This window comes from Lysinibacillus xylanilyticus (assembly GCF_001183605.1).
Lineage (GTDB): Bacteria > Bacillota > Bacilli > Bacillales_A > Planococcaceae > Lysinibacillus > Lysinibacillus xylanilyticus.
Window position 1 is genome coordinate 60,172 of sequence record NZ_LFXJ01000002.1, and the last position, 115,343, is coordinate 175,514.

The 115,343-nt window shown below is 37.4% G+C and carries 115 protein-coding genes, 2 pseudogenes and 2 other annotated features (2 of these 119 only partly in view); of the genes and pseudogenes, 87 read left to right on the forward strand and 30 right to left on the reverse strand.

The window, feature by feature from the left end; translation table 11 throughout:
• The 5 genes from ACZ11_RS00440 to ACZ11_RS00465 all read right to left on the reverse strand — a co-directional run.
• A protein-coding gene (locus ACZ11_RS00440) for a thiamine pyrophosphate-binding protein (RefSeq protein ID WP_049662658.1) crosses the window boundary here: on the reverse strand, positions 1-477 show its 5' end (the start). Its footprint begins 1,167 nt before the window's first position; 477 of the gene's 1,644 nt are visible here — the first part of the coding sequence; it begins with the start codon at positions 475-477; its stop codon lies beyond the left edge, outside the window.
• 32 nt (positions 478-509) lie between these two features.
• A complete protein-coding gene (locus ACZ11_RS00445) occupies positions 510-3,284 on the reverse strand; it encodes a bifunctional diguanylate cyclase/phosphodiesterase (RefSeq protein WP_049662660.1) in 2,775 nt (924 codons plus the stop codon).
• 594 nt (positions 3,285-3,878) lie between these two features.
• Positions 3,879-4,541 (reverse strand): TVP38/TMEM64 family protein, encoded by a 663-nt coding sequence (locus ACZ11_RS00455; RefSeq protein ID WP_049662663.1) that lies wholly within the window; start codon positions 4,539-4,541, stop codon positions 3,879-3,881.
• Complete coding sequence (locus tag ACZ11_RS00460) at positions 4,538-4,828, reverse strand: Rrf2 family transcriptional regulator (RefSeq protein ID WP_049662665.1); 291 nt, start codon at positions 4,826-4,828, stop codon at positions 4,538-4,540. Before ACZ11_RS00460 ends, ACZ11_RS00455 begins: the two co-directional genes overlap by 4 nt.
• A gap of 144 nt (positions 4,829-4,972) precedes the next feature.
• Complete coding sequence (locus tag ACZ11_RS00465) at positions 4,973-6,973, reverse strand: YhgE/Pip domain-containing protein (protein WP_049662667.1); 2,001 nt, start codon at positions 6,971-6,973, stop codon at positions 4,973-4,975.
• 122 nt (positions 6,974-7,095) lie between these two features.
• Between ACZ11_RS00465 and ACZ11_RS00470 the strand changes: the two genes are divergently transcribed.
• Positions 7,096-7,983, forward strand: coding sequence for a LysR family transcriptional regulator (locus tag ACZ11_RS00470; RefSeq protein WP_049662669.1), 888 nt, complete (start codon positions 7,096-7,098; stop codon positions 7,981-7,983).
• A gap of 240 nt (positions 7,984-8,223) precedes the next feature.
• Here ACZ11_RS00470 and ACZ11_RS00475 read toward each other — a convergent pair whose 3' ends face one another.
• Together ACZ11_RS00475 and ACZ11_RS00480 are read right to left on the reverse strand one after the other, a co-directional pair.
• Entirely contained in the window at positions 8,224-8,646 is a 423-nt protein-coding gene (locus ACZ11_RS00475) for a hypothetical protein (RefSeq protein ID WP_049662672.1), read from the reverse strand.
• 464 nt (positions 8,647-9,110) lie between these two features.
• Positions 9,111-9,434: a BRCT domain-containing protein gene (locus tag ACZ11_RS00480; RefSeq protein ID WP_049662673.1), complete on the reverse strand. Its 324-nt coding sequence runs from the start codon at positions 9,432-9,434 to the stop codon at positions 9,111-9,113.
• Positions 9,435-9,696: 262 nt separating this feature from the next.
• Here ACZ11_RS00480 and ACZ11_RS00485 point away from each other — a divergent pair, with 262 nt between their 5' ends.
• Positions 9,697-10,494 (forward strand): MBL fold metallo-hydrolase, encoded by a 798-nt coding sequence (locus ACZ11_RS00485; RefSeq protein WP_049662675.1) that lies wholly within the window; start codon positions 9,697-9,699, stop codon positions 10,492-10,494.
• A 229-nt stretch (positions 10,495-10,723) separates the two neighbouring features.
• The gene (locus tag ACZ11_RS00490) at positions 10,724-10,996 is read left to right on the forward strand and encodes a hypothetical protein (RefSeq protein ID WP_049662676.1); all 273 of its coding nucleotides are present in this window, start codon (positions 10,724-10,726) and stop codon (positions 10,994-10,996) included.
• Positions 10,997-11,261: 265 nt separating this feature from the next.
• Here ACZ11_RS00490 and ACZ11_RS00495 read toward each other — a convergent pair whose 3' ends face one another.
• A complete protein-coding gene (locus ACZ11_RS00495) occupies positions 11,262-11,753 on the reverse strand; it encodes a hypothetical protein (RefSeq protein WP_049662678.1) in 492 nt (163 codons plus the stop codon).
• A gap of 227 nt (positions 11,754-11,980) precedes the next feature.
• On the opposite strand from ACZ11_RS00495, the gene ACZ11_RS26485 reads away from it, so the two are divergent.
• From ACZ11_RS26485 to ACZ11_RS00520, 6 genes are all read left to right on the forward strand, one after another.
• Complete coding sequence (locus ACZ11_RS26485) at positions 11,981-12,133, forward strand: hypothetical protein (protein WP_169776063.1); 153 nt, start codon at positions 11,981-11,983, stop codon at positions 12,131-12,133.
• Between the two features lie 208 nt (positions 12,134-12,341).
• Entirely contained in the window at positions 12,342-12,662 is a 321-nt protein-coding gene (locus ACZ11_RS00500; RefSeq protein WP_049662681.1) for a hypothetical protein, read from the forward strand.
• 3 nt (positions 12,663-12,665) lie between these two features.
• Positions 12,666-13,061, forward strand: coding sequence for a MerR family transcriptional regulator (locus tag ACZ11_RS00505; RefSeq protein WP_049662682.1), 396 nt, complete (start codon positions 12,666-12,668; stop codon positions 13,059-13,061).
• Positions 13,062-13,177: 116 nt separating this feature from the next.
• A complete protein-coding gene (locus ACZ11_RS00510) occupies positions 13,178-13,945 on the forward strand; it encodes a nucleotidyltransferase domain-containing protein (RefSeq protein WP_049662684.1) in 768 nt (255 codons plus the stop codon).
• Between the two features lie 455 nt (positions 13,946-14,400).
• Entirely contained in the window at positions 14,401-15,882 is a 1,482-nt protein-coding gene (locus ACZ11_RS00515; RefSeq protein WP_049662686.1) for a malate:quinone oxidoreductase, read from the forward strand.
• Positions 15,883-16,137: 255 nt separating this feature from the next.
• Complete coding sequence (locus ACZ11_RS00520) at positions 16,138-16,713, forward strand: Crp/Fnr family transcriptional regulator (protein ID WP_049662688.1); 576 nt, start codon at positions 16,138-16,140, stop codon at positions 16,711-16,713.
• 7 nt (positions 16,714-16,720) lie between these two features.
• Here the strand turns inward: ACZ11_RS00520 and ACZ11_RS00525 are convergent, their stop codons facing one another.
• The 8 genes from ACZ11_RS00525 to ACZ11_RS00565 form a co-directional block, all read right to left on the reverse strand.
• Positions 16,721-17,437, reverse strand: a complete 717-nt coding sequence (locus tag ACZ11_RS00525) for a DUF4386 domain-containing protein (protein ID WP_049662689.1) — start codon at positions 17,435-17,437, stop codon at positions 16,721-16,723.
• A gap of 445 nt (positions 17,438-17,882) precedes the next feature.
• Positions 17,883-18,539, reverse strand: coding sequence for a hypothetical protein (locus tag ACZ11_RS00535; RefSeq protein ID WP_049662691.1), 657 nt, complete (start codon positions 18,537-18,539; stop codon positions 17,883-17,885).
• A gap of 261 nt (positions 18,540-18,800) precedes the next feature.
• On the reverse strand, positions 18,801-19,214 hold the full coding sequence (locus tag ACZ11_RS00540) for a MarR family transcriptional regulator (protein WP_049662692.1): 414 nt from the start codon (positions 19,212-19,214) through the stop codon (positions 18,801-18,803).
• A gap of 148 nt (positions 19,215-19,362) precedes the next feature.
• Positions 19,363-20,394 (reverse strand): alpha/beta fold hydrolase, encoded by a 1,032-nt coding sequence (locus tag ACZ11_RS00545; RefSeq protein ID WP_049662694.1) that lies wholly within the window; start codon positions 20,392-20,394, stop codon positions 19,363-19,365.
• Between the two features lie 38 nt (positions 20,395-20,432).
• The gene (locus ACZ11_RS00550; protein ID WP_049662695.1) at positions 20,433-21,092 is read right to left on the reverse strand and encodes a hypothetical protein; all 660 of its coding nucleotides are present in this window, start codon (positions 21,090-21,092) and stop codon (positions 20,433-20,435) included.
• A 2-nt stretch (positions 21,093-21,094) separates the two neighbouring features.
• The gene (locus ACZ11_RS00555) at positions 21,095-21,502 is read right to left on the reverse strand and encodes a permease prefix domain 1-containing protein (protein WP_049662698.1); all 408 of its coding nucleotides are present in this window, start codon (positions 21,500-21,502) and stop codon (positions 21,095-21,097) included.
• Positions 21,499-21,828, reverse strand: a complete 330-nt coding sequence (locus tag ACZ11_RS00560) for a PadR family transcriptional regulator (protein WP_049662700.1) — start codon at positions 21,826-21,828, stop codon at positions 21,499-21,501. Before ACZ11_RS00560 ends, ACZ11_RS00555 begins: the two co-directional genes overlap by 4 nt.
• Positions 21,829-22,058: 230 nt before the next feature.
• Positions 22,059-23,249 (reverse strand): M14 family metallopeptidase, encoded by a 1,191-nt coding sequence (locus ACZ11_RS00565; RefSeq protein WP_049662703.1) that lies wholly within the window; start codon positions 23,247-23,249, stop codon positions 22,059-22,061.
• Between the two features lie 320 nt (positions 23,250-23,569).
• Between ACZ11_RS00565 and ACZ11_RS00570 the strand changes: the two genes are divergently transcribed.
• The gene (locus tag ACZ11_RS00570; protein WP_049662704.1) at positions 23,570-26,314 is read left to right on the forward strand and encodes an ATP-binding protein; all 2,745 of its coding nucleotides are present in this window, start codon (positions 23,570-23,572) and stop codon (positions 26,312-26,314) included.
• A 4-nt stretch (positions 26,315-26,318) separates the two neighbouring features.
• Positions 26,319-27,158: a CheR family methyltransferase gene (locus tag ACZ11_RS00575; RefSeq protein WP_049662707.1), complete on the forward strand. Its 840-nt coding sequence runs from the start codon at positions 26,319-26,321 to the stop codon at positions 27,156-27,158.
• A 61-nt stretch (positions 27,159-27,219) separates the two neighbouring features.
• Here ACZ11_RS00575 and ACZ11_RS00580 read toward each other — a convergent pair whose 3' ends face one another.
• Both ACZ11_RS00580 and ACZ11_RS00585 read right to left on the reverse strand, forming a co-directional pair.
• Positions 27,220-28,362: a SpoIIE family protein phosphatase gene (locus ACZ11_RS00580; protein WP_049662710.1), complete on the reverse strand. Its 1,143-nt coding sequence runs from the start codon at positions 28,360-28,362 to the stop codon at positions 27,220-27,222.
• A 159-nt stretch (positions 28,363-28,521) separates the two neighbouring features.
• A complete protein-coding gene (locus ACZ11_RS00585) occupies positions 28,522-29,529 on the reverse strand; it encodes a hypothetical protein (protein WP_049662713.1) in 1,008 nt (335 codons plus the stop codon).
• Positions 29,530-29,877: 348 nt separating this feature from the next.
• On the opposite strand from ACZ11_RS00585, the gene ACZ11_RS00590 reads away from it, so the two are divergent.
• Entirely contained in the window at positions 29,878-31,134 is a 1,257-nt protein-coding gene (locus ACZ11_RS00590; protein ID WP_049662715.1) for a GNAT family N-acetyltransferase, read from the forward strand.
• Positions 31,135-31,153: 19 nt separating this feature from the next.
• On the opposite strand, the pseudogene ACZ11_RS00595 reads toward ACZ11_RS00590, so the two are convergent.
• Positions 31,154-31,584 (reverse strand): annotated as a pseudogene (locus ACZ11_RS00595) (phosphate-starvation-inducible protein PsiE).
• Positions 31,585-31,817: 233 nt separating this feature from the next.
• Between ACZ11_RS00595 and ACZ11_RS00600 the strand changes: the two are divergent.
• Positions 31,818-32,039: a hypothetical protein gene (locus ACZ11_RS00600; protein ID WP_049662716.1), complete on the forward strand. Its 222-nt coding sequence runs from the start codon at positions 31,818-31,820 to the stop codon at positions 32,037-32,039.
• A gap of 238 nt (positions 32,040-32,277) precedes the next feature.
• On the opposite strand, the gene guaC is transcribed toward ACZ11_RS00600, so the two are convergent.
• Positions 32,278-33,261, reverse strand: a complete 984-nt coding sequence (guaC, locus tag ACZ11_RS00605) for a GMP reductase (protein WP_049662718.1) — start codon at positions 33,259-33,261, stop codon at positions 32,278-32,280.
• Between the two features lie 347 nt (positions 33,262-33,608).
• Between guaC and ACZ11_RS00610 the strand changes: the two genes are divergently transcribed.
• Complete coding sequence (locus ACZ11_RS00610; RefSeq protein ID WP_049662719.1) at positions 33,609-34,028, forward strand: VOC family protein; 420 nt, start codon at positions 33,609-33,611, stop codon at positions 34,026-34,028.
• Between the two features lie 92 nt (positions 34,029-34,120).
• Here the strand turns inward: ACZ11_RS00610 and ACZ11_RS00615 are convergent, their stop codons facing one another.
• Entirely contained in the window at positions 34,121-36,070 is a 1,950-nt protein-coding gene (locus tag ACZ11_RS00615; RefSeq protein ID WP_049662720.1) for a methyl-accepting chemotaxis protein, read from the reverse strand.
• A 540-nt stretch (positions 36,071-36,610) separates the two neighbouring features.
• On the opposite strand from ACZ11_RS00615, the gene ACZ11_RS00620 reads away from it, so the two are divergent.
• Positions 36,611-36,985, forward strand: a complete 375-nt coding sequence (locus tag ACZ11_RS00620) for a VOC family protein (RefSeq protein WP_049662721.1) — start codon at positions 36,611-36,613, stop codon at positions 36,983-36,985.
• 102 nt (positions 36,986-37,087) lie between these two features.
• Here ACZ11_RS00620 and ACZ11_RS00625 read toward each other — a convergent pair whose 3' ends face one another.
• On the reverse strand, positions 37,088-37,834 hold the full coding sequence (locus tag ACZ11_RS00625) for a hypothetical protein (protein WP_049662722.1): 747 nt from the start codon (positions 37,832-37,834) through the stop codon (positions 37,088-37,090).
• A gap of 271 nt (positions 37,835-38,105) precedes the next feature.
• Between ACZ11_RS00625 and ACZ11_RS00630 the strand changes: the two genes are divergently transcribed.
• The 5 genes from ACZ11_RS00630 to ACZ11_RS00650 all read left to right on the forward strand — a co-directional run bounded on the left by ACZ11_RS00630 (position 38,106) and on the right by ACZ11_RS00650 (position 42,740).
• Positions 38,106-39,278: an acyl-CoA dehydrogenase family protein gene (locus ACZ11_RS00630; RefSeq protein ID WP_049662724.1), complete on the forward strand. Its 1,173-nt coding sequence runs from the start codon at positions 38,106-38,108 to the stop codon at positions 39,276-39,278.
• 28 nt (positions 39,279-39,306) lie between these two features.
• Positions 39,307-40,176, forward strand: coding sequence for a transporter substrate-binding domain-containing protein (locus ACZ11_RS00635; RefSeq protein ID WP_049662725.1), 870 nt, complete (start codon positions 39,307-39,309; stop codon positions 40,174-40,176).
• Between the two features lie 373 nt (positions 40,177-40,549).
• Positions 40,550-41,257, forward strand: a complete 708-nt coding sequence (locus ACZ11_RS00640; RefSeq protein ID WP_049662726.1) for an amino acid ABC transporter permease — start codon at positions 40,550-40,552, stop codon at positions 41,255-41,257.
• Positions 41,258-41,269: 12 nt separating this feature from the next.
• Positions 41,270-41,971, forward strand: a complete 702-nt coding sequence (locus tag ACZ11_RS00645; RefSeq protein ID WP_049662727.1) for an amino acid ABC transporter permease — start codon at positions 41,270-41,272, stop codon at positions 41,969-41,971.
• A 13-nt stretch (positions 41,972-41,984) separates the two neighbouring features.
• Positions 41,985-42,740: an amino acid ABC transporter ATP-binding protein gene (locus ACZ11_RS00650; protein WP_049662729.1), complete on the forward strand. Its 756-nt coding sequence runs from the start codon at positions 41,985-41,987 to the stop codon at positions 42,738-42,740.
• Between the two features lie 62 nt (positions 42,741-42,802).
• Here the strand turns inward: ACZ11_RS00650 and helD are convergent, their stop codons facing one another.
• On the reverse strand, positions 42,803-45,109 hold the full coding sequence (helD, locus tag ACZ11_RS00655) for an RNA polymerase recycling motor HelD (RefSeq protein WP_049662731.1): 2,307 nt from the start codon (positions 45,107-45,109) through the stop codon (positions 42,803-42,805).
• A 1,636-nt stretch (positions 45,110-46,745) separates the two neighbouring features.
• The gene (locus ACZ11_RS00665) at positions 46,746-47,936 is read right to left on the reverse strand and encodes a coenzyme F420-0:L-glutamate ligase (RefSeq protein WP_049662734.1); all 1,191 of its coding nucleotides are present in this window, start codon (positions 47,934-47,936) and stop codon (positions 46,746-46,748) included.
• A 261-nt stretch (positions 47,937-48,197) separates the two neighbouring features.
• On the opposite strand from ACZ11_RS00665, the gene ACZ11_RS00670 reads away from it, so the two are divergent.
• On the forward strand, positions 48,198-49,118 hold the full coding sequence (locus ACZ11_RS00670; RefSeq protein ID WP_049662736.1) for a LysR family transcriptional regulator: 921 nt from the start codon (positions 48,198-48,200) through the stop codon (positions 49,116-49,118).
• Between the two features lie 18 nt (positions 49,119-49,136).
• Here ACZ11_RS00670 and ACZ11_RS00675 read toward each other — a convergent pair whose 3' ends face one another.
• Positions 49,137-50,024, reverse strand: coding sequence for a LysR family transcriptional regulator (locus tag ACZ11_RS00675; RefSeq protein WP_049662739.1), 888 nt, complete (start codon positions 50,022-50,024; stop codon positions 49,137-49,139).
• Between the two features lie 112 nt (positions 50,025-50,136).
• Here ACZ11_RS00675 and ACZ11_RS00680 point away from each other — a divergent pair, with 112 nt between their 5' ends.
• Positions 50,137-51,153 (forward strand): YeiH family protein, encoded by a 1,017-nt coding sequence (locus tag ACZ11_RS00680; RefSeq protein WP_049662740.1) that lies wholly within the window; start codon positions 50,137-50,139, stop codon positions 51,151-51,153.
• A 149-nt stretch (positions 51,154-51,302) separates the two neighbouring features.
• Here ACZ11_RS00680 and ACZ11_RS00685 read toward each other — a convergent pair whose 3' ends face one another.
• The gene (locus ACZ11_RS00685) at positions 51,303-51,638 is read right to left on the reverse strand and encodes a heme oxygenase (protein ID WP_049662741.1); all 336 of its coding nucleotides are present in this window, start codon (positions 51,636-51,638) and stop codon (positions 51,303-51,305) included.
• A 241-nt stretch (positions 51,639-51,879) separates the two neighbouring features.
• Here ACZ11_RS00685 and ACZ11_RS00690 point away from each other — a divergent pair.
• The 10 genes and pseudogenes from ACZ11_RS00690 to ACZ11_RS00725 all read left to right on the forward strand — a co-directional run.
• Positions 51,880-52,094, forward strand: a pseudogene (locus ACZ11_RS00690) (response regulator transcription factor); the annotation flags it as partial.
• 40 nt (positions 52,095-52,134) lie between these two features.
• A complete protein-coding gene (locus tag ACZ11_RS26120; protein ID WP_161804415.1) occupies positions 52,135-52,305 on the forward strand; it encodes a hypothetical protein in 171 nt (56 codons plus the stop codon).
• 86 nt (positions 52,306-52,391) lie between these two features.
• Positions 52,392-52,994, forward strand: a complete 603-nt coding sequence (locus ACZ11_RS00695; protein WP_049662744.1) for an SAM-dependent methyltransferase — start codon at positions 52,392-52,394, stop codon at positions 52,992-52,994.
• A 487-nt stretch (positions 52,995-53,481) separates the two neighbouring features.
• Complete coding sequence (locus tag ACZ11_RS00700) at positions 53,482-54,699, forward strand: ABC transporter substrate-binding protein (RefSeq protein WP_049662746.1); 1,218 nt, start codon at positions 53,482-53,484, stop codon at positions 54,697-54,699.
• A gap of 341 nt (positions 54,700-55,040) precedes the next feature.
• Positions 55,041-55,916 carry a branched-chain amino acid ABC transporter permease gene (locus ACZ11_RS00705; RefSeq protein WP_049662748.1) on the forward strand — a complete coding sequence of 292 codons (876 nt, stop codon included), beginning with the start codon at positions 55,041-55,043 and terminating at the stop codon, positions 55,914-55,916.
• Between the two features lie 13 nt (positions 55,917-55,929).
• Positions 55,930-56,865, forward strand: a complete 936-nt coding sequence (locus ACZ11_RS00710) for a branched-chain amino acid ABC transporter permease (protein WP_049662749.1) — start codon at positions 55,930-55,932, stop codon at positions 56,863-56,865.
• Positions 56,865-57,644, forward strand: a complete 780-nt coding sequence (locus tag ACZ11_RS00715; protein WP_049662751.1) for an ABC transporter ATP-binding protein — start codon at positions 56,865-56,867, stop codon at positions 57,642-57,644. Before ACZ11_RS00710 ends, ACZ11_RS00715 begins: the two co-directional genes overlap by 1 nt.
• Positions 57,644-58,351, forward strand: coding sequence for an ABC transporter ATP-binding protein (locus ACZ11_RS00720; protein WP_049662752.1), 708 nt, complete (start codon positions 57,644-57,646; stop codon positions 58,349-58,351). The genes ACZ11_RS00715 and ACZ11_RS00720 overlap by 1 nt, the downstream gene beginning before the upstream one ends.
• A 39-nt stretch (positions 58,352-58,390) precedes the next feature.
• Complete coding sequence (locus ACZ11_RS27155; RefSeq protein WP_269079303.1) at positions 58,391-58,525, forward strand: hypothetical protein; 135 nt, start codon at positions 58,391-58,393, stop codon at positions 58,523-58,525.
• A 54-nt stretch (positions 58,526-58,579) separates the two neighbouring features.
• Positions 58,580-59,074, forward strand: a complete 495-nt coding sequence (locus ACZ11_RS00725) for a cupin domain-containing protein (protein ID WP_049662754.1) — start codon at positions 58,580-58,582, stop codon at positions 59,072-59,074.
• A 252-nt stretch (positions 59,075-59,326) separates the two neighbouring features.
• On the opposite strand, the gene rluF is transcribed toward ACZ11_RS00725, so the two are convergent.
• Positions 59,327-60,028, reverse strand: coding sequence for a 23S rRNA pseudouridine(2604) synthase RluF (rluF, locus tag ACZ11_RS00730; RefSeq protein ID WP_049662755.1), 702 nt, complete (start codon positions 60,026-60,028; stop codon positions 59,327-59,329).
• Between the two features lie 300 nt (positions 60,029-60,328).
• Between rluF and adh the strand changes: the two genes are divergently transcribed.
• The 5 genes from adh to ACZ11_RS00755 all read left to right on the forward strand — a co-directional run bounded on the left by adh (position 60,329) and on the right by ACZ11_RS00755 (position 65,469).
• On the forward strand, positions 60,329-61,849 hold the full coding sequence (adh, locus tag ACZ11_RS00735) for an aldehyde dehydrogenase (RefSeq protein WP_049662757.1): 1,521 nt from the start codon (positions 60,329-60,331) through the stop codon (positions 61,847-61,849).
• Positions 61,850-61,870: 21 nt separating this feature from the next.
• The gene (locus ACZ11_RS00740; protein ID WP_049662759.1) at positions 61,871-62,230 is read left to right on the forward strand and encodes a DUF779 domain-containing protein; all 360 of its coding nucleotides are present in this window, start codon (positions 61,871-61,873) and stop codon (positions 62,228-62,230) included.
• A gap of 259 nt (positions 62,231-62,489) precedes the next feature.
• Positions 62,490-63,452, forward strand: a complete 963-nt coding sequence (locus ACZ11_RS00745; RefSeq protein WP_049662760.1) for a DUF4003 family protein — start codon at positions 62,490-62,492, stop codon at positions 63,450-63,452.
• A 42-nt stretch (positions 63,453-63,494) separates the two neighbouring features.
• Positions 63,495-64,922, forward strand: coding sequence for an aldehyde dehydrogenase family protein (locus ACZ11_RS00750; protein ID WP_049662762.1), 1,428 nt, complete (start codon positions 63,495-63,497; stop codon positions 64,920-64,922).
• A 67-nt stretch (positions 64,923-64,989) separates the two neighbouring features.
• On the forward strand, positions 64,990-65,469 hold the full coding sequence (locus ACZ11_RS00755; RefSeq protein ID WP_049662763.1) for an acyl-CoA thioesterase: 480 nt from the start codon (positions 64,990-64,992) through the stop codon (positions 65,467-65,469).
• A gap of 48 nt (positions 65,470-65,517) precedes the next feature.
• On the opposite strand, the gene ACZ11_RS00760 is transcribed toward ACZ11_RS00755, so the two are convergent.
• Positions 65,518-66,828 (reverse strand): globin-coupled sensor protein, encoded by a 1,311-nt coding sequence (locus ACZ11_RS00760; protein WP_049662765.1) that lies wholly within the window; start codon positions 66,826-66,828, stop codon positions 65,518-65,520.
• Positions 66,829-67,126: 298 nt separating this feature from the next.
• On the opposite strand from ACZ11_RS00760, the gene ACZ11_RS00765 reads away from it, so the two are divergent.
• Positions 67,127-67,336, forward strand: coding sequence for a hypothetical protein (locus ACZ11_RS00765; protein ID WP_049662766.1), 210 nt, complete (start codon positions 67,127-67,129; stop codon positions 67,334-67,336).
• Between the two features lie 122 nt (positions 67,337-67,458).
• Here ACZ11_RS00765 and corA read toward each other — a convergent pair whose 3' ends face one another.
• Positions 67,459-68,418: a magnesium/cobalt transporter CorA gene (gene corA, locus ACZ11_RS00770; RefSeq protein ID WP_049662768.1), complete on the reverse strand. Its 960-nt coding sequence runs from the start codon at positions 68,416-68,418 to the stop codon at positions 67,459-67,461.
• Between the two features lie 49 nt (positions 68,419-68,467).
• Entirely contained in the window at positions 68,468-69,154 is a 687-nt protein-coding gene (locus tag ACZ11_RS00775) for a class I SAM-dependent methyltransferase (protein WP_049662769.1), read from the reverse strand.
• 120 nt (positions 69,155-69,274) lie between these two features.
• Here ACZ11_RS00775 and ACZ11_RS00780 point away from each other — a divergent pair, with 120 nt between their 5' ends.
• The 49 genes from ACZ11_RS00780 to rplN form a co-directional block, all read left to right on the forward strand.
• Positions 69,275-69,580, forward strand: coding sequence for a DUF4870 domain-containing protein (locus ACZ11_RS00780; protein WP_049662771.1), 306 nt, complete (start codon positions 69,275-69,277; stop codon positions 69,578-69,580).
• A 203-nt stretch (positions 69,581-69,783) separates the two neighbouring features.
• On the forward strand, positions 69,784-70,254 hold the full coding sequence (locus ACZ11_RS00785; RefSeq protein WP_049662772.1) for a CtsR family transcriptional regulator: 471 nt from the start codon (positions 69,784-69,786) through the stop codon (positions 70,252-70,254).
• A 14-nt stretch (positions 70,255-70,268) separates the two neighbouring features.
• Positions 70,269-70,817 (forward strand): UvrB/UvrC motif-containing protein, encoded by a 549-nt coding sequence (locus tag ACZ11_RS00790; RefSeq protein ID WP_049662774.1) that lies wholly within the window; start codon positions 70,269-70,271, stop codon positions 70,815-70,817.
• Positions 70,814-71,923: a protein arginine kinase gene (locus ACZ11_RS00795; RefSeq protein WP_049662775.1), complete on the forward strand. Its 1,110-nt coding sequence runs from the start codon at positions 70,814-70,816 to the stop codon at positions 71,921-71,923. The genes ACZ11_RS00790 and ACZ11_RS00795 overlap by 4 nt, the downstream gene beginning before the upstream one ends.
• Positions 71,913-74,357, forward strand: a complete 2,445-nt coding sequence (locus ACZ11_RS00800; protein WP_049662777.1) for an ATP-dependent Clp protease ATP-binding subunit — start codon at positions 71,913-71,915, stop codon at positions 74,355-74,357. Before ACZ11_RS00795 ends, ACZ11_RS00800 begins: the two co-directional genes overlap by 11 nt.
• Before the next feature lie 166 nt (positions 74,358-74,523).
• Entirely contained in the window at positions 74,524-75,900 is a 1,377-nt protein-coding gene (gene radA / locus ACZ11_RS00805) for a DNA repair protein RadA (RefSeq protein ID WP_049662779.1), read from the forward strand.
• A 522-nt stretch (positions 75,901-76,422) separates the two neighbouring features.
• A complete protein-coding gene (locus ACZ11_RS00810; protein ID WP_049662780.1) occupies positions 76,423-77,508 on the forward strand; it encodes a PIN/TRAM domain-containing protein in 1,086 nt (361 codons plus the stop codon).
• Between the two features lie 12 nt (positions 77,509-77,520).
• Entirely contained in the window at positions 77,521-78,213 is a 693-nt protein-coding gene (gene ispD / locus ACZ11_RS00815; RefSeq protein ID WP_049662782.1) for a 2-C-methyl-D-erythritol 4-phosphate cytidylyltransferase, read from the forward strand.
• Between the two features lie 288 nt (positions 78,214-78,501).
• On the forward strand, positions 78,502-78,978 hold the full coding sequence (gene ispF, locus ACZ11_RS00820; protein WP_049662783.1) for a 2-C-methyl-D-erythritol 2,4-cyclodiphosphate synthase: 477 nt from the start codon (positions 78,502-78,504) through the stop codon (positions 78,976-78,978).
• Between the two features lie 91 nt (positions 78,979-79,069).
• Complete coding sequence (gene gltX, locus ACZ11_RS00825; protein ID WP_049662785.1) at positions 79,070-80,530, forward strand: glutamate--tRNA ligase; 1,461 nt, start codon at positions 79,070-79,072, stop codon at positions 80,528-80,530.
• Between the two features lie 50 nt (positions 80,531-80,580).
• Positions 80,581-80,799: a binding site (T-box leader), on the forward strand.
• A 198-nt stretch (positions 80,800-80,997) separates the two neighbouring features.
• A complete protein-coding gene (gene epsC / locus ACZ11_RS00830) occupies positions 80,998-81,648 on the forward strand; it encodes a serine O-acetyltransferase EpsC (protein ID WP_049662786.1) in 651 nt (216 codons plus the stop codon).
• Positions 81,645-83,045 (forward strand): cysteine--tRNA ligase, encoded by a 1,401-nt coding sequence (gene cysS / locus ACZ11_RS00835; RefSeq protein ID WP_049662788.1) that lies wholly within the window; start codon positions 81,645-81,647, stop codon positions 83,043-83,045. The genes epsC and cysS overlap by 4 nt, the downstream gene beginning before the upstream one ends.
• Before the next feature lie 5 nt (positions 83,046-83,050).
• Positions 83,051-83,470 carry a Mini-ribonuclease 3 gene (locus tag ACZ11_RS00840; protein ID WP_276525225.1) on the forward strand — a complete coding sequence of 140 codons (420 nt, stop codon included), beginning with the start codon at positions 83,051-83,053 and terminating at the stop codon, positions 83,468-83,470.
• Positions 83,470-84,222 carry a 23S rRNA (guanosine(2251)-2'-O)-methyltransferase RlmB gene (gene rlmB, locus ACZ11_RS00845; RefSeq protein ID WP_049662791.1) on the forward strand — a complete coding sequence of 251 codons (753 nt, stop codon included), beginning with the start codon at positions 83,470-83,472 and terminating at the stop codon, positions 84,220-84,222. The genes ACZ11_RS00840 and rlmB overlap by 1 nt, the downstream gene beginning before the upstream one ends.
• Before the next feature lie 2 nt (positions 84,223-84,224).
• Positions 84,225-84,737, forward strand: coding sequence for an NYN domain-containing protein (locus ACZ11_RS00850; RefSeq protein WP_049663470.1), 513 nt, complete (start codon positions 84,225-84,227; stop codon positions 84,735-84,737).
• Between the two features lie 68 nt (positions 84,738-84,805).
• Positions 84,806-85,453: an RNA polymerase sporulation sigma factor SigH gene (sigH, locus tag ACZ11_RS00855; RefSeq protein WP_049662792.1), complete on the forward strand. Its 648-nt coding sequence runs from the start codon at positions 84,806-84,808 to the stop codon at positions 85,451-85,453.
• Positions 85,454-85,529: 76 nt separating this feature from the next.
• Positions 85,530-85,676, forward strand: coding sequence for a 50S ribosomal protein L33 (gene rpmG, locus ACZ11_RS24805; protein ID WP_082172627.1), 147 nt, complete (start codon positions 85,530-85,532; stop codon positions 85,674-85,676).
• Positions 85,677-85,724: 48 nt separating this feature from the next.
• Positions 85,725-85,910, forward strand: a complete 186-nt coding sequence (gene secE, locus ACZ11_RS00860; RefSeq protein WP_049662795.1) for a preprotein translocase subunit SecE — start codon at positions 85,725-85,727, stop codon at positions 85,908-85,910.
• A gap of 64 nt (positions 85,911-85,974) precedes the next feature.
• On the forward strand, positions 85,975-86,190 hold the full coding sequence (locus tag ACZ11_RS26850) for a hypothetical protein (protein WP_049662798.1): 216 nt from the start codon (positions 85,975-85,977) through the stop codon (positions 86,188-86,190).
• Positions 86,191-86,546: 356 nt separating this feature from the next.
• Positions 86,547-87,080 carry a transcription termination/antitermination protein NusG gene (nusG, locus tag ACZ11_RS00870; RefSeq protein ID WP_049662801.1) on the forward strand — a complete coding sequence of 178 codons (534 nt, stop codon included), beginning with the start codon at positions 86,547-86,549 and terminating at the stop codon, positions 87,078-87,080.
• A gap of 226 nt (positions 87,081-87,306) precedes the next feature.
• Positions 87,307-87,732, forward strand: a complete 426-nt coding sequence (rplK, locus tag ACZ11_RS00875; protein WP_004233593.1) for a 50S ribosomal protein L11 — start codon at positions 87,307-87,309, stop codon at positions 87,730-87,732.
• A 119-nt stretch (positions 87,733-87,851) separates the two neighbouring features.
• The gene (rplA, locus tag ACZ11_RS00880) at positions 87,852-88,550 is read left to right on the forward strand and encodes a 50S ribosomal protein L1 (protein WP_049662807.1); all 699 of its coding nucleotides are present in this window, start codon (positions 87,852-87,854) and stop codon (positions 88,548-88,550) included.
• Positions 88,551-88,611: 61 nt separating this feature from the next.
• Positions 88,612-88,758: a sequence feature (ribosomal protein L10 leader region), on the forward strand.
• Positions 88,759-88,790: 32 nt separating this feature from the next.
• On the forward strand, positions 88,791-89,291 hold the full coding sequence (gene rplJ / locus ACZ11_RS00885; protein ID WP_049662809.1) for a 50S ribosomal protein L10: 501 nt from the start codon (positions 88,791-88,793) through the stop codon (positions 89,289-89,291).
• Positions 89,292-89,366: 75 nt separating this feature from the next.
• Positions 89,367-89,726: a 50S ribosomal protein L7/L12 gene (rplL, locus tag ACZ11_RS00890; protein WP_049662812.1), complete on the forward strand. Its 360-nt coding sequence runs from the start codon at positions 89,367-89,369 to the stop codon at positions 89,724-89,726.
• A 76-nt stretch (positions 89,727-89,802) separates the two neighbouring features.
• A complete protein-coding gene (locus ACZ11_RS00895) occupies positions 89,803-90,405 on the forward strand; it encodes a class I SAM-dependent methyltransferase (protein WP_049662815.1) in 603 nt (200 codons plus the stop codon).
• 242 nt (positions 90,406-90,647) lie between these two features.
• Positions 90,648-94,223 carry a DNA-directed RNA polymerase subunit beta gene (gene rpoB, locus ACZ11_RS00900; RefSeq protein ID WP_201778485.1) on the forward strand — a complete coding sequence of 1,192 codons (3,576 nt, stop codon included), beginning with the start codon at positions 90,648-90,650 and terminating at the stop codon, positions 94,221-94,223.
• A 208-nt stretch (positions 94,224-94,431) separates the two neighbouring features.
• Positions 94,432-98,118: a DNA-directed RNA polymerase subunit beta' gene (gene rpoC / locus ACZ11_RS00905; protein WP_049662821.1), complete on the forward strand. Its 3,687-nt coding sequence runs from the start codon at positions 94,432-94,434 to the stop codon at positions 98,116-98,118.
• Between the two features lie 138 nt (positions 98,119-98,256).
• Positions 98,257-98,505 (forward strand): ribosomal L7Ae/L30e/S12e/Gadd45 family protein, encoded by a 249-nt coding sequence (locus ACZ11_RS00910; RefSeq protein ID WP_049662823.1) that lies wholly within the window; start codon positions 98,257-98,259, stop codon positions 98,503-98,505.
• Between the two features lie 98 nt (positions 98,506-98,603).
• Positions 98,604-99,023 (forward strand): 30S ribosomal protein S12, encoded by a 420-nt coding sequence (rpsL, locus tag ACZ11_RS00915; protein ID WP_010860613.1) that lies wholly within the window; start codon positions 98,604-98,606, stop codon positions 99,021-99,023.
• 148 nt (positions 99,024-99,171) lie between these two features.
• Positions 99,172-99,642, forward strand: a complete 471-nt coding sequence (rpsG, locus tag ACZ11_RS00920; protein ID WP_036123710.1) for a 30S ribosomal protein S7 — start codon at positions 99,172-99,174, stop codon at positions 99,640-99,642.
• 42 nt (positions 99,643-99,684) lie between these two features.
• Positions 99,685-101,763 (forward strand): elongation factor G, encoded by a 2,079-nt coding sequence (gene fusA / locus ACZ11_RS00925; RefSeq protein WP_049662828.1) that lies wholly within the window; start codon positions 99,685-99,687, stop codon positions 101,761-101,763.
• 139 nt (positions 101,764-101,902) lie between these two features.
• Positions 101,903-103,090 carry an elongation factor Tu gene (gene tuf, locus ACZ11_RS00930; RefSeq protein ID WP_049662830.1) on the forward strand — a complete coding sequence of 396 codons (1,188 nt, stop codon included), beginning with the start codon at positions 101,903-101,905 and terminating at the stop codon, positions 103,088-103,090.
• A gap of 693 nt (positions 103,091-103,783) precedes the next feature.
• Positions 103,784-104,467: a response regulator transcription factor gene (locus ACZ11_RS00935; RefSeq protein ID WP_049663474.1), complete on the forward strand. Its 684-nt coding sequence runs from the start codon at positions 103,784-103,786 to the stop codon at positions 104,465-104,467.
• A 6-nt stretch (positions 104,468-104,473) separates the two neighbouring features.
• Positions 104,474-105,490, forward strand: a complete 1,017-nt coding sequence (locus tag ACZ11_RS00940; protein WP_049663477.1) for a sensor histidine kinase — start codon at positions 104,474-104,476, stop codon at positions 105,488-105,490.
• A 95-nt stretch (positions 105,491-105,585) separates the two neighbouring features.
• Complete coding sequence (locus ACZ11_RS00945; RefSeq protein ID WP_049662833.1) at positions 105,586-106,347, forward strand: ABC transporter ATP-binding protein; 762 nt, start codon at positions 105,586-105,588, stop codon at positions 106,345-106,347.
• Complete coding sequence (locus tag ACZ11_RS00950; protein WP_049662837.1) at positions 106,337-108,295, forward strand: FtsX-like permease family protein; 1,959 nt, start codon at positions 106,337-106,339, stop codon at positions 108,293-108,295. Before ACZ11_RS00945 ends, ACZ11_RS00950 begins: the two co-directional genes overlap by 11 nt.
• 165 nt (positions 108,296-108,460) lie before the next feature.
• Positions 108,461-109,777, forward strand: a complete 1,317-nt coding sequence (locus tag ACZ11_RS00955; RefSeq protein ID WP_049662839.1) for a Na+/H+ antiporter family protein — start codon at positions 108,461-108,463, stop codon at positions 109,775-109,777.
• Between the two features lie 382 nt (positions 109,778-110,159).
• Entirely contained in the window at positions 110,160-110,468 is a 309-nt protein-coding gene (gene rpsJ / locus ACZ11_RS00960) for a 30S ribosomal protein S10 (protein ID WP_004233624.1), read from the forward strand.
• 44 nt (positions 110,469-110,512) lie between these two features.
• Entirely contained in the window at positions 110,513-111,142 is a 630-nt protein-coding gene (gene rplC / locus ACZ11_RS00965) for a 50S ribosomal protein L3 (protein WP_049662843.1), read from the forward strand.
• A 26-nt stretch (positions 111,143-111,168) separates the two neighbouring features.
• Positions 111,169-111,792, forward strand: coding sequence for a 50S ribosomal protein L4 (rplD, locus tag ACZ11_RS00970; protein ID WP_049662844.1), 624 nt, complete (start codon positions 111,169-111,171; stop codon positions 111,790-111,792).
• On the forward strand, positions 111,792-112,076 hold the full coding sequence (gene rplW / locus ACZ11_RS00975; RefSeq protein ID WP_004233628.1) for a 50S ribosomal protein L23: 285 nt from the start codon (positions 111,792-111,794) through the stop codon (positions 112,074-112,076). Before rplD ends, rplW begins: the two co-directional genes overlap by 1 nt.
• Positions 112,077-112,123: 47 nt before the next feature.
• Positions 112,124-112,954, forward strand: coding sequence for a 50S ribosomal protein L2 (rplB, locus tag ACZ11_RS00980; RefSeq protein ID WP_049662846.1), 831 nt, complete (start codon positions 112,124-112,126; stop codon positions 112,952-112,954).
• 60 nt (positions 112,955-113,014) lie between these two features.
• Positions 113,015-113,293, forward strand: coding sequence for a 30S ribosomal protein S19 (gene rpsS / locus ACZ11_RS00985; protein WP_049662848.1), 279 nt, complete (start codon positions 113,015-113,017; stop codon positions 113,291-113,293).
• 22 nt (positions 113,294-113,315) lie between these two features.
• A complete protein-coding gene (gene rplV, locus ACZ11_RS00990) occupies positions 113,316-113,660 on the forward strand; it encodes a 50S ribosomal protein L22 (RefSeq protein ID WP_004233639.1) in 345 nt (114 codons plus the stop codon).
• Positions 113,661-113,663: 3 nt separating this feature from the next.
• The gene (gene rpsC, locus ACZ11_RS00995) at positions 113,664-114,317 is read left to right on the forward strand and encodes a 30S ribosomal protein S3 (RefSeq protein WP_049662850.1); all 654 of its coding nucleotides are present in this window, start codon (positions 113,664-113,666) and stop codon (positions 114,315-114,317) included.
• A gap of 1 nt (position 114,318) precedes the next feature.
• On the forward strand, positions 114,319-114,753 hold the full coding sequence (rplP, locus tag ACZ11_RS01000) for a 50S ribosomal protein L16 (RefSeq protein WP_010860599.1): 435 nt from the start codon (positions 114,319-114,321) through the stop codon (positions 114,751-114,753).
• Complete coding sequence (gene rpmC / locus ACZ11_RS01005; RefSeq protein WP_049662852.1) at positions 114,743-114,943, forward strand: 50S ribosomal protein L29; 201 nt, start codon at positions 114,743-114,745, stop codon at positions 114,941-114,943. The genes rplP and rpmC overlap by 11 nt, the downstream gene beginning before the upstream one ends.
• An 18-nt stretch (positions 114,944-114,961) precedes the next feature.
• The gene (gene rpsQ / locus ACZ11_RS01010) at positions 114,962-115,225 is read left to right on the forward strand and encodes a 30S ribosomal protein S17 (RefSeq protein WP_049662854.1); all 264 of its coding nucleotides are present in this window, start codon (positions 114,962-114,964) and stop codon (positions 115,223-115,225) included.
• 43 nt (positions 115,226-115,268) lie between these two features.
• A protein-coding gene (gene rplN, locus ACZ11_RS01015) for a 50S ribosomal protein L14 (RefSeq protein WP_004233650.1) crosses the window boundary here: on the forward strand, positions 115,269-115,343 show its 5' portion. Its footprint extends 294 nt past the window's final position; the window shows 75 of its 369 coding nt (coding positions 1-75); its start codon is at positions 115,269-115,271; its stop codon lies beyond the right edge, outside the window.

A 115,343-nucleotide genomic window follows, 5' to 3' on the forward strand; every position in this document is an offset into this window, starting at 1 on the left:
TGGTATAGCAATATGTACTGGACCAGGCACTCCTGACATAGCGATTTCAGTGGCCTTTACTACTTCTTTCAGTAAATCCTTTGATTCTTTAACCGTTACACTATATTTAGTGACTGGTTGGAAGATTGGTTGAGCATCCAACTCTTGAGAAGCATTTAAACCGATTGTGTTAACTGGAACAGCACCGGTTAAAAATAAAACCGGTAAATGTTCCCGCATGGCATTTGCAGCACCTGTTACTAGGTTTGTTCCACCAGGTCCACTACAAGCAATACATACACTCATCTGGTTTGTATATTTTGCGTAAGCTGCGGCCATGTAGGTCGCAGCGCCTTCATGTTTTGTTACAATCGGAGTTATTTCTTTCATATCATACAGTTCATCAAAAAATGCATTGACTGAACCTGCTGGAATACCAAAAATATATTGAACACCGTTACTTTTTAAATATTCTAAGACCGTACGAGCTGCTTTCATCATAAATCTCCTTTATATTCAAAAATAGAGCACTAATGGAAGTATTTTTTCATAATATCTTCAGCCTTCATGGGCTTACTAAAAAAATATCCTTGCATTAAATGACAATTTTGCGCCAGTAAAAAATCAGCCTGTTCTTGTGTTTCAACTCCTTCAGCAATAACCTCAAGTTTTAAATTTTGAGCGAGGGTAATGATCGTATTGGTAATGGCAGCTGCATCATCCATTAACATTTCTTGTACAAAGGATTTATCAATCTTCAATGTAGAAATCGGCAAATTTTTTAAATAACCCAAAGATGAATATCCTGTACCAAAATCATCAATGGCTAAATTTACCCCAAGACCCTTTAATTGTATCATTGTTTTTAATGTTAATTGTGTATTTTTAACAATTAAATTTTCTGTAAGCTCTAGTTGTAAATACTCAGGTGACAGATCTGTTTCTTTTAGGACATTTTCTACAATAGAAAATAAATTATTCTGTTCGAACTGATGGACCGATAAATTTACAGACATACTAATCAGAGGATATCCTTGATTATGCCATTTTTTTAATTGCTTGCATGCCTCTTTAAGAACCCACTCACCTATAGGGACGATTAAACCTGTTTCTTCAGCAATTGGAATAAACTTATCTGGTGTTATCATTCCTTGTTCTCGATGATTCCATCTTAATAAAGCTTCAACACCCTTAATTCTGTTTGTTTCATAGTTTATTTGTGGCTGATAAAAGACAATAAGTTCATCTCGCTCTAAAGCCTTATATAAATCATTTTCAAGTTTGATACTTTCAAAAGTTCTTGTATCCATTCCTTCGCTAAAGAAATGATAGCTAGTACCTGGTGTTTCTTTCGACTTGTACATAGCTGTGTCTGCATTTTTGATTAACTTATCTGTAGTATCACCGTTATCAGGGAACAGGCTTATACCAATACTTGTTTTAATATATACTTCATTGTCTATTAGGTTGAAAGGTTTAGAGAAAGAAGCATTTATACAATTAATGACCTCCAAAATGTCATTTTCACATTTAATATTTGGTAAATAGATTGTAAATTCATCCCCTCCTTGCCGTGATACGGTTGCCCCTTCTGGAACGCAAGCACTTAAGCGTTTGGCAACATCTTGGAGCAATAGATCACCATAGCTATGTCCTAGAGAATCATTTACTAACTTAAAACGATCTAAATCCAAATATAGAACTGCCGATTTATTTCCATTCTCTTTTGCATACTTCAGTCCTTGGGTTAGTCTTTCTATTAAAAGAACTCTATTGGGTAAACCCGTTAAACTATCAAAATAAGCGTGATATTTAATCTTTTCTTCTAGTTGCTTTCTTTGAGTTATATCTTTAAAAGTAACAACTTCTCCTACAATCTTGTCTCCTTCTTTTATTAAGGAGGTTACATATTCTACTGGGAAGTTGGAGTTATTCTTTCTAAAAAACACCTTGTAGCTGTTGAAATTTGTATTTAATAAAGATGAAACAATCATTTTATCCTCTGTTTCACTACCGCTAATAATATCAACGGATTTTCCGATTAATTCTCTCTCTGTTTCATAACCTAACATAAGTGCACCTGCTGGATTGCAGAATGTAATGTTTCGATCAAGATCTAATCCAAAGATTCCTTCGCCTGCAGAATTGAGAATTAACTCTTTTTCACGGCTAAGCTGCTGTAACTCAGTAACAACTCTTTCAAGTTCTCTATTTTTGGCTATTACTTCTGAGGTTCTCTCCTCGATAATGATTTCTTGCTTTTCCATATATAAAAGGTTTGATAATGCAGATGCTGTAGTATCAACAATTGATTGGGCTAGCTGTAATTGAGTTTCTGAATAGAAAAATGCTTTTTTTTCAAGATTAACAATAGATATTTGCCCTAAAATTTCACCCATTGAAATCAAAGGAAACATAACTAAACCGTTTATGCCAAAATTGCGACAAACTTCATGATTTGGCCTCTCATCTTCAAATACATTTGGAATAAGAATTGCTTTTTTAGTTTTAAAAACCTCTTGCATTACGGCATCATTGCTTTGATCAATTTTTATTTTGTTATGTGTTTTTAACCAATTTTCTTCTGTCCAATCACTATCCTTACTCAATTTAGCCGGTTTAATTCTTTTTTCTGCTAAAGGATCTAATAGGTGAACGCCTATATTCATATTTTTTAAAACCTTTTCTAAATAGAAAAAGCATTTATCAAGGCTCTCTTGTAGTGAGGAGCACATTGATAAATCACGTGTAACATCAAGTAGCAACTGCTTTTCGTTAATAAGCCGTTCTTTATAAGCTAAGTTGTTTGCGTTTTGAATAGCAACAGCAGCCATATTTACATATGCCTCAACCGTTTGAATCTCATCGTCTGTTAAGTTCATTGGAATTCCATAATCAAATAAAAAAACAACGCCAAATAACTCCTGTTCAAAGGAGATGGGAAGAACTAATAAAGATTTAATATGAAACCCCTCGACAGCTCTAGGATCAGGTCGATTATCTTTTGAGGTATCAGGAATATAGACGGTTTTCTTTGTTTCAATTACTTCTTTTGCCAGCAAATCTATTTCGGTGTCAATTACATGCATATTTAATGTCCAGCCATTAATAACTTCTGGTTTTCCTACATATCCTCTGAATGTTCCATCTTCTTGTGGTAAATAAATGCCCACAGAATCACATGTGACGATTTCTTCAGATATTGCTATTGTTACCTGCTCCAATACTTCACGTAAATCTTGCTTCATGTTTATCATTTTCGTAATATTGGCCAGTCGAGAATACCTCGTTTGTTCCATAGACATTTATATGAACCCCCAATTTTTTATCATTGTCCTGTATAAATTATTATTAAACTTTTGCTTTTTTCGTATCGAATGTCCCATTCTTTTTATTTTACAGTAGTGATATACAGGTAGGTAAAAAAATGTAGAAATTAGTTAAAATTCCTTAAAAATATTATTTGTTTTAACTATTATCATTTCTATGTAGGACTACAATCCTCCTTTAAGCAGTTCAATTAATTTTTCCTTCTAATTTGTATGCAAATAGCGAAAGCAACGGTGCAAAGGTTGCGCGAAAAGCCGTTTTTAATATGGACTCGAATGCAATCGAGGGTAATACGCTAACGATAAACGAAACTAAGGTAGTGTTTGGGGGAAATACTGTGAGAGGTAAAACGATGCGAGAGCATTTGGAAGTAATTAACCACCGAGATGCAATACCGTATGTTGAGGATATTTTGCTAAAAGAAGAGCCATTTTCAGAGTGGTAAATAAAAAATTCACATCGATTAGTGCTAAAGGGAATTGATGATGAGGAGCCGTATCATAAATAAATGATTTTTTTGACGCATTAAGCCTAAAATAAAAAAATACTGATGAGAAACCATTTTCTCATCAGTATTTTTTAGTCCTAAGTGCCGATCTTTTCTTGATGCGATAGAGTAATACTGCTATTAAGATTACAAGGACAATTATTAGTAAATAAAGACGGTTATGGGTTGTTGCTAAAATAATGCTAAAGGATGCTGATGCAAGTACTAAGCCATAAATCATGTTACCTATTGTTGTTGCGATAACAAAGTGTGAGGTTTTAATGGAGCTTAATCCAGAGGCAATATTGATTAAATTTGTTGGCATAAATGGAAGAACACGTCCGGATAAAACAAAAAGAAAACCATTTTTCTCTATTTTCTCTTGGTATTTCTTGGTTTTCGAATTAGAAAATGCATCCTGAAAAAGATATCGAATGGATAAGAAAATCAGTGTACTACCAATTACGCTGCAAAAACAGCCATATAAATAACCATACCAAAAACCGAATAAGGTAATATTTGTAGCAATTACTAAGACAAGTGGAATGAATGTAAATAAGTTTTGCATCACCATGATGACGAGCATAATAAGTAAAATGAGTAAGATATTATTGTGTGCTAAAGTTTGAATCGTTTCCGGAGTTAAGTCAGCAACCGTTAAACCGCTCCTTTTTAATAAAAAGAATAGGCAAAGTACGAGTGCAACATAACCAATAACGCGGAAAATAAGTTTACGTTTATTCATGAGATGCCCCTTTTGAAAGTAATCGCAACATAAATATCATATAAGGTTGTTTCTTTAGGATTAACGATTAGTTTGTATCCTCCATAGTGTCCTCCGAAGCCTTCGACAATATTTTTTGGGATTAATTTAGCCAATACTTTTCGAATATAGCTCGAATCAATTCCTAATTTTTCAGTCATTGTGTTTCTTGTTAAAAGCCGATTTTCATTTGCTAATAAAGCTAATGATTTAATAGCTACTATGAAGTTAGTTTTACCTAAATAGCTTAATTGTAAGAGATTATCCATAAATTCACGTCCTATAAAATCAATTCATTACGCCTAAAAGTATTACTTTCATAATTGTAAATATAATAAAATATGAAAATGAGAAAGGAGTCTCTTTCTAAAAAGTATGTACTTATTAGAGAGACTCCATCAGTTTACTATGTTTTAATCTATCAATACAGCAGATGGTTCCTTATGCTGGATATGACTTGAAATCCAACCGACGATCAAAGCGAGTAAAAGATAAATAAGTAAAATCAGTACTTGTGTGACTAAGTTAGACCAGCCACCAAGAGATACGACTTCCTGGAAACCCTTTAGTGAATGCGCCATTGGCAAGAATCCACCGATCTTAGCTAACGTGGGGTATTCGAGTTCACCTGGGAAAGTCCCGCCACAGGTTGCTAGTTGAAATACTAATAATGTGACGGCTAGTAATTTACCGAGATTCCCCAAGAGAATAATAAGCATGAGGATGAAGGTCATGAAAGTTAATGATACGATAATACTTGATAGGATAAATAACGGTACACTTGCTACTGTTAATTTAAATCCTAACAGTACTACGAGGTCCACGATAAGTGTCTGAATTAATCCCACTACGTAAACTAGCCCTAGTTTATTGATAAAGTGAACGGTGCCAGTCACTTTTAGAAGTTCTCTACGTCCTAGTGGTAGAATATTTGCTGCCATAATGCCCCCTACAAATAAAGCTAGAGACAAGAAATAAGGAGCGATACCAGTTCCATAGTTCGGAACTTTTGATAAATCGGATTCTACCAATTCAATCGGTTGAGCAAACATCGTTGTGGTAGAATCGTTGTTTTGAAGATTAGACGTTTTTTCCGCTGCTTCATTTAGTTTTGTTGCTAACTCATTTGAGCCAGCTGCTAAAGAAGAAAGCCCGCCCTGTAGTTTCATTAATCCACTTGATTCTTGACTGATGCCACTAGCGAGAGTTGTGATTCCAGTGTTAAGTGTTGTATAGCCTGCCATCCATTCCGTAAATCCACTGTCGAATTCAGTCGTTCCCACATGTAATTGTTTTGCCCCTTCAGTAGCCTGAGTTATTTTAGCACCAAACGTTTCCATACCAGTTTGAAGTGAGGCTTGTCCAGTAGCGATTTTTTTTGCAGCTACTTCTACCTGGTCTTGTCTAGATTTTAAAGTAGTTTCTGCTGCGGATAATGCCTCTGATAAAGCAATAATTTGTTGAAATTTCTGATCCTGTTTCGCTTCGGGATGGTCTTTTACATATTGGGCTAATTGTTCCTCCAAATGGCTAGCTGTATTAGCTGCTTGTTCTTGTCCTTGAACTAATTTTGTATTTCCAATGGACCAGTTTGTAATACCTTGGCTTACTTGATCCATTCCTGATTGTAGCGAGTGTTCGCCTTCCGAAAGTTGTTGTAATCCCTTATATAAGGAGTCAGAACCGCTTGTGAGTGCATTTACACCCTTAGATAAACTCTCTTGCTTAGCTGAAAGTCTCGTGCTACCTGATTTTAGTTTTTGAGCCCCTTCATCTAAACTTTGAATACCATCTGTTAATTTATCGCTTCCACTTTTTGCGTCAACTGTTCCAGCATGAAGCTTCTGTGCACCAGTTCCTGCCTCAGTGAAGCCAGTAGAAACATCTTGGAATTTAGTTAGAATCGTTTCTGAGTAGAACTTCGTGACGTTGGCGTTGATTTTTGTTTTCATTTTTTCAACGGCAGTTGTAGTAATTTGTGATGCTACATAGTTTTTCCCCGGATTAATTTCATATAAAAGTTTAGCCGGTTTTGGTGCTCCATCCATTAATGTTGTTATGTTTTTAGAAAAATCCTTTGGAATCGAGATGACCATATAATAGTCACCTGCTTTAAGTCCCTTTTTGGCGGTCTTAGCAGAGACAAATTGAAAGTTTAATTCTTTACCTGTCTTCAATTGGGCAACAAAGTCATCACCGATGTGAATGGATTCATCATCGATTTTAGCTCCTTCATCGAGATTAACGACTGCTACGGGAAGTTTATCTAAGTGTCCATATGGATCCCAATATCCTGCTAAAAAGAATCCTGCGTAAATTAAAGGAACAAGAGTAAGGAAAATTAAAGCGATTCGACCATGCTTATGTTTCCAAATGGCGACTAAGTCTTGTAATACTAATTGTAATCCTTTCATGAAATATCCTACCTTTCTATCCTTAAAAGATTATTTCATCATAATCTACTCTGTTGATGTTGTATAATACATAAAAAGTTATTACATAATAGATTTGAATCTATGTTAAAAGGGGAATCTACATGGAATTTTTGCAGTTAAAGTACTTTCAAACAGTTGCTCGTTTGGAACATATGACAAAAGCAGCAGAACAACTTCAAATTGCTCAGCCATCTCTCAGTAAAACGATTTCCCGTTTAGAGGAAGATTTAGGGGTGGAATTGTTTGACCGAGAACATCGGAAAATTAGTCTGAATGCAGCCGGGAGAATTTTTTTAAACCGTGTAGATCGGGCTTTTGCAGAACTGAACGAGGGTCAAAGAGAACTGAATCAATTTATTGAGCAAGACCAAAGAAGTATTACATTGGCAGTTACGATTCCAAGAGTGTTACCTGCATTATTAGGTTCGTTTTTATCAAAATATCCTGATACTCGTTTTCAACAGTTTTTAAAATCCGTTTCTTCTATGAAAAAAATGTTGATGGAAGGGGAATTGGATTATTGTATTTCTTCAGTTCCGATTGAAGGAGAGGACATTAGATGGGAACCTCTCATTACCGAAGAAATATTTTTAATCGTACCACCTAATCATCGTTTAGCGAGGAGAGAGAGCGTTCGGCTTGAAGAGGTGAAGGATGAAGCATTTATTAGCATGAATACAGGTTATGGCTTCCGGAGTTTAACCGACCAGTTTTGTCGTGAAGCGGGGTTTGTCCAAAATATCGCTTTTGAAGGCGACGAACCCACTGTTATTTCAGACTTAGTTAGGCAGGGATTAGGTGTTGCTTTCGTTTCTGAATTATCATGGGTACCTAAATCAGGGGAGTTTCCTCATAAACTTCGAATAGTCGAGCCAGCTTGTCAACGAACTATTGGGTTAGCCTGGTCTGAAAAGCGCTATTTTACACCAATTGCTAAGCAGTTTCGCCAATTTGTTTTCGAATACTTTTTAACGATTTCTCAAAAATGAATTAATGTCTCACTTTTTAAATATTAATAAAATTTTAGAGTAGGGAAGTTATTATATAAACAAAAAATAAGCTGTATAGAAAGATTGAATTTTAATAACTTCTATACAGCTTATTTTTAATCCTTATATAAAACATGCATCTTAGTTCATGATCAACACTCTAAAAAGATTAATCATGTATGCCACCAGATTTACACCGGGCATAAACATAATCAAGATGCAGAGTAGGAGCTATTATCGTTAACTTTTTATTGCTAGGCCACTAAAATTAACCGGTCCTACAACGTTTGCCTGTGTGTTAGGTGTAATGTTCTCAACAAAAACCTGATAGAAGCTAGTGCCAGCTGGTAAATTAGAATCAATAGCTTGGAATGTAAAGATGTAATTTTGTTCTGAACCAGCAGATTCTACTCCGTCTTGAGTATTATAGATTTCTTTCCCGTTACGGAAGATTCTAAATACGATTTGGGAAATATTCGTAACGCCCGCCACACCGACGCTTGCAAGTAGCTCAACGTTATTATTTCTTGAAGCGGTGCCTGGGATGCTTATTTGAATCGAAGCTAAAAGAACTCTAAATGGAGCCTGTGGAATTGGAAAAGCAGTGTTTGGGTTAAACGTACTTAGAGGTTCAGTTGCTTGGTAATCAAGAACTTGCGCCATTTTTTCACCTCCTTTTACTAGGATACTATAAGATATGTTCTATATTAGAGCTGGATTGTGTAGTAAACTAAGCCGCGCTATTTTTTAACTTATTTCAGCGGAAGTCTCCCAGCTCTATATGTGGTGATATGGATGCGGGTTTAAGTTACTCATCAGCGGGTATACAAACATCCGCTGAAATAAGTTAAAGCCTCCAGCGGATGTCACGGAAATCGGAAAGGAGTTCTTTGTGCAAGCACAAAGCCGATTCCGGACGCAATTATGCTGAGGCATAATTGATACTTTTTTTTTAGTCAATTGTTCTAGTTCTTCTGGAATTGTAAGCTTTCAAATTAAGATCATTTGGATTTATTATCATAAGTTTGAGGTAATAAAATATGTGAAAAGGTATGAGAACATAGTTGTTTTGCATACCTTTTTAGATGAGTTGGATTAAAGAATGGTGTTTAAATGGGAGGCAGCCCTTATTTTTGCATTGAAATGAGCCAAATAAAATCATCCTCAATAATAATTTGAATGTCTTGGCCGAGGGTAATCATTTTCTCGGCTTTTAATTGTTTTGTACTTATACCGCGACGTTTGTCCCCAAGAATAACGAAATCTGTATCTTGTGTTACAGTCCCTTGCATAATCCCTCCACAAGCTCTTACTCTTTTCGCAGCCTCTGAACGTGTCATAGTGGAAAGGGCCCCTGTAAAGACGATTTGTTTATTATAAAACGGATGCATCAAGCACTCGGATGGGTCAGAAAGTAAGATGATTTCTGTGTTGTCCTTATTGTTGTTCATGTTGACTCTCCTTGATTGAAATGAAAGATTTCTACCTTTATGGAGAATAGTATCATATAGATCTCTTCTTTATGAATACTTGTATCAATAGATAAAACTAAGAGTTTGTGAAGTTTAAATCGATTTCGCATATTTTTTCCAAAAGAAGGATTTTTATAAATGCTGCTCGAACTATGGAATAGTGAGGACAAAAAATTAAAGTTTTTGTTCGACAAGTTAGCTCATTAGCAAGGGAAAATAAGGGGAAAAGGATGGGTTCATAGTGATTCAATTCCAAAAAAATAATATTACGGTTTTTCAAAGTGCATTATATATGACTACCTCTGCAATCATTCAAACTAATGAAGCAGTAATTATGACAGACCCTAATTGGTTACCTACTGAAATTGAAGAAATTAAGAGCTATATAAACAGGGTTATAGGTGATAAACAACTATATATTATTTATACACATAGCGATTTTGATCATATTATTGGATCTGGGGCATTCCCAGAAGCTAAAGTAATTGCATCTAAACAATTTAATGAAAATCCTAACAAAGAAGACAGCATTCAAACTATTAAACAATTTGACCAAAAATATTATTTGAATAGAAACTATTCACCTGTATATCCAACTGTAGATATTGTTGTTTCAGAGGATGGGCATAAATTAGAATTAGATTCCCTAATCATGACATTTTATCAAGCACCTGGTCATACGAATGATGGTTTATTTACAGTTATTGAACCTCATGGTCTGTTTCTTTCTGGCGATTATTTGTCAGATATTGAGTTTCCATTTATTTTTAGTAACTATAATGATTATGTAAATACGGTCAATAAAGCTGAAAATATTTTGCTTAATCATCATATAACGACCCATATACCTGGACACGGTTCGACAACACAAAATCTACAGGAAATTCAAAAAAGAATAAACGATTCGAAGTGTTATTTAGAGAAACTTCCTCATGATAATGGGGAGTTGGAAAGATATTTAAGTCTAGAGTATCCATTTTTTGAAGGAATGAAAGGCATCCATACTGACAATAAGAAGATGGCTAAAGAAAATGTGTAAAAAGCTGATAAAGAGGAGACCGATCATTTTAGTCGGTCTCGTTTATTCTTAAGCTTGTCCTTCAAGTATTAATGCATGAGTATTATCTTCTGTGTCTTTAAAAAATAATATACACGTTTCTGTTTGTTCCATTTAGATATTCCCTAACTTCTGCGTACATATTTTCTGTACATTTTCCAATACTATATATAGATTATTTATCAAACTGGCAGGAAGGGAAGAGGCAAAATTGGCTAAGCACTCAGATATGAGCTGGAAACAGGATCATCCAAGTACTTTGTTTGGGAACTCTGTCCAAAAGGCGGAGCGTTTATTGGAGCATGCAAAGTCACATCCGGAGGAGATAGCGATTGAGCATGCCTTCAATCAAATCGAACATGCAGAAAATGCATTTATGAATGCAAAGCAATATGGTGAACATTTGGATACAGTCCAACAAAATAAAGCATACCTAGAGCAGATCAAGCAGCAATTAAACGAAATGCAAGGTAATAATCAATAAATTACATTGGTTTTAACAGTAGGCAGAAGAAATAAAAATAATACTTTAAGCGGCTTAAGCTCCATAATAATAGGGACTTAAGCCGCTTAATTTTATTCTTCTGTTTACTTGGCAGTTGATTTTTTATGTGAAATGTTGCGCAGATAAGAGATTAATGATTTGAATCACAAAATGTAATCTGTCGGTTTGCAAAAATGTAGTTATTAAAGAGCTTAACACGGGATGATTAAAATCTTTCCTGGGAAATATTTTCTATTTTTTTTAGTTAACACCAAACAATTATTTTATACGGTGTGGTTTGCGCAGGAATACTTCTTGTAGTAGGGCCATAAATAACAATTAAGTTTCGATTTGCTGGGCTTTTTGAAAAAGGTTGCCCATTTTTGAGCAAGATAAGTGTATAAGCAGAAAGATTTAGTTGTAATTGGCCATCACTACTCACTAATTGGTTATTAAAGAAGTCGACTTTAACATTTAGATAGTTATTTTCCTTTACAACGACGAGTGCTCGATATTGAGGAGGATATATCAAAGGAACAGGTGCATTCCCATCATAATATCCAGTAATCTGATCACCAAGAGTTACGATTTCTTGGTTTACAAAATAAGTAGAAGGTGAGACGATAAAATTGACGATGCCCTGAGTACTATCTTCTACCGTCATAATTTTATAACAACCTTCCTTTTCTCCGTTTTGCCCGATCGGAAAATCATCAATCTGAGTAACGACCCCACGAAATGATTTAAAGTTTACCATCGCTATTCCTTTCTTTATAAAATTTCAATCAATCATTGTAGCTCTGTATAGCACAGTGCCGATTCCGGACGCAATTATGCCGAGGTATAATTAATCTTATGTAACATCGCCAATTTGGGTGACAGAGAATGATTTTATTATCAAAAGGACAGGTTTATATATTACTGGAATCAATATATACTTAATTTGCAAACTATAACGTTATTTTTTCAGAGGAGGGGAGACTATTGAAGTGGATTTCTAAAAATAAGAAACCCCTTTTAATATTCATCATTATTATTATTTTCATTGCTGGTATCCTCGATATCAAATATGAAGGATTGTTCTTTCAACTATTACCAGAGTCTGTTCAAAACTATTTAGCTGATATTTTCAAATAAATGAATTAGGACATAGAGACTGGCTAAAAACTCGTCTATTCATAGTTGGAATTGGATTTATGACTTCATGGGCAACAGCGGTATATTTTGTACTAACGATAGGTAGTAGCTCTAGAAGATCGATTGGGGCTCTTTCGATTAAAATCTGTTGACATGGAGTTAACTCCATCTTTTAAAGTGAAAGTATTAAAAGAATGGGGTGATGTAAATGGATATTATTACTTATGCATTGATAGGGTTATACGCATTATTAACAGGGATTGCAGGCTTGCATCAATGGAAAGAGAACGGATATCAAATACGAACATTCTTATTTGTGGTCTTATCTATCAGTATTCTTGTAACGATATTTTTACCAAACAAAGCACTGGTATTGATGTTGCTAATCCTTGAATTTGTACTGTTACATGTACTAGCAGTTGCGGAAGGGCTATTAACAAATAAAAAGCTAAGATATAGTCACCATATCGTTCGCTTCATATTCCATTGTATATTGCTATTAATGGTTTATAAATTTCCTATGTGGTAGGTGATGGTCATAAAAATCGGTGAATTTGCTACATGTATTGATCTTAGTAAAGATACAATTCGTTATTACGAAAAAATGGGTTTATTGCATCCGGAAATAAAAAACAAACATCGTGATTATAACGAGGGTCATATCGAAATAATTAGTACTATTCTTAAACTAAAGCAATGTGGTTTTTCACTTCAAGAAATTAAAATGCTTTTTGAATGGTCGCAAAATACTGATGAAAATGATGAATTGACAGAAGCTGAGATTCAAAATGTTCAACAGCTGAAAATATTATTTCAAAATAAGTATAAACAGATGATTCAAAGAGAAAAAGAGATTAAACAAATAAAGCAAGTATTGCTACGTGCTGATTATAAAATGGAGCAGCTACTAGAAAAAAATAAAGGTTAGAAAAGATAATGTTTTTAAATTTTACGCAGCTAATAAAGCTGTGTTTTTTCATTTACAGAGTTAAAGGTTTTTTTTAATATACCTTGAATATATTAAAGAAAGGTGATGATAACTTTATGGAAGAATGGAAAATGGCGCTTGAAGAGTTTTTAAAAGATTGGAAGAACCGAAATGATGTTGTAGGGGCACTTGTATGTGGGAGCTACATAACAGGAAATCCTTCTAGGCGTTCTGATATAGATGTACATATTATTTTATCTGATGATGTTGATTGGCGAGAGAGAGGGAATAGAATTATTAATGGTTTTCTTATAGAATATTTTGCAAATCCACCACACCAAATTCATAAATACTTTCAAGGGGATTTTCAAAACCAAAGAACAATGTCCATGGTTCAAATTATTACAGGAAAGATTCTATTTGATAACACAGGAATACTTAATGAATTAAAAATTGAAGCTGAACATTGGCTAAACAATGAATATGATGAATTAAATAAAACAGTATTAGAAATGAAAAAATATTCTCTATGGGATTCATTAGACAATTTAAAGGATTGTTTTGAACAAAAAAGAGTGGATTTCCCTTTTGTGTATTTTAACGCATTAGGTATTTTATTTTCTGAGTACTGTCAGGTTTTAAAGTTAGAAAGCATTCCGTACAATCAAGTACATTCTTATCTTGTAGATCCAGCATATATTAAAAAATATCTAAAAAGTATTTTCCCGGATTCGATATTTAAAGAAATGTTTCTAAAAGCATTACAAGAAGCGGACAAACAAAAGATGATGGAGACATATGAAGATTTAGTAAACCATGTACTTAATCAGATGGGTGGTTTTAAGATAGATGGTTGGAAAATAAAAAGTCCTGTCGAAGAATAGGATGAGATTTGGCTGGTTAGAATAATAAAAATGTTAAAATAACACTAAAAAATAATAAAAAAATTATATGTAGTGGAGCTGGTGCAAAAACAAGACTGGTTCCATATTTTTATGTTATTATATAGATATAATATTTAAAAAATCCTCATTATTATATGAAAAAGCTAGCCAATTTTAGGACAATTATTCCATAAAACTTAAATGAAGGTTGGGTTTATCAGTGAGGAAAAAGGAGGTTTTTCTCTTGATTTATTAAGGGAAAGGCTCGAAAAATGCACATAACTCTCATATAGATAGTTGATATTTTAATCTTTATGTAATTATGATACACTGCAATAAGGTAATAATTGATACAGAAAAGGTGTACTCCTAGGTTACTCCATGGCTTACTGTGATATCTAAGCAGGAGAGCTTTACATCCTTTCTGCAAATCTTAATATATAAGGAAGGTAAAAATGAGTAACAGACAAATTAAATCAGATGTTATCTTAATTGGTGCCGGAATCATGAGTGCTACTTTGGGGACAATGCTCAAAGAATTAGCGCCAGATTGGAAAATTACAGTGTTTGAGCAGCTCGATAAAGCTGGTGAAGAAAGTTCACACGAATTAAATAATGCGGGAACTGGACATGCGGCACTTTGTGAGCTTAACTACACTTCAGAGAAAAAAGACGGATCAATCGATATCAGCAAAGCGATTAACGTTAATGAACAGTTCCATGTTTCAAGACAGTTCTGGTCTTACCTTGTGAACAATAAACTGATCAATAATCCACAAGACTTTATTATGCCTTTACCTCATATGAGTTTAGTACAAGGGAAAGAAAATGTAGAGTTTCTAAAAAAACGTCATGAAACAATGACAAAAAATCCTTTATTCCAAGGTATGGAATTTTCTGATAACCCAGAAAAGCTAATGGAATGGATTCCTCTTATTATGGAGAATCGTTCAGCAGATGAAGCTATCGCTGCGACAAAAATTGACACTGGTACAGACGTTAACTTTGGTTCATTAACACGTATGTTAATCGACCACTTAAAAACTCAAAATGTTGACATCAACTACAATCATAGTGTTCAAAGCATGAAACGTACTAGCGATGGTTCATGGGAAGTACGAGTACACGACAAAAATGGCTGTAAAATGGAATACCATACAGCGAAGTTTGTCTTCCTTGGTGCTGGTGGAGGAAGCCTAGAATTACTACAAAAATCAGGTATTCCTGAAGGGAAACACATTGGTGGATTCCCAATCAGTGGATTATTCTTACAATGTAAAAACCAAGAAGTTGCTGAACAACATCATGCGAAAGTATACGGAAAAGCTAAAGTTGGTGCTCCACCAATGTCTGTTCCGCATCTTGATACACGCTATATTGATAACAAAAAATCATTACTATTTGGACCGTTCGCAGGTTTCTCACCTAAGTTCTTAAAAACAGGTTCAAATATGGACTTATTTGCTTCTGTAAAACCGCATAATATTACAACGTTATTAGCGGCAGGAGTAAAAGAAATGGGATTAACAAAATATTTAATCCAACAGCTTATGCTATCTAAAGAACAACGTATGGAAGAGCTACGTGAATTCATCCCGAATGCTAAGAGCGATGATTGGGATATTATTGTAGCTGGTCAACGTGTACAAGTTATTAAAGATACTGAAGCTGGCGGTAAAGGAACGCTTCAATTTGGTACTGAAGTTGTAAGTGCTTCTGATGGATCAATTGCTGCATTACTTGGAGCTTCTCCTGGTGCTTCTACTGCCGTACACGTTATGCTTGAGGTAATCAATAAATGCTTCCCTCAACATGTTCAAGAATGGGAATCTAAAATTAAAGAAATGATTCCATCTTATGGCAAGTCGTTAGCAGAAAACCCAGAGCTTCTTAAAGAAATTAATGAATCAACAGACGAAGCGCTTCGTTTAAAATAAAATCTATGTAGTAACAAAGCATCTAAGCATTTGTTTCTACAAAATATAATATAGAACCTTCATTCTAATTTTGGAATGAAGGTTCTATTTTTTTATTTCTTGAATCGATAAGGAAGAGTATTTTGAAAAAAATTTTTGATGAGTAAAAATAAGTTATGGCAGGAATTTCAAAACATATTAACTAATATATTTAAAAAGGCATTAATTAATGACAAAATCAATGATTTAACGAAAAAAAGTTGAATGGAGAGCAAGATGAGAAACATACTGATGAAGTATATGACGAAGTATTCGGCTCTTAATGAAGAACAACAACAAGCGATTGTTGAAGAGATACAAATTGAGGAGTTTAAAAAAGGAACAACCCTCCTAAGACAAGGAGACGTTCCAACTAAATGTTATTTTGTATTAAAGGGATGTATTAGGCAGTATGCTGTAGATGAGGCAGGAAAGGAAGTCACGTCTAATTTCTACACAGAAGAACAAGCCATTTCGAATATGAATCATCATAAACAGGATAAGTCATCCTCGTACACATTCTCCTGTTTAGAGGATTGTACATTGGTTGTGGGCGATCTTGTTACTGAAAAAGATATGTATTACAAATATACGCAATTGGAAGCAATGACTCGTAGGATGATTGAGCATAGCTTTGGTGAGATGCAAGATGAATTAGCTGCATTTATTGCATCTACACCAGAGGAACGCTATAAATCATTATTACAGAAACGGCCTTATTTAGTTGATCGTGTGCCTCAACATCAATTAGCAAGTTACCTTGGTATTACGCCAGAATCCTTAAGTAGAATTAAGAAGCGAATTAAGTGTTAGGGGGGTGTTATAAAGCTTTAGAGATTTTTCCTCCTCTAATTAGCAACCATATACCAAAGCCTAACTCTCCTAAAATCATGGGTACATTAAATATAAGTTTAAGAATTGAAATAACCTCATCATATTGTGGAAAAAACGCGATAAATACATTAATAGTGATATAACCTATTGCAGCAAGCAACAATAAGATGCTAATGACTTTAGGGATTTCGGACGATTTGAAAACAATATAGCCTATAACCATAAGGTGCCCTCCAAAAATAATTAAATCAATAGCCCAAATTGTTTCAAATGCGTTAAGAAATAACATGACATGTGCCTGAAGTTGATCAATATTAAATGAAAAATTACCTGTACCATTAAAAAGAAGTAATACAAAGACTAAATTTAGAATGGCAATGCCTAATATAGTCGTATAGGTAAGGCGGAGCCATGCTGCAAGCAACGCAAGACTTCTATTAATAGGCTCTAGAAAAGTATAAAACGCCCATGTAACTATAATGTCAGTAATTAGGATGATAACCCAGCCAAAAATTTCAGCTTTGAAAAGTGTATTTGATGACTTTAAGTTATTAAAAGTAGTACTAGCATCTCCTTGCAGCACAAGGTTTTCATGGACAAATCCATAGGAAAAAAATGCGGCAAGTGCCAGAATGATGAGAGCCGTTCCCCCAATTAAAGCCGATTTTCGTCGGTTTGAATGTCCGTGTAGTATTGTATCCATACCAAATCCTCCTTTTAAAGTTGTTTTTATTTTAAAAGGAGGATCCTGATGGAGCATTGACTTAAATCAAGGAATAAAAAATATTATTATGATTCTTAGGATCACAACGACATCCTCGAGAGGGGGCACATCTTTTGATTAACTAAAAGATGTGCTTTTCCATGTTAATACCTAAGCTTCGAAAAGCAAAATAGGATAGAGCGTTTAACATATATGGAGCAAAAGAACAGGAGTAAGGATACAAGGAGAGCGAGGGGAATGCTAAAAATAACCGGAAGCTCAACGCCATACCAAATCCCCATCTTTATTTGCTCGAGGCCAAATGTTCGTAAAATACCTGCTAGTATTGACAATAATGCACTTAAGACCAAACCTACATAGAGGACAGATAATACAAGGAGTGCCAACGAGCAAAAAAAGGACTGAACGATTTTTTTGAATATCATTATTCCTTCTCCCTCCGTACAATTTGTTGTACTTTAGCGTTGGGAGCAATTGAATAGCTATCAGTATAGTAAAGTGTTTTTACTCTACAATTACTTCCCACAGTGACAACATCTCCTTCGACAACTTCCGCATTTGTATAGGAAAGACGTATATTTTTCCCTTTTATACAATGACAAATTAATTTTTTCTTTAATAAAGGAAGAACAGAAATCTTATCTTTCTCTATGCATATTTCATCTGCAATAAGCTCCCCAATTCTACTTTCACCAGACAGTTTTAAATGAAAAAGCTTGGCTAGTATTTCTGCAGCTTTCACAATACCGATTGCATCGACAGTTTCGGCTTCTAAACTTTGTTTAATGGTCAATTTCCCAGAACTATTCAATTTTGTTACTTGCCCATTGTGCATATTTAAGCTCCCGGCATTTTTAATCTCATTAATTTTACAAAAATCTTTTATAGTACATGATCCTGAACTATTTAACATCTGCGCCTCAATGCGAGAATGAAAAGAACTATGGCCATGAGTAGAGATTTTTTTTACGCGTACCTCTTGGTGAAAAGTAACGAAGCCCCGGATATTTAATTGCTCACAATCTGCTTCTAAATCTTTAATATTGCCATTTGTAAGAGTTACAGTGCGTAGTTTATGCATCAAAACAATCACTCCTTGTACTTTAATTAATATATATTTTAATAATTGAAATATATATTAATTAAAGTATATGCGACTCCATTTTGTCAAGAACTAATAAAGCAAAACTTTAATCAGTGGAGGAGTCTTGTACCTGACACTTCACTTTTGGTACAGATAAAATTACTGCCCGTTAAAGCGGGGGAATTGCCAAAACATGTGCCAAAAGGGTTCCTGAATACTTTCTGGGCAATAAAAAAAGGATTTCAATTGTATGAAATCCTAAAAAATTTTCTTCATTAACTGATTAACCTCATGCAATGTTGTTGCCATGTCTATCAGCTTTTCCTGTGGAAACTTTAAAAATAAATCTTGAACCTTCAATTCACCGTTATTAGTTAAAATCATTTTTACAACACGACGATCTTCTTTCTCTCTAATCCGCTCTACTAATTCCAACTTTTCCAGCTTATCGCACATCGATGTAACGGCTCCTGGTGTCACACTAAAGAACTCAGCGATTTCTGTTGCTTTCATACCACCATTAATCTTTAGCTGAAGTAGGAGAATCAGTTGGTTTTGAGATAATGATTCACCCTCAGATAAGAGGTTTACAAACATTTTTGATTTATATTGTATTTCAAGCATCTCGCTCATAATGATTTCTACATTGTGCAATTGATCATTTTTTGACATAATATCACAGCCCGTTAAAATATTTAATAACTAAATTATATAGTAAATAAATAATAGGGGCTACTATCGATATCCTTTAGGGAACGGACGCCCCCAGGAAAGCACCCAGGCGCAACGGAAATCAACCCTACTTTATGGTGAAGAACATTTATTTCACAAATGTATCGCACATCCATTCATAAAATTTTTCCTTCTCTTCAAATTGTGGATAATGAGCTGATTGTTCAAAGGCAATAAATTCTTTTTTATCGGCTTCAATCATATCAAAGTATTTTCTCGCTTGGTTAGATGAAGTTTCATAATCATATTTACCCATAACAAAATAGCATGGTAACTCGAGTTTTTTTACTTTTGTAGGTAAAGGGTTTTTTATTACTTCCTTTAATAAAGCCTTTTGCGAGATGGATATGCCATAGCTATAACGAATGATATCTAATAAGTTATACTCACGACTGAATAACATACCTATGCTATTCCCATCAGGGTTATCAATAAGTCTTGAAGCTCCACCATATTTTGCAATATATTCCCGTGGAATAAACGTCTCGCCATTTTCAACTTGTTCAGTTAACCCTTGTAAATATAAAACATCATCCTTATTGCCAGCATTTTCGGCTTGCTGAATAACGTAATTCAAAGCGTCAATTTCGCTACCTACTTGATCACTCATCTGTCCAATTCCAACATATGCTGTATATTTTTCAGGAGCTTTAGAGGCAGCTTGAGTTGCAATATACGTACCATAAGAATGGCCAATTAATATTACTTTTTCTTTGCCAAGACGATCTGATATATAATCCGTCAAGGCCAATAAATCATCTACGAGTAAGTCTGATGAAAGATTAGAATAATCCTCAAAAAAATGATATGATTTTCCGCTTGCTCTTTGGTCGTAATTCACAACTGTAAAATTGTTTTCCAATAAGTTTTGATACTTACTGGCATACGGTATTTCCGAACATCCAGGCCCTCCATGGACAAAAATAATAACGGGATTATCCTTATCTTTGCCACGTATCATAATTTCATGATCACTTCCATTTATCTTTACTTGCTCTAATGTACTAACACTGTTATTACCTTTTATATGGGAAGTCCATGTAGGGAATAAAAGCGCTGTTATGAGTAATACGAAGGTAATTATTCCAGTATATTTTATAAATTTCATTATCTGCTTCATCTAATCACCCCTGTGAACGCGAATTATAATCGCAATTTTTAGACTTTTTCAGGAAGAGTTGTTGATCTGTACATTTTTCTTTTATAAACATAAAAATACATGCTAAGGGGCCACCAGAGAACTACAAAGATTGGATAAAACGCCCATATTATTCCTGGTGAAGAGACAATATTTACTGTAATAAAAAAGATACTAATAAGAACTGTAGCGGTAACAGAGAATGCTACAAACGTTTTTCTTTGTGCGTGGTATAAAGCTAAGGGCCACCAAATTACTAAAAAAGATGGATAGATCGCCCAAGGGTATGGATGGGATAAAATAATATTTAATAAGGAGTAATAAATAATGGTACTTGCACAGCCTATCAGTGCAATTTTTAATGTTTTTGCTTTTTCCTCTAAATACATAAGAATTGGCCACCAAATGATTGGATAAATCGCATAAATGAACCATATATAATCGGGCGAGTATAAATAATTCTCAATGATAAGAAAAGCAATAATCAGTGTGCTACAAACAAGAGAATATTGTTTATACATTCTTTTAGACATAAAGAATAACGTTATTGGCCATAGCAAAACAAGTAAGCACGGATAAATAAACCAAAGCTCCTGAGGTGACGTCGTATAATTGACGATCCCTAAAAAAATCATTGTCATCAAACAACCTACAATCGAAAAGTTAATCAAGTTTTTCATGTTCATTCACTCCATTTCTTACGTGACCAAACGAAGTACATAGATAATGGCCACCATAATATTGCGAAGATCGGATAGATTGCCCAAATTGTATCTGGTGTATAGTAAAGATTAATAAAAATAAAAAATGCAATAATTAAGCCACTACCCCATATAGAGAATTCTAAATTTAATTTAGACATGTTTTTCTTTCCGGGCTCCTTCACGCCTAATTCCTTTTTTAAATCCTCAATATCTCCAAATTCCACGATGGCTTTGTTGATGGCATCCTCTTGTTCTTTCCCTTGATCCATCAAATAAAATACTTTTTCCTCAAGATTTTGAATGATTTCTTGTTTAACCATCTCTGTTTCTTTATTACGAGGAATGTCTTTAAAAAGCTCATCAATATGATTTTTTATTTTTTTCATTCTAAGCCCTCCATAAATAAGTCGATAATTTCTTTTACTTCCGACCACTCTTTTACTAGCTCATTTAAATATGCTTTACCTAATGGGGTAATACGGTAATACTTTCTTTTGCCTCCGTGTGAAACATCACCAAAATAGGCTTCAATAATTTCCTTTTTCTCAAGACGTTGAAAAACTGCGTATAAAGTTGCTTCTTTAATTTGAAAACGATTATTTGTGCGGATACTTATTTCCTGAGAAATTTCATAACCATAACGATCTTTCTCTAAAATTAACCTTAAAATAATGGAGTCCAAGTGTCCGCGGATGATGTCACTTCGAACCATAAGTCACCTACTTATTTTTATTGCTCTATCTGTCAGAGTAATATTAGCAAATATTACTCTGCCTGTCAAAGTAATTTTTCCAAATACGTCCAAATTATCATCGAAGTGTAAATATAGGGGTTAAAAAATCCCCATTCACTTCAGAAGTAAATGGGGATTGGGGATATTTATTTAGCATTGAATTGTGATGGTTACTTTGATTTCATAAACTGTTTTCTCGGCTCTTTTTATTACATATACAATGCAGCAAGGAATATACCTAATGTCTCTTCATAGATGTCGTCGAATTGGCTGAGTGGAAGTGGATTTGTACCACTACCTAACTCGACAGTAAAGCCAGGTCTACGCCAATCCTGAATAAACCAATCTTTATAGCCCGCATAACTGCCTGCCGAATTGACAGGCTCGTAGCCGCTGACCCGGCTAAACTCATTAACAAGGATTTCTGACTCTGGTGGTTCGAGATTTTCAAACCCCCAATAAATCACTCTACCTTGTGTATGAAACGCAAGAACTCTGGCAAAATCACGCCGCTTTGTTAAGTCAGCCATAGCAATGGCCTCTGGCTCGGACAAAGGTCGTTGTCCTCCAAAATCTCTTGGTCCAGGCGTTTTAGGATTTCGTGCATTTTCGAGCTCCCATTTTGCAGGAAACTGATCGTTCAAATCGACACCATTTATATTAGCCTTCCAACCTGAGAAATCAGTGCTACCTTTATTCCAAGTAATAAGCTGATTTCTTAATGCTTCGTCATTAGGTGGTCCTTGAACTACTAAATCAACACCATCGGGATTAACCATTGGAACTATAGAAAGGGTTGTTTGCTGGTAAAGTGGGAGTGGAGATAAACTGCGAATTGTACTTTGATTGGTGAGTGAGAGTAGATAGTCGTTTATAAACGTTAAAATAATCGGAGTTGTAATCCATTCATTCGCATGAAAGGAGCCGTTATAATGGACATGCTTAGTTCCGTTCCCGATTAGAAGCTCTGGGATTTCATGCTGTAAAACAGAATGTCCAATCGTAGAGCTTTGTAGAAAAGGATAAGCATCGAGTAGCTTTTTGATATCATTCATCATAATAGTGTAAGAATAATTTTGTTTACCATTGACGAGCCTCCATGTGATTCGTTGGGGAATGCGAATTGTCTGTCCAATGTGTAATTGATTTGGATTAAGACTGGGGTTGGCAAGCAAGATGGCTACTAATGGGAGATTTCTGCTTTGAGTTATTTGCCAAAAAGTATCTCCTTGTTTGATTTGATAATTGACAGTCACAAACCCCGGAATTCGAATGCGTTGTCCGACCCTTAAAAATTGAGGTTTAATATTTCGATTTGAATCTATAATTAGTTGAAGAGGTATTTTAAACACTTCACTGAAACGCCAAAGAGAATCTCCAGGTCTTACGTAAATGTCCACAATTGTTCTCTCCTTATTATCAACTATGCCTTAGTAAAATTGGCCAATATAAAATATATATGAAAAGAATGCGGGACTTATTAACTTTTAACTTTTAACTTTTTTCAGCAATTATTTTCTGTAGCGAAAGCAAAGCGGCTCATCGGACGTGCCTAGTCGGAAAGGAAATCAATCACACGTTACCGTGATGAGCTTTTGCAATGTAAAGTATTTCTCGGAAAGAGATTACTCTCTTAACCTAAGAGGAAGAAACTTTGTTACTTTTTGATGTACAATGATACTAGTTATAGAGTTTATGACACATAAAGGTAGGAAAACAAATGTTCAATAAATTAAAGGTAGGTATACGAAGGAAAATTACGTTAGGCTATATTGTTATCATACTTTGTTTACTTGCATCAGTGCTCATCTTAAATAATCAAATTATCTCTCTACAAAAAGAAAGAAATTATATTATCAAGAATAATTCACATATACATGCTGTAACCAATTGCATTGAAAAATACATTTTAGATATGGAATCGAGCCAGAGGGGCTTTGTTATTACGGGTGAACCAAGCTATTTAGAGACCTATTACGAAGCTGGTGAAAAGTGGAGATCCGATTTTAATGAACTTTATCAGCTTTTTGAAAATAAACCAACACAACAACAGAAGTTAAACGAGATAAAGGCAACAATAGAGCATTGGATTACAACATCAGGAGAACCTTCCATTGAATTTAAAAAAGAAAACAAGGCAGAAGCGATATGGGAACTCTACAAAGTAGATGTAGGTCGTAAAGACATGGAAACAGTTCGAGCTCAGTTTGAATCACTCCGTTCAGAGGTAAATGCAAGTATGCAAGCCAAAGTAAATGACTTGGACAAAAGGAATAGTATCGTAACACATACACTGCTCGGCATACTTGTATTTATTTCAGTTGTTGCGATTATCATTGCAAATGGTATTTCTCGTTCAATCGTAAAAACATTAACACAGGTTACGCAAACGATTCAAGAAATCGCTGCTTCCAAGAGCAGTCAAAAAGGAAGGATTCATGTTAGAACGAATGATGAGATCAATGACCTTGCAGTTGCTACAAATGAGTTGTTGGATATACTCGAGAGAAGAGAATGGCTGCAGCTGAATATCGCGGAAATCGTCACAAAATATCAAGGCATTTGTGCCATCACCAAATTAGCTGAAACTTTCCTTTCAGAAATAGCGCAAAAAACGCAGTCTTCTCTTGGTGCATTTTATGTTCGAGAAACTACTGATAATAATATACAGTTTGTAAAAAAAGCTGCTTTTGCAGATGCAAGGGACGATGTTGGAATTGAGAGCTTTAAACTGGGGCAAGGTTTAATTGGACAATGTGCTTTAGAAAAAAAGATTTTAATTTATAACGATATTCCAGAAGATTTCCGTTTAATAGGTACTAGTTTAGGGGAAGTACCACCAAAAAGTATTTTTATCGTCCCTATTATATTTGAAAATGACGTCATAGCTGTCGTTGAATTAGCTACAATGACTGGCTTCAATGAGCAACAGCAGCGATTAGTGAAGCAAGTTATCGAAACTTTTGGATTAACGATCAATAGTGTCCTAGGGCGTATGGAAATTGTCCGTTTATTAAATGAATCAAGAGCTATGACAGAGGAATTACAGATGCAATCTGAAGAGCTTCAGGCACAGTCAGAAGAATTGCAGATGCAAACAGAGGAACTGACAGTGATTAATGAACAATTGGAGGAAAGAACAAACGAGGCAGAGTTAAAGACGAGAGAATTAGAACAGGCTAAAAGAGAATTAGAGGAAAGTGCGGAGCAGTTGTTACTAAATTCAAATTATAAATCTGAGTTTTTAGCCAATATGTCACATGAATTGCGAACGCCACTGAATAGCATATTAATTTTATCTGAAATGTTAGCTGAAAATAGCCAAAGTAATTTATCAGATGAGGAAGCTGAATTTGCAAAGGTTATCCATTCTTCAGGTGAAGATTTGCTTGCGTTAATTAATGATATTTTAGATTTATCAAAAGTTGAGGCAGGCAAGTTAGATATTAGTTTTGATGAAATGAATATGAGTGAGGTTCCTGTACAAATTGAGCAAACCTTTGCGCCTGTAGCAACGAAAAAAAATCTCCAATTCCATATTTCGAAAGAAAAAAATGTAACAGATATTTTCTTTACGGACGAGAAAAGATTCAAGCAAATATTGAAAAATTTATTATCAAATGCCTTTAAATTTACAGAACAAGGTTCAGTTAATCTTGAAATTAAACAGCTTGGCCAAGAACAGTTAACAAATAATATGCAGGATCTTAGTGCCGACTGGTTAGAAATCACAGTTACAGATACAGGTATAGGGATTCCGAAGGATAAGCATCAGCTAATTTTTGAATCATTCCAACAGGCTGATGGGGCAATAGTGCGTAAATACGGTGGAACAGGTCTTGGTTTGTCCATTTGTAAAGAGCTTGCAAGATTACTTGGTGGCTGGATTTCTTTACAAAGTGAAGAGGGGCAAGGTAGTACATTTACACTGACAATCCCAAGCTTGCCCAATGGAATTGAGGAGCAAAAATACCTTGAGCTTGCTATTCATGAGGTGGGGGCTACTAATGAAGTACATGAGTTAGAAGAGGAAGAGCAACTATCAGAAGTTCAGGAATTTTCTCAACATGAGGTAGAAGTTTTCCAAGGGAAAAATATTTTAATTGTAGATGATGATTATCGTAATATCTATGCATTAAAAAATGCGCTCGAAAAGCGAGGCATGGATATCTTAGTTGCAAAAGATGGAATAGAGTGTTTAGATATTATGCAATCTAATGGTGGGATTGACCTTATTCTGATGGATATTATGATGCCAAATTTGGATGGCTATGAAACGATGTCGATTATACGCAAACAACTGAATATTACGGATTTACCGATTATCGCTTTAACAGCGAAGGCTATGAAAAATGATCGAGATAAATCATTAGAGGCCGGTGCTTCAGATTATATTAGTAAGCCATTAAATTTAGATCAATTAATATCCGTTTTAAGAGTATGGCTAGTTTCTAAAGGGAGTTAATAAGATGGACGGATTTCCTTTGCAGCAAAAAATGCAGACAGATTTAGAGATTGATTTATTACTTGAGGCTATTTTCCGTTTGTCAGGATTTGATTTTCGACAATATAATCGTCCTTCTATATCACGAAGAATTAGTAATAGGATGAGGATGGATAATATCCCAACGATTTCTCATGTACTTGAAAAAGTAATACACGAAAACGGATTTTTAGAGCAACTATTGAACGATTTTTCTATAAATGTTACTGAAATGTTCCGCAACCCTAGTTTTTTTAATGCTTTTCGCCGAGAGGTTGTACCGTATTTAAGAGATTACCCTGAAATTCGGATATGGCATGCAGGATGTGCCACGGGAGAGGAAGTGTTCTCTATGGCTATTTTGCTACAGGAAGAAGGGTTAAAGGATAAAGCAGTTATTTATGCTACGGATATGAACGAACAAGTACTGGAAAAAGCAAAAAAAGGAGTATTCCCGATAAACAAAATGCAGGCATATACTAAAAACTATATGCTTGCTGGTGGCCATCATGCTTTTTCCGAATACTATAAAACAGATTATCAATATGCTTATTTCCATCCGTCACTGTTAAAAAATATTATATTTGCACAGCATAATTTAGTAACAGATCAATCTTTTAATGAATTTCATATCATTATGTGCCGAAATGTTCTAATATATTTTTCATCTGATTTACAAAACAAGGTTCATTATTTGTTTTCCGAAAGCCTAAGTAATAATGGCTTTTTGTGCTTAGGAGATAAGGAGACAATCCGATTTGAAGATATTATTCCAAAATATAAAGAAATTGTAGGCGATGAAAAAATTTATCAGAAGATAGAGTGAGATAAAAAATGGGCTGTTGCCTAAGTTTCTCCACAGAAGAGACTTAGGCAACAGCCTTATCTTATATAGCCTGCGCTTGAATCATTAAAACACACATATCGTCTGGTTGCTGCTCTTGCTTCTCCTTAGGCAGTAAATTGTCGATCAGACGTTTAGAATAATCCCATTTCGTAGATATTAGTGTTTGTAAATGCTTCTCGGATTCCATTTCACATGGTCCCATTGCTTCTAACACACCATCCGTATATAAAATAAGTTGCACATCTTCATTGTATTGAATAAATTGCTTTTGTACGTCGATCTCATCGAAAAAGCCGACTGCACAACTTCCTCGTTTTAATGGTACGAGCGTCTTTTTATCAACTAGAGCATAGCCAGAAGGATGACCAGCGTTCACATATTCGATTGTTTTTTGTTCGGTATCTATCACTAAATAAATAGCTGTGAAATAAAAAAGATTGTCCTCTTTTCCGTTGTGCAAAAGTGTCATATAACGGTTTAACTCTTTTATAACTAATTCAGGATCTACTAATTGTTTAACAGCTTCTCTTAGGACAGAGGAGATAAACATACAAACAAGTGCTGCAGGGATCCCGTGTCCCATCATATCAAGCAAAATGATAGCATATCGCTGATCATCTATTTTATGCCAATAATACATATCCCCTGCTAAATTAGACGAAGGTAGATAAGATACTTCTATTTGAATATTAGCCTCATTTAAAGGAGCACTCAAAAGGCTTCTTTGTACATGTGTTGCTAAATCTAATTCGTATTGTATTTTCTTTTCTTGCTGAGTATGCCAATCTAATTCAGCTTTTAATCGTAAAGCAACTCGAATTCTAGCAAGAAGCTCGGTTTTATTAATCGGCTTTGTAATATAGTCTACTCCTCCGATATCAAGTGCTTCTGCGAGCTTGTTTTTATCTTCTAAAGCTGTGACAAAGATAATTTGAATATCTTTTAATCGTTTATTTTGCTTAATACGTTTACAGGCTTCAATACCGTCGATTTCAGGCATCATAATATCTAATAAAATCAAATCCACTGAATTTCCTTTTGGATTTGGTGCATCTAACTGTAAATAATCAAAAAGCTCATAGGCAGATGTTAGAGAAACACAGTTATCATAACCTGCATTTTTTAATACTTTTTCAATTACAAATAGATTGACCTGATTGTCATCTACAAGAAGAATGGTCATAAATATTTCCCCTTATTCTGTTTGAATTAGTGCAGATTATTATTATACAAAACATTAGAGAATAACGGTATTTTAAGGAGTATCTTAGTAGGTCGATTAATTTATGAATAAGTAAAGAGCCAACAAGAAAGAGTCAGCTCTCAAAACTTATAGTTCTTTTCAAATTCTAGCCTTTTTAAAGCCATTATAAATATCAAATGCATTTGCGATGATGGCAATAGCAATGCTTATGAATAATATTCGGTCTATAGCAAATAAAACCTTAGCAGAGGTCGTTCCTATAATTGCAGCGATATAAGGTACAGCTGGACTGTGTATGAGATCAGGGTGAATAGCCATGAGGATAAAAACAATGACTCCTGTACATTGAAGAAGTGCATTAGTTACGGCGATAAACATTGTCCATTGACCAGCCTTCAATTTCCATAATGTTAAAGCGACACTTAAAACGATACAACATAAAACGATTGGAGCGAAGGTCAGTAAGACATCCTGATTGAATATAGGCATAACAAATTTCAACCCACCTTTATTGTGAGATGAATAGATTCCTAAAAGGTGATTAGCATTGAAATAGGCAAAGGAGAAAATAACAATGCCTAAGAAACTTAAAATATTATCATAAAGTGAAATAGTTTTTTCTTTAGGGATTATTTTAACTTTTGCTAAATCATCCGGTGTCCATTCTGGATGATTTTTTATAAGGGGGATTGAAATGTTTTTTCCTTCAGATCGTTCGATGACAATGAAAGCAACTGTAATCCAGAACAGTACGTAGATGATTACTGAAATAATATGAGAGATAGTTATAGAAATAGTTTTAATAATTGCAGTCAGGAGTGCACCTTCTCCGTTATAAAGCACAATACTTTCTATCATTTGTACAATAATTGTAATTAAAATTGCCCAGGGAATAACTAATTTTATTGTTCTAATATAAGTGTCAAACACTGTTGGGCTAATTAAAAATCGTGGTGTATCTTGATACTTTGCTGCAACTTCTACAGGATTTCCGAGCTTTTTAAGAACTTCCTTTATATCTGATTCTGAATAATCTTCAGGTAACATTTCTTCAATAGTAGATTTTAGTTCTAGATTGGTTTTATCACGCTTACCTTTGCTTATCCTTTTAGTTACTTCATAAATATATGCATCAATCAGATTCACGCTTTCCGTCTCCCTTCAATATTCATGCACTTCATTCCTCTTTAATTGAGCCATATGTGTGCTCAATACATCATATTTCCGAGCTTTACCTTTAGTTGCAGCCCACTTTGTAATCACTTCCTGATGCCTTAATCAACGAGCCAACGAGAATAGTGTACTCAATTACTGCCGACTTGCTCGAGAAACTGAATAAGGGTATAAGAAGCCTACCTCAGGTTTTAACACTGTCAACATACAGTATCATTTGTATGTGGTAATATATGTTATTATCAAGAGCTGAAATTAATGTGAAAAAAATTATGTAAAGAGCGTGCCTTAAAATAAATTTAGTGTAGGAGGGGGATGGATATGAAAGTTGTTGAAAAAATATTGAAGGAAGAGGATTTTTTACGTTTTGTTGATATTGTAGTTGGTGCTTATCCAGGAAGGATGGGTGGATTACAGCCAACAAAAGAGCAGCTAAAGGCACTTTTTATGCACAATCAAAACAATGACGCATCTGTTCATTATTATGGGCTATGGGAAGATAACAAACTAGTTGGTGGCATGCGACTCCATGATTTTGAAATGAATCTCTTCTCTAAAATGATTCCAATCGGGGGAGTAGGACTAGTTGCAGTTGATTTACTCCGTAAAAAAGAAAAGGTTGCCAAAGAATTAATAGATCATTTTTTTAAGTTTTTTTTAGAGAAAAATGTTCATTTTGTTGCGTTATATCCGTTTAGACCTGACTTTTATAAAAAAATGGGCTTTGGATACGGACCGAAAATGCATCAATATTCAGTGGAACCATCAAGCTTTCCGAAAGGGGCAACGAAAAAACATCTTACTTTTTTAACAGTGCAGGATCAGCATAAATTAGCAGACTGCTATAGAAGAGTTGCATCGAGAAAGCATGGTATGTTTTTGAAAACAGAATCGGAGCTTGCATCAATTTTTAAAAACCCTCAAAACTATATTATTGCTGTTGAAAAGGGAGATTCAATACAAGGTTATATGGTGTTTTCCTTTAATAAGCAAAGTGAAACAAATTTTTTACTAAACAATCTAGTCATTAAAGAATGGATTTATGAAACACCAGAGGTTCTATTAGAGTTCAGTACATTTTTAAATAGTCAGGTGGATCAAGTGAACCGTATTGAATGGAACACACAGGAAGAAAATATTCACTTCTTTTTAGGAGATGTACGAAATGGAACGAATCATTTAATCCCAAGTGTCTATCATGCAAGTGCTGTTTCAGGTGTTGGCTTAATGTATCGAATTATTAATGTTCAAGGTTTTTTTGAGGAACTCACAACACATAATTTTAATGGTCAAACATTAACATTTAAGTTAACTGTGAAAGATTCGTTATTAGCTGAAAATAATCAGCAAATTGTGATCAAGGCTATCGATGGTAATATAAAAATTTCTAATAGTACTAACTATGACGTGGAAATGGTGATTGATATCGCAGAGCTTTCTTCTCTTGTCATGGGAGTTGTGACAGTACAAGAATTATTTATGCTCAGCAAGGTGAAGATTAGCGATGAACAATACGTACAGTCATTGCATCATTTCTTCTTGGTTCTTGATAAACCAACTTGCATTACAGCATTTTAGGAAGATTAATAGTATAAAGCTATTGCTCTTTTTTCATAAAGAGTGATGAACGTATAGGTCGTTCCAGTGGCGTAATATTAATAATAAAATAGCTTACAATTATAAGGTGTTAATGGGATGATCATGTTCTACGATAATTAATCGAATCATGGCCGTAATCCCTATATATATAAAGTACCTTAGTGGAAAATGATAATTCTCTTTAAAATATTTAATAATCATAGTGATAAATTCAAAATACAAAAAGAATATAAGAATATTAGCGAGGAAGAGCTTATAGTCTCCGCCATCGTTGTTGAAAATTAAAATTTTAAGAAACTGGATAAGTTCTTTGCAAAGTAGGGAGGATAAAATGAGCGCTAAAAGTACAAGGCAAACATTTAGAAACAATTGTAAAAATTTAGGTATAGACTTTATTAATTGTAAATAAGTCGAGTTCTTTTGATTCATCGAATTCCTCCAATCTTGTAAGTCGTTCTAAGTGAATATGAAAAACTAAATAACACATAATCATATGTTTGAGCGTCTTCGTTTTATGATTTGAATATAACATTTTATCGTAAATGTGTTAGGTTTCATTTGTAAAGTTTTGGTATATATTCATGAAAGAAAGTTTTCAAAATAAATTAGCGGTATGCTAAAATAGATGTGCATGAAATATAAAACTTAAAGGGGTTTTTAAAATGGCTAAAGAAGCAAAAACAGGAAAAATTACACCAGAGCGTTTAGAAGAAGCGTTAAACGTTCGTGATCGTCTTATTATCGAGTTACTAGTACAAGTACTTGATGAAAAACTTGTAATTGAACGTCCAGTATTACGTGAGCGTGTAGCAAACTTTGTTGACCTTTCAGATCATGATGAAGAATTAAAAGAAACAATCCACGCTGTTATTAACAAGCTATAATCTTTAGGAAAATGCTACGCTTAATTGGTAGCATTTTTTCTTTTGTTAAAAATGTGCCATTTTAAAATAAAAGAACGGTCAGCCAAGAGCCAGAACTGCTCAAGTAGTCCGAAGAACTGATCAACCAAGAACCACAATTGCTTTGCCCACTATAAAACTCCTACAGAATAGAGTAACGAAATCCAAAGAAAAACCCCAACAAGAATGTGCTCCATTCTTGTTGGGGTTTCCTTAGTTGTTAATATACTTTATCTCCATTAAAAATAGAGTTCTTCACAATTACATAATCTACATTTCGAATGGCATCAAGTTTATTGCCGCCTGCATAGGAAATTGATGATTGAAGGTCTTGCTGCATTTCAATTAAAGTATCTTTGATGCTGCCTTTATGTTCAACAAACATCTTTTTACCTTCAACATTTTTACGTTCGCCTTTTTGGAATTCAGAAGCAGATCCGAAGTATTCCTTCACAGTTTTACCATCGATTTCGATTGTTTCACCAGGTGACTCTTCATGACCTGCAAATAATGATCCGATCATCACCATAGAAGCACCAAAGCGAACAGATTTTGCAATATCACCATGTGTACGAATACCACCATCAGCGATAATAGGCTTCGTTGCAACTTTTGCACACCAGCGTAGTGCAGCTAGCTGCCAACCACCTGTACCAAAACCAGTTTTAATTTTAGTAATACAAACTTTACCTGGTCCAATACCAACTTTTGTTGCATCTGCACCAGCGTTTTCAAGCTCACGTACTGCTTCAGGTGTACCCACATTACCAGCAATTACAAAGCTATTTGGTAGATGTTTTTTGATATGTTGGATCATACGAATGACAGCATTTGAATGACCATGTGCAATATCGATAGTAATAAATTCAGGTACTAAATTAGCAGCTGCTAATTCTTCAATAAAAGGATATTCCTCATTTTTTACACCAACACTAATAGATGCGATTAATCCACGACCTTGCATATCTTTGATGAAATTGATACGTGTCTCAGGGTTAAAACGGTGCATGATATAAAAGTAACCGTTTTCAGCAAGCTTCGCAGCAAGATTTTCATCGATAATTGTTTGCATGTTTGCTGGTACAACGGGAAGTTTGAATGTATGACCGCCTAAAGTAACAGAAGTATCACATTCTGAGCGACTTTCTACAATACATTTTGCGGGAATTAGTTGAATATCCTCATAGTCAAATACGTTATCCATTATAAACACTCCTAAAATACGAATATTTTTTAAGTTTTAATTTAAATCGTTCGTCATTTGGTAATTTACATTATTTTTGAGTAAATGTCAAAGCTTTTATCTAAATGAATAAAAAATTAGCAGGAAAGAACAGGAACTAAGCGAAATATAAAGATATACTATTTTTTCGTTATAGTATGGAAAATAGGAATAAGCGTATTGTTTCATAAGAAAAGTATTTAGTGGGAAATCCGCAATCTTTGTAGGAAAGTAAACCTTTATTGATCGTTTTATCTAAGATTTGTATTATTATTTGTTATCCATGTAAAATAGAATTGTTTCGAAAAATGACAAAGGGAGTGTTGGAAATGGCAGTAGAGGTCTACTTAATTTTTAAGGGAAATTGTCGAGAGGCTGTATCTTTTTATGAGAAAGTTTTTAATACGAACAAACCTGAAATTATGACATTTGGGGATTCACCACAGAATCCAAATTATCCATTACCAGAGGAAGCAAAAGATCTTGTGATGCATACGCGACTTTCGATTTTTGGAAGCACGGTAATGTTCTCAGATACATTCCCAGGCAGTCCATTTACGACTGGAAACAATGTAACGTTAGCCGTTGTCTCAGACGATGAGGCTCAGATGCGAAAAGCTTTTGACGGTCTTAAAGATGGTAGCGAAGTTAAAATGGAGCTGCAAGAAACGTTTTGGAGTAAATGCTACGGCTCCCTTACTGATAAATTTGGTATTGAATGGCAATTCAGTCATGAGGAAAATAAATAAAGATCAATTATGCCTCGGCATAATCGCGTGACATTGTTAATATTGAAAAGCACGATGTTTGGAAAATCTCCATTAACATCGTGCTTTTCTTTTTAGTATTTAAAACGATTTACATAGCTTTGTAATTCATAAGCCATATCGAGAAGTGCTTTTGAGGCTGCAGCCATTTCCTGCATCGAGGACAAAGTTTGTTCAGTTGAAGCGGCAACTTCCTCTGACGCTGCTGCATTTAATTTTGCATGATCTGTTAGCTCGATAGCCGTTGCCGAAACTTCTTCGACTACCGCTGACATCTCCTGAGCAGATGCAGATATATCCTCCATTTTCGGAGCAATATCGTGTAGGCTCTTAATAATGCTTGCAAATTTTTTACTTGTATCTTCTGTTAGCTGTAAACCATCCTGGACATCCGATGAAGCCTTAATCATTTTTTGAACAGATTTAGCGGTATCTTGCTGAATGCCTGTAATTAGGGCAGAAATTTGCTCTGCTGATTGATGGGATTGCTCTGCTAACTTCCGCACTTCATCGGCGACTACTGCAAAGCCTTTCCCATGCTCTCCAGCTCGCGCTGCTTCAATAGCAGCATTAAGGGCAAGTAGATTTGTTTGGTCTGAAATAGCACTAATAATCTCCAAAATAGACCCAATTTCTTTTGTTCGATCATAGAGTGATTTAATCATCGCATCTGATTGTGTCACAGATTCATGAATAGAAATCATTTGATTCACAGTTTGTTCTACTGCTTGCCCACCTTCATCGGCCAATTTTATAGCATGGCTAGATAAATCTGAAACCTGCATAGAGCTATCGGCGACCTCAACGACACCTTTTGCGATCTCTTCAATAGAAACTGCATTTTGGTCAATACCTGTTGTTTGTTTTTCTGTACTGATAGCCACCTGTTGCATAGCTTCTGTAACTTGCTCTGAAGCAGCTATATTTTGTTCGGCATTCGCAGATAGTCCATGCGCAGAAGTCTGTACGTGTTGGGAGCTTTGATCAACGTTACGAATAAGGTTTTTTAAGTTAACCTTCATTGCGATAAAGGCTTCCCCAAGCTGTCCAATCTCGTCTTTAGAATAAATGTCAATAAACTCTGTTAAATCACCCTCGCTAATTTTTATAGCGCTTTGTTTAAGTCGATTGATCGGATTAACGATCGATTTAATCATGAATAGCATAAAAATAATGCCGACAATAATAGAAACAGCGATGATTATTAAGTTGATATTAAAGGTCGAAGCTGCGGCTTTTGCAGCCTCGGCTGTAAACATTGTACCAACAACTTTCCAACCTGTTAGCTTATTTGTAACAAATTGTAGCTGACGATCTTTTTCTATAATGGTACCACTATCTTGTTCGTAGATTTTAGTAATATAGCTTTCCGTTGCTTCAGCACCACTTTCTTGATCGGGGTGGGCAATATATATCTTATTGCTGTCTAAAAGTGAAGCAAAGCCAGTTTCGCCAATATGTATATCATTCGTGATGGCACCAAGTTTAGATATATTTAAATCTAACCCTATTACTCCTGAGCCATCTGGTAAAGCCTGAGTAATCGTAAGAACGATATCACCTGTAGTCTGTGTAATGTATGGAGCTGTAATAGATACTTGGTCTTTGTTATCTAAAGCTTGCTTATACCAAGGCCTCGTACGCGGATCAAACCCACTAGGGTATTTTTGAGCAGGCTCATCTAGTAGTCTGCCATCAGAGGTTCCAATATAAATTAGCTCCACCTCTGGATGCATATTGATATATTCGCGGAAAAGAGATTTAAGTTCTGTAACTTTATCTTCTTGTAAATAAGATTGATTGAGCTTTTTAGTAAAGTATTGAACGTCCTTCACTTTTGGCTCGATCGTGTTAGTAATGTTCGTATTAAGCATGCGCACGCTTTCGGTTGCGCTTGCTTGTTGTTCTTCTGAAATTTGCTTTCCAGCACTTTGGTAAGACACAATTCCAATTAACAGTGTTGGGATGATAAGCATTGCCAAAAATGAAAAAATGAGCTTTTTCCTTAAACTTAGTTGTTTCACTTGAATGATCCTCACTATAATATTTGTATTTTAAACTTTGTTTTATCACCGAAAATTGAGTATGTGATCATGCCTTAGGACCAATCTTCTGCTGCTATCGCTTTCGGACAGAGAATACTTACTGATCTAAGAGGCTCATCGGATAGTATACACCCATGTTATGGTGATAGGTCTATACTTTACCGTTCTAGGTAAAAAATAGACGACTAGGCTCATTTTATCAAAAATAAAATAAAAGTTAAGTATTTTGTAATAACTGTTCTTTAATTGTAGATACCATCAACTTATAAACAATTATGCCTCGGCATAATTGTTGCTGTCGCTACGCTTACGCACAGAAGACATTTGTGGCTGTCACTGGCTTTCGCTACAGATAAACAATGCGTCCAGAATAGGCTTTGTGCTTAGGCTAACATCCGTTATAAACCCCTTTCCGATTCTGCGACATCCCTGAAAGAAATTAAATCGATAACGTTAGATATGACATATAAAGCTACTTTTTGATATATACTAATGCTCAAAAGAGGAGGGAATTGTTTCGTGATTCGACATATTGGACAAGTGATGTTGTATGTAAATGATCAGGATACGGCCGTGAAGTTTTGGACAGAAAAAATTGGATTTGTTGTAGTTGCTGACCAAGAAGAGGGAGGGGTACGTTGGATTGAAATTGCTCCAACTAAAGAAGCCCAAACTACCTTAGTTCTTCACAATAAAGAAATCATTGCAAAAATGCAGCCGGAGTTAAATTTAGGGACACCTTCTATTATGTTTTATGCTGAGCATATAGAAAATTTATATCAGGATTTTCAAGCAAAGGGCGTTAAAGTAGGAGATTTAGTAATGATGCCAATGGGTAGGGTTTTTAATTTTGCTGATCACGAAAATAATTATTTTGCCTTAGTAGAAAAATAAACCTTGTCCTATTAGTAGAAAAGCAAGAATCTCGTCAATTTCGCTTGTTCTGTGCGGAAATCGGACAGATACTTGCTTTTTTCCCTATATAAGTGCACTAGCCTACTTTAAATCTTCTCCAAAAATCCCTACAGTTTGACGGTCAACTATAAATTCATTGCCATCCCATTTCAAAATGTTTTCTACATAACCTAATCCATCTGCATGAAATCGGCCAGCTATAGCCTGATAAGCTAAAATCTCATATATTCCATCGCGTTCATAGTCCACTGGATACAATCCGCTGATTGGATCTACCCATCCTTCAATAGGCTGCTTTAGTGTACCGTCTTGATTATATATTTCTGCTAAATAATCCGGACCTTTGTATTGTAAATCGATGATATATTGCTTTTTTGGATTCATGCTACGAACGGCCACTTTATATTGATTTTGATAATTAACGGTATACTTTAGCTTATTATTAAAAGAAACTGCATCAAAAATTGAGCGTATTTTGCCGTTTATCGAGGCGAATATTTCCCCGTTAATAATACCTCCGCTACCTCCTGTGTCAGAAATAGCTAGAATATCGTCTAGATGATTGCCTGTAAAGTCTCCTAAAAATATAGTTGGGTTATAGCCGACGCTTTGTTTTAGCATTATTTTTTCGAATTGGTGCGTCTGTCCGTAAAAAATAGCAAGCGTTAGGTTTTTCCACAAAGGGCTATCAGGAGTTTTAGTCCCCATCAAAAGAACAGTTTCAAGTAAGCCATCTCCATTAATATCTCCAAATTTCGTCTGAATAACCTGAGGGGTCATAGGCGAAATGGGCACATTATTTAAGGGTGGATTCATATTATTAGTCATACATGCACCTCTTTCTTTAGTTTTAGCATATGTTATAAATAGGGCTTGGTGAAAAAAGAAGACATGTTAATAATGGATATAAAACTTATAAAAAAACTTATGATTAACCCATTGACATTTTTAAATGTGAAAAGTATCATAAATGTCAACGAATCAGAAAATTCAGTACCACCCATACTCTCGCTACGGAAACGTAGTTAGAGATTTTTTTACAACTTTAATTCTTAGTAAGTATATATGTTTTATATATTTTGGGAAGAAGGAGATTTTTTTGAAGAAATTATTTGTTAAAACAAAGCAACAGCAGTATTGGCTAGATCAGCTAGCATCTATTTCTGAGTCAATCAAGGCTGAGGCTAAAGAAGTAGATGAACAATCTCGTTTTCCATTTGAAGCACATAAACTACTTTTGCAAATTGGTTATCCCAAACTAACTTTACCGAAAGAATATGGCGGTGAAGGACTATCAGTCTATGATATGGTACTCGTTCAAGAAACGTTAGCAAGCTATGACGAGAATGCTTCACTATCTTTAGGGTGGACATTAGGCGTTGTAGGTGAACTATATGAGAAAAAGCTATGGTCAGACGATTTACTAAGTGCATTTGCTCAGGAAATACAGAAAGGTGCCATTATAAATAGAGCTGCAAGTGAGGCGGCAACTGGGAGTCCAACACGTGGAGGGCGACCAGGAACAAATGCTGTTTCAAGAGAGGAAGGCTGGCTCTTAAATGGACGTAAAATCTTTACGACAGCCTCTCCGGTGCTAGATTATTTCTTAACATCAGCGTGGATTGAGGAAAAAAATCAAATTGGCTTTTTCCTTATTCATAAAGATGCTCAAGGGCTTTCAATTGAAGAAAACTGGGAAATGTCAGCAATGCGAGGCACAAGTAGCCACGACCTAGTTTTAAAGGATGTAATTGTCCCTTCAAATCATTTGGTAGAGTTACCGAGTCACCCAAGTGGTGGCAAGATAAATGGTTGGATTCTACATATCCCAGCAACATACTTAGGTATTGCGCAAGCGGCTCGTGATTATGCACTGCATTTTGCAAATCATCATCAACCTAATAGCTTGAATGCTCCTATTAGTACATTACCAAATGTGCAGCAGCTTTTAGGCGATATTGAATTGAAGCTATATCAAGCACGCTTTGTACTGTACGGAGTTGCTGAGGCTTATGATGACCCAGCTAGACGTGATCTTTTAGCAAATGAAATGGCAGTTGCTAAGCATACAGTAACAAATTTGGCGATTGAGATAGTCGATAAGGCAATGCGTGTAGTAGGTGCGAAAAGCTTACAATTAACAAATCCATTACAGCGCTATTATCGAAATGTTCGTGCAGGACTACATAATCCACCGATGGATGATATGACAATTATTAAATTGGCAAATGTCGCAATAGAACAGCAAAAATCGAATGAAAATCAATTATAAAACCATGGAGAATAAGGGGACATGATATATGTTTAAACATAAGAAAAAGATTTTTCAATTGGCAGCAATCGGATTAGCTTCACTTGCTATTTTAGCGGGCTGTAATTCAGGTGAAGCTTCAGATAAAGAGTCAGAGGATGGCGCGAAAGTACGTACAGTGAAGGTTGCATTTGACCAGGCATCTAAGCCAATTAGTTATTTAGATGATAAAGGGAATCCAACAGGCTACGATGTGGAAGTCATGAAGCTAGTGGATGAGATGTTACCTGAATATAAGTTTGAATTTGTAGGCACGACTAGTGATGATTTACTAATTGGCGTTGAACAAGGTAAATATCAAGTGGGAGTAAAAAACGCCTTCTTTACGCAAGAACGTACAGAGAAGTTTATTTTCCCTAAAGAATTTTTAGGTTTAAGTAGTGCAGGTTTAGTATTACGTAAAGAAGATGAAGGTGTGAAAACTTTAGCCGACTTTGCGAAAAAAGGTTATTCATTAGCACCAATTGCTGCGAATAATGCTCAATACACAATTATTGATGAATATAATAAAGCAAACCCAGACAATAAAGTGAAATTACAAGCTGGAGATGCGTTTACTGTCGATGTTGTGCAATGGGTAAATGAAAAACGTGTCGATGGTGGTGTTATGATTGAAGGTCCATTTAAACAACAAGTTTCAGCAGAAGATGGCCCATATCATAATTTAAAGGATGACGTAGTTTACAACGAATTTGCCGTTATTAAAACATGGCCGCTGTTCAATAAAAAGGAACAAGAATTTGCAGATGCTTACGATAAAGCTATAGCAAAAATTAAAGAGCAAAAGAAAACAAATGAATTAAGCACTAAATTTTACGGCCGAGATTTATTTGAAGTGTTAGATTCTGTGAATCGCTAATAGGCGGTAGCTGGTCAGTGAAAACTCCTCTTTTGAAGAGAAAGTGTTAGCAGCTACTATCAGATAAAAGGCTGTTGAGTCAGTATACTCAGCAGTCTTTATTAACTTCTTTCAGCAAATGTCTTCTGTAGCGAAAGCGAAGCGTCAGCTACAAATGTTTTCAGTAACGAAAGTGAAACGGCAGTTACAAATGTCTTCTGTAGCGACAGCAACAACACACGACTGGGTGACCAACATCACATTGGCCCAAAGCCTCCGGCGGATGTCACAGAATCGGGAAGGAGTTCTTTGTGCGAGCACAAAGCCGATTTGGACGCAATTATGTCGAGGCATAATTAATTAGAAAGAGAATTATATAAAAGTTGGTGAGGAAATGGAGAAGTATTTTGATGCATCATATATTTGGAACTCAATTCCTGTATTATTGCCGTTTTTAAAAGTTACCTTCTTAGTCGCAGGATCTTCCATTGTACTAGGCACAATATTGGGCTTACTACTAGCGGCTGCCAAGTTAAGTTCAATAAAATTGCTGCGAAAATTAGCGAACTTATATACAACGATTATGCGTTGTACACCATCTATCGTTTTATTATTCCTTGTATACTATGGTGTTCCGGCGTTAGCGGAAAACTTCGGCATAAATCTCCATTCGATTGAAACAGCCATTTTCGTAGTCGTAACGTTCACTTTACAGTTTGCGGCGATTATGTCAGAAGTTATTCGTTCTGCTTATTTAGCGATTGATAAAGGGCAATTTGAAGCGGCTGTTAGTGTGGGATTAACGCCATTTCAGGCCTATCGACGTATTATTTTCCCGCAGGCACTCGTTATCGCTTTACCGAACTTTGGGAATGGAATGATTGCCTTATTACAAGAAGGAGCGCTCGCTTATACAATCGGCTTAATTGATATTGTCGGAAAGGCAAATTTAATTATTGCAAGTAATATTAATGCACATGCATTAGAAATATATATTGCTTTAGCGATTGTTTATTGGGTGCTGTCGATTATTATAGAAAAGTTCTTCTCAATGCTAGAAAAGTTCTTTGGTAAGGGGAAAAAGACATTAGAAACAACGTAAGGAGGCGTAACCATGAATTATCAATTTTTAGTTGAAACATTTTTTGTTGCATTATCAGGTGTACCTATCGCACTCCTTGTGACAATTGTTGCTATGCTTGTTGCTCTACCACTTAGCTTTCTACTAGCACTAACACGAATCAATAAAATCCCAGTAATCCATCATTTAGCAAAAATTTATGTCTCCTTTGTTCGAGGTACACCTATAATCATTCAAATCTTTATAATCTATAGTAGTATCCCATTACTACTTAAAATGATTTTTGAAAAATATAATATTGCCTATGATATTTATAAAATCAATCCGATTTGGTATGCATTTATCGTCTTTGCATTTAGTACAACGGCAATATTAATTGAGGTATTTCGTTCTGCTTTAAGTACGATTGAAAAAGGTCAGCTAGAGGCTGCTCATGCAGTAGGCTTAACAACATTTCAAGCCTATCGCCGTATTATTATTCCACAGGCTTTAGTAGTAGCTATGCCAAATATTTGTACGGCTACAGTCAATCTCATTAAAGCGACGTCTTTAGGCTATGCAATGTCCTTACCTGAAATTACATTAAAGGCTAAGGTAGCTGCAAATGTTGGTTACAATTACGTAGAAGCATATATTGATATTTTCATTGTGTACTTAATTTTATGTAGTACGGTTGAATACATTTTTAAACGATATGAAAAACATTTAAGTAAATTCAAAGTGGCAAAAGCCTAAGGGGTGAACGAGTATGCTAGAAATTAAAAATATTCATAAATCATTCGGTGACAATGAAATTTTAAAGGGTGTCGATTTAGCCATTGATAAAGGCGATGTTGTTGTTATTTTAGGACCCAGCGGCTCAGGAAAAACTACATTATTACGATGCATTAACTTTTTAGAGAAAGCCGACCAAGGACATGCGACATTTGGCGATATCCAAGTGGATTTTCAAAATGTGAAGAAGAAGGACGTACATTCGATTCGTCAACGTGTAGCCTTTGTATTTCAAAACTATAATCTTTTCACGAATAAAACAGCGCTAGAAAATGTTACAGAAGGGCTTATTATAGGACGTAAAATTCCGAAGGCAGAAGCGATTGAAATTGGCAAAAAGGCGCTTGATAAAGTAGGCTTATCAGAAAAATATGATGCCTATCCAAGTCAATTGTCAGGAGGTCAGCAGCAACGAGTAGGTATTGCACGAGCAGTAGCATTAAATCCTGATATTATTTTATTTGATGAACCGACTTCTGCGCTAGATCCAGAGTTAGTAGGAGAGGTCCTTCAGGTTATGAAGAACATTGCGGCAGAGGGAACAACGATGCTTGTGGTCACACATGAAATGGGCTTTGCAAAAGATGTTGCAAACCGAGTGATTTTTATGGACGGCGGTGTCGTTGTAGAGGAAGGGAGTCCTCATGATATATTTGTTAATCCGAAAGAGGAGCGCACAAAGAAATTCTTAAAACGTGTTCTTCCAGAGGACTATACGTACTACATTTAAAGATAAAAAGAAGAGAATCTGTAAGCCTTCAATCGAGGCATGCAGATTCTCCTTTTTGATAATTAAAGATTTAAAAAATGTGTTAACTCGTTAATGGAATAGATGTGCAATTCGTGCATGGCTCGTGTACATGCTGTGTAGAAATAATTACGTTCTGTTTCTCTAGCATAATTAGCTGCGGAGGCGTTGTATATCAAGACTGCATCGAATTCAATTCCTTTAGCCATATAAGCTGGTAATAGTAAAATACCTTTTTTAAATTGTTTTGTATTATGGGTAATGAGTTGAATATCTACTTGGTCTTTCATTTTATCAAAAACCTTCGTACACTCTTGCTCTGTTTTACAGATGACTGCAATTGTTTCGAAATTTAGTGACAAGCTGTTAATCTTTTCGACAAGCTTTTCAGTTAAATCGATTTCATTCGGCACAATCGTGATGGTTGGTTCGGGACCAGTTCTATTAAAGGCTTCTACTTTGGCGTCCTCATGTAAAATCTTCGAAGTAAGGTGAATAATTTGTTTTGTTGAGCGATAACTTTTCGTTAATATCATTTTTTCTGCTTGTTCACCATACAATTGTGGTGTCAGCAGTGAAGGGTTTTTAAAGGTATGAGGATGGATGGTTTGATGCCCATCGCCCAATATAGTCATACGTGCACGTGGGAATAATTGTTGTAATACAAATAGCTGAAATGGAGAATAGTCTTGTGCTTCATCAATTAAAACATGACGAATCATCGTATTTGTTCGTTGACCTTCTATTTTGTCCTGTAAGTATAAAAATGGAGCGGCATCTTCATACGAAATAATGCGCTTTGCTAAATTAGGGAGTGTATGCTGACAGATTTCTTCCCAATGGTCAGGTAAAAGGTTCTGCAATTGCTGATGAATAGATTTGTTCATGTCAAACAATTGACGATAAATGCCTAACATATGAACGAACTTTAATTGCTTCACAGATTGACGAAGTGGCTTAAACTGCTTTTTGACAATTTGGATAGCTATTTTCTTGCGTTCTTGCTCGAAATCATCAAAAGAGTTTTCTGAAAACCGACCTTCATGTAAAAGCTCGCTATAGGTTTTCGTATACTCTTCAATGTCTAAAAGTTCACTGGCTTCTTCTACCCATTCTTTTGTTCGTTCTGCCTTTTCAAATTTCGACAATTGTTGTAATAACCATTCTTTCACTAATTGCAGTCGATTTGGGATGGGAATTGAAGAATTGAAGGAATAAAAGTATTCAGCAATTTCTTGAGCGGTAATAATTCTTTCTCCGCGAAAAACAATATTTTTAAACAGCAAACCTTCATTTGCAAGGTACTCAATATATGTGTCCATCAATTCTCGATATTGGAGGCTAGCTTTAAAAGAAATAATCGAAAGCTTCATTTGGTAGAGAGATTCATCTTGCTCTGTTAAAAGTGACTCCAATTGCTCATAAGGATATTCTAATTGGAACTGTCGACCTAAACGTTTTGTTGCATATTCGGAAAAGGTTAATTGCTGCATATTATCTTCACCTAAATCCGGTAAAACGGTATTAACATATTGATTAAAAAGCTGATTAGGTGTAATCAATAAAATTTGATCAGCAGTAATTTCGTCTCGATAATGATATAACAAATAAGCAACACGTTGTAGAGCAACAGCTGTTTTTCCACTACCCGCAACACCCTCTACGATTAGATAAGGAGTGTTGACATGTCGAATAATTTTATTTTGCTCAGCTTGAATCGTTGCTACGATGCTACGGATATGTTCGTTTGTATTTTGAGCGAGAATATCGAGTAATAAATCATCACCAATAGTTAAACCGGTATTAAACATCGATTGTAATTGACCATTCTTAATGATAAATTGCCGTTTTAAAAGCATTTCTCCTTGAATTTCTTCAGTCGCCGTTTCATAAGTAGCTGGGCCAGGAGTGTAATCATAATACATACTTGCTATAGGAGCTCGCCAATCATAAATTAATATGTTCTCATGCTCTTCATCCATTAAAGTTGCTACACCGATATAAATCTTTAAAGGTTCATTATGATCATCCTGTAAAAAATCAATGCGAGCAAAATAGGGTGATTGCTGTAGACGGTCATAAATTTTTACATCTTTGATGACACGTTGCTGAGCATGCTGAGAATCGGATAAGAGCTCCGCCTGTTGTTTAATAGCATAAAAGGTCTCGTCTATATCCTCTGGCGTATCTAAATTCACTCTGACGTCGTCCCAAAAGGTCTTCTTTAATGTTAAAACATTGTCTCTAACATGCTTTTCCTTTTGTAGTAACTCCTCTTTTTTGTGACCAACTGTGTTTAAACAAAGAACAAGATACTGTTTTTCTTCTGTCCATTCATATTGCTTTTCCAACGTTACTCACATTCCTCTCCATATAATACTTTGCATGATTTTTTTATTCTTTCAGCAATTGTTTAGTAGCGAAAGCGAAGCGCCAGCTACAATTATTTTCTGTAGCGAAAGCGAAGCGCCAGCTACAAATGTCTCCCGCCTCAATAGGTGGTGAGATGATTCCGGATGCCATTATGCCGAGGCATAATTGATTCGGGAAATTTATCATACAGCTAGATAGGAAAGAAGTATAGTCTAGTATTTTTGGCAAATTTATGATATAATATATTTATAAGAGAAAATCATATTTTTAATAAAAAAGACTGTTCCTGAAAAAGTTGGAGCAGTCTTTTTTTGTAGCCTGATTCCCTTCTGGGGGAGTGTTGTTTTTATGGATATTCACTAATATTTTGGTTGCATCATGTGTATAAGTTGATTGTGTGGAGGCTGAGCTAATTCTTGGGGATCGACGTCACGGATGAGACTCTGGAGCGAGTGGATGGGGGAATGAAGGCTAAAAGCATCACGTCCTATGATAACGCCTGACCAACCTCCTGCTGTTGTTGCTGCCACTGTCTCTTTGCTTTCGCGCAGACAAAAACACGTTGATGCCGCTTCGTTAGCGCTACGCTTTGCCACAAATATACATCTGTTGCTCAAAGAGTTTAGCCGGAACGAAGATTTATCCCTGTGCGCCTTCGTTATCATTTTAACCATCAAAAATTAATCTCTATACTTTTAGAGTTAAGTTGATGGTTATTTTTTGATAAGTAATAAAAATTGGAGTTAATCGCTAACTAAAGAGTGTGTTTCTATAAACGATATAGACAGTTGAAAAAGGGGGGTAACCGAAGGTGATACATACAGTTTGGTTACCTGGAAGTGGTGGGGGTGCGTTTGTTGAGGGGTCGGCAAAAATAAAAATACACTTATTCTTTCAAGTGATGATATAAGTTAAAGTTATTATTTGGTGACGCTATAAGGTAGAAATCGCGAATGGTATTCTGTGTTTTGTGTGAGCGTTTAAATATGGTAAAAGGTCAATCAGTTAGTGCTGATGTGACAAATATTGAACAGGACGCAAGATATTCGCGCCAGGTAAATTGTCGGGTGTATCGATATACAAATGTTATTTTTTTGATATAACGCATGTGTTGTTTATATCAAAAAAACAATAAAAAAGAGAAAAGTTCCGATAGTGATAATGGAAAAAAGGAGAAGGAATTTAAAGTTTCCGATATTGAGGGAGGGGGTTGAAGAGGTTCATATTGTGCAAGAAGCGAGTATGTATGAAATCTCAAAAGAGCAATTTATATCACTAATCTAGAGCCGACCCACATATGAGGAGCTTTTTATAAATATATGAATGAAAACAGTGCATTATGCAACTGAACTAGGGATTGAAACGGTTATATTATATTGAGGCATTTTCGAGAAGTAGAAATAAAGAAGACGTTTACAGGAAAATCACTTCTTGGAGGTGAGCAGGAAGGGTATGTTAATAGAAATGTGAATATGAGGAAGTAAGCAGTGGCAGTGTGCCCCTTTTATAGTTTTGCCTTTTAGCAAGTTTTACGGGAATATCGTCAACATTGAAGGTCAGCTCTATAAAAAATGAACTCCCAAGTGAAAATAGGAGTTCATTTTTTATAGCTTTTTATTTTGTATAGTTATCGAAATAACCTTGAATATAAATCATAGGAGTACCTTTGTCACCTGAACCTGAAGTTAAGTCTGAAAGAGAGCCAATTAGGTCTGTTAAACGACGAGGCGTTGTACCTTGAGCGGCCATTTTCCCAGTTAAATCTTCGTCTTTGTTTTGGATATACTCAGAAATTGCTGCTTTTAATTCTTCGCCACGAAGATTCGCAAAATCATTATCTGCTAAGTATTTTAGTTTTACTTCGTTTGGTGTGCCATCTAATCCGGCAGTGTAAGCTGGAGAAACAACAGGGTCAGCTAACTCCCAGATCTTCCCTACAGGATCTTTAAACGCACCATCACCGTAAACCATTACTTCAACTGTTTTACCAGTAGCTTCTTTGATTTTTGCTTGAATGCCATCGACAATTGGTTGGCAAGTGTGTGGGAATAATTTCACGCTATCTTCAGTAGCTTTATTTGAACCAAGTAGACCATACTCCGCATTGAAGCCAGAACCGTTATTAGATTCAGATAAAATATTATCAAGACTGTATATTTTTTCAGCGCCATTAGCCGTTAAAATACGTTTTGTTCGTAAGCGTGTATGAATATCACAAGTTAATACACTCTTCGTAAAGTCTAAAATTGTTTTTGGGTTATTTGAAAAGATAACTTCACAAGAAGCGCCCTCAGCTTCAATCAGTTCTTTATAATATTCGATATAATCTACGCCTGTAAATGTATGTTTTTTATAGCCGAAATGCTCACGGAATTCAACCTCAGTTAAAGTATCTGTCCAAGGATTAATCCCTTTTACATCTAGCTCATCGATATCCACTAGATGATTCCCAACCTCGTCAGATGGATAGCTAAGCATAAGAACGACTTTTTTCACGCCTTTTGCAATGCCACGTAAGCAGTTAGCGAAACGATTACGGCTTAGAATTGGGAAAATAACACCAACAGTATCGTCACCAAATTTAGCAGCTACGTCCGCTGCGATGTCATCGATGGATGCGTAGTTACCTTGTGCACGCGCTACGACAGATTCTGTTACTGTGACGATGTCACGATCTTCAATTGAATAGCCTTCAGTCTTTGCTGCGTTTAATACCGTCTCAACAACGATTTGCTCAATATTATCGCCTTCGTTAATAATCGGACCACGAAGACCTCTTACTACTGTACCAACTACACGTTCCAAAATAATCTCTCCTTATTAATAGATAAATGTATGATTAATTGTTATGTCTCAGCATAATTGTAGCTGTCGCTTTGCTTTCGCTACAGATAAACAATGCGTCTGGAATCGGATGTAGGCCACAAAGACCTCCTTACCGGTTCCTTTTCGCTAACTGAAAAAAGTTAAATATTGTGAAATTAAACCAATATGGTTTTACTATACGCCCCTTTAGTGATATAAGTAAAATTAATAGTTCGTATAATAGCTATAAGGGGTGCTTATATGATAGGAAAATTGGATTTATATCGTGTTTTTAGTATTGTTGCTAAAAACAATAGCTTTTCGAGAGCGGCTAAAGACTTATTTATGACTCAACCAGCTGTTAGTCAAGCTATGATGCAATTAGAAAAGGAGCTAGGTACACGTCTCTTTAATCGAACACCTAAAGGGGTGACGTTAACAACTGAGGGTAGCCTTCTATACGAGTATACGAATTCAGCTTTAGGCCTTTTAGATGCGGGTGAGGAGAAGTTGTTAGAATTTAAAAATTTAACAACAGGCCAGTTGAAAATAGGGGTAGGGGACACTATTTCGCGTTTCTTTTTAATGCCTTATCTAGAGGCGTTTCATACAATGTATCCAAATATCAAATTGCAAATGTTAAATGGAACAACCTCGGAAATTTGTAATTTTATTAAATCCGGTGAGGTTGATATAGGACTTTGTAATTTTCCGATAGAAGATTCGACGTTACAGTTAACCGCTTGCACAGAGGTTCAAGATATTTTTGTATGCGGTGAGAAGTACAAAACGTTGGCGTCAAAAAGCGTAAGCTTTGAGGATTTGTTAAAGTTTCCACTTGTTTTTTTAGAGAAAAAATCAAATTCAAGAAAGTACGTAGAAGATTATTTATTTGCAAGAGGGATCCGCATTGAACCTGAGTTTGAGCTTGGTTCGCATGATTTAGTGCTGGAATTTGCACGTAGTAACTTAGGGATTGCCTGTGTAACGAAAGAATTTTCTAAGGTTTATTTGCAGCGAGGACTTTTATATGAGCTAACATTAACAGACAGTATTCCAACACGAAGCATTGGCATGTGCTATTTGAAAAGTGTACCTTTATCTCGAGCAGCATTGAAATTTGTAGAAATTATTGAGCAAAAGCAGGAGCGTAAACGTCTACATTCAAGAATAATAAAGTGAGCTTAGCGACTTAACCCGCTAAGCTTTCTTTAATAGTGCCTCCAAAAGAATGTCAACATTGCGTTTATTTTTCATTGTAGGAGAGTACAAATAAGAAAATGTTCGTATAAAATGCTGTTCCTCGAGAGGTAAGATTTTTATATCGTTATTTTTTAATTCGCGCTCAATGACACAAGCAGACAATAATGAAAGTCCAAGCCCCTGTATAACGCTTTCTTTCACACCTTGATTACTACTAATAGTAAGAAGTGAACGTACTTGAAGCCCGTTTGCTCTAAATAAATGATCTAAATAATAACGTGTGCCAGAACCTTCTTCTCGTGCAACCCAGTTTTGCTGCTGCAAGTCCGCAACCGTAATCGTTGACTCCTTTGCAAGAGGATTATTACTTGCACTGACAATAAATAACTCATCTTGCATAAACGGTTTAATAAGAAGTTCATGGTCTTGTGCTTGTGCTTGTCCTTCAATAAGACCGATATCGACTTGTAAAAATTTTGTATATTGAATGATTTCTTTCGTATTGCCAATAATAACTTGAAGCTCTAGCTGAGGGAATTGCTGTTGCAAGCTCGCTATGATAGGAGGCAATATATATTCCCCAATGGTAAAGCTAGCACCAATCACAAGTGTACCTTGAATTTCATGGTGATAGGTTAAAATATCTTCCCTTGCTGCCTCGGCAATGGCCATCATTTGCTTAGCTCGTTTATATAAAATTTCTCCAGTTGGTGTGATTTGTACAGATTTTGGTGAACGGATAAATAAGGTTGTTTGAAATTCTTGCTCTAAATTTTTAATGTGTAAACTGACACTTGGCTGTGAAATATGAAGTATTTCAGAGGCTTTCGTAAAATTATTGACCTCCACTAGTGTGATGAATGTTCTTAAAGCGTCAAATTGCATATTATTACCCCTATCATTAGAAATATTAATAATTATGATTATATATATGTATTTTACTGATGATTAACTTTCTAATAAAGTAAAATTATCAAGGATGAAAGAAGTGAACAACATGGATAATGGCCAGCATAGGTTAAAAAGTTTCCTGACCCCAGCGTTTATGAAGGGGATATTGTTGACTCTCATTATTGCTTTAGTAGCAAAGTATATTTCGACATTTCCGTTCTTCTCAATATTAGGGCAACTTGTCATTGCCATTATATTGGGTATGGCTTGGAGAGCGGCATTTAAGGTGCAGGATTCTTGGCAAACAGGCATAACATTTTCAAGTAAAAAATTATTACGCCTAGGCATTATTTTTCTAGGTATGCGTTTAAATTTAGCGGATATTTACAATGCTGGAGCAAGCGTTTTTCTTATTGCGTTTATTAATCTGGTATTTGCTTTAGTGGTTGTCTATGGCTTAACGAAGGTATTTCATGTCGATAAGAAGCTAGGCATACTAACAGCTTGTGGCACAGCTATTTGCGGGGCTGCTGCGGTTGTCGCTATTGCTCCTCAAATTAAAGCAAATGAAAAAGAAACAGCAGTGGGCGCAGCGATAGTCGCATTACTAGGGACTGTATTCACATTAGTCTACACGGTGTTATACTCAGTATTTAACTTAACTCCTACTGAATACGGTATTTTTACGGGAGGCACGCTACATGAAATTGCTCATGTTATTGCAGCAGCTTCAGCTGGTGGAAATGAAGCCGTTGATATGGCAGTTATTGTGAAGCTAACACGTGTCGCATTGCTTGTACCGGTAGCGATAGTCATCGGTATTTTATATCGAAGAATTGATACGGATCAGGAAAAGAAAGGATTTTCACTGTCGATAATTCCATGGTTTATTCTTGGATTTTTAGCGATGAGTGCTATCAATTCGTTAGGGATTGTACCAGCTAGTGTAGCGCAAACTTTTGTAAATATCGCTTATATTTTAATTGGAATGGCGATGGCTGGACTAGGTTTAAATGTAGAAATTAAAACCTTTAAACAATTAGGCGTAAAAGCGTTTATTGCAGGACTTATCGGCTCGGTTTGCTTATCAATAGTTGGCTATGTTTTAGTTATTTTCATGTAATAAAGTATAAAAAATCCTGCATTTTCGAAAATGCAGGATTTTTTTAGATAGAATCAGAAGATATTTTAGTTTTTATCCCACTTCTTCGTAAATAGGTGGGGATATGGTTAGTCTAGGCATAATTGCGCCCGACTTCAGCTTTGGCTTAATTAGCGTAATGCTTCAATCGAAGAAGCTAATTCAGCTATAACTATTTTGCTACCGATAAGTGGACTGTTTTCAGGTTTTCCTCCCTCAGAGCTTTGTCCAGGACGGTGATGAGCAGCAGCGAATGCATCGCTATCACGCCAAGCTTGGAAATGCTCCTTAGACTCCCAGTACATATTGACGCTCATTTCGTCATAAGTCGGATCATCAGTTGAAACTAATACCTCCACTTTATGGAAGCCTTCAAACTGCTGTAGAGGTCCTGGTTTTGTAAAGTTCGGTGCCATTTTTGCAGCAAAGCCGGGTTTGACTTGAATACGATTTGTAACAATAATCATGCTTTCCCCCCTAATCATTTTTTAGTTAACTATATGAATGAATTATCAATGATTATCATTCGCAATCAATGATAATTCGCATAAGAAGACATTGTCAATAGAAGAGCAATGTAAATTGCAAATAGCTCGATATTTGAAGCGTCCTATAAGAATGAACAGACTCTCTAGTTCCTGACATTTAACTGACATAATCCGATGATATAATGAAAGCACGAATGGGCTGGTAGCGAGGTGAAAGGGCATGACCAAAATATTAGTAGTAGAAGACGAATATGCAATAAGCCAAGTTTTGAAGGCATATTTGAAAAAGTTGGCTATGATGTTATGCAATGTTTTAATGGCGGTCAGGCATTGGATATATTTCAAGAGGTTCAGCCTGATTTAGTATTACTCGATATCATGTTACCAGAAAAAAACGGTTGGTTAATTTTAAAGGAAATTAGAGAAATTAGCTCTTGGCGATAATCAGGGAGAAAGACCAAATGGCGGTGGCCAAATGCAACGACCTGACAAAAATGGAGGACCTATGTGGCCTAACCAAGGCGGTGAGCAACTAAATCAAGGAACTGTTATCGATAAAAATACAGTTCTTACAGCGATTGTTTGTTTTGCTTTGTTAATAGTTGCACTGCTCTTTGTTTTAAAATTTAACCGAAGAGGTCGTTAAAAAATAACCATATCCAAAACTTTTGGGTATGGTTTTTGCTTTTTATCGTGCTAAAATTAATCATTCTTTTTTTTAGGAGTAATAGTATGAATGAATATCAATTTGATAAATATTTACATATTAACACAGTAGGCGAACAATACGGTTTCCCTAAGCTAGCTCATTACCATCGCTATGAACCAACACCGTATGTTGGTTTAGAACAATTATTTTCGGAGTATGAAATGCCTGAAAATCCAGTGTTTATCGATATGGGATGTGGAAAAGGGAGAGTCCCTATTTATGTACATGATAAATTTCATATTCCGACAATAGGGGTAGAAATGGATGCAGGTTTCTATGCAGAGGCTGAGAATAATAAAAGGGGCTATCTTCAAAAAAAGAGTGCTCAAGCTCCAATTTCCTTTATTCATTCAATAGCGGAGGACTATGCTATTCAGCCAAGCGACACGGTTTTCTTTTTTTTCAATCCGTTCTCAATCCATATTTTCCGTACAGTCATTCATAATATATGGGAGTCTTTTGAACAGCATATGCGTGAAATTCATATTATTTTATATTACCCACCATATGATTATTTGCAGTTTTTACATCATGGGACGTCTTTTGAATTAATCCATGAGGTTCATCTTGAAAATGAAACAAATATTAACGAACGCCTCTGTGTGTTTGCATTGAAAAAAGCTTAGAGCTGTAGAAATAACCCAGCTCTAAGCTTTTTTAATAAGATTCGACTATGAAAAATAAAAGAAAATCTTACTCTGATTACTCCCTCTAAGTACTGTATTTCCCTGGGAATAAATAGTTATTGGTAATTTCATAATACTTCGCGAGAACGCTTTAGCGCCTTATATCCTAGATCTTGCAATTTTCGAAAAAGGACTTCTTTTAACGAGATTTTATCGTAAAGAAATAATCAAAGATGATAGTTTTATATTAATGTTCATTTTGAATTAATAGATAATTCTTAAATTACTAATTATACAGAAAAATCACTCTAGACTAAATATAAAGAATGTTTTACAATGTAAAAGGTTTAATTGAATAATATATTGATTTAGTAATAGATAGTTATAAATTATTGTTTTGGTTATTTTTGTTATTGAGGAAATGCCATGGATTGTTTATAATTATCAGAAATATCTAATATTTGAGAAAACTTAGGGGGAATAAATTATGAGAGAGAACAAAAAGCTTAAGAAGTTTGGCTCGCTTCTAGTTGCATCTTCACTACTTGCAGGTGTTCTTGCTGGCTGTGGTAATGGAGATAGTTCAGGAGGGGGATCATCATCAGGCGGTGGTGGTTCTTCTGACGGTGATACTATTAAAATCGGTGCAAACTTAGAGCTTTCGGGTAATGTAGCTTCCTACGGCTCTTCGATTGGTCTAGGTGCAGACCTTGCAGTGAAAGAAATTAATGATAAAGGCGGAATCGACGGTAAAAAAATTGAGCTGATTAAAGTAGATAACAAGTCTGAAAACTCAGAGGCCACTGCAGCAGCTCTTAAACTAACAACACAAGATAAAGTAGTAGCAATGCTAGCACCAGCAACTTCTGGTAATACAGTTGCAACTGTCCAAATTGCGAATGAAAGAAAAATTCCAATTGTTACGGGTTCTGGTACAGCTCCGAACATTACAGTAAATGATGATGATAGCGTTAATGAGTATGCATTCCGTACTTGTTTTATCGATCCATTCCAAGGGATTGTAGCAGCAAACTTTGCTTCTAATGAATTGAAAGCAAAAAATGTAGCTATTTTTGCGGACAACGCATCCGATTATGCGAAAGGTTTAGCAAAATCATTTAAAGAAACAATTACAAAAAATGGCGGGAAAGTTGTAAAGGAAGAGGCGTATGTAGCGAAAGATGCTGATTTCCGTACACAATTAACTAGTATTAAAGGAGAGAAGCCAGACTTTATTTTTATCCCAGGATACTATGAAGAGGTTGGTTTAATTGTGAAACAAGCGCGTGAAATGGGTATTGATGTACCACTGATGGGGGCTGACGGTTGGGATTCACCAACATTAGTAGAGCTAGCTGGTGCGAAAGCGCTAAATAACACGTACATCACCAACCACTACTCTGCAGAAGACCCAGATCAAAAAATTCAAGACTTCGTAAAGGCGTTTAAAGCAGCAAACAGTGATAAAGCACCAGATGCATTCAATGCACTTGGCTATGACACAGTTTACTACATTGCTGATGCTATTAAGCGTGCAGGCTCTACAGATGGGGAAGCTATTAAGAATGCTTTAGCTGACACAAAAGATCTTTCTTTAGTAACAGGTACTTTCACAGTTGACAAAAATCATAACCCAATAAAAACAGCAACAGTTCTTGAATTTAAAGACGGTAAACAAGTGTTCAACTCTAAAGTTAATCCTTAATGTTTTCTAGGCAAGGGGAGGCGGGTAAACACGCCTTCCTTTTTTGTTTATTTTCATTCAGTGAAGACTCCCACCATTGAAGATGGTGAGATGGATGCGGGTATGGTTTATTTACAGTGTCCAAGCACCTACTGAATGAAAATAAAGCCTCCGGCGGATGTCACGGATTTTGAATTGTGCGAGCACAATTCAAAATCCGGACGCAATTACGCCAAGGCGAAATTGATAGACCATGAAAAAAATTTTTTAAGAGGACACAATTTACTCTATTTTCAATAATAACATGTAGAAGCAAGTCCTATTTTTGCATTCTTCAAAAAATAAAAAAGGAGTGAACGCTAATGGAATGGATACAGCAGCTTGTGAATGGTATTTCACTAGGTAGTATCTACGCTTTAATAGCGCTAGGGTATACGATGGTATACGGGATTATTAAGCTGATTAACTTTGCCCACGGCGATGTCTTCATGATTGGGGCATTTATTGGTTTTTACGCAATTGCCAAATGGGAGCTTGGCTTCTTTCCGGCCTTATTATTGGCGATGGTGGTCTGTGCAATCTTTGGTGTTTTAATTGAACGTATTGCGTATAAGCGTTTGCGAAATGCCACGCGTATTGCGGCTTTAATTACTGCAATAGGTGTATCACTATTAATCGAATATACTACTATTTTCTTCAGAGGTGCGCAACCGGCGGCATATCCTGATGTTATTACTAATAAATCATTTGATGTTTTCGGTGTTCAAATCAGTAGTAAATCCATATTAATTTTAACTGTCGCAATTGTACTGATGATTCTTTTACAATTCATCGTACATAAAACAAAAATCGGGAAAGCGATGCGTGCGGTTTCTCATGATGCCGATGCAGCACGTTTAATGGGCATTAATGTAGATAATACAATTTCTGCGGCATTCGCAATTGGTTCAGCTTTAGCAGGTGCAGCGGGTGTTATCTTCGGGGTATATTACACAAAAATCGATCCATTAATGGGGGTTATTCCAGGGGTTAAAGCGTTTATCGCAGCAGTACTTGGTGGTATTGGTATTATTCCGGGTGCCATGGTTGGCGGTATGCTGCTTGGCGTTGTGGAATCATTAGTAAGTGCACTTGGTTTCTCTTTATGGCGAGATGCAGCGGCATTCGTTATTTTAATTTTAATTTTAATCTTCAGACCATCGGGTATCTTTGGTAAAAATGCCCGTGAGAAAGTGTAGGTGAGCGGTAATTATGAAGAAGTCTAAAGTTTTCTGGGGCTATGCCGTATTAGCGCTAGTCATCTATGCAATTGTTCAGGTGCTTATTTCAACGAACGTGCTCAATATTTACTATCAAAATATGTTGATCACAATGTGTATTAACATCATGCTTGCGGTTAGCTTGCACATTGTCATTGGTATTACGGGTCAATTCTCGATTGGGCATGCGGGCTTCCTAGCGGTAGGGGCATATATTTCTGCCATTATTACAACTAAATTAATGCTTCCATTCCCATTAGCAATTCTCTTAGGAGCACTGGCAGCAGCAGTAGCGGGTTTAATCGTAGGCATTCCGACATTACGCCTAAAGGGTGACTACTTAGCAATTGCAACGTTAGGTTTTGCGGAAATTATACGTATTGTCTTTTTAAATACGGATTATGTTGGTGGCGCAGCAGGGATGCAGGTTAAATATTTATCGAATTGGACTTATGCTTTTATAGGTGTGGTTTTAACAATTCTAGTAATCTCTAATTTTACAAATTCGCGTCATGGACGTGCATGTATTTCAATTCGTGAGGACGAAATTGCGGCAGATGCAATGGGTATTAATACAACCTACTATAAAGTTGTAGCTTTCGCGATTGGCTCCTTCTTTGCTGGTCTTGCAGGGGCCATCTTTGCACATAATTTTTACATTATTCAACCGACAACTTTTGGTTTCTTAAAATCATTTGATATTTTAATCTATGTAGTTCTTGGTGGCTTAGGAAGTCTTTCAGGATCTGTCATAGCTGCGGTTTTCTTAACAATGGTCTCGGCATATCTAGCAAACTTCCCGGAAACACGGATGATTATTTACAGTTTAGTATTAATCGTCGTAATGCTGTACCGTCCAACAGGATTGATGGGAACAAAGGAAGTTACGGATTTATTTAAGTTTGGTAAAAAAGGAGGTACAAAATAATGACTGGAAACCTTCTTATCAATGTTGAAAACATGGGCATTCAATTCGGTGGTTTAAAGGCGGTACAGGGCGTTAATATGTACCTAAATCAAGGAGAACTAGTAGGTCTTATAGGGCCTAATGGTGCTGGTAAAACAACAAGTTTTAACATGCTTACCGGAGTGTATAAGCCAACTGAAGGCACGATTACATTTGATGGTTTAAAGTTGAACGGGCTTGCACCATATCAAGTAACACAAAAAGGTATTAGCCGTACGTTCCAAAATATTCGTTTATTTAAAGAACTATCTGTGTTAGATAATGTTAAGGTAGCGAACCATTCACTTGCAAAACATTCCATGTGGTCTTCTATTTTCCGCTTGCCGAATCATTTTAAAGGTGAGGCAGAAATGGAGCAACAATCTATTGAGTTCCTAAAAATCTTTGGCTTAGATGTTTATAAAGATGAGCTAGCGAAAAATTTACCTTATGGGATGCAACGCCGATTAGAAATTGCTCGTGCCTTAGCTGCGGAACCTAAGCTGCTTTTATTAGATGAGCCAGCAGCAGGGATGAACCCGCAGGAGACGCATGATTTAATGGAATTAATAGCGTTTATTCGTAAAAAATTTGGCTTAACAATTCTTCTAATTGAGCATGATATGAGCTTAGTTATGGGAATTTGTGAACGTATATACGTGCTCGATCACGGTCAATTAATCGCTGATGGGACACCAGAAGAAATTCGCAACAATCCAAAGGTAATTGAAGCTTACCTTGGCGAGGAGGTTATCAGCTAATGTTAAAAGTACAAAATATAGATGTATTTTACGGTAACATTCAAGCATTAAAGGGCCTCTCTTTAGAAGTAAATGAGGGTGAAATCGTAACGTTAATCGGTGCAAATGGTGCTGGTAAAAGTACATTATTAAAAACATTGTCAGGATTATTAAAACCAAAGGGAGGCATCATTGAATATGAAGGCTTTTCTATCGCAGGGAAGGCCGCACAGACAATTGTAAAATCGGGCATTTCACATGTTCCAGAGGGGCGCCGTGTTTTTGCCAATATGTCCGTTGAAGAAAACTTAGAGCTTGGAGCATATCTCCGTAACGATAAGGCGGGCATCAAAAAAGATCTAGATCATGTGTATGAACTATTTCCACGTCTGTTGGAACGTCGTAAACAGCAATCAGGTACATTATCTGGTGGTGAACAACAGATGCTAGCGATGGGGCGAGCATTAATGGCAAAACCGAAATTGTTATTAATGGATGAACCTTCAATGGGACTTGCGCCACTCATGGTAAAAAATATTTTTAATATTATTGAGCAAGTTAACAAAGAGGGTACAACCGTATTGCTTGTTGAGCAAAATGCCAATATGGCCTTATCAGTAGCAAATCGTGCGTACGTACTTGAAACAGGACGTATAGTATTATCAGGTACAGCAAAAGAACTTCAAGAGAGTGAACAAGTAAAGGCTGCTTATTTAGGTGGTTTATAGAGGAAGAAGGCGTCTCAATTTCCGAGGCGTCTTTTTTTTATGAGCGAAGGGAGTGAACAGACGGATAGACCAGTTAAAGTGAAGGATAGAAAGGTTAGAGCGACGGATAGAACAGTCAAGGTGACGGATGGAAAGGGCAAAACGACAGATAGAATGATCAAAGCGATGAAATAGCAGTAGCATTCGTCGTTTATTATTTGGTAATGTGGACGAAAGGAGTGGTGTTTTATGAAGTATTCAGCAGAATATTTTATTGAGAAATTAAATTTGGCAGAGCATCCTGAGGGAGGGTATTATGTATCCTCGTTTCGAGCAGCTGAGGATATGGCTGTCAGAGATGTTCAGAGACCAATTTATACGAGTATTTATTTCTTACTTCGTTCACAGGATATATCGCATTTGCATCGTTTGAAATCGGACGAGCTTTGGTATTATCATGCTGGTAGTCCGCTAACAGTCCATATGATTTTCCCAGATGGTACATATGAGGCGAAGAAGCTTGGATTAAATGTTGAAGCAGGTGAAGTACCACAAATAGCGGTACCGAAAAATACTATATTTGGCTCATCTGTTGAGGATGAAGATACATTTAGTTTAGTAGGCTGTATGGTTGCACCAGGCTTTGATTTTGAAGACTTCGAATTATTTACACAAGATGAGCTTTTAGCTGACTATCGACAGCACGAGGAAGTTATTCGAAAAATGGCTTACAAGAAAATTTAACTTTTCGGCAGGTCTGAAATAAGTTAAAGCCTCCGAACGCGATTATGCCAAGGCATAATTGATTAGAAGAAAAGTAGCCGTCTCAAAATTAGTTGAGACGGCCTTTCTATTTATCACAAAATAGTTTCAGGATAATTAGCTTTAATTTCAATTTCATGTAACGATTTTTTTGTAGTAATCGCCGCTAATACATGTTCCTTTTAACTGCTCAGTACTTCGAGTTGACAGCATAATTCTATCCCTTAGACTGCTTTATTCTGGTGTGTAATTAAGTAGTCTGAATAGTTCTGTTCGTTCTTTGGCTGTTAAATCGCGCCACTGTCCAACTTTTAAATTGCCAAGCTTAATGTTCATAATACGAATGCGTTGTAGACGCTTAACGGAATATCCAAGTGCCGAACACATACGACGTATTTGACGATTTAAGCCTTGCTCTAAAATGATTTTAAAGACTTTATCAGATATTTTTTCAACATGACAAGGTAGGGTTGTAGTATCTAAAATATCTACACCAGCTCCCATTTTTTTGATAAATTGCTCCGTAATAGGTTTATCAACTTGCACGATATATTCTTTTTCGTGATGGTTTTCTGCACGTAAAATTTTATTGACGATGTCACCATCATTTGTCAGTAATAATAGCCCTTCTGACTCTTTATCTAGTCGTCCAATATGAAAAATGCGAAGAGGATGATTGACAAAATCAACGACATTTCCTTTAATATGACGTTCTGTTGTACTTGTGATTCCTACTGGTTTGTTTAAGGCAATATATACGAGCTGTTCTTCTTTCTTTACCTCTTTTCCATCAACACAAACCATATCACCAGCTTCTACTTGACTGCCGACTGTAGCAAGTTCACCATTAATTGTTACTTTACCTTCTGCTACCCATTTATCCGCACCGCGACGAGATACGATGCCTGTTTCACTCAAATATTTATTAATCCGCATACTGTTCTCCTATACTTTATATTATTTTTAAGTATACATTATAGTTGGTCACACCGTGAATCCTAGAAGCTTTTCTAGCAAATATAACTCACTCCAGGAAAACAATTTTCGTGGGTCTCCTCGTCACTCGTACAACTTCTTTTTAGTATTAATTAAAAAATTTAAAAAAGTTGAAATTATTTTTCGTTTCTGACAATATATTGTGTAAGAGGGTATCTATGAAAATATTGTTATTTCGATAAAAAATGACGATATTTGTAGATTATTTTCTCATCATTTTGTGTAAAGGGGAGAAGTAAAATGGTTTATGCGTTTCCAAACACTGAAGGGTCGGTAGTTCAATTCAAAGAGAAATATGATAATTACATTGGTGGGGAATGGACACCTCCAGTGAAAGGACAATACTTTGACAATGTTACACCCGTTACTGGACAAGTTTTTACACAAGTAGCTCGTTCTTCTGCTGAGGACATTGAACTTGCACTTGATGCAGCGCATGCCGCAAAAGATGCATGGGGAAAAACATCCGCAACAGAGCGTGCAAACATTTTACTTAAAATTGCGGACCGCATAGAACAAAACCTTGAAAAGCTAGCCGTTGCCGAAACATGGGATAACGGAAAAGCGGTACGTGAGACATTAAATGCAGATATCCCTCTTGCAATTGATCATTTCCGTTATTTTGCGGGGGCTTTACGTGCACAAGAAGGCTCAGTAAGCCAAATCGATAATGATACTGTCGCTTATCATTTCCATGAGCCAATTGGGGTAGTAGGTCAAATTATCCCTTGGAACTTCCCGTTATTAATGGCTGTTTGGAAACTAGCACCTGCACTTGCAGCTGGAAACTGTGTAGTGTTAAAACCTGCAGAGCAAACACCGATTTCGATTATGTTGCTCGTAGAATTAATAGAAGATTTATTGCCATCAGGTGTACTAAATGTTGTCAATGGCTTTGGCTTAGAGGCAGGGAAGCCGCTAGCATCGAATCCACGCATTGGTAAAATTGCCTTTACTGGTGAGACAACGACAGGTCGCTTAATTATGCAATATGCTTCACAAAACCTTATTCCAGTTACATTAGAATTGGGTGGCAAATCGCCAAACATTTTCTTTGAAGATATTATGGACGAAGATGATGCATTTTTAGATAAAGCAGTTGAGGGCTTTGTATTATTCGCATTAAACCAAGGTGAAGTATGTACATGTCCTTCTCGTGCATTAATTCAAGAATCGATTTACGATAAATTTATGGAGCGTGTCCTACAGCGTGTTGAAGCGATTAAAGTTGGGAATCCACTTGATCCGAATACGATGATGGGGGCGCAAGCTTCAAGTGAGCAAATGGAAAAAATCCTTTCTTACTTAGATATTGGTAAGCAAGAAGGTGCTGAATGTCTAATTGGAGGAGAGAAAAATAATGTAGGATCAGGTTTTGAAAATGGATACTACATTAAGCCAACTGTCTTCAAAGGACACAATAAAATGCGTATTTTCCAAGAAGAAATTTTCGGGCCAGTTGTAGCTGTAACAACATTTAAAACAAAAGAAGAAGCATTAGAAATTGCGAATGACACATTATACGGTTTAGGTGCAGGTGTATGGACACGCGATATGAATACAGCTTATCGCTTCGGTCGTGGTATTGAAGCAGGACGTGTTTGGACAAACTGCTACCATGCTTATCCTGCGCATGCTGCGTTTGGTGGCTATAAAATGTCGGGTGTTGGTCGTGAAAACCATAAGATGATGTTATCTCACTATCAACAAACGAAAAACCTATTAGTTAGCTACAGCGAAAACAAACTTGGTTTCTTCTAATCAATAGGGAGGTGCATGAGCGTGGTCGAGCGTGTTATTGCAACAGAAGAAGCGCTAGCACTAATCGAATTATTGAAAGAAAAGCATGGACCCGTTATATTTCATCAATCAGGTGGATGCTGCGACGGCTCTTCACCAATGTGTTATCCAGAGGGTGACTTACTATTAGGTGATCAAGATGTTTGTCTAGGAGAGATTGGTGGTACTCCCTTCTATATGCATAAAAATCAATATGACTATTGGAAGCATACACAAATAATCTTGGACGTTGTCGATGGTAGAGGTGGTATGTTTTCACTTGAAGGTGTTGAAGGTAAACGGTTCTTAACAAGATCAAGAGCCTTTTCAACAGAGGAGTTAAAGGAATTAGGGTTAATTTAACGATTTTAGAGACAGCGGCAAAAATATTGCCGCTGTTTTTCTATGTTATTTTTTCTGGGAGAATGTATGTAAGGCTATATTTCTTGAAGAGTGCGTAATATCAAAAATGAGGCCCTGGAACGAGCGAAGCGACGCATCGGACGCCCCAAGGGAAGCGCCTAGATGGGACGGAAATAAACTCCTGTTATGGCGATGAGTCAAAATGGATGAATCCTTTTTTTGTTTTATTTCGTAAATATGGAAAAGGAGCGTGTTAAACATGGACTTTGTTATGATTGAAAATCGGTTTGCAAATACGGTGGAGGATGTCTCAAAGGCTGTTGGTCGGATGGTAGATCGTAAAATTGTGTTAGCCATTGCTAGCAAATATGTGGCATCTGGGGAACTTTTTGATTCCGTTAAATATAAAGAAGTATTACAAGAAATGAAGACGCAAACGTCATGGACATCTCCGTTAAGAACAGCGGTAGGTTATAGTATTGCTGCGAATTTGATGGAGCAAGAGGATACAGAACAAGCAGTAAAAAATTTACTGAACAACGTTAACATAATGAAGGAAGTAAAATTTAGAAGTGGGAATTTTAGTTTTATCGGTGCACAGTTTTTAACTGAAGAGGCAAGTGAGAAGCATGCACATGCACAGGCAGCACGTGCATTATTTGATGCAATCCGTAAACATCATAAGTTTTTAACGTCATACGATGATATTCCTTATGCAGTATTGTTAAGTAGTCCATCTGATGATGTTGAACTACGTGCGGAAACAATGAATCGTTATTATAAAGAATTACGTACATATAATTTTAATGCGGGCAATGAGCTTCAATGGTTATCACAAGTACTGACTTTCTTATCACCTCAATATGATAATAAACTAGTGCCAAATGTTGTGACAATACGTGACGGATTAAATAATCAGGATGTAAAGGTCAAGGCGATGCACTATCCATTACTTGGATTTTTAGCAATCCTTGAAGTGAATCAAGTACAGCTTCAACAGATTGTTGATTTATATCATGAGTTAAAGGGTATGAAACTTTTAAAATGGCATCGTGAATTTGTGTTATTTATGGCCATTCAAATTGCAGTTTATAATATGGCGCAGGTGCAACAATCCTTATCAATGACGATCACGTCATCTATTGAATTATTGATTCAAGCACAGCAAGCAGCAATGTTCGCGGCAGTTAGTGCAGCAGCTGTAGCATCAAGCTCTTCGTGATAAAATAAAGAAGAACTTGATTTTTGGAGGTGCATTTGAAGGATGAAGGAAACAAAACTTTGGATTAATGGCCAGTGGCAGAACGCAGAGGTAACATATGAGTTGAAATCACCCTATAGTGGTGAGGTTATTGCAAAGGTAGCTAAGGCGTCAATTTCTGACGTTGAGCAAGCAATAGAAGGTGCACAGGAGGCATTCCAAACGTTTAAAAAGACAACAGCCTACGAACGTGCCGAAATATTATATAAAGTGGTCGACATTATGCGCCAGCGTAAAGAGGAATTAGCTGAAATTTTGGCTTTAGAGGCAGGTAAGCCAATATCAGCAGGTTTAACTGAAATAGAACGCACAATAGCAACCTATCAATTTGCCGCAGAGGGAGCTAAGCAAGCGAAGGGTGAAACGGTACCGATGGATGCTGCACCTGGAGCAGGGGATCGTATTGGTTGGACAAAACGAGAACCTCTAGGTGTAATTTCAGCCATTACACCATTTAATTTTCCGTTTAATTTAGTGGCACATAAATTAGGTCCTGCTTTTGCAGTTGGAAATACTGTCGTGTTAAAGCCAGCAAATCAAACACCATTAAGTGCTATAGTGTTGGCTGAAATATTTAAGGAAGCGGGTTTACCTGATGGTGCGCTACAGATTGTTACCGGTAGTGGTGGTGAGCTTAGTGATACGCTCGTGACACATCCATACGTGAAAAAGGTGACATTCACGGGAAGTGGTAAGGTTGGTTTAGGCATTAAAGAAAAAGTAGGCTTGCGTAAAGTCACTTTAGAGCTCGGCTCCAATGCTGCATTAATTGTCGAGCCATCAACACCAATTGATAAAATTATTTCGCGTTGTGTCGGTGGTGCATTTAATTTTGCTGGACAAGTTTGTATCTCTTTACAACGTATTTATGTACACGCATCTATTATTGATGAATTTACAAAGGCGTTTGTAGCTGAGACAGAGAAATTGGTTGTAGGTGATCCACTAGATATAAATACTGATGTTAGTGCAATGATTAATCCAAAAGAAGTTGAACGTATTTGTCAATGGATTGAGGAAGCAAAGTCACAAGGTGCGGTAGTTGCAACAGGAGGAACATTTACGGAACGTACTTTAACGCCAACTGTTATGACGAATGTGACGGCGGATATGAAAGTTGTTTGTCAGGAAACATTCGCACCAATCGTCTCAATTGTTTCATATGAAACATTAGACGACGCTATTCGACTAGTGAATGAGTCGGAACTTGGCTTAAATGCAGGGATTTATACGAATGTGTTACCTGATGCATTGCGTGCAGCGGATGAAATACAGGCAGGTGCTGTTATTATTAATGATATTCCGACATTTAGAGTTGATAATATGCCATATGGTGGCGTGAAAATGAGTGGCTACGGACGCGAAGGCATTAAGTGGGCAATCGAGGAAATGACAGATATGAAATTTATTACGATGAAGAAATCGTTCTAATTTGCATCAACTCTTTTTCTACGATACGATGACGAAAGAACATTCATGAAGGGAAGTTGCAAGAACTATGACAAACAACGCAATACCGATGGGTCAGTCACGTACTGTTCAAACGCGTCTCGTATTACCGCCAGATACAAATAATCACAACTCCATTTTCGGTGGAAGAGTGTTAGCTTATATTGATGAAATTGCTGCTATTACAGCAATGAAGCATGCAAAAGGGCATGTAGTTACAGCCTCTATTGATTCGGTTGATTTTTTATCGGCAGCACATGTTGGGGATATTTTAGAAATTGAAAGTATTGTTTCGTCAACTGGGCGTTCTTCAATGGAAGTGTACGTTCGAGTTGTTTCGCGAAATATTGAAACTCGTGAGGAAAAATTAACGACAGAATCTTTTGTAACGATGGTTGCAGTAGATGATGACGGAAAACCTAAGCCAGTTCCTGCAATTTATCCTGAAACAGATGCTGAAAAACGTCTGTTTGAAACCGGTCCTGCAAGACGGGAACATCGTAAACAAAAACGGGAATTACCGCATTAAAAATGTAAAGGGAAATTGACGTATACTGTCAGTTTCCCTTTTTCGTTCTTACATTTTTAACTCATTTACTACATTAATAAGTGAATCGGAAGAAGAGGAAACTAGTGTAGCCCCTTGTGACAGTTCAGTAATCAAGTTAGAGATTGCTGAAATATCTCTTGATGTATTTACATACTGCTGTTGAATACCTGAAACAGCATCGGCGATATCATTAAATGATTTAGATAAACTGTTTTGTGTATCTACGCTATGTTGAATCTTTTGATCAACGTTAATTACTGAATTCGACATTGTTGTTATATTACTTTCTGTCTCTTTAATGAGATGAGAAACATTTTGTACAGCATTTTTTGTTTCTTCTGCAAGCTTACGGACTTCCTCTGCTACAACAGCAAAACCTTTACCATGCTCACCTGCACGAGCTGCTTCGATAGAAGCATTCAATGCTAATAAGTTAGTTTGATCGGCAATTCCTGTAACTAGCCCTACAATTTCTGATATTTTTTGAGAAGATGTGCGTAACTGGTTCATCGTAACTTCGAGACTGTTTACACTTTGCAAAATAACCTGTATTAAATCATTTTGATCTTGTAGCTGCTGCTGTCCACGTCTGGATTTTTCCTGTGTATCAGCAACGAAGGTTAATCCTTGTTTAGTAGCTACTGCGATATCGTCCGTTTGAGAAGAAATGACTAATAAAGAAGCTGCTGTTTCTTCACTAATCCCATTGAGTTCCTCTGCCGTTTTTTGAATGGTAGTAACAAGTGCATGTTTTGTGTCATCAGCTGCTGAGCGAATGCGTTCCTCTTCTCTTTCATAGGCTTCGATTACAAGCTGTTGCTCGAAGTTAATGATTTTGCAGAAGGCATTGATAGCACGTATTGCATCATGCTTCGATATATCTAAATTATTTGTAAAGCGTGTAAATGTCGTTGTTAATGACTGGAATGAGGCGATATACCACTTCGATTGTAGACCAATTCGAACATGGGTTTCAGCAATGGCCTTCCGTTCATCAATATAAGAGTTATTAATATGACTTTCGAAAATATCACTCAAATGCTTATGTAAAGTAACTTTTAAACGATCGATTTGTGACGTTCTATTTATAATGTCTAACAAATCTTGGCTCAAACTAATAGCTGCATAAAATTGATCCACCATTTCAGGAACTAAATCCTTAGCTAAAGGCTGTAGTTGTTTAATGATGGCTAAATCCTCAATTGTTAAATCTAAAAGCTGCAACTGTTTTTGAAGTCTTGGATGGTTTGATACATCCAATTGTACATCGTTCTTATAATTTTCAGGTGCTAATGTAATTGAGTAGCTAGAATCGTTCTTTTTTGTAAACCAACTCATTGTTGTTTGCTCCATTCTTTATAAATGCATAGTAAGTATATAAAAAATCGAATTGCTTAGTTTGTTAATTTTTCGAAATATATGGTATTTAGTCTATTCTACTATCTTTTGTAGTAAATTTGGTTAAAATTTTAGTTTATTTCTTAATTTTTTTATAGGCATTATAGAGGATTGTCGATTAAAAGTCATGAAATAGACTATTAAAAAGGTAATAGGTAAATTGAATTTGAAATAGGAAACCTGTAAAATACGAACTGTTTAGATTGAACGTAACAATAGTTTTGAGGAGGTATTTATTATGGAGAAGAAGCGTTTCAAATTTGTCATTCCGGTTATGGTAATTGTAGCAATTGGATCGGTTTACATGTTACGAAACTACTATGCTGAAGTACCCAACTTAGATCAACTATTAATTACTATTAGTGCAACTTTAGTATCTGGGGTACTAGCATACTTTTTATTTCCACAGCAAGGCGAAGATAAGATTGATGATCGTGGTCCTTACTGACAGTAAAAAGGCACCTTAGAAAAACTCTAAGGTGCCTTTAGCATTCCGCTCCGAGTGGACGCTTTTCTCGTCATCTGTGAAGATGGTCCTAAAGGAATTATTATAGCAATAAACTTTCGCTTTTAAGGTTTAAATAAACTGAACCAGCCTTTAAGCTTAAAGACTGCCAACATAAATAAAGCGATAAAAATCATAATTCCGAGTACGATAAAGTAGCTAAATTTTCCATGTAGCTCTGGCATATATTCAAAATTCATTCCATAAACACCGGCAATAAATGTTAGAGGAATAAAGATTGTTGAAACAATTGTTAAGGTCATCATGATGCCATTCATGCGACTAGAGCTCATCGCCATATAGCTATCACGCATATCAGCAGTGAGCTCACGGTTTGATTCGATCATTTCTGTGAGTTTAAGCAGATGATCGTAAATATCTCCGAAGTAAGCTCGTTCTGATTTCTTAAGTGAGAATCGGTAAGAGTTAAGGATACGATATAATAGATCACGCATCGGTAAAATGGTGCGTCGTAGATCAAGCAAATCACTACGGAATTCGAACACGATTTTCATAGCATTAAGGTTGCTTTGATAGGTAAGTTCATCTTCTAGTGCATTTAAATGATCCTCAATCTTATAGACAAGTGGGAAATAGCTATCAACGATTTTATCGATTACCTGGTATGTTAAATATATTGTGCCACGTTCCCAATTCTTTGGCTGCTTTTCTAACATCATTTGTACTCGATCTATTTCTGGTGCTACGTTTTTATGAAATGTAACAATAAATTTATTAGAAACAAAAATGTTTACTTCCTCAGCTGTTAGTTCTTCGTTAACTCTTTGGATAACAAAGAAATGGAAATCATCATAAAAATCGAGCTTTGGCCGCTGTAAACGCATTAAACAATCTTCTATAGCGAGTGGATGGAAATGAAAAAATGTATCTAAAAGTAGTTCTTCTTCATCGGTCGGACAATTAAAATCGACCCAGTACCATTCAAATTCGTTTTTGTGTATATCTTCAAGCGGAAAATCTTTTATAAGCTTTTGGTCTTTTGTAATTCCAATTGTACGTATCACAGCATTCACCTCAATTCTGTTAATTCTATCCTAACAGATGTTTATATCTTCACAAAAAACTTTCTTTATAACATATCCAACCACCAAATAAAGTAGTCGCAAAGAATCTAGATGGTTTTGTAAAGCCTGCCTGCTGTAGTAGTGATAAAATGTCCTCTTCAGGCATAAATGAAAGAGAACGGATGGATTTCTCCATCTCCGCTACGTCTGATGGTGTTAGCTTTGTATGCTGTAGCCAATAAGCACGCCATAAATTAAATTGTAGCTCAGTTTCTAAGGAACCGGGTCGCCCGTATTTTGAGACGAGGACAAATGGGGCACCAGGCTTTAAATTATTCGCTATTTCTTTTAATGTTGCAAGCTTCTCTTGATCATCTTGTATAAAGTGAAGCACTAATACACAGCTTGCTGCATCAAACTTCGCTGTAGGTAGCTTAGTATCCAGTATAGTTCCTTGATATAAAGAAATATTATTAGGTAGGGATTTTAAACGTTCACCGGCTATTTGTAGCATCGCTTCTGACGGATCTATGCCAACAAATGACCAATGAGGTCTTTCCTCAGCGAGCTGTAATATTTCATTGCCGCTCCCGGAACCAACTACTAAAAATTCAGCTTTTTCATGTAACTCAGATTGGTAAAAGGTTTGTGTTAAACGTAGCATTGCATCATAGCTAGGTAGCGTGCGACGAATACCTTTTTCGTATTCGTTTGCAAGTTTGTTATTAAATTCCATCGAGTATCACATGCCTTTCAAAAAAATTTTAAAATGCAACTTATATTTGAAACTATTTAAGGGATAGGTCCGTAAATAGTAGTACATAAAATAAAAAATTAAATGGAAGGGTTGATATAAATGGAAACAAAATGGTCTAAGGTAATCATACACGCAAGTGCGTTTTTTGCGCCATGGTTAGTACCAATTATATTTTTCTTAATTAGTTCGGATGAAGAGGTAAAGAGTATTTCTGTGCAAGCCTTATTGTTCCAAGTTGTCATGGTGGTATTACTTACAATTTCGGGTATTTTAAGCTTCCTGCTTATTGGTATACCGTTCTTGATTGTTTTTGGTATTATGTATTTTATTGCGCCGATTATCGGTATTGTGAAGGCTCTATCTGATGAGTCTTGGCGTTATCCAATTGTTGGTCGATGGGTATAATTTTTATAGACGCAAGTATATGCTAATTGCATATGCTTGCGTTTTTTCTATTGCTGAAAAGGGTATCTTATAGCTAAGGGCTGCACACTTTAATTTTTCTGTGTGCGAATTAATTGCAATTATTTTCAAGCGTTTTGTATAATATACTCAAAGAAAGTCAAAGATAGTCAAAGTCAGTGAAGTAAGCGAGGTGTATTCCTAAAATGCGTAATATATCAGACATCATAGAAGGCTACTTAAAGCAAGTACTTGAATTAGGTGGAGAAGGGCATATTGAAATAAAACGTAGTGAAATCGCAGATAAATTTCAATGCGTGCCCTCACAAATAAATTATGTAATTAATACAAGATTTACTGCCGAACGAGGTTACCTTGTTGAAAGCAAACGTGGTGGTGGTGGATACATTCGAATTTTACGTGTCCGCGCGAATTCACAAATTGATCTAATCGACGATGTCCTCAGGCAAATAGAAGGTGGGGCATCGCAAATAATGGCAGAAGATTTAGTTTATCGACTAATTGATGAGCAGGTAATTTCAAAGCGGGAAGCGAAAATAATGTTAGCGGCAGTTGATCGCTCAACTATCGATTTGCAACTCCCGTTACGGGATAACATTCGAGCAAAAATTTTAAGAGCGATGCTAACAACGATTAAATATGAACAGCAAAAATAAAAGAGGTGATGGAAATGATATGCGAACATTGTAAGCAGCGTAATGCGACAGTTACCGTAACACAAGTTCAAAGTGGTCAAAAGGTGGAGCACCATTATTGTGACGTCTGCGCCTCGCAGTTCAATCCATTTCATGCTGAATTTAAGCAAGAGCCAATATCTATTCAACAGCTATTATCCAATTGGTTTGGCTCCCCAACATGGCAGCAACAACAAGTGGGTGAAAAACAGCAGGCACCACCACAACCGCAAACATGTCCACAATGTGGATTTACGTATAAACAATTTTTAAAAGAAGGTAAATTTGGATGCCCTAGCTGCTACGACACCTTTAGCGAGCACTTACCGAAGCTCTTTAACCGTATACAGGCTGGTCCTCAACATATAGGGAAAATGCCTGGTGCTCGAAATAATGTTTATGTCATTAAAAAGCAAATCGAAGACATTCGTAAACGTATGAAGGCTGCTGTAGATGAAGAACAATTTGAAGAGGCAGCAAAGCTTCGTGATGAAGCGAAGGAACTTGAGAAGCAGCTACAATTTGAAGGTGGTGATGTGTCGTGATGATTGAGTCGTTTTTAGAACGTGCTACACCAATATGGATGAGTGTAGAGGACGATTATTCAGATATTGTCATAAGTACACGCATCCGCCTTGCTCGAAATTTAGATGGTTATCGTTTTCCGTTAGCCTTTACAGAGGATGAAGCATTACAGGTGGAACAGGCAGTTACACATGCAATCAAGGATAGTACAGAACTTCGAGAAAATTATTCATATTTTGCTATTAAGGACTTAACGTCTTTACAGCGTCAAATACTTGTGGAAAAGCACCTGATTAGTCCTCAGCTTGCAAAAAAAGAGCGAGTTGGCTCCATGCTCTTATCTGATGACGAATCAACTAGCATTATGGTGAACGAAGAAGACCATTTACGCATTCAATGTATGACAGCGAGTTTTCAACTTCAAAAGGCATACGAGCAGGCCAATAAAATTGATCGTACCTTAGAGAAAGCTTTGCCTTACGCATTTCGAGATACATTTGGTTATTTAACAAGTTGTCCAACAAATATTGGTACTGGTTTACGAGCATCCGTCATGATGCACCTGCCAGCCCTTACACTTACGGGTCAGATGAATCAAATCATTAATGCAATGACACGATTAGGCATGACGGTAAGAGGAATATATGGGGAGGGTAGCGAAAATATAGGGAATGTTTACCAAGTGTCAAATCAGATTACACTAGGGAAAACAGAGGATGATATTTTAGCGGATATCCAAAGTGTCGCTGAAAAAATAATTCAAAAAGAACGGCATGCAAGAGGTAAGTTAATGGAAAAAGCAGAGCTTGCCTTAGAAGACCGTGTATACCGTGCTTTAGGGACATTAACACATGCTCGAATTTTAACGAGTGATGAAGCTGCTACCTGTCTATCTAATGTTCGTTTAGGAGTAGATTTACAGTTAATTGAAGGTATTAAAGCGACTAAATTAAACGAATGTGTAGTAAGTATGCAACCTGGATTTTTACAGAATTACGCAGGTGACGTTTTGCCACCTACGGAGCGAGATCGCGTACGAGCTGAAATGCTTCGTGAGGCACTATCTCGAGAAAATATGAGTAAGCCTATTATTCGGGGAAAAGGAGAGGATTCATTTGATGTTTAATCGTTTTACACAACGCGCGCAAAAAGTATTACAGCTTGCACAAGAGGAAGCAATTCGTTGGAAACACGAATCAATTGGAACAGAGCATATTCTATTAGGGCTTATCCGTGAAGGTGGCGGTATTGCTGCAAAAGCATTAGAAGCCATTGATATTAGTCCTCAAATGATTGAATCAGGTATTGAGGAGCTTGTAGGGAAAGGTAAAGAGGATGTTGGCCCAATTGTCCACTACACACCTCGAGCTAAAAAGGTAATTGAACTATCAGTCGATGAATCACGTAAATTAGGTCATTCCTATATCGGCACAGAGCATTTACTATTAGCGCTTATTCGTGAAGGTGAAGGTATAGCAGCCCGTGTATTAAATAATGCTGGTGTCGGATTGAATAAGGCTCGTCAGCAAGTGCTATTGTTATTAGGCAATAACGATAATGCTCAATCTGGTCAACAAGCTGCACAGGCTGCCAATACACCAACACTAGATAGCCTTGCGCGTGATTTAACGCAAATTGCTCGTGAAGGCACTTTAGATCCAGTTATTGGTCGAAGCAAAGAAATTACACGTGTTATTGAAGTTCTGTCACGTCGTACAAAAAATAACCCTGTATTAATCGGGGAACCTGGTGTTGGTAAAACAGCCATTGCTGAAGGCTTAGCACAGCAAATTATTAATAATGAAGTGCCAGAAATTCTTCGTGATAAACGTGTTATGACACTTGATATGGGGACAGTTGTTGCTGGAACAAAATATCGTGGTGAATTTGAGGACCGCTTGAAAAAAGTAATGGATGAAATTCGCCAAGCGGGTAATGTTATTTTATTCATCGATGAATTGCATACATTGATCGGTGCAGGTGGTGCAGAAGGTGCCATTGATGCATCAAATATTTTAAAACCATCTTTAGCACGTGGCGAGCTTCAATGTATTGGTGCAACGACATTAGATGAGTATCGCAAATATATTGAGAAGGATGCGGCATTGGAGCGTCGTTTCCAACCAATTCAAGTTGATGAGCCAACTGTAGAAGAAGCGATTCAAATTATTCAAGGCTTACGTGATCGTTATGAAGCACATCACCGTGTGAAAATCACAGACGAAGCAATTGAAGCGGCTGCAAAAATGAGTGACCGATATATTTCTGATCGTTTCTTACCAGATAAGGCGATTGACTTAATCGATGAAGCGGGTTCTAAAGTACGTTTACGTTCATTTGCAGTGCCACCAAACTTAAAGGCACTAGAAGATAAGCTTGAAAATGTGCGCTCTGAAAAGAATGCAGCTGTCTCAGGTCAAGAGTTTGAGAAGGCAGCGTCATTAAGAGATACGGAGCAAAAGCTAAAAGATGAAATTGAAACTACGAGAAAAAATTGGAAGGAAGAACAGGGTAAAGCCGAGTCAAAAGTTACAGTGGATGATGTAGCAGCGGTAGTATCTATGTGGACTGGAATTCCAGTATCAAAAATTGCTTCAGAAGAATCTTCTAAGTTATTACAGCTTGAAGAAGAGTTACACAAACGAGTTGTAGGTCAAGGAGAAGCAGTAGAGGCAATTTCTCGTGCAATTCGTCGTGCAAGAGCTGGTTTGAAAGATCCGAAACGACCAATTGGCTCATTTATTTTCTTAGGCCCTACTGGGGTTGGTAAAACAGAGCTTGCTAGAGCACTAGCTGAGGTTATGTTTGGCGATGAGGACGCAATGATTCGCGTTGATATGTCTGAGTACATGGAAAAACATTCGACTTCACGTTTAGTTGGTTCACCTCCAGGCTATGTAGGTTTTGATGATGGCGGTCAACTAACAGAAAAGGTTCGTCGTAAACCGTATTCAGTAGTATTACTAGATGAAATTGAGAAGGCTCATCCAGATGTTTTCAATATTTTACTTCAAGTACTTGAAGATGGCCGTTTAACAGATTCTAAAGGTCGAGTGGTAGATTTCCGCAACACAGTTGTTATTATGACATCAAACGTTGGTGCAGATGCTTTAAAATATCAGAAAAACCTTGGCTTCAATGTAGGTGGTACTGATACGAAGTATAAAGATATGAAGGGTACAATGCTCGAGGAATTGAAAAAAGCATTCCGCCCAGAGTTCTTAAACCGTATCGACGAAATGATCGTCTTCCACTCACTAGAAAAAGAACATTTAAAAGAAATCGTAGCGATGATGGCGAATGCTTTAACAAAACGTCTGAAAGAGCAAGACATCTCGTTAGAGTTAACGGATTCGGCTCTCGAGAAAATTGCAGAGGAAGGCTACGACCCTCAATATGGTGCTCGTCCACTGCGTCGTTCATTGCAAAAACAAGTAGAAGACCGTTTATCGGAAGAACTGCTGAAAGGCAATGTAGAGAAGGGCAATCAAGTTATCATTGATTACGTAAATGATGAGTTTGTTGTGAAGAAAAAAGAAGAAGTTTCTACTTCTAAATAATCTTCTCCAGTGGGGGCCTCTTCATCCCCCACGAATTATTAGTCTTCAGATGAATTTCTGCCCGTTAAATGTTTATTTGAAAAGGACAGCAAGGCTTTAAGTGCCAAGCTGTCTTTTTTTATGTACAATAATAAATATAAGAACAAATATTCGAGGTGGATGCAATTTGGCAAAGAAAAAAACAAAATTTGTATGCTCAAGCTGTGGCTATGAATCTGCAAAATGGATGGGAAGATGTCCAGGATGTGGAGAATGGAATAAGATGGTTGAAGAGGTGGAGGTCGTAGCGAAAGGGCCACGTGGGGCATTCCAACACTCTGCTACAGTTACCCAAAAGGCTCTCCCTATTATGCAGATTGAAACTGCTGAAGAATCACGAGTTGCAACAGAAATGGGTGAGCTTAACCGAGTGTTAGGTGGAGGCATCGTGCCAGGTTCTCTCGTGTTGATTGGGGGAGATCCTGGGATTGGGAAGTCGACGTTGTTATTACAAGTATCTGCGTTGCTTTCGAATAAAGGGCATCGTGTGCTCTATATTTCTGGTGAGGAATCCATCCGTCAAACAAAGCTACGTGCAGAACGTTTAGGGGTAGTATCGCAAGAGCTTTATATATATTCTGAGACGAATTTAGAGTTTTTAAATCAGACCATTGAAGATGTAAAGCCAAAGTTTGTTATTGTCGATTCTATTCAAACTGTTTTTCATCCGGAGGTAACGAGTGCACCTGGTAGTGTATCACAAGTGCGTGAATGTACAGCGGAACTTATGCGAATTGCAAAAACAAAGGGAATTGCAATTTTTTTAGTCGGACATGTAACAAAAGAAGGACAAATTGCAGGGCCACGTATTTTGGAGCATATGGTTGATACGGTATTGTATTTTGAAGGGGAACGACATCATAATCACCGTATTTTACGCAGCCAAAAAAACCGTTTTGGCTCTACGAATGAAATTGCTATCTTTGAAATGCTTCAGGGGGGCTTAAAGGAAGTGTTAAACCCTTCTGAGTTGTTTTTACAGGAGCGTTCACAGGGGGCAGCAGGGTCAACAATCGTAGCCTCAATGGAAGGTACACGGCCAATTCTAGTTGAAATTCAGTCACTTGTTACACCAACAAGCTTTAATTATCCGAAACGAATGGCAACAGGTGTTGATCAAAACCGTGTGCAACTACTTATGGCAGTCCTTGAAAAAAGAATGGGCCTCATGCTACAGGCTCAGGATGCATATATTAAAGTTGCTGGCGGTGTGAAGCTTGATGAGCCTGCAATTGATTTAGCTGTGTTGACAAGCATTGTTTCGAGTTTTAAGGATCAAGCTGTCAGAGGAACGGATTGCTTTATTGGGGAAGTAGGTTTGACAGGCGAAGTGCGTCGTGTATCTCGTATTGAACAACGTGTGATTGAGGCAGCAAAGCTCGGATTTAAACGGGCCTTCATACCGGCTTCGAATATCGGTGGATGGGATTTTCCACAAGGTATTGAGATAGTTGGTGTGGAAACAATAAAGGATGCATTGAATGCTTGCTTTAGAGAGCTATAAAAAAGCTTGTGCATGTTGGACAATGTTCTGACATGCACTTTTAATTTATTTCAGCGGGTGTACAAACACCCGCTGAAATAAAGGAACTCAGGCTAAGACCTTCACATCCTGTGAAAACGCCTGAGTGACCGACATCGTGTCGGCCTAAAGCCTCCGGCGGATGTCACGGAAATCGGCGAGGAGTTCTTTGTGCATGCACAAAGCCGATTCCGGACACAATTATGCCGAGGCATAATTGATTTGCAAGCTTTTGTAATTCGTAGATAGATGGTAGGAAACTCTAAGAGGGGAAACGGCGTCTAAAATAACGTCTGTGAAAAGGCTTATGTAATGCCTGGCGGATGTCAAAGGAGAAATTTAGAATTTTTAGTGTAAAGAATTTCAGTAATTGATTTTCCTCCTTCATTAGAATCGAAATGATCGATCAAAAGCAGAGATTTTAATGATACTGGATGGGTTCATAAAGGATTTTCTACAGTAAACTATGTATAATTATATATTAAAAATGGGAGGTGACAGTTTATGAAAAAATTTGTTCAAATTGCTTTTTTACTGATTGGAGGAGCATTAGGCCTTGTTTTCTTACCGCCATTATACGAATTGCTTCATTTATCATCTAATCCTTGGCTTGATAATCCCTACGTATCAGTAGCTTTAGGAGCACTTTTACTGTTTACATTATCGTTTGCCTTTTCAGATTATTTTGTAAGGCTCATTAGCTGGATGGAAGAGGTGTTATTTAAAGTACCTATTGGGGATTTATTATTTGGTACACTTGGACTTATTATCGGGCTCATCGTTGCTTATTTCTTAGGCTTTGCAATTGATAGTATCGATTTACCGATTATTACAAAGGTTTTACCAATTATACTGTCATTTGTACTTGGCTATTTAGGGTTCCGTGTAGGCTTTAAAAAGCGAGATGAATTAATCCAACTATTTACGTTACGTGGTAATAATACGAAGAAAAAATTAACGGAAGGCGTAGAGCCTCAAGAAGTACGAGGCAGCTATAAACTGTTAGATACTAGTGTTATTATTGATGGTCGTATTGCAGATATTTCTGAAACAGGCTTTATAGAAGGTACACTAGTTGTACCCCAATTTGTCCTTACTGAGCTCCAGCACATTGCTGACTCTTCGGATACTTTAAAGCGTACAAGAGGTCGTCGAGGCTTAGATATTTTGAAGAAATTACAAGATGAACGTATGACGAAGGTACAGATTACGGAAGAGGACTTTGAAGATGTTCAAGAGGTTGACTTAAAACTAGTGCGCCTTGCAAAGAAAAGGGGCCACGATACACAAATTGTTACGAACGACTTTAACCTAAACAAAGTTTGTGAGCTCCACAACGTTAAAGTGCTGAATATCAATGATTTAGCAAATGCAGTAAAGCCTGTCGTTATTCCAGGTGAGGATATGCAAGTGATGGTCATTAAAGATGGCAAAGAGCATAATCAAGGGGTTGCTTATTTAGATGATGGCACAATGATCGTTGTTGAAGGTGGACGTAGCTATATAGGACAGGCTATTACAGTAACCGTAACAAGTGTTCTTCAAACATCAGCAGGTCGTATGATATTTGCTAAACCAAAGGATGACTAGGAAGTGGGAAATGTGCAATATGAAGTAGTGTTGCCTGCTGCGGGAAGCGGAAAGCGAATGGGTGCAGGACAAAATAAGTTGTTTTTAGATCTTTTAGAAAAACCGATCCTCATACACACACTGGAGGTATTTGAACAGGATAGCCACTGTACAGGTATTTGGCTTGCAGTGAAGCCGGAAGAGCGTGTATTTATTCAGGAAATGCTAGTGAGGTATGGAATTACTAAAGTTAAAGGTTTACCTGATGGTGGTGCAGAACGACAGCATTCCGTCCATTCGTGCATGAAAGAAATGAAGCAGGTTGATATTGTGCTTGTGCATGATGCTGCGCGTCCATTTATTACGCATGATATTATTGCGAATCTTGTACAAAGTGCGCATGACCTTGGCGCTGCGATTGCAGGAGTTCGTGCGAAGGATACGATGAAAAAAGTACGTGATGGTGTTATTGAAGAGACTATTGATCGAGAAAGTTTATGGATGATTCAAACACCACAAGCATTTCAATTTGATTTGATTGTGGAGGCGGAGGATGTCGCTGAGAAGGTAGGCTTCCTTGGTACCGATGAAGCAATGCTTGTTGAACGTCTCGGTCATGAGGTGCATATTGTAGAAAGCAGCTACGAGAATGTAAAAATGACGACGCAAGAGGATTTAATTTTCGGTGAAGCGATATTGCGTAAACGTGCTTTGAAAAAATTATAATAACAAACTAAAAATCTCATCAGCATTATAATTTGCTGATGAGATTTTACATTTTTCTATCTTTTGATGTTAATTCACAGTACTGTTCACTACAGACTCAATTTCCTAGGAAATATGTTAAAATGTGAGGGTATAATATAGAGTAAATATAAAAGTGAAGGAAGGTGAATGAGACTGCCTTATAAGCTGAGTAGAAGCTTTTTAAATCTGCTTACTTTCTGAAGTAAATAAGTTTCAGTTTGTGGATTTTATTATTTTATTTATCTTATTAGATAGTCTCAAAATCATATGTTTCGAGTGGGACAAGGATTTGACGTGCATGCATTTGAAGAAGGGCGTCCTTTAATTATTGGTGGTATAACAATTCCTCATGAAAAAGGATTAGTAGGGCATTCAGACGCAGATGTTTTATTACACACTGTAACAGATGCAGCGTTAGGGGCTATTGGTGAGGGAGATATCGGTCGTCATTTCCCAGATACAGATCCAGCGTTTAAGGATGCTGATTCAGCGAAATTATTAGAGCATATTTGGAAGATTGTTGAGGATAAGGGCTATGTTCTAGGTAATGTGGATTGTACGATTATGGCACAACGTCCGAAAATGGCGCCGTATATTCAACAAATGCAAAATCGTATTGCAGAATTGCTTCATGCAGAGCCTTCTCAAGTGAATGTTAAAGCAACAACAACTGAGCGTTTAGGTTTTACAGGTCGCGAGGAGGGGATTGCTGCGATGGCGACAATCCTATTGATGAAGAAGTAAAAGCAGGCTCTCAACGCTTTTATTTCCTGTAACAGAGTGGTAAAATGAACAAAGTCAATTTTTTGAACGAAAATTTAGGAGGCTTTTAATAATGGCGAAAGAAGTTCGTGTTCGTTACGCGCCATCCCCTACTGGTTTCTTACATATCGGTGGAGCGCGTACAGCGTTATTCAATTATTTATATGCAAAACATCATAATGGTAAATTCATCGTACGTATTGAAGATACGGATATTGAACGTAATGTAGAGGGCGGAGAAGCATCTCAGCTTGATAACTTAAAATGGTTAGGTATCGAATATGATGAGTCAATCGATATTGGTGGACCATATGCACCTTATCGTCAAATGGAGCGTCTCGATATTTATAAAGAGCACGCTGAAAAGCTTTTAGAGCAAGGTTTAGCTTATAAATGCTTCTGTTCTTCAGAGAAATTAGAAGCATCTCGTGAAGAGCAAAAAGCACGAGGTGTTGCAGCTCCAACTTATGATGGTACTTGCCGTCATTTATCAGCGGAGGAAGTTGCGGCTAAAGAAGCTGCTGGTGAAACATACACAATTCGTATGCGTGTACCTGAAAATGTAACATATGAATTTGAGGATTTAGTACGTGGACAAGTTACATTTGAGTCAAAAGATATTGGTGACTGGGTACTTGTTAAAGCGAATGGTATCCCGACGTATAACTATGCAGTTGTGTTGGATGACCACTTTATGGAAATCTCTCATGTATTCCGTGGTGAAGAGCATTTATCGAATACACCAAAACAAATGATGATTTTTGATGCATTCGGTTGGGAATATCCACGCTTTGGTCATATGACATTAATCATTAATGAAAACCGTAAAAAATTATCAAAACGTGATGAATCAATTATTCAATTCGTAACGCAATATAAAGATTTAGGCTACCTACCTGAAGCAATGTTCAACTTCTTCGCATTACTTGGCTGGTCTCCTGAAGGGGAAGAAGAGATTTTCTCAAAAGAAGAATTTATTAAAATGTTTGATGAAAAGCGTCTTTCAAAATCACCATCTATGTTCGATAAACAAAAGCTTACTTGGATGAATAACCAATATATTAAAAAGCTATCTTTAGAAGAAGTAGTGGCATTATCTTTACCACACTTGCAAAAAGCTAGTTTATTACCAGAAGAGTTAACAGAAGAAGAACGTGCATGGGCTGCAGATTTAATCGCACTTTATCATGATCAAATGAGTTTCGGTGCTGAAATTGTAGAACTAACTCGCCTATTCTTTAACGATCATATTGAATATGATGAAGAAGCAAAAGCAGTTTTAGCAGGTGAGCAGGTACCTGAGGTAATGGCTGCATTTAAAGCACAGCTTGAAGGTTTAGAGGAATTTACGCCTGATGCTGTCAAAGCGGCTATTAAAGCTGTTCAAAAAGAAACAGGTCACAAAGGTAAAAATCTATTTATGCCAATTCGCGTCGTAACGACAGGTGAAACGCATGGTCCAGAACTTCCTAACGCGATTTGCTTAATTGGCAAACAGAAAACTATTGATCGTGTAGAAAAATTCGCACAATAAGTAGAAAATGATTGACAATTTATTGGTTCGTTGTAAAATGTATTTACATTGAGAAAGCGTTGATAAGGAGAAGTAAGTGGCGCATGCTCCAAAGAGAGGACCATCACCGGCTGAAAGTGGTCTGAGCCTAGGCAAAACTGAAATGCACCTTTGAGCATAAAGCTGAACGTATAGTAGGCCTTATCGTTTCGTTCCCGTTACAGAACGTCCAGAGTGGAAGGCATTCGCCTTCAATCAGAGTGGAACCGCGCAAATTTAGCGTCTCTGTCATTCCTTTTTGGGATGATAGGGGCGCTTTTTTATTTTCCGGACATTTAGACTTAAAGCGATGGATGCGCCGAATTCTACTCCATTAACTCTGCGGTGAAATCAACGTCAGCTATAGCATTTCAATGGCCAGGGATGCGGTTGATTAGTGGAATTTTCAAAGGGTCAAAGCAGATCAAAATGAAAAGGGGGAGCTTTTTGTGTTTAAAAGAATGAAGGAAGATGTAGAAACAATTTTTGAGAATGATCCAGCGGCGCGTAGTGTATTCGAAGTTATACTAACATATTCAGGTTTGCACGCTACTTGGTCACATCGAGTTGCCCATTGGTTCTTTAAAAAGCGTTTTTATTTTATAGCCCGTACCATTTCACAAATTAGTCGTTTCTTTACTGGAATTGAGATTCATCCTGGAGCGAAAATCGGTCGACGTTTCTTTATTGACCATGGGATGGGCGTTGTAATTGGTGAAACATGTGAGATTGGTGATAATGTAACGTTGTATCAAGGTGTAACTTTAGGTGGTACAGGAAAAGAAAAGGGGAAACGCCACCCGACATTAGAAGATAATGTATTAGTTGCGACAGGTGCAAAAGTTTTAGGTTCTATTACAATTGGAGAAAATAGTAAAATCGGTGCGGGTTCAGTTGTCTTAAAAGAAGTGCCGCCAAATGCTACAGTTGTCGGTATTCCTGGTAAAATAGTGATTAAGGATGGAATCCGTCTAGAGAAAAAACTAGATCACCAAAATATACCTGACCCTGTAGAAGAACGTTGTCAAGCTTTCGAGAAGCAGATTGCAGCATTGAATCATGAAATCGAACGCTTACAAAAGGAGAGAGAAACACAATGAGTATTCAAATTTTCAACTCATTAACACGACAAAAGGAAACATTCATACCGTTGGAAGAAGGCAAAGTAAAAATATACGTTTGCGGTCCGACGGTTTATAACTACATTCATATTGGGAATTCACGTCCTGTAATTGTCTACGACACAGTGCGTCGTTATTTCCAATACAAAGGCTATGATGTGAAATTTGTTTCAAATTTCACTGATGTGGACGACAAAATTATTAAGGCTGCAAATGAACTTGGTGAAGAAGTTCATGAATTAACGGAGCGCTTTATTGCCGCATACTTTGAAGATGTTACAGCGCTAGGTTGCAAGAAAGCAGATGTGCATCCACGCGTAACAGAGCATATGGATGATATCGTTCAATTTATTCAAGTTTTAATCGATAAAGGCTATGCTTATGAGTCAGCTGGTGATGTTTATTATCGAACTCGTAAATTTAATGGTTACGGTAAATTATCTCACCAATCGGTGGATGATTTAAAAATTGGTGCTCGTATAGAAGCAGGAGAGAAAAAAGATGATGCGTTAGATTTCGCTCTATGGAAAGCTGTGAAGCCAGGCGAAATTTACTGGGAAAGTCCTTGGGGCAAAGGACGTCCAGGTTGGCATATTGAATGCTCTGTAATGGCTCGTGAGCATTTAGGAGATACTATTGATATTCATGCTGGTGGGCAAGATTTAACATTCCCGCATCATGAAAATGAAATTGCGCAATCTGAAGCTCATAATGATAAAACATTTGCGCGTTATTGGATGCACAACGGGTATATTAATATTGATAATGAAAAAATGTCCAAATCCCTTGGTAATTTTATACTCGTTAATGATATTCGTAAACAAATTGACCCACAAGTTTTACGCTTCTTTATGCTTTCTGTGCATTATCGTCATCCGATTAACTTTGCGAAGGATTTAGTAGACGCAGCCGCAAATGGGTTAGAACGAATTCGTACTGCCTATAACAATGTGAAACACCGTTTAACAGCAACTGCGAGCTTAGGTGATCACTCAGAAGAATGGCTTGGGAAAATTGCTGAACAAAAAGCTCACTTTGAAGAAGCGATGGATGATGACTTTAATACAGCCAATGCCATTTCTGTATTATTTGAATTAGCACGTATCGCAAATATTTATCTAAATGAAACGAATACTGATGAAAAAGTATTATTAAGTTTTACTGAAACTTTTGAGGTGTTAGGTGACGTCTTAGGTATTAAATTTGCAAAAGAAGAAGAGCTATTAGACGAAGAAATTGAAGCACTTTTACAGGAACGTGTAGAAGCACGTAAAAATCGTGATTTTGCTCGTTCGGATGAAATTCGTGACCATTTGCAAGCGCAAGGTATCATTTTAGAAGATACGCGACAAGGAACTAGATGGAAACGAGGGTAAGTAACTTGGATAAACTCCGCAACGAAGATGTTAAGCAATTAAATGCATTAGCGTTAGCCTATATGGGAGACGCAGTTTTAGAACAAAAGATACGAGAGCATTTACTACGTGCCGGCCGTGTCAAACCGAACACACTTCATAAAGAAGCGACACGTTACGTATCAGCGAAAGCACAATCTATGATTGTACATCGAATGATGGATGTAGGCTTTTTAACAGAGGAGGAGTTGGCTGTGTTCCGTCGTGGACGCAATGCCAAATCCGGCTCTGTGCCAAAAAATACAGATGTTCAAACATACCGTAATAGCTCAGGCTTTGAGGCTGTGCTTGGTAGTTTATATTTATTAAATGAATTGGAACGCGTTTATGCAATCATTGCATACGCTATTCAAATCATCGAGGAATCGAAAGGAGTGTCGAATTAATGACAGAGCAAAATGGTGAAATTATTGCCGGTAAAAACCCAGTGTTAGAAGCACTTCGTTCAGGCCGCGATATGAATAAAGTATGGATTGCAGAAGGTGTGAAAAAATCAGGGGTTAATGAACTTCTAGATTTAGCGCGAGAACGTGGAGTTATCGTCCAATTTGTCCCGAAAAAAAAGGTGGATCAATTATCAGATGCCAATCACCAAGGAATAGTTGCCTCTGTTGCAGCATATAGATATGCAGAGTTAGAGGATTTATTTGCTGCAGCGGCAAAAAAACAAGAAGATCCATTCTTCTTAATTTTAGATGAGCTAGAGGACCCGCATAATCTGGGTTCTATTATGCGAACTGCTGATGCGATAGGTGCGCATGGTATTATTATTCCGAAGCGCCGTTCTGTGAGTTTAACAGCTGTAGTGGCAAAGGCATCAACTGGAGCAATTGAACATGTACCTGTCGTGCGTGTTAATAACCTAGCGCAAACGGTAGATGAGCTGAAAGACCGAGGGGTATGGATTGCGGGGACAGATGCAAAAGGTTCTGCAGACTATCGTAAAATGGATGCAACATTACCACTTGCGATTATTATTGGTAGTGAAGGCAAAGGAATGGGCCGCTTATTAAAAGAGAAATGTGACTTTTTATATCATCTACCGATGGTTGGGCATGTCACATCACTAAATGCATCAGTAGCTGCTGCACTTTTAATGTACGAAGTGTATCGTAAACGTCAAGAAGCGAATGATTGACAATGAAAAACATTTTGCTTGTTGACGGCTATAATATGATAGGAGCTTGGAAAGAGCTACGACCATTACGTGATACAAATTTTGAAGATGCCCGTAGAAGATTAATTGAGCTTATGGCTGAATATAAGGCAGCTATAGGGTGGCGCGTAATTATAGTTTTTGACGCACACCTTGTACCGGGTGTGGAGCAAACTTATTTAGAAAATGATGTCGAAGTCATTTATACACGGAAAAACGAAACAGCAGATGAACGTATTGAAAAGATGACACACGAACTAAAAGCTAGAAATGTACAGATTCACGTAGCAACCTCTGATATGGCAGAGCAAAATGTTATTTTTGGTAATGGTGCTCTTCGAAAATCGGCTAGAGAGCTAGAAATTGATATGGGTATTATCCAGCATAAAATTTCTCATGATGTGAAACGAAAACAGGATAGCAGGCCGCCTTCTCGCATTGCACTAAAGCCCGATGTTGCTTTGGCCTTCGAAAAATGGCGGCGTGGTTTGAAATGATTGATTGACTCATATTTTCCAAATCCGTTATACTGTTCCTAATTATCTGTTGTGGCTGAGGTGATACCATGTTTAAAAATAGTATTGTACAAGTGACACAAGATTTTGAACGATTCAATGATGAAGAACTTATTGAAATGGTGCATCAAGGTAATACAGATGCGTTGGATTATTTAATTACGAAATACCGTTTGTTAGTGAGAGCGAAGGCTAGATCTTATTTTTTAATTGGTGCAGACAAGGAAGACATTGTGCAAGAGGGCATGATTGGTTTATATAAAGCCATTCGTGATTTTAAGGGAGATAAGCTTGCTTCTTTCCGAGCTTTTGCTGAATTATGTATTACAAGACAAATTATTACGGCTATTAAAACAGCTACAAGACAAAAGCATATACCACTAAATTCTTATGTTTCTTTGGACAAGCCTATTTTTGATGAAGAGTCAGACCGTACATTAATGGATGTGTTAACCGGTGCTATTATGGATGATCCGGAAGAATTAATGATTCATAGAGAAGAGTTTGGCTACCTAGAAGAAAAGATGGGTGAGATTTTAAGTGAATTAGAGCTACAAGTGTTAGCTCTTTACTTAGACGGACAGTCTTATCATGAAATTTCTGAGAAATTAAATCGTCATGTGAAGTCTATTGACAATGCTTTGCAACGAGTAAAGCGCAAATTAGAGCGACATTTAGTTCTTGAAGAAATGTCTTAGCGGTTGTATGCCTTTGTTGACATTGACAAATATAGGTGTTAGTCTTGAAAAGACAAAGTGCCGAAAAGGTGATTAAATGGCAAAAAAGGTCGTTCTAAATTGCGAAAAATGCGGATCGAGAAATTATACGTTTCCAGCTAAGGAAGATGCAACTGTACGCCTCGAATTAAAGAAATTTTGCTCGCATTGCAATGAACATACAGTGCATAAACAAACGCTATAAAATAATTTCTAAATAGACAGATATGATTGATTCGGAGGTTAGGCTAGAATGGGTAAGATTAAAGGCTTTTTCAGCAATGTAATGTCGGAAATGCGCAAAACAAGCTGGCCAAAAAGTAAAGAACTGACGAAATATACAGTCGTTGTAATTTCAACTGTTGTAATTATGGCTTTATTTTTTGTGGTAGTAGACTTAGGTGTTTCATCATTATTCCGCTGGTACTTAGATTTATAATTTAGTAAATAGCATGTTAATACTTCTGAAATAGCCCGTCATTACAATAAACGGGTTTTTTCGTTTGTTTTATCTTCATTCAGCAGATCTTTTCTGTGCGAAAGCGAAGCGACAGCAACAAATGTTTCTTGTAGCGAAAGCAAAGCGTCAGCTACAGGAGACTCCCATCTCAATAGGTGGTAAGATAAATATGGTTATAATTCCTTTTCTGTGGGTGTCCAAACGCCTACTGAATGAAGATAAAGCCTCCGGCGGATGTCACGGGTTTTTAAAGGAATGAATACGAGGATGTTAGCCTAAAACCTTCGCATCCTGCGAAAACGGCTAACTGACCTGCATCGTGCAGGCCTAGGCACAATTCAAAATCCGGACGCAATTACGCCAAGGTGAAATTGAAGAAGTGAACAGCAGTAAAATATTCTCAATATGGTAAGTATGCTACTAGGGATAGTATGAGGGTAGCGATAGATGACTATGCTAGATTTGGTATATATCATCAGGCTTTCGCTAGCTATTAGCGAAAGCTATGTTTTTCTAATGAGCAGTTTGTGAAAAGAGTAAAGAGTGCGCTTAGCATATTCGATTCATTTTCACTTTTATTTGTAAGGGAGGGACGGACGAGGAGTCCTAGTAGTTATGGAGAAAAATTGGTATGTTGTTCATACGTATTCAGGGTATGAAAACCGCGTAAAAGCAAACCTAGAGAAACGTGTAGAAACAATGGGTATGCAGGATAAGATTTTCCGCGTTATTGTGCCTGAACACGAAGAAACAGAAATGAAGGATGGGAAAAAGCGTACAATGATGCGTAAGGTTTTCCCTGGTTATGTTTTAGTAGAGCTAATTATGACAGATGATTCATGGTATGTTGTACGTAATACGCCGGGTGTAACTGGCTTTATCGGTTCATCTGGTGGTGGTGCAAAACCGACACCTTTATTACCTGAAGAAGCGGATCGTCTATTACAACAGATGGGAATGACTGACAAAATTGTCGAGATTGATATTTCTGTTGGAGAAGCAGTAGAAGTATTAGAAGGGCCTTTTGCTCACTTCCAAGGACGTGTTGAAGAAATTGACACCGAAAAAGGAAAAGTGAAAGTTTCTGTCGATATGTTTGGTCGCGAAACAATTATGGAATTAGATTTTGAGCAAATACAAAAAATGTAGTTCAAGTAACTAAAATGACATATGTCTAAGACGTATGTCGCAGATTTTGTTAATTACTACTTGCTTAAAAAAATTAAAAGTGGTATCATTTCTAGGTCAGATTGTCATACTTTGGTTTGACGTCTGCAATGATAATTTTAATGTTATCGGCACTTAGCTGACAGACAGATATTGAGTGGGAGGGGTAACCCTATTACCACATCACGGACTTAAGGAGGTGTGTCTCGTGGCTAAAAAAGTTATTAAGGTTGTTAAACTTCAAATCCCTGCTGGTAAAGCAAACCCAGCTCCGCCGGTTGGTCCTGCATTAGGTCAAGCAGGTGTGAACATCATGGGATTCTGTAAAGAATTCAACGCGCGTACTGCAGATCAAGCTGGTCTTATTATTCCAGTTGAAATTTCAGTATTCGAGGACCGTTCATTCACTTTCATTACAAAAACTCCGCCTGCAGCAGTTCTACTTAAAGTAGCAGCTGGTATCCAATCTGGATCTGGTGAACCAAATCGTAAAAAAGTGGCAACGGTTAAACGTGATAAAGTTCGCGAAATCGCTGAAACTAAAATGCCAGACCTTAACGCTGCTTCAGTAGAAGCTGCTATGTTAATGGTTGAAGGTACTGCACGAAGCATGGGTATTGTTATCGAAGACTAATCCCATTACTTGATGATGTATTTGTTTTTTGGAAGGTTGCGGAGTTTCTTTGTGAACGCGCAACCTTTATTCGTGGGAGGTAAAATCCGCTATAACCACAATCAAGGAGGAATTATATAATGGCTAAAAAAGGTAAAAAACTGCAAGATGCAGCAAAATTAATCGACCGTAACGCAGTATACGGTGCGCAAGAAGCAATCGAACTTGCTCAAAAAACTAGCACAGTGAACTTCGACGCTACTGTAGAAGTTGCTTTCCGTTTAGGAATCGATACTCGTAAAAACGACCAACAAATCCGTGGTGCAGTAGTGTTACCAAACGGTACTGGTAAAACTCAACGCGTATTAGTATTCGCTAAAGGTGAAAAACTTAAAGAAGCTGAAGCTGCTGGTGCTGATTATGTAGGCGATGCAGAATACATCCAAAAAATCCAACAAGGTTGGTTTGATTTCGATGTAATCGTTGCAACTCCTGACATGATGGGTGAAGTTGGTAAACTTGGTCGTGTATTAGGACCTAAAGGTTTAATGCCAAACCCTAAAACTGGTACAGTTACTTTCGATGTAACAAAAGCTATCAACGAAATTAAAGCTGGTAAAGTAGAATACCGTGCTGATAAAGCTGGTATCATCCACGCTCCTATCGGTAAAGCTTCTTTCTCTGCAGAAAAATTAGTAGAAAACTTCTTAACTGTATTTGATGTAGTGCAAAAAGCAAAACCTGCTGCAGCTAAAGGTACTTACATGAAATCTGTAAACGTTACAACTACAATGGGTCCAGCTATTAAAGTTGATGCTTCAAGCGTAGCAGTAAAATAATTAAAGTTTTTATGTAAATCTATTGACGGCGCTGTTTATCTATGATAAGATGGTTGCTGTTGTGAATCATCCATTTGTACCGTAGACAGTAGGAGTGACTTGTCACTTAATGATCCTACCGAGGACAGCGGAATTCGGATTCTTATTTTAAAGATGATGACTTTCAGCCTCTGCGTCTATTTGACCCAGAGGCTTTTCTTTTGTCGGTATAAATGACCCATTCTAATAGGAGGTGTCATCATGAGCAAAGTTATCGAAAACAAACAAGCACAAGTTCAAGAGATTACTGAGAAATTCCAAAATGCTGCTTCTGTAGTAGTTGTGGATTACCGTGGTCTTAACGTTGCGCAAGTAACTGAACTTCGTAAACAACTTCGTGAAGCTGGCGTTGAGTTCAAAGTTTACAAAAACACTTTAACACGTCGTGCTACTGAAGCTGTTGGTCTTGAAGGAATCAATGACGTATTAGTTGGTCCTAACGCAATTGCGTTCTCAACTGAAGATGTTGTAGCTCCTGCTAAAATCATCAACGAGTTCGCAAAGAAAAACGAAGCTTTAGAAATTAAAGCGGGTATTATTGAAGGAACAATCTCTTCTGTTGAAGATGTTAAAGCACTTGCAGAACTTCCATCACGCGAAGGTCTTCTTTCTATGCTTTTATCTGTACTTCAAGCTCCAGTGCGCAACTTCGCACTTGCAACAAAAGCTGTTGCAGAACAAAAAGAAGAACAAGGCGCGTAATTTCATACGCACTATAACTTCCGCGGCTTGACCGCAATAAACAATAAAACATTATCCAATTAGGAGGAAATTATAATGAATAAAGAGCAAATCTTAGAAGCTATCAAAGCTATGACAGTTCTTGAATTAAACGATTTAGTAAAAGCTATCGAAGAAGAATTCGGTGTAACAGCTGCTGCTCCTGTAGCAGTAGTAGGTGCTGCTGCTGGCGCTGCTGAAGAAAAAACTGAGTTTGACGTAGTATTAGCATCTGCTGGTGCTGAAAAAATTAAAGTAATCAAAGCGGTTCGTGAAATCACTGGATTAGGTCTTAAAGAAGCTAAAGAAGTAGTAGATAACGCTCCTAAAGCTCTTAAAGAAGGCGTATCTAAAGATGAAGCTGAACAAATCAAAGCTAAACTTGAAGAAGTTGGCGCATCTGTAGAAGTTAAGTAATCTCGCGTTACTTTTAAACAAAAGGAAAGCTCGTCATTGTGGCGAGCTTTTTTCTTCATTCTGAGGAGGCGTGGAAATGTCAGATCACTATTATACGAGTAAGCCTCAAACTGAGAGTAAACCTCGTCACTGGACATTCAAGTTGTTAGGGCATACGTTTTCCTTTGAAACGGATGCAGGTGTATTTAGTAAAAGCGAAGTAGATTTTGGATCCCGTGTTTTGATAGATGCTTTTCAAATGCCTGATATTGATGGTGCGATTTTTGATGTGGGGTGTGGATACGGGCCGATCGGATTATCGATTGCCAAAACAAACCCAGACCGTACCGTTTTTATGATGGATATCAACGAACGTGCTGCTGCGCTCTCGCAAAAAAACGCGCAAGTAAACGGTGTTCAAAATGTACGGATATTTGTGAGTGACGGACTATCGATGGTTGACAATGATGTGAACGCCGCAGCTATTTTAACCAATCCTCCAATTCGCGCAGGAAAGGAAACAATTTTCCGCTTTTACGATGGAGCTTACGATAAGTTAGTGTCATCTGGTGAGCTGTGGGTAGTAATACAGAAGAAGCAGGGTGCACCATCAACGGTAAGTTACTTAGAAGAAAAATTTTCTGAAGTCGATGTTGTAGAGAAGAAAAAAGGGTACTGGATAGTACGTGCGAAAAAATAAGTGAAATATGTATAAATTATTGACTTGACAAATCGGCTATGATAACATGATACAATGCAAAAATATTATTTTGAGGTCGTATGCCCTTTTTGAATATGATTGTTTTAATGTGGGTATACTTGCCAAGATAAGTTTAGTTAACCGAAAATGAGATCTTTTTGAAGACTCGTTTTCTTTTTGTCTTTCGAAATCATACACTATTTGTATGATTTTGCAAAGACCTAATATCGCTTTATTGAGGGGTGAATGAGTTGACAGGTCAACTAGTTCAGTATGGACAACACCGCCAGCGTAGAAGCTTTGCGCGTATTAACGAGGTGCTTGAGCTTCCAAATCTGATTGAGATTCAAACGGCGTCTTACGAGTGGTTCCTTGAAGAAGGTTTACGTGAAATGTTCCGTGACATTTCGCCGATCGAGGACTTTACAGGTAATCTTTCATTAGAATTCATCGATTATTCATTAGGAGATCCTAAGTATGATGTTGATGAGTGTAAAGAGCGAGATGTTACTTACGCAGCTCCATTACGTGTGAAAGTACGTCTTTATAACAAAGAAACAGACGAAGTGAAGGAACAGGATGTCTTTATGGGTGACTTCCCATTAATGACAGAGACAGGTACGTTCATTATCAATGGTGCTGAACGTGTTATCGTTTCACAATTAGTCCGTTCACCAAGTGTGTATTTCCATGATAAAACTGATAAAAACGGTAAGAAAGGTTTCGGAGCGACAGTTATTCCAAACCGTGGTGCATGGTTAGAATATGAAACTGATGCGAAAGATGTAGTATATGTGCGTATTGACCGTACTCGTAAGCTACCAGCAACGGTGTTACTTCGTGCATTAGGCTTCGGTTCAGACCAAGAAATTATCGATATTATCGGTGATAACGAATATTTACGTAATACGTTAGAAAAAGATAACTCTGAAAGCACTGAAAAAGCACTTTTAGAAATCTATGAACGTTTACGTCCAGGTGAGCCACCAACAGTTGAAAGTGCGAAGAGCTTATTATACTCTCGTTTCTTCGATGCAAAACGCTATGATTTAGCGAATGTTGGTCGCTACAAAATGAATAAAAAGCTTCATATCAAAAATCGTTTATTTAACCAAACGATTGCTGAAACGCTTGTAGACCCAGAGACAGGCGAAATTTTAGTAGAGAAGGGTACAGTTCTTGACCGTCGTACTTTAGATAAAATCTTACCGTATCTAGAAGATACATCAAAAGGTATCGGTTTCCGCACTTTATCACAAGTAGGTGGAGTGCTTGAAGATGACGTAACAATCCAGTCTATTAAAATTTATGCACCGAAAGATGAAGCGCAAAAAGAAATCAATATTATCGGTAATGCGTATATCGATGAAGAAGTGAAGAATGTTACACCTGCTGACGTATTATCTTCAGTAAGTTATTTCTTTAACTTACTTTACCAAGTAGGGGCAACAGATGATATTGACCATTTAGGTAACCGTCGTCTACGCTCTGTTGGTGAGCTTTTACAAAACCAATTCCGTATCGGTTTATCTCGTATGGAACGTGTAGTACGTGAGCGTATGTCTATTAACGATACAGCTGCTATCGTACCACAGCAATTAATTAATATTCGTCCGGTAATTGCGTCAATTAAAGAGTTCTTTGGTAGCTCTCAATTATCACAATTCATGGACCAAACAAACCCATTGGCAGAGTTAACGCATAAGCGTCGTCTATCTGCATTAGGACCTGGTGGTTTAACACGTGAGCGTGCTGGTTTCGAAGTACGTGACGTTCACTATTCTCACTATGGTCGTATGTGTCCAATCGAGACACCAGAGGGTCCGAACATTGGTTTAATCAACTCTTTATCTTCATTTGCCAAAGTAAATAAATTTGGATTCATTGAAACACCTTATCGTCGTATCGACCATGAAACAGGTCAAGTAACGGATCAAATTGATTACTTAACAGCAGATGAAGAAGATAACTACTATGTAGCACAAGCGAACTCACCATTAAATCCTGATGGTTCATTTGCTAAAGACGAAGTAGTAGGTCGTTTCCGTGGGGATAATACAGTATTTAATAAATCGCAAATGGACTACATGGATGTATCTCCTAAACAAGTAGTGTCAGCTGCGACTGCATGTATCCCGTTCTTAGAAAACGATGACTCGAACCGTGCACTTATGGGTGCCAACATGCAACGTCAAGCGGTTCCTCTTCTTAACCCAGAAGCACCATTTGTTGGTACTGGTATGGAACACGTTGATGCGCGTGACTCAGGTGCGGCTGTAGTAGCGAAATATGATGGTATTGTTGAGCACGTTGAAGCTCGCTCCATCAATGTTCGTCGTATTGAAGTCGTTGACGGTAAAGAGGTTAAAGGCGATTTAACAAAATATAAATTACAAAAATTCATTCGTTCTAACCAAGGTACTTCATACAACCAACGTCCACTTGTAAAAGTTGGCGAACGTGTGAAACCTCGTGACATTTTAGCAGACGGTCCGTCTATGGAAAATGGTGAACTTGCTCTTGGTCGTAACGTACTTGTTGCGTTCATGACTTGGAACGGCTATAACTATGAGGATGCTGTTATCATGAGCGAACGCCTTGTAAAAGACGATGTTTATACATCTGTTCATATTGAAGAATATGAATCAGAGTCTCGTGATACAAAATTAGGACCTGAAGAAATCACTCGCGATATTCCAAACGTCGGGGAAGATGCACTTCGTAACTTAGATGAACGTGGTATTATCCGTATCGGTGCGGAAGTACGCGATGGTGACATTCTTGTAGGTAAAGTAACACCTAAAGGGGTTACAGAATTAACAGCTGAAGAACGCTTATTACATGCTATCTTCGGTGAAAAAGCTCGTGAAGTTCGTGATACTTCATTACGTGTACCACATGGTGCTGGCGGTATTATTCTTGACGTTAAAGTATTTAACCGTGAAGATGGCGATGAATTACCACCGGGTGTTAACCAATTAGTTCGTGCTTACATTGTTCAAAAACGTAAAATCCGCGTAGGGGACAAAATGGCCGGACGTCACGGTAACAAAGGGGTTATCTCTCGTATCTTACCAGAAGAGGATATGCCATTCATGCCAGACGGCACTCCTGTTGATATCATGTTAAACCCACTTGGCGTACCTTCTCGTATGAACATCGGACAAGTTTTAGAGCTACACTTAGGTATGGCCTCTCGTTACTTAGGTGTTCATATGGCAACTCCAGTATTTGATGGTGCCAACGAGGATGACGTTTGGGAAACAATGGAAGAAGCAGGTATGAACCGCGATGGTAAAACAATCCTGTATGATGGACGTTCAGGTGAGCCATTCGATAACCGTGTATCAGTTGGTGTCATGTACATGATCAAACTTGCTCACATGGTTGATGATAAACTTCACGCACGTTCAACTGGTCCTTACTCACTTGTTACTCAACAGCCACTTGGTGGTAAAGCACAGTTCGGTGGACAACGCTTTGGTGAGATGGAGGTATGGGCACTTGAAGCATACGGTGCTGCCTATACACTTCAAGAAATCTTAACAGTTAAATCCGATGACGTTGTTGGTCGTGTGAAGACGTACGAAGCAATCGTTAAAGGTGAAAGTGTACCAGAGCCAGGCGTTCCTGAATCATTCAAAGTATTGATTAAAGAGCTTCAATCACTTGGTATGGATGTGAAAATGTTAACGATCAATGATGAAGAGGTAGAGCTTCGTGACTTAGACGAAGAAGAGGATCTTCAACCAGCTGACGCACTTAGCATTGCACCAAAGCAAGAAAAAGAAGAAGAGCCAGTAGAGTCTTTTGAATAATGGGAAACGTTAATTCGCATTCTTTGTGAACACGGTCAAAGTTATTTTTCAAATTAGTCGGGCAGGATTTAACGCCCTGTCCGGCTTTTTCTTTCAATAAATCATTCTATTTTTAATCTTTTGCTAAAGAGACATGATTCTTGCAAACGATTATCGAGCTGCGTAAAAGAGTCTTTTTAAAGACCTATACTAGAGGGAGGTAGGCTCCTTGATAGACGTTAATGAATTTGAATATATGAAAATTGGTTTAGCTTCTCCTGACAAGATTCGTTCTTGGTCATACGGTGAAGTCAAAAAACCTGAAACAATTAACTATCGTACTTTAAAACCAGAAAAAGATGGTTTATTCTGTGAGCGTATTTTCGGTCCAACTAAGGACTGGGAGTGTCATTGTGGTAAATACAAACGTGTACGCTATAAAGGCGTAGTTTGTGATCGTTGTGGAGTAGAAGTAACACGCGCTAAAGTTCGTCGTGAACGTATGGGCCACATCGAATTAGCGGCACCAGTATCTCATATTTGGTACTTCAAAGGTATTCCTAGCCGTATGGGTCTTATTTTAGATATGTCCCCACGTGCACTAGAAGAAGTAATTTACTTTGCTTCTTACGTTGTAATCGAGCCAGGCGCTACAAACTTAGAAAGTAAACAACTACTTTCTGAAAAAGAGTACCGTGCATATCGCGAAAAATTCGGCAACACATTCGAAGCAGCTATGGGTGCGGAAGCAATTAAAAGATTATTAGGTAAAATTGATCTTGAAGATGAAACTTATTCTTTAAAAGAAGAGTTAAAATCAGCACAAGGTCAACGACGTACACGTGCAATTAAACGTCTTGAAGTTGTTGAATCATTCCGTAACTCAGGTAACTCTCCTGAATGGATGATTTTAGATGTACTACCGGTTATTCCACCAGAGCTTCGTCCGATGGTGCAATTAGATGGTGGCCGTTTCGCAACTTCTGACTTAAACGATTTATATCGTCGTGTAATCAACCGTAATAACCGTTTAAAACGTTTACTAGACCTTGGTGCTCCAAGTATCATCGTACAAAACGAAAAACGTATGTTACAAGAAGCTGTTGATGCATTAATTGATAACGGTCGTCGTGGTCGTCCTGTAACAGGTCCTGGTAACCGTCCATTAAAATCACTTTCTCATATGCTGAAAGGTAAACAAGGTCGTTTCCGTCAAAACTTACTTGGTAAACGTGTTGACTACTCTGGTCGTTCGGTTATCGTAGTAGGTCCAAACTTAAAAATGTACCAATGTGGTCTACCAAAAGAAATGGCAATTGAATTATTCAAGCCTTTCGTAATGAAAGAGTTAGTAGAACGTGGTCTTGCTCACAATATTAAATCTGCTAAACGTAAAATCGAGCGTTTAAACAACGATGTATGGGACGTTTTAGAAGATGTAATTCGTGAGCATCCAGTATTACTAAACCGTGCACCTACGCTTCACCGTCTTGGTATTCAAGCGTTTGAGCCAACACTAGTTGAAGGTCGTGCTATTCGTCTTCACCCATTAGTATGTACAGCTTATAATGCTGACTTCGATGGTGACCAAATGGCGGTTCACGTACCATTATCAGCAGAAGCACAAGCAGAAGCTCGTCTTCTAATGCTTGCTGCTCAAAATATCCTGAACCCGAAAGACGGTAAACCAGTTGTAACACCATCTCAAGATATGGTATTAGGTAACTACTACTTAACACTTGAGCGTGAAACAGCTCGCGGTGAAGGAACGATTTTCTATGGACCAAACGAAGTATTAATTGCATATGACACAGGTCATGTTCACTTGCATACTCGTATTGCGATTAAAGCAAGTTCGTTAAACAACCCAACATTTACTGAGGAACAAAATAATATGTTCCTATTAACGACTGTTGGTAAAGTAATCTTTAACGAAATCTTGCCTAAATCATTCCCATATATTAATGAGCCAACTGACTTCAACTTAGAACAAGAAACACCAGACAAATACTTTGTTAACTTAACAATTGATGAAGATACGTTAAAAGAGCTTGAGGCAGATGCTGCTTATAATGGACTTGATGAAAAAGGTAAAGTTGATGCACAACGCACAGCTGTACTGCGCAAACACTTTGCATCGGTACCAGTTGTAAACCCATTCCGTAAAAAATTCTTAGGTAATATCATTGCTGAAGTATTTAAACGTTTCCACATCACTGAAACATCTAAAATGCTTGACCGCATGAAGAACCTAGGATTCAAATATTCAACACGTGCTGGTATCACTGTAGGTGTATCTGACATCGTCGTATTACCAGACAAAGGCGAAATTTTAGCGGTAGCTCAAGAAAAAGTAGATAAAGTTCAAGCGCAATTCCGTCGTGGTTTCATCACGGAAGAAGAGCGTTATGATCGCGTTATCTCAAGCTGGAGTGCTGCGAAAGATGAAATTCAATCGAAGCTGATGAAGTCGCTTGAGAAAACAAACCCAATCTTTATGATGTCTGACTCAGGTGCCCGTGGTAACGCATCTAACTTTACACAGTTAGCAGGTATGCGTGGTCTGATGGCCAACCCGGCTGGTCGTATCATCGAACTTCCAATTAAATCTTCATTCCGTGAAGGTTTAACGGTATTAGAGTACTTCATCTCAACTCACGGTGCTCGTAAAGGTCTTGCCGATACAGCCCTAAAAACTGCCGATTCAGGTTACTTAACACGTCGTCTTGTTGACGTAGCACAAGATGTTATCGTTCGTGAGGATGACTGTGGAACTGACCGAGGTTTAACAATCGGTGCGTTAATGGAAGGCACAGAGCTAATTGAAGCGTTAGATGAACGTATTATCGGTCGTCATACGAAGAAAACAATCGTGCATCCAGAAACAGGTGAAGTTATCTTAGAAAAAGATGGCTTGATCGATCAAGATATCGCTCGTACAGTTATCGAGGCTGGTATCGAGGAAGTAACAATCCGTTCAGCATTCACATGTAATACAAAACATGGTGTATGTAAAAAATGTTACGGCATGAACTTAGCAACAGGTGAAGAGGTTGAAGTTGGAGAAGCAGTTGGTATCATTGCGGCTCAATCAATCGGTGAACCAGGTACACAATTAACAATGCGTACATTCCATACAGGTGGGGTTGCCGGGGATGATATTACACAAGGTCTTCCACGTATCCAAGAGATCTTTGAATCACGTAATCCTAAAGGTCAATCAGTTATTTCTGATATCGCAGGTACTGTTTCAGACATCACTGAAATCCGTGAAGGTCTAAAAGAGATTACAATTGAAGGTGAAGTAGAGACACGTAAATACGCAGCACCTTACAATGCTCGTCTAAAAGTACAAGAAGGCGACTTTGTAGAACGTGGTCAAGTATTAACAGAAGGTTCTATCGATCCAAAACAATTGTTAAAAGTTAAAGACGTTTCAACAGTTCAAGTATACCTGTTAAAAGAAGTACAAAAAGTATACCGTATGCAAGGGGTAGAAATTGGAGACAAACATATCGAGGTAATGGTTCGCCAAATGCTTCGTAAAGTACGTGTAATCGAAGCTGGTGATACAGAATTATTACCAGGCTCATTACTAGATATTCACCAATTCTCAGAAGCAAATGCAGATGCTGTGCTAAATGGCAAAAACCCTGCAACTTGTCGTCCTGTTATCCTAGGTATTACAAAAGCGTCTCTTGAAACAGAATCATTCTTATCCGCTGCATCATTCCAAGAAACAACTCGTGTGTTAACGGATGCTGCTATTAAAGGAAAACGTGATGAACTTCTTGGTCTGAAGGAAAACGTAATTATCGGTAAACTTGTTCCTGCAGGTACTGGTATGCAACGTTACCGTCAAATCCGTATTGAAAAAGATGAGCTTGACACAGAAGACCTAGTTTCTGCTGAATAATCATTAAAATAATTGCCGAAGAGATGTGTTTTTATCATCTCTTCGGGCTTTTTAAAGATATTAGTTGACAGTCGAAATTGGTAATGATAATATATTGAAGGTTGATAGTTAACTGTCTGTACTTCGGAGGATATGAAAATGTCTTATGATAGAGTAAGGGCAAGTCAAACAATCATAGGTACAAAGCAAGCAGTAAAAGCAATGCAAGCTGGTTCAGTGAAAGAACTTTTTGTGGCACTTGATGCAGACAATTGGGTAACCGATTCGGCCATATCTTTCGCGAGAGAAATCGGTATACCAGTTATTCTTGTTGAGTCCAAAAAGGAACTGGGCAAGGCCTGTAGAATCCACGTTGGAGCTGCAGTAGTTGCGATTACTGTAGATTAGTTTTTGTGTATTAAACACAAAGACTTTGTTTTTACCCAAAAAATGAACCACCTGGATGTGTGGTATTAACAAGGAATAAATGAAGGGAGGAAATACCGATGCCTACAATTAACCAATTAGTACGTAAGCCTCGTCAATCTAAAATCACGAAATCAAAATCACCAGCGTTAAACAAAGGATATAACTCATTTAAAAAATCTTTAACTGATGTTAAATCTCCACAAAAACGCGGAGTTTGTACTCGTGTGGGTACAATGACACCTCGTAAACCAAACTCAGCGTTACGTAAATACGCTCGTGTACGTTTAACTAACCAAATCGAGGTTACAGCTTATATCCCAGGTGAAGGCCACAACTTACAAGAGCACAGTGTTGTTCTTATCCGTGGCGGACGCGTAAAAGACTTAGCGGGTGTTCGTTACCATATCGTACGTGGAGCTCTTGATACAGCTGGTGTAAACGGTCGTTTACAATCACGTTCTAAATACGGAACAAAACGCCCTAAAGAAAAAAAATAATTTAACATTATTTAGCATTGCTTAATAATGAGCCTAAGTAATTGTCCCAAATTTCTAATCTCGCTAGCAGATTGGGAATTTGCACGACAAATATGACAAGGCAATTCTTATAAAATAAATCGATAACTATTCGAAAGGAGGAAAACACATGCCTCGTAAAGGTCCTGTTTCCAAACGTGACGTGTTACCAGATCCAATTTATAGTTCAAAACTAGTAACTCGTTTAATTAATAAAATGATGGTTGATGGTAAAAGAGGTACTTCTCAAAAGATTTTATACGGTGCGTTCGAACTTGTTAAAGAACGTTCTGGTGAAAATCCAATTGAAGTATTCGAAGCTGCTCTAAATAACGTAATGCCAGTTCTTGAAGTACGCGCTCGCCGCGTTGGTGGTTCTAACTACCAAGTGCCAGTAGAAGTACGTCCAGAACGTCGTACAACTTTAGGTCTTCGTTACCTAGTTAACTACGCTCGTCTTCGTGGTGAAAAAACTATGGAAGAGCGTTTAGCTAACGAAATCCTTGATGCTTCTAACAACACTGGTGCATCAGTTAAAAAGCGTGAAGATATGCACAAAATGGCAGAAGCGAACAAAGCATTCGCTCACTACCGTTGGTAATCTAAACATTGCATAAGCCCAATATGGAAGGAGAAATACCTTATGAAACGCGAATTCTCTCTTGAGAATACACGTAATATTGGGATCATGGCTCACATTGATGCTGGTAAAACAACAACTACTGAGCGTATCCTTTATTACACAGGTAAGATTCACAAAATCGGTGAAACTCACGAAGGCGCTTCTCAAATGGACTGGATGGAACAAGAGCAAGAACGTGGTATCACAATCACTTCTGCTGCGACAACAGCTCAATGGAACGGCAACCGTGTAAACATCATCGATACTCCTGGACACGTAGACTTCACTGTAGAAGTTGAACGTTCACTACGCGTACTTGATGGTGCTGTAACAGTTCTTGATGCTCAATCTGGTGTTGAACCTCAAACTGAAACAGTATGGCGTCAAGCTACAACTTACGGCGTTCCACGTATCGTGTTCATTAACAAAATGGATAAAACAGGAGCAGATTTCTTATATTCTGTAGGAACTCTACACGATCGTTTACAAGCAAACGCTCATCCTATCCAATTACCTATCGGAGCTGAAGATCAGTTCTCAGCAATCATTGACTTAGTTGAAATGAAAGCTACTTTCTACGGCGACGAAAAAGGTACAGCAGTAACTGAAGGTGAAATTCCTGAAGAACACCGCGCACAAGCTGAAGAATACCGTGAAAAATTAATCGATGCTGTTGCAAGTGTTGATGAAGAAATCATGGAAAAATATTTAGAAGGCGAAGAAATTTCTGTTGCTGAACTTAAAGCGGCTATCCGTCGTGCTACGATCGCAGTAGAATTTTACCCAGTAATCTGTGGTACAGCATTCAAACACAAAGGCGTACGCCCAATGTTAGATGCAGTTATTGATTACTTACCATCTCCATTAGATGTACCAGCAATCAAAGGTACTGATGTTGATGGTGACGAGGAATTAGAACGTCATTCTTCAGATGAGGAGCCATTCTCAGCTCTTGCATTCAAAGTTATGACTGACCCATTCGTAGGTAAATTAACTTTCTTCCGTGTGTACTCTGGAACATTAGATTCAGGTTCATACGTACAAAACTCTTCTAAAGGTAAACGTGAACGTGTAGGTCGTATCCTACAAATGCACGCAAACTCTCGTGAAGAGATCTCTAAAGTATTTGCTGGGGATATCGCAGCAGCAGTAGGTCTTAAAGATACTACTACTGGTGATACTCTATGTGACGAGAAAAACCTAGTTATTCTTGAATCAATGGAATTCCCTGAGCCAGTAATTTCTCTTTCTGTAGAACCAAAATCAAAAGCTGACCAAGATAAAATGGGTCAAGCTTTACAAAAACTTCAAGAAGAGGATCCAACTTTCCGTGCTCACACTGACACAGAAACTGGACAAACAATCATCTCAGGTATGGGTGAGCTTCACCTTGATATCTTAGTTGACCGTATGCGCCGTGAATTTAAAGTAGAAGCTAACGTAGGTGCTCCAATGGTATCTTACCGTGAAACATTCCGTGGCTCTGCAAAAGTTCAAGGTAAATTCACTCGCCAATCTGGTGGTCGTGGACAATACGGAGACGTAACGATTGAGTTCTCTCCAAATGAAGAAGGTAAAGGCTTTGAATTCGAAAACGCTATCGTTGGTGGTGTAGTACCTCGTGAATACATTCCTGCAGTAGAAGCTGGTCTTCGTGACTCTCTTGACCGCGGTGTAGTAGCTGGTTACCCACTAATCGACATTAAAGCGAAATTAGTATTCGGTTCTTACCATGACGTTGACTCGAATGAGATGGCGTTCAAAATTGCTGCATCTATGGCTCTTAAAGAAGCGTCGAAACAATGTGATGCAGTTATTTTAGAACCAATGATGAAAGTTGAAGTTGTAATTCCAGAAGAATACCTAGGTGATATCATGGGTAACATTACTTCTCGTCGCGGACGCGTTGAGGGTATGGAAGCTCGCGGTAACTCTCAAGTTGTTCGTGCAATGGTTCCTTTAGCGGAAATGTTTGGTTATGCAACAACTCTTCGTTCAGCAACGCAAGGACGTGGTGTATTCTCAATGACATTCGATCATTATGAAGAAGTACCAAAATCAATCGCTGCAGAAATCATCAAAAAAAATAAAGGTGAATAATTGAATTTTCACCTTGCATAAAGTATAACTAATTTGTAAGCTATGATTGTGGGATGGTGGATGGGCCCGTTCGCCATCAGCAATTATTCTATAAAATTTTAAAAAATAAAAACATATAATTTTGAGGAGGCAATCTCTAATGGCTAAAGAAAAATTCGACCGTTCAAAAACGCATGCTAACATTGGTACAATCGGACACGTTGACCATGGTAAAACAACTTTAACTGCTGCAATCGCAACAGTTCTTTCTAAAAAAATGGGTGGAGAAGCTAAATCATACGCTGATATCGATAACGCTCCAGAAGAAAAAGAACGTGGTATCACAATCAATACTTCTCACGTAGAATATGAAACTGATACTCGTCACTATGCACACGTTGACTGCCCAGGACACGCTGACTATGTTAAAAACATGATCACTGGTGCTGCTCAAATGGACGGCGGTATTTTAGTAGTATCTGCTGCTGACGGCCCAATGCCACAAACTCGTGAACACATCCTTTTATCTCGTCAAGTAGGTGTTCCATACTTAGTAGTATTCATGAACAAATGTGATATGGTTGACGACGAAGAATTATTAGAATTAGTAGAAATGGAAATCCGTGACCTACTTTCTGAATATGACTTCCCAGGCGACGATCTTCCAGTAATCAAAGGTTCAGCTCTTAAAGCTCTTGAAGGCGAAGCTGAATGGGAAGAAAAAATCGTTGAATTAATGGACGCTGTAGATTCTTACATCCCAACTCCAGAACGTCAAACTGACAAACCATTCATGATGCCAGTAGAGGACGTATTCTCTATCACTGGTCGTGGTACAGTTGCAACTGGCCGTGTTGAACGTGGTCAAGTTAAAGTTGGTGACGTTATCGAAATCATCGGTATCACTGAAGAAGCTAAATCTACAACTGTAACTGGTGTAGAAATGTTCCGTAAATTATTAGACTACGCTGAAGCTGGTGACAACATCGGTGCTTTACTTCGTGGTGTAGCTCGTGAAGAAATCCAACGTGGTCAAGTATTAGCTAAACCAGGTACAATCACTCCACACACTAACTTCAAAGCTGAAGTTTATGTTTTATCAAAAGAAGAGGGTGGCCGTCATACTCCATTCTTCACTAACTACCGTCCTCAGTTCTACTTCCGTACAACTGACGTAACAGGTATCTGTAACTTACCAGAAGGCGTTGAAATGGTAATGCCTGGCGATAACATCGAAATGACAGTAGAACTTATCGCTCCAATCGCTCTTGAAGAAGGTACTAAATTCTCTATCCGTGAGGGTGGCCGTACTGTAGGCGCTGGCGTAGTTGCTTCTATCCAAAAATAATTTTAGCGCAAGCTAAATTTTTAAACCAATCTGTAGGGACGCTTACAGATTGGTTTTTTTATGTTAAAATAAGTAAAAACAATTTTACTTTGAATTAGATTATTTTATGTATACATAATTGGTGAAATGCCAAAAAGCAGAAATAGGGACCTTTTTTACGAACCGCTAGCGGTGAAGACAGTACAGAAAATCAATTATACCTCGGCATAATTGAGTCTGGAATCTGCTTTGTGCTTAGGCCTACAGATGTTTGTTGCGCGAAAGTGTAGCGCCAGCGGCATGATGTTGGCCATTCAGTCGTGTGTTGTTGTTGATGTCGTTTCGCTTTCACACAGATAAATTGCCAGAGGACGACGTTTTTAGACTGAGCTCCTCTATTTAAGGGGATGTTGGATACGCGCGGAAAAGTAACTTAAAACCGCATTCATCTCTCTACTTATAGTGGTGGGATACTTCTTCTGTATCTGTTGCTATAAATCAACCGTTTAATAGTTCATCTTCAAAAAGTTAGGCTAGCATTTGTTAAAAACGTAATCCTTATATAAGTTGATTGAAGTGGAGGCTGGACGCCCCCAGGAAGCTCTGCGCGAAAGCGAAGCGTCAGCGGCCGGGGCGGAAATCAACCTCACGTTATGATGCTGAGCATATTTAGTACATAAAAACACTTCATGGAAGGAGAATTTGCAAATGGAGATGAAAATATTGCTGATTGAAGACGATCTATCAATTTTCGAAATGATTCAGACACGTTTTGCACAATGGTCTCTTCAAGTTGCTGGTCCTAAAGACTTTCAAAAGGTAATGAATGATTTTATTGAACAAAAGCCACAGCTTGTATTGATTGACATTCAGCTTCCAGCCTATGATGGTTTTCATTGGTGTCGCGAAATACGTCATATCTCAAAAGTGCCAATTCTCTTTCTATCTTCTCGTGATCATCCAATGGATATGGTAATGGCAATGCAAATGGGTGCAGATGACTTTGTACAAAAGCCTTTTCATATGGAGGTATTACTTGCAAAGGTACAAGCCATTTTACGTCGTACATATGATTATATAGAAGAATCAATGGATGTTACACAGTTTAATGGCGCAGTCATTGACTATGCTCGCAGTGAAATTATGTATGAGGGTAACCTTGTTTCGCTAACTAAAAACGAACTCTTTATTTTACGCATTTTAGTGGAGAAGGCTGATCAAATAGTTTCTAGAGATGATTTAATGAGAAAGTTATGGGATGATGAGCGCTTTGTTAATGATAATACATTGTCGGTAAATGTGAATCGATTACGTACTAAGCTTGAGGATATAGGTTTACAAGAAGCGATTTTAACTAAAAAGGGACTTGGTTATATGGCTGTAACACAAGGGACGTGAGTGACAATGCTAATTATATTTTTAAGAGAACGCCTCGCTTGGATTGGCTTTTACGTTTTTATCATCGTTATTATCAATGTTTTATTTTCTTTAGATGCTGGTTTAGAGGGAATATCTATTTGGTATATGAATGTTAGCATGGTTATTAGTTTTATGATCTTTCTTATTTGGCGATATGTAGTAGAAGTAAGGCAGTTGAAGGATTTCCTGGGAAATGTGGAGAGCCAACTCGATGATGTGCATAGCAAAAGTTTGGCGTTATCACCGTTTCAAACGGCATACCTTACGAAAATTGAAGATGTTTTTTATGACAAGAACACAGAGCTAAATCAAGCAAAGGTACAGCTGCAGGAATATTCGGATGAACTACTAGCGTGGGTCCATGAAGTAAAGGCACCTTTAACTTCGATTAATTTAATGCTGGATCACATAGATGATTTGACACTACGTCGTAAATTAGAGAATGAATGGCTAAGGCTACATTTATTAGTTGATCAGCAGCTACACCAAACACGTTTAGCTTCTATTGAAAAAGATAATTTTATGACAGAGATCGAGCTAAGAACCGTGGTCTATAAGGAAATAAGAGCTATGCAGGCATGGTGTATTGAAAAAGGGATTGGTTTTGATGTTGCAGAGTTAACAGAGGCGGTGATGACGGATGGTAAATGGTTAGCCTTTATAATCCGACAAATTCTGTCCAATGCCATTAAATATAGTCCTGCAAATTCAGAGGTATTGATTTTTACGGAAATAGATGCAACTGGGGCAACTCTATTACATATAAAAGATGCAGGTATTGGTATTCGTAAGGAGGATCTACCTCGAATCTTTCATAAATCATATACTGGGACAGCCGGTAGAGAGTCAGCACAATCTACAGGTATGGGTCTATACTTAGCACATAATGTGGCACAGAAAATCGGCGTTCGTATTACTGTACAATCCATTGTTGGTGAAGGTTCGATATTTACATTACGTTTTCCATTGCAAAATGAATATGTCAAACTAACAGGTAGATGACGAAATTGTCACCTACCTTTTTATATTGTCATGTAAAACACACGAATCAGTGAAGAAGACAGGGTACACTTGAACTATAGAAAGGGGCGTTTAAAGTGGCAGTTTTAATTGGTCGTAAAGTAAAAAAAGTATATGGTAAAAAATCAACAGCTCAAGAGGTTTTAAAGGGCATAGATTTAGAAGTTAATAAAGGTGAATTTGTTGGCATTATGGGACCTTCAGGATCTGGGAAGACAACACTTTTAAACGTTTTGTGTTCAATTGACTTTGCAACAGAAGGTGTTATTGAAATAAATGGTCAAAACTTACGTGGTATGAAGGAGAAGACGGTAGCTAATTTCCGCCGCGAACAATTAGGTTTCATATTCCAAGATTATAATTTGTTAGATACGCTAACGGTAAAAGAAAATATTCTACTACCATTAGCTATTGGTAGACTACCAAAGTCTGTTGCAGAGAGTCGTTTAAAAGAGCTTACACACTTATTAGGTATTACAGAGATTTTAAATAAATATCCAAACGAAATATCAGGTGGTCAAAAGCAACGTACATCAGCAGCTCGTGCACTGATTACAAATCCGTCACTTGTATTCGCTGATGAACCTACAGGTGCACTTGATTCAAAATCAGCCACTGCACTTTTAAAGAATCTACAAAATATTAATGAGTCAAAAAAAGCAACGATTATGATGGTTACGCATGATGCGGTAGCAGCGAGTTTTTGTACACGTGTTTTATTTTTGAAGGACGGACTCATTTATAGTGAGCTATATAAAGGAGATAAAACGAGACAGGCATTTTTCCATGAAATCATGCATACGCAAAGTGTGCTAGGCGGTGACGGCTATGAGTCTTAGTAAGCTCGTGTTACGCAGCATGAAGAAGAATATGAAGCATTATTATTTATATTTTTTCGCACTTATTTTTAGTGTTACTTTATATTTTTCCTTTGTGACATTGCAAAATAATGCTGAAGTGCTGGCTACAGTAGAGCAGAGCGGTACGGCCACAGCGGGTTTTAAAGCAGCAACCTATATGCTGTACTTTATTGTCTTATTTTTCGTACTTTATGCAAACCATCTATTTATGAAGCGTCGTAGTAAGGAAATAGGCTTGTATCAGCTAATAGGGATGACAAAGGGGCTTATCGTACGCTTATTAGCGGTAGAAAGTATCCTGTTATTTTTAGGCGCGGTCGTTTTAGGTATTCTTGCAGGGTTCTTTAGCTCACGCTTATTTGCAATGATTTTACTGCGCGTACTCGAAAAAGAGGCACTTGTGACAATGACATTTAGTACAGAGGCATTACAGCAGTCTATCGTAGTATTTGCCATTCTACTAGTCATTGTACTTGTGCAAATGGCTTGGATGATTTACCGCGTATCATTACTATCATTATTCAGTGCTGCCAAGCAAGCCGATGAGCGCGTAAAACGTTTCAGCCCATTACAAATGGTTATTGGCTTTTTGGGACTTATATTTATTGCATATGGCTACTATGCATCAACTAAGCTTTTCGATATTAACTCTCAGGGTAATTTAACTCTTAATATGATTATTATTTTAGCAACTACCATTGGCGGAACGTTCCTAGTTTTCCGTTTCTCTGTAGCATTTATTATGAATTTAATTCGTCTTAAGAAAAATGGCCATTTAACTGCTCGTGATGTATTAGCATTAACACCGATTATGCATCGAATGAGGGGTAATGCGAAATCATTAACGCTTATTACGGTTTTAACGGGTGTTTCACTTGGTATTACAACTTTAGCATATATTTCGTATTATTCATCAGAATCGTCGGCATATAGCCAAGTACCTGGTGATTATGTATTACTTGAAGATAAGGGCCAGGAATTTTTAAAGAAGCTAGAGGACAATAATATTACTTTTGATAAAAGTAATTTCCGATTACAGAGTGTTTCAGCTTCGTTTACACAATTATTATCTGAAAGTCAGCAAAATAAAGATAATCCCCTTTTTGGTTTAGAAGGAATCATTTATACAATTCCACTTTCTGATTATCAACAAATAGCTCCTGAAGCTTCCATTTCGGATTACGACGTTATTTTAACAAACTATGGTGGCTATATGGCAGAAATGTTTCCGCTTGAAAAGGATCGTGATGTAGTTGTCACTACAGGAGGTCTAGAGGGAACTGAGGAAGAGACGCTTCATGTCAAAGATGTTCGACACGAAAGTATTATAAGTGGCACTGTGACTTCGGGGCCTGGGGGGCCAATTTTCGTAGTTCCGGATGCATTGTTTGAAAAACTAGCTACTCATTCAGGTACTTCTGAATGGCACAAACAAACTTCTATTAAGATAAAGAATAAAAGCGATTCAGCTCTAGCAGAGAAATTATATATGCAATCAAATGGAGAGAAATATATAGAGTCCTATGAAGAACAACGTAAGGGGAATATCGAAACATTAGGAATTACGATATTTACAGCAGCATTCTTAGGCTTAGCATTTTTAATGACAACAGGTAGTATTCTATACTTTAAGCAAATGTCTGAGGCTGAAGAGGAGCGAGGTTCTTATACGATATTAAGAAAGATTGGCTTCGCTGAAAAAGATATTATGAAAGGTATTTATATGAAGCAAGCCTTTAATTTTGGTGTTCCATTAATAATAGGGCTACTCCATAGTTACTTCGCTGTTAATTCAGGATGGTTTTTATTCGGCTCTGAGTTAACCGCACCATTATGGATTGCTATGAGTTGTTATATAGCGTTATATGCTATCTTCGCTGTACTTTCCGTTGGTTATTATAAAAAAGTCATTCGTGAATCATTATAATAGGAAGAAATCTAAAAGCAGTATGATTATTTAAGATCATACTGTTTTTGTGTTTTTTAAATTTGGAAAATTATTATAGGGGAATATAAACATCTTGACTTTCAGTTATTAGAAGATTAAAGTTTAATGTGTTAGTAATCTAGTGTACGAAAGTGGAGTGTCGAAATGAACGCAGTAATTGTGGCAGTAGCTGTCATGTTAATATTAAGCTTGCTCCGTATCAATGTTGTTCTTTCTCTTGTATTGGGCGCCTTTGCAGGAGGCATAACAAGCGGCATGGGTATTGAAGCAACTGTACAATCATTTACAGAAGGATTAGGAGCAGGTGCAACGATTGCTTTAAGTTATGGATTGCTGGGTGGTTTCGCTATTGCCATCTCAAAAACGGGAATTCCTGAATTAATGATTGCAGGGATTTTAAAGATATTAAATAAAAACGGTACAAGTAATCGAAAAGGTTTAGTGAAGGTTTTAATTTTCCTACTGATCTTTATGATGTCTATTTTCTCACAAAACTTAATTCCAATTCATATAGCCTTTATCCCATTACTAATACCTCCAATCTTAAAGGTTTTAAATATGCTAGAGGTTGACCGACGAATTATCGCAACATTAATTGCTGTTGGTTTAATAGGGACATATAGTTTCGTCCCTGCTGGCTTCGGAGCTATATTCCAAGATATCGTTTCTACTCAAGTGAATAAGGCAGGTATGGACGCATCTTCACGTGATGTACCAGTAGCGATGGCTATACCCGTCCTGGGGATGTTAATTGGATTATGTGTAGCCTTTTTCGTTTACCGAAAGCCTCGACAATATCAAAATAATGATGTGGAGACAGAGTCTTTAAACGTTAATGTTAGTAAGTTTGTTATCGTTTCTACGACAGTGGCTTTAATCGTCTCTCTCTGTGCACAAATTTATACTGATTCGATGATTGTAGGTGCTTTTGCAGGCATTATGATTATGTATTTTACTGGTGCACTTAATTGGAAAGAAGCAGATGAGATTCTTTCTGAGGGAATGAAGATGATGGCCTTTATTGGTTTTGTAATGATCGCTGCAAATGGCTTTGCATCTGTTATTAACGCCACAGGTGATATAGATGGATTAATTAACGGTTCGATAAACATTCTTCAAGGGAATACGAGTCTAGCTATATTTATTATGTTGGTCATTGGTTTAATTGTAACGATGGGGATCGGTTCATCGTTTGCGACAGTACCTATTATTGCAACTTTATTTGTTCCTATTGCACAAGGGTTAGGAATGAGTCCTTTGGCGATTATTTGTTTAATAGGTACAGCAGGTGCTTTGGGTGATGCAGGCTCTCCTGCTTCAGATTCTACTCTTGGACCAACTGCGGGTTTAAATGTAGATGGACAGCATAATCACATTTGGGATACATGTGTGCCAACGTTTATTTTTATTAACATCCCACTTATTATATTTGGCTGGATTGCATGTGTGTTTTTCTTATAAAGTAATAGTAAGAGCAGTTTCTAAATAATAGAGACTGCTCTTTTTAATATATTGGTATCGCTTAATTGTTAGAAATGTCCGAAAACGTTGATATAACAGCCTTATGTGTTGCAAAGTGCAATGAAATTTTATATACTAATAAACGGCTTAGATAAGCGATAAATATTAGTAAAAATATTAGTAGTAAGAATATCTGCAACATTTAAAAGAATTTAGCTAAAAGACTTGCTTATTCTTTTTTTATTGTGTATAATGTTGAATGTTGGTCTTTGACTGCGATGAAACGAGAGGTTGCCGACACACCCGGCCGCTTTGCCATGGCGGTGTGTGGGAAAATTTTCGTGGAGAATGTCTAGAAAATAGGCGAGAAGGAGGGAAAATAATGGCAAAACAAAAGATTCGTATTCGTTTAAAAGCGTATGATCACCGTATTTTAGATCAGTCTGCTGAGAAAATCGTGGAAACTGCAAAGCGTTCAGGTGCAAGTGTATCAGGTCCGATTCCACTTCCAACTGAGAAGTCTGTGTACACAATTCTACGTGCTGTTCACAAGTACAAAGATTCTCGTGAGCAATTCGAAATGCGTACGCATAAGCGTCTGATCGATATCGTTAACCCAACACCACAAACTGTTGACGCGTTAATGAAACTTGATTTACCATCTGGCGTTGATATCGAAATCAAACTTTAATGGTAAAAAATATAACTATTCAAAACTTACAGGAGGTGTGACAAATGGCTAAAGGAATCTTAGGTAGAAAAATTGGTATGACACAAGTTTTCGCTGAAAACGGCGATTTAATCCCGGTAACAGTTATCGAAGCTACTCCAAACGTAGTACTTCAAAAGAAATCTGTTGAAACAGACGGCTACGAAGCTATCCAAGTTGGTTTCGAAGACAAGCGCGTTAAGCTTTCTAACAAACCAGAACAAGGTCACGTAGCAAAAGCGAACACTGCTCCTAAGCGCTTCATTCGTGAATTCCGCAACGTGAACGTAGCAGAATACGAAGTTGGTCAAGAAGTCAAAGTAGAAATTTTCGCAGAAGGCGATGTAATTGATGTAACAGGTGTTACTAAAGGTAAAGGTTTCCAAGGTGTAATTAAACGCCATGGTCAATCTCGTGGTCCTATGGCCCACGGTTCTCGTTACCACCGTCGTCCTGGTTCAATGGGTCCAGTTGCTCCGAACCGCGTATTCAAACAAAAGAAATTACCTGGTCAAATGGGTGGCACTGTAGTTACAATCCAAAACTTAGAAATCGTGAAAGTTGATGCGGAACGTAACTTACTACTTGTTAAGGGTAATGTTCCTGGTTCTAAAAAAGCTCTAGTTACAGTTAAAACTGCAATTAAAGCTAAGTAATCACCTAAGGAAAGGAGGAAACAGGAATGACAAAAGTATCTGTACTTAGTCAAACAGGTGCTTCAGTTGGTGAAATCGAATTAAACGATACGATCTTCGGAATCGAGCCAAATGAAGCAGTATTATTCGACGCTGTAGTAGCACAACGCGCTTCTCTTCGTCAAGGTAATCACAAGGTTAAAAACCGTTCTGAAGTTGCTGGTGGTGGTCGTAAACCATGGCGTCAAAAAGGAACTGGACGTGCTCGTCAAGGTTCTATCCGTTCTCCACAATGGCGCGGCGGTGGTGTTGTATTCGGTCCAACTCCACGTAGCTATTCTTACAAATTACCTAAAAAAGTTCGTCGCTTAGCTCTTAAATCAGCTTTATCAGCTAAAGTTGTAGAACAGAACTTCTTAGTTCTTGATGCTCTTTCATTAGCAGCACCAAAAACAAAAGAATTCACAAAAATCCTTAAAGATCTTTCTTTAGAGAAAAAATCTTTATTCGTAACTGCTGACCTAGATGAAAACGTAGCATTATCTGCTCGTAACATCCCTGGCGTAACAGTTTTAACTGCAAATGGAATCAACGTTCTTGATCTATTAGGTCATGATAAAGTTGTATTCACAAAATCTGCAGTAGAAAAAGTTGAGGAGGTGCTTGGATAATGGAAGCACGTGATATTTTAAAACGTCCGGTCATTACTGAGCGTTCTTCAGAACTTATGGCAGAGAAAAAGTATACTTTCGAAGTAGACACTCGCGCTAACAAAACTCAAGTAAAAGACGCTGTAGAAGAAATCTTTGGTGTAAAAGTTGAGAAAGTAAACGTTCTTAACTACAAAGGTAAATTCAAACGCGTTGGCCGTTACGGTGGTTACACTAACAAACGTCGTAAAGCGATTGTTAAATTAACTGCTGATAGCAAAGAAATTGAATTATTCGAAATGTAATCCTTTATGGATTTATGATTTGAACAATCAAGAAGGAGGGAAACACAATGGCGATTAAAAAGTATAAACCTACCTCTAATGGTCGTCGTAATATGACGTCTTTAGACTTTGCGGAAATTACAACTAACAAGCCTGAGAAATCATTGCTTGAACCAACTAAACGCAAAGCTGGTCGTAACAACCAAGGTAAAATCACTGTTCGTCATCATGGCGGTGGACATAAGAAGCAATACCGTGTTATCGATTTCAAACGTGTAAAAGATGGCATTCCGGCTAAAGTTGCTACTATTGAATATGATCCAAACCGTTCTGCGAATATCGCATTAATCAACTACGCTGATGGAGCAAAAGCTTACATCTTAGCACCTAAAGGTCTAGAGGTTGGTCAAACAATCGTATCTGGTCCTGATGCTGATATTAAAGTAGGTAACACATTACCATTAGCAAACATTCCAATGGGTACTACAATCCATAACATCGAGTTAAAACCTGGTAAAGGTGGACAATTAGTACGTTCTGCTGGTACTTCTGCGCAAGTACTTGGTCGTGAAGACAAATACGTAATCGTTCGTCTACAATCTGGTGAAGTACGTTTAGTGTTAGCTACTTGCCGCGCTACAATCGGTCAAGTTGGTAACGAACAACACGAACTAGTACACATCGGTAAAGCAGGTCGTAGCCGTTGGTTAGGTAAACGCCCAACAGTTCGTGGTTCTGTAATGAACCCTAACGATCACCCACACGGCGGTGGTGAAGGACGTTCTCCAATCGGACGTAAATCACCAATGACTCCTTGGGGTAAACCAGCACTTGGTTACAAAACTCGCAAGAAGAAAAACAAATCGGATAAATTCATCATCCGTAGTCGTAAAAAATAATGTGGTTAAACTACGGTTCTATGTGAGAGCCGTGGTGGAATCACGGAGGGAGGTTCCTACATGGGTCGCAGCTTGAAAAAAGGACCTTTTGTTGATGACCACTTAATGAAAAAAGTGGAAGCACAAGAGGCTTCTGAGAAGAAACAAGTTATTAAAACTTGGTCTCGCCGTTCTACAATTTTCCCTACTTTTATCGGTTTAACGATTGCTGTTTATGATGGACGTAAACACGTTCCTGTATACGTAACAGAAGACATGGTAGGCCACAAACTTGGTGAATTCGCACCAACACGTGCTTACAAAGGTCACGGTGCAGACGACAAGAAAACAAGACGCTAATTTTGAGAGGAGGTAAATCCTAATGACACAAGCTAAAGCTATCGCTCGTACAGTTCGCATTGCTCCTCGTAAAGTACGTCTAGTAGTAGACTTAATTCGAGGCAAGCAAGTTGGTGAGGCAGTTGCAATTTTACGTCATACTCCAAAAGCGGCGTCTCCAGTCGTTGAAAAAGTATTAAAATCTGCAGTTGCTAACGCTGAACACAACTACGATCTTGACATCAACTCTTTAGTAGTTTCTGAAGTATTTGTTGATGAAGGTCCAACATTAAAACGTTTCCGTCCACGTGCACAAGGACGTGCAAGCGCAATTAACAAACGCACAAGCCATATTACACTAGTGGTATCTGAGAAGAAGGAGGGCTAATCCGTGGGTCAAAAAGTACATCCAATAGGACTGCGCGTTGGTATTATTCGTGACTGGGAGTCAAAATGGTACGCTGAAAAAGACTATGCAACTCTACTTCATGAAGACATCAAAGTGCGTAAATATATTGAAACGGCTCTTAAAGACGCTTCTGTTTCTAAAGTAGAAATCGAACGCGCTGCAAACCGTGTAAACATTACAATTCACACTGCGAAACCAGGTATGGTAATCGGTAAAGGTGGTTCTGAAGTTGAAAATCTTCGTAAATACCTTAGCGATTTAACTGGTAAACGTGTACACATCAATATTATCGAAATCAAACGTGCTGATCTTGACGCTCGTCTAGTAGCTGAAAACATCGCTCGTCAATTAGAAAACCGTGTATCATTCCGTCGTGCGCAAAAGCAAGCGATCCAACGCACAATCCGTGCTGGTGCAAAAGGAATTAAAACACAAGTATCTGGTCGTTTAGGTGGCGCTGATATCGCGCGTGCTGAACACTATAGTGAAGGAACTGTTCCACTTCATACTCTACGTGCTGACATCGACTATGCACACGCAGAAGCTGACACTACTTACGGTAAATTAGGCGTTAAAGTATGGATCTACCGTGGTGAAGTTCTTCCTACGAAGAAATCTGTGGAAGGAGGCAAATAATATGTTATTGCCTAAACGCGTAAAATACCGTCGTGAACACCGCGGAAACATGCGTGGCGAAGCGAAAGGCGGCAAAGAAGTATCTTTCGGCGAATGGGGCTTACAAGCTCAAACAGCTAGCTGGATTACTAACCGTCAAATCGAATCTGCCCGTATCGCGATGACTCGTTACATGAAACGTGGCGGTAAAGTTTGGATTAAAATCTTCCCGCATAAACCTTACACTAAAAAACCTCTAGAAGTCCGCATGGGTTCTGGTAAAGGTTCTCCTGAAGGTTGGGTTGCAGTAGTAAAACCAGGAAAAGTAATGTTCGAAATCGCTGGTGTATCTGAAGAGATCGCACGTGAAGCACTTCGTTTAGCATCACATAAGCTTCCTGTTAAATGTAAGATCGTAAAACGTCAAGAAACTGGTGGTGAATCTAATGAAAGCTAATGAAATCCGTGACCTTGCCACTTCTGAATTAGAATTGAAAGTGAAATCACTGAAAGAAGAGCTTTTCAACCTTCGCTTCCAATTGGCGACTGGTCAATTAGAAAACACAGCTCGTATTCGTGAAGTGCGTAAAGCAATCGCGCGTATGAAAACTGTTATTCGTGAAAGAGAAATCAGTGCAAATAACTGATAAAGGAGGTTTTCAAGTATGACTGAGCGTAATCAACGCAAAGTTTACACGGGCCGCGTTGTTTCAGATAAAATGGACAAAACTATTTCTGTTTTAGTTGAAACTCACAAAAAGCACAAGCTTTATGGTAAACGTGTAAAATACTCTAAAAAGTTTAAGACTCATGATGAGTTAAACACAGCGAAAATCGGTGATATCGTACGTATCATGGAAACTCGCCCGCTATCAGCTACTAAACGTTTCCGTCTAGTTGAAGTTGTAGAAAAAGCGGTTATTATTTAATAACTATTTCGGAACAACCAATTTCCGAAGGGAGGTAACCTAAGTGATCCAACAAGAAAGTCGTATGAAAGTTGCTGACAACTCAGGTGCACGTGAAGTTCTTACAATTAAAGTGCTT

Coding starts and splice junctions, on each gene's coding strand:
- ACZ11_RS00725 (WP_049662754.1), top strand. CDS start 58,580: ATGAAGTATTCAGCAGAATATTTTATTGAGAAATTAAATTTGGCAGAG.
- ACZ11_RS26120 (WP_161804415.1), top strand. CDS start 52,135: ATGCAACGACCTGACAAAAATGGAGGACCTATGTGGCCTAACCAAGGC.
- ACZ11_RS00455 (WP_049662663.1), bottom strand. CDS start 4,541: ATGAATAAACGTAAACTTATTTTCCGCGTTATTGGTTATGTTGCACTC.
- ACZ11_RS00650 (WP_049662729.1), top strand. CDS start 41,985: ATGCTAGAAATTAAAAATATTCATAAATCATTCGGTGACAATGAAATT.
- ACZ11_RS00700 (WP_049662746.1), top strand. CDS start 53,482: ATGAGAGAGAACAAAAAGCTTAAGAAGTTTGGCTCGCTTCTAGTTGCA.
- ACZ11_RS00935 (WP_049663474.1), top strand. CDS start 103,784: ATGAAAATATTGCTGATTGAAGACGATCTATCAATTTTCGAAATGATT.
- ACZ11_RS00775 (WP_049662769.1), bottom strand. CDS start 69,154: ATGGAATTTAATAACAAACTTGCAAACGAATACGAAAAAGGTATTCGT.
- rpsL (WP_010860613.1), top strand. CDS start 98,604: ATGCCTACAATTAACCAATTAGTACGTAAGCCTCGTCAATCTAAAATC.
- ACZ11_RS00475 (WP_049662672.1), bottom strand. CDS start 8,646: ATGGCGCAAGTTCTTGATTACCAAGCAACTGAACCTCTAAGTACGTTT.
- rpmC (WP_049662852.1), top strand. CDS start 114,743: ATGAAAGCTAATGAAATCCGTGACCTTGCCACTTCTGAATTAGAATTG.
- ACZ11_RS00640 (WP_049662726.1), top strand. CDS start 40,550: ATGGAGAAGTATTTTGATGCATCATATATTTGGAACTCAATTCCTGTA.
- ACZ11_RS00810 (WP_049662780.1), top strand. CDS start 76,423: ATGAAAAAATTTGTTCAAATTGCTTTTTTACTGATTGGAGGAGCATTA.
- ACZ11_RS00850 (WP_049663470.1), top strand. CDS start 84,225: ATGAAAAACATTTTGCTTGTTGACGGCTATAATATGATAGGAGCTTGG.
- ACZ11_RS00545 (WP_049662694.1), bottom strand. CDS start 20,394: ATGAAGCAGATAATGAAATTTATAAAATATACTGGAATAATTACCTTC.
- gltX (WP_049662785.1), top strand. CDS start 79,070: ATGGCGAAAGAAGTTCGTGTTCGTTACGCGCCATCCCCTACTGGTTTC.
- ACZ11_RS00590 (WP_049662715.1), top strand. CDS start 29,878: ATGAAAGTTGTTGAAAAAATATTGAAGGAAGAGGATTTTTTACGTTTT.
- guaC (WP_049662718.1), bottom strand. CDS start 33,261: ATGGATAACGTATTTGACTATGAGGATATTCAACTAATTCCCGCAAAA.
- ACZ11_RS00895 (WP_049662815.1), top strand. CDS start 89,803: ATGTCAGATCACTATTATACGAGTAAGCCTCAAACTGAGAGTAAACCT.
- ACZ11_RS00705 (WP_049662748.1), top strand. CDS start 55,041: ATGGAATGGATACAGCAGCTTGTGAATGGTATTTCACTAGGTAGTATC.
- rplW (WP_004233628.1), top strand. CDS start 111,792: ATGGAAGCACGTGATATTTTAAAACGTCCGGTCATTACTGAGCGTTCT.
- ACZ11_RS00575 (WP_049662707.1), top strand. CDS start 26,319: ATGGACGGATTTCCTTTGCAGCAAAAAATGCAGACAGATTTAGAGATT.
- adh (WP_049662757.1), top strand. CDS start 60,329: ATGGTTTATGCGTTTCCAAACACTGAAGGGTCGGTAGTTCAATTCAAA.
- ACZ11_RS00600 (WP_049662716.1), top strand. CDS start 31,818: ATGGCTAAAGAAGCAAAAACAGGAAAAATTACACCAGAGCGTTTAGAA.
- rplL (WP_049662812.1), top strand. CDS start 89,367: ATGAATAAAGAGCAAATCTTAGAAGCTATCAAAGCTATGACAGTTCTT.
- ACZ11_RS00755 (WP_049662763.1), top strand. CDS start 64,990: ATGACAAACAACGCAATACCGATGGGTCAGTCACGTACTGTTCAAACG.
- ACZ11_RS27155 (WP_269079303.1), top strand. CDS start 58,391: ATGAGCGAAGGGAGTGAACAGACGGATAGACCAGTTAAAGTGAAGGAT.
- ACZ11_RS00745 (WP_049662760.1), top strand. CDS start 62,490: ATGGACTTTGTTATGATTGAAAATCGGTTTGCAAATACGGTGGAGGAT.
- ACZ11_RS00955 (WP_049662839.1), top strand. CDS start 108,461: ATGAACGCAGTAATTGTGGCAGTAGCTGTCATGTTAATATTAAGCTTG.
- ACZ11_RS00715 (WP_049662751.1), top strand. CDS start 56,865: ATGACTGGAAACCTTCTTATCAATGTTGAAAACATGGGCATTCAATTC.
- ACZ11_RS00480 (WP_049662673.1), bottom strand. CDS start 9,434: ATGAACAACAATAAGGACAACACAGAAATCATCTTACTTTCTGACCCA.
- ACZ11_RS00580 (WP_049662710.1), bottom strand. CDS start 28,362: ATGACCATTCTTCTTGTAGATGACAATCAGGTCAATCTATTTGTAATT.
- ACZ11_RS00780 (WP_049662771.1), top strand. CDS start 69,275: ATGGAAACAAAATGGTCTAAGGTAATCATACACGCAAGTGCGTTTTTT.
- rpmG (WP_082172627.1), top strand. CDS start 85,530: ATGGCAAAAAAGGTCGTTCTAAATTGCGAAAAATGCGGATCGAGAAAT.
- ispF (WP_049662783.1), top strand. CDS start 78,502: ATGTTTCGAGTGGGACAAGGATTTGACGTGCATGCATTTGAAGAAGGG.
- ACZ11_RS00760 (WP_049662765.1), bottom strand. CDS start 66,828: ATGAGTTGGTTTACAAAAAAGAACGATTCTAGCTACTCAATTACATTA.
- ACZ11_RS00625 (WP_049662722.1), bottom strand. CDS start 37,834: ATGACTAATAATATGAATCCACCCTTAAATAATGTGCCCATTTCGCCT.
- ACZ11_RS00500 (WP_049662681.1), top strand. CDS start 12,342: ATGGATATTATTACTTATGCATTGATAGGGTTATACGCATTATTAACA.
- ACZ11_RS00710 (WP_049662749.1), top strand. CDS start 55,930: ATGAAGAAGTCTAAAGTTTTCTGGGGCTATGCCGTATTAGCGCTAGTC.
- ACZ11_RS00785 (WP_049662772.1), top strand. CDS start 69,784: ATGCGTAATATATCAGACATCATAGAAGGCTACTTAAAGCAAGTACTT.
- rplJ (WP_049662809.1), top strand. CDS start 88,791: ATGAGCAAAGTTATCGAAAACAAACAAGCACAAGTTCAAGAGATTACT.
- rplD (WP_049662844.1), top strand. CDS start 111,169: ATGACAAAAGTATCTGTACTTAGTCAAACAGGTGCTTCAGTTGGTGAA.
- ACZ11_RS00445 (WP_049662660.1), bottom strand. CDS start 3,284: ATGTCTATGGAACAAACGAGGTATTCTCGACTGGCCAATATTACGAAA.
- rplB (WP_049662846.1), top strand. CDS start 112,124: ATGGCGATTAAAAAGTATAAACCTACCTCTAATGGTCGTCGTAATATG.
- ACZ11_RS00680 (WP_049662740.1), top strand. CDS start 50,137: ATGGATAATGGCCAGCATAGGTTAAAAAGTTTCCTGACCCCAGCGTTT.
- ACZ11_RS00550 (WP_049662695.1), bottom strand. CDS start 21,092: ATGAAAAACTTGATTAACTTTTCGATTGTAGGTTGTTTGATGACAATG.
- ACZ11_RS00535 (WP_049662691.1), bottom strand. CDS start 18,539: ATGCATAAACTACGCACTGTAACTCTTACAAATGGCAATATTAAAGAT.
- rplC (WP_049662843.1), top strand. CDS start 110,513: ATGGCTAAAGGAATCTTAGGTAGAAAAATTGGTATGACACAAGTTTTC.
- ACZ11_RS00720 (WP_049662752.1), top strand. CDS start 57,644: ATGTTAAAAGTACAAAATATAGATGTATTTTACGGTAACATTCAAGCA.
- rpsQ (WP_049662854.1), top strand. CDS start 114,962: ATGACTGAGCGTAATCAACGCAAAGTTTACACGGGCCGCGTTGTTTCA.
- ACZ11_RS00910 (WP_049662823.1), top strand. CDS start 98,257: ATGTCTTATGATAGAGTAAGGGCAAGTCAAACAATCATAGGTACAAAG.
- ACZ11_RS00765 (WP_049662766.1), top strand. CDS start 67,127: ATGGAGAAGAAGCGTTTCAAATTTGTCATTCCGGTTATGGTAATTGTA.
- nusG (WP_049662801.1), top strand. CDS start 86,547: ATGGAGAAAAATTGGTATGTTGTTCATACGTATTCAGGGTATGAAAAC.
- rplA (WP_049662807.1), top strand. CDS start 87,852: ATGGCTAAAAAAGGTAAAAAACTGCAAGATGCAGCAAAATTAATCGAC.
- rplP (WP_010860599.1), top strand. CDS start 114,319: ATGTTATTGCCTAAACGCGTAAAATACCGTCGTGAACACCGCGGAAAC.
- ACZ11_RS00750 (WP_049662762.1), top strand. CDS start 63,495: ATGAAGGAAACAAAACTTTGGATTAATGGCCAGTGGCAGAACGCAGAG.
- rlmB (WP_049662791.1), top strand. CDS start 83,470: ATGACAGAGCAAAATGGTGAAATTATTGCCGGTAAAAACCCAGTGTTA.
- ACZ11_RS00560 (WP_049662700.1), bottom strand. CDS start 21,828: ATGGTTCGAAGTGACATCATCCGCGGACACTTGGACTCCATTATTTTA.
- ACZ11_RS00525 (WP_049662689.1), bottom strand. CDS start 17,437: ATGGATACAATACTACACGGACATTCAAACCGACGAAAATCGGCTTTA.
- ACZ11_RS00465 (WP_049662667.1), bottom strand. CDS start 6,973: ATGAAAGGATTACAATTAGTATTACAAGACTTAGTCGCCATTTGGAAA.
- ACZ11_RS00695 (WP_049662744.1), top strand. CDS start 52,392: ATGAATGAATATCAATTTGATAAATATTTACATATTAACACAGTAGGC.
- rpsJ (WP_004233624.1), top strand. CDS start 110,160: ATGGCAAAACAAAAGATTCGTATTCGTTTAAAAGCGTATGATCACCGT.
- rplV (WP_004233639.1), top strand. CDS start 113,316: ATGACACAAGCTAAAGCTATCGCTCGTACAGTTCGCATTGCTCCTCGT.
- ACZ11_RS00510 (WP_049662684.1), top strand. CDS start 13,178: ATGGAAGAATGGAAAATGGCGCTTGAAGAGTTTTTAAAAGATTGGAAG.
- ACZ11_RS00520 (WP_049662688.1), top strand. CDS start 16,138: ATGAGAAACATACTGATGAAGTATATGACGAAGTATTCGGCTCTTAAT.
- ACZ11_RS00670 (WP_049662736.1), top strand. CDS start 48,198: ATGATAGGAAAATTGGATTTATATCGTGTTTTTAGTATTGTTGCTAAA.
- ACZ11_RS00505 (WP_049662682.1), top strand. CDS start 12,666: ATGGTCATAAAAATCGGTGAATTTGCTACATGTATTGATCTTAGTAAA.
- secE (WP_049662795.1), top strand. CDS start 85,725: ATGGGTAAGATTAAAGGCTTTTTCAGCAATGTAATGTCGGAAATGCGC.
- ACZ11_RS00790 (WP_049662774.1), top strand. CDS start 70,269: ATGATATGCGAACATTGTAAGCAGCGTAATGCGACAGTTACCGTAACA.
- cysS (WP_049662788.1), top strand. CDS start 81,645: ATGAGTATTCAAATTTTCAACTCATTAACACGACAAAAGGAAACATTC.
- ACZ11_RS00470 (WP_049662669.1), top strand. CDS start 7,096: ATGGAATTTTTGCAGTTAAAGTACTTTCAAACAGTTGCTCGTTTGGAA.
- ACZ11_RS00495 (WP_049662678.1), bottom strand. CDS start 11,753: ATGGTAAACTTTAAATCATTTCGTGGGGTCGTTACTCAGATTGATGAT.
- rpsS (WP_049662848.1), top strand. CDS start 113,015: ATGGGTCGCAGCTTGAAAAAAGGACCTTTTGTTGATGACCACTTAATG.
- ACZ11_RS00515 (WP_049662686.1), top strand. CDS start 14,401: ATGAGTAACAGACAAATTAAATCAGATGTTATCTTAATTGGTGCCGGA.
- rpsG (WP_036123710.1), top strand. CDS start 99,172: ATGCCTCGTAAAGGTCCTGTTTCCAAACGTGACGTGTTACCAGATCCA.
- sigH (WP_049662792.1), top strand. CDS start 84,806: ATGTTTAAAAATAGTATTGTACAAGTGACACAAGATTTTGAACGATTC.
- tuf (WP_049662830.1), top strand. CDS start 101,903: ATGGCTAAAGAAAAATTCGACCGTTCAAAAACGCATGCTAACATTGGT.
- ACZ11_RS00685 (WP_049662741.1), bottom strand. CDS start 51,638: ATGATTATTGTTACAAATCGTATTCAAGTCAAACCCGGCTTTGCTGCA.
- ACZ11_RS00555 (WP_049662698.1), bottom strand. CDS start 21,502: ATGAAAAAAATAAAAAATCATATTGATGAGCTTTTTAAAGACATTCCT.
- ACZ11_RS00675 (WP_049662739.1), bottom strand. CDS start 50,024: ATGCAATTTGACGCTTTAAGAACATTCATCACACTAGTGGAGGTCAAT.
- ACZ11_RS00540 (WP_049662692.1), bottom strand. CDS start 19,214: ATGTCAAAAAATGATCAATTGCACAATGTAGAAATCATTATGAGCGAG.
- rluF (WP_049662755.1), bottom strand. CDS start 60,028: ATGCGGATTAATAAATATTTGAGTGAAACAGGCATCGTATCTCGTCGC.
- fusA (WP_049662828.1), top strand. CDS start 99,685: ATGAAACGCGAATTCTCTCTTGAGAATACACGTAATATTGGGATCATG.
- ACZ11_RS00940 (WP_049663477.1), top strand. CDS start 104,474: ATGCTAATTATATTTTTAAGAGAACGCCTCGCTTGGATTGGCTTTTAC.
- ACZ11_RS00635 (WP_049662725.1), top strand. CDS start 39,307: ATGTTTAAACATAAGAAAAAGATTTTTCAATTGGCAGCAATCGGATTA.
- ACZ11_RS00570 (WP_049662704.1), top strand. CDS start 23,570: ATGTTCAATAAATTAAAGGTAGGTATACGAAGGAAAATTACGTTAGGC.
- ACZ11_RS00645 (WP_049662727.1), top strand. CDS start 41,270: ATGAATTATCAATTTTTAGTTGAAACATTTTTTGTTGCATTATCAGGT.
- ACZ11_RS00950 (WP_049662837.1), top strand. CDS start 106,337: ATGAGTCTTAGTAAGCTCGTGTTACGCAGCATGAAGAAGAATATGAAG.
- ACZ11_RS00610 (WP_049662719.1), top strand. CDS start 33,609: ATGGCAGTAGAGGTCTACTTAATTTTTAAGGGAAATTGTCGAGAGGCT.
- ACZ11_RS00460 (WP_049662665.1), bottom strand. CDS start 4,828: ATGGATAATCTCTTACAATTAAGCTATTTAGGTAAAACTAACTTCATA.